The 114,915-nt window shown below is 41.2% G+C and carries 123 protein-coding genes, 2 tRNA genes, 2 other RNA genes and 4 pseudogenes (2 of these 131 only partly in view); 12 read left to right on the forward strand and 119 right to left on the reverse strand.

What is annotated here, in order from left to right; translation table 11 throughout:
• From BN1356_RS00620 to BN1356_RS00815, 43 genes and pseudogenes are all read right to left on the reverse strand, one after another.
• On the reverse strand, window positions 1-2,457 hold the 5' portion of the coding sequence (locus tag BN1356_RS00620) for a tape measure protein (RefSeq protein WP_093649513.1). The gene continues 1,119 nt to the left of window position 1, outside the view; 2,457 of the gene's 3,576 nt are visible here — the first part of the coding sequence; its start codon is at window positions 2,455-2,457; its stop codon lies off the left edge, out of view.
• Window positions 2,458-2,478: 21 nt separating this feature from the next.
• Window positions 2,479-3,078, reverse strand: coding sequence for a Gp15 family bacteriophage protein (locus BN1356_RS00625; RefSeq protein ID WP_093649514.1), 600 nt, complete (start codon window positions 3,076-3,078; stop codon window positions 2,479-2,481).
• Window position 3,079: 1 nt separating this feature from the next.
• The gene (locus BN1356_RS00630) at window positions 3,080-3,439 is read right to left on the reverse strand and encodes a hypothetical protein (protein ID WP_093649515.1); all 360 of its coding nucleotides are present in this window, start codon (window positions 3,437-3,439) and stop codon (window positions 3,080-3,082) included.
• 61 nt (window positions 3,440-3,500) lie between these two features.
• A complete protein-coding gene (locus BN1356_RS00635) occupies window positions 3,501-3,956 on the reverse strand; it encodes a phage tail tube protein (protein ID WP_093649516.1) in 456 nt (151 codons plus the stop codon).
• On the reverse strand, window positions 3,957-4,358 hold the full coding sequence (locus BN1356_RS00640; RefSeq protein ID WP_093649517.1) for a minor capsid protein: 402 nt from the start codon (window positions 4,356-4,358) through the stop codon (window positions 3,957-3,959).
• Window positions 4,355-4,717 (reverse strand): minor capsid protein, encoded by a 363-nt coding sequence (locus tag BN1356_RS00645; RefSeq protein WP_093649518.1) that lies wholly within the window; start codon window positions 4,715-4,717, stop codon window positions 4,355-4,357. Before BN1356_RS00645 ends, BN1356_RS00640 begins: the two co-directional genes overlap by 4 nt.
• A complete protein-coding gene (locus BN1356_RS00650; protein WP_093649519.1) occupies window positions 4,717-5,058 on the reverse strand; it encodes a putative minor capsid protein in 342 nt (113 codons plus the stop codon). Before BN1356_RS00650 ends, BN1356_RS00645 begins: the two co-directional genes overlap by 1 nt.
• On the reverse strand, window positions 5,045-5,452 hold the full coding sequence (locus tag BN1356_RS00655; protein ID WP_093649520.1) for a head-tail connector protein: 408 nt from the start codon (window positions 5,450-5,452) through the stop codon (window positions 5,045-5,047). Before BN1356_RS00655 ends, BN1356_RS00650 begins: the two co-directional genes overlap by 14 nt.
• 15 nt (window positions 5,453-5,467) lie before the next feature.
• Complete coding sequence (locus BN1356_RS00660; protein WP_093649521.1) at window positions 5,468-5,662, reverse strand: hypothetical protein; 195 nt, start codon at window positions 5,660-5,662, stop codon at window positions 5,468-5,470.
• Window positions 5,663-5,668: 6 nt separating this feature from the next.
• Entirely contained in the window at window positions 5,669-5,869 is a 201-nt protein-coding gene (locus BN1356_RS00665; protein WP_093649522.1) for a hypothetical protein, read from the reverse strand.
• Between the two features lie 13 nt (window positions 5,870-5,882).
• Window positions 5,883-6,707, reverse strand: coding sequence for a major capsid protein (locus tag BN1356_RS00670; RefSeq protein WP_093649523.1), 825 nt, complete (start codon window positions 6,705-6,707; stop codon window positions 5,883-5,885).
• 29 nt (window positions 6,708-6,736) lie between these two features.
• The gene (locus BN1356_RS00675) at window positions 6,737-7,312 is read right to left on the reverse strand and encodes a phage scaffolding protein (protein WP_093649524.1); all 576 of its coding nucleotides are present in this window, start codon (window positions 7,310-7,312) and stop codon (window positions 6,737-6,739) included.
• A gap of 151 nt (window positions 7,313-7,463) precedes the next feature.
• Window positions 7,464-7,694, reverse strand: coding sequence for a hypothetical protein (locus BN1356_RS00680; RefSeq protein WP_093649525.1), 231 nt, complete (start codon window positions 7,692-7,694; stop codon window positions 7,464-7,466).
• Between the two features lie 51 nt (window positions 7,695-7,745).
• Window positions 7,746-7,961 carry a hypothetical protein gene (locus BN1356_RS00685; RefSeq protein WP_093649526.1) on the reverse strand — a complete coding sequence of 72 codons (216 nt, stop codon included), beginning with the start codon at window positions 7,959-7,961 and terminating at the stop codon, window positions 7,746-7,748.
• Entirely contained in the window at window positions 7,958-9,583 is a 1,626-nt protein-coding gene (locus BN1356_RS00690; RefSeq protein ID WP_093649527.1) for a phage minor capsid protein, read from the reverse strand. Before BN1356_RS00690 ends, BN1356_RS00685 begins: the two co-directional genes overlap by 4 nt.
• Window positions 9,584-9,587: 4 nt before the next feature.
• Complete coding sequence (locus BN1356_RS00695) at window positions 9,588-11,099, reverse strand: phage portal protein (RefSeq protein ID WP_281175813.1); 1,512 nt, start codon at window positions 11,097-11,099, stop codon at window positions 9,588-9,590.
• Window positions 11,100-11,110: 11 nt separating this feature from the next.
• The gene (locus BN1356_RS00700; RefSeq protein WP_093649529.1) at window positions 11,111-12,409 is read right to left on the reverse strand and encodes a PBSX family phage terminase large subunit; all 1,299 of its coding nucleotides are present in this window, start codon (window positions 12,407-12,409) and stop codon (window positions 11,111-11,113) included.
• Window positions 12,378-13,109 (reverse strand): phage terminase small subunit, encoded by a 732-nt coding sequence (gene terS / locus BN1356_RS00705; protein WP_093649530.1) that lies wholly within the window; start codon window positions 13,107-13,109, stop codon window positions 12,378-12,380. Before terS ends, BN1356_RS00700 begins: the two co-directional genes overlap by 32 nt.
• 193 nt (window positions 13,110-13,302) lie before the next feature.
• Window positions 13,303-13,375, reverse strand: a tRNA-Phe gene (locus BN1356_RS00710).
• A gap of 3 nt (window positions 13,376-13,378) precedes the next feature.
• Window positions 13,379-13,458, reverse strand: a pseudogene (locus BN1356_RS12535).
• A gap of 79 nt (window positions 13,459-13,537) precedes the next feature.
• Window positions 13,538-13,942: a DUF1492 domain-containing protein gene (locus BN1356_RS00715; protein ID WP_093649531.1), complete on the reverse strand. Its 405-nt coding sequence runs from the start codon at window positions 13,940-13,942 to the stop codon at window positions 13,538-13,540.
• Window positions 13,943-14,019: 77 nt separating this feature from the next.
• Window positions 14,020-14,271: a hypothetical protein gene (locus BN1356_RS00720; RefSeq protein ID WP_093649532.1), complete on the reverse strand. Its 252-nt coding sequence runs from the start codon at window positions 14,269-14,271 to the stop codon at window positions 14,020-14,022.
• Window positions 14,268-14,516, reverse strand: coding sequence for a hypothetical protein (locus BN1356_RS00725; RefSeq protein ID WP_093649533.1), 249 nt, complete (start codon window positions 14,514-14,516; stop codon window positions 14,268-14,270). The genes BN1356_RS00720 and BN1356_RS00725 overlap by 4 nt, the downstream gene beginning before the upstream one ends.
• An 11-nt stretch (window positions 14,517-14,527) precedes the next feature.
• On the reverse strand, window positions 14,528-14,956 hold the full coding sequence (locus BN1356_RS00730; protein WP_093649534.1) for a DUF7448 domain-containing protein: 429 nt from the start codon (window positions 14,954-14,956) through the stop codon (window positions 14,528-14,530).
• A gap of 1 nt (window position 14,957) precedes the next feature.
• Window positions 14,958-15,272 (reverse strand): DUF1372 family protein, encoded by a 315-nt coding sequence (locus BN1356_RS00735; protein WP_093649535.1) that lies wholly within the window; start codon window positions 15,270-15,272, stop codon window positions 14,958-14,960.
• Window positions 15,260-15,601, reverse strand: coding sequence for a DUF1642 domain-containing protein (locus BN1356_RS00740; RefSeq protein WP_093649536.1), 342 nt, complete (start codon window positions 15,599-15,601; stop codon window positions 15,260-15,262). Before BN1356_RS00740 ends, BN1356_RS00735 begins: the two co-directional genes overlap by 13 nt.
• A complete protein-coding gene (locus BN1356_RS00745; protein WP_093649537.1) occupies window positions 15,602-16,024 on the reverse strand; it encodes a RusA family crossover junction endodeoxyribonuclease in 423 nt (140 codons plus the stop codon).
• On the reverse strand, window positions 16,021-16,356 hold the full coding sequence (locus BN1356_RS00750; RefSeq protein ID WP_093649538.1) for a hypothetical protein: 336 nt from the start codon (window positions 16,354-16,356) through the stop codon (window positions 16,021-16,023). The genes BN1356_RS00745 and BN1356_RS00750 overlap by 4 nt, the downstream gene beginning before the upstream one ends.
• A gap of 11 nt (window positions 16,357-16,367) precedes the next feature.
• Window positions 16,368-16,706 (reverse strand): DUF7296 family protein, encoded by a 339-nt coding sequence (locus BN1356_RS00755; RefSeq protein WP_093649539.1) that lies wholly within the window; start codon window positions 16,704-16,706, stop codon window positions 16,368-16,370.
• Between the two features lie 14 nt (window positions 16,707-16,720).
• On the reverse strand, window positions 16,721-17,206 hold the full coding sequence (ssb, locus tag BN1356_RS00760; RefSeq protein WP_093649540.1) for a single-stranded DNA-binding protein: 486 nt from the start codon (window positions 17,204-17,206) through the stop codon (window positions 16,721-16,723).
• A 102-nt stretch (window positions 17,207-17,308) separates the two neighbouring features.
• Entirely contained in the window at window positions 17,309-17,488 is a 180-nt protein-coding gene (locus tag BN1356_RS00765; RefSeq protein ID WP_044475350.1) for a hypothetical protein, read from the reverse strand.
• Window positions 17,478-17,804: a hypothetical protein gene (locus BN1356_RS00770; protein WP_093649541.1), complete on the reverse strand. Its 327-nt coding sequence runs from the start codon at window positions 17,802-17,804 to the stop codon at window positions 17,478-17,480. The genes BN1356_RS00765 and BN1356_RS00770 overlap by 11 nt, the downstream gene beginning before the upstream one ends.
• A 2-nt stretch (window positions 17,805-17,806) precedes the next feature.
• A complete protein-coding gene (locus BN1356_RS00775) occupies window positions 17,807-18,835 on the reverse strand; it encodes a DUF1351 domain-containing protein (protein ID WP_093649542.1) in 1,029 nt (342 codons plus the stop codon).
• Between the two features lie 13 nt (window positions 18,836-18,848).
• A complete protein-coding gene (gene bet / locus BN1356_RS00780) occupies window positions 18,849-19,691 on the reverse strand; it encodes a phage recombination protein Bet (protein WP_093649543.1) in 843 nt (280 codons plus the stop codon).
• Window positions 19,688-19,873: a hypothetical protein gene (locus tag BN1356_RS00785; RefSeq protein WP_093649544.1), complete on the reverse strand. Its 186-nt coding sequence runs from the start codon at window positions 19,871-19,873 to the stop codon at window positions 19,688-19,690. The genes bet and BN1356_RS00785 overlap by 4 nt, the downstream gene beginning before the upstream one ends.
• A 3-nt stretch (window positions 19,874-19,876) precedes the next feature.
• Window positions 19,877-20,008, reverse strand: a complete 132-nt coding sequence (locus tag BN1356_RS12945; protein WP_269206561.1) for a hypothetical protein — start codon at window positions 20,006-20,008, stop codon at window positions 19,877-19,879.
• Between the two features lie 10 nt (window positions 20,009-20,018).
• Window positions 20,019-20,162, reverse strand: coding sequence for a hypothetical protein (locus BN1356_RS12540; RefSeq protein ID WP_093649545.1), 144 nt, complete (start codon window positions 20,160-20,162; stop codon window positions 20,019-20,021).
• A gap of 9 nt (window positions 20,163-20,171) precedes the next feature.
• Window positions 20,172-20,432: a hypothetical protein gene (locus BN1356_RS00795; RefSeq protein ID WP_093649546.1), complete on the reverse strand. Its 261-nt coding sequence runs from the start codon at window positions 20,430-20,432 to the stop codon at window positions 20,172-20,174.
• A complete protein-coding gene (locus BN1356_RS00800) occupies window positions 20,432-20,704 on the reverse strand; it encodes a hypothetical protein (protein WP_093649547.1) in 273 nt (90 codons plus the stop codon). The genes BN1356_RS00795 and BN1356_RS00800 overlap by 1 nt, the downstream gene beginning before the upstream one ends.
• Before the next feature lie 232 nt (window positions 20,705-20,936).
• Window positions 20,937-21,302 (reverse strand): winged helix-turn-helix domain-containing protein, encoded by a 366-nt coding sequence (locus BN1356_RS00805; protein ID WP_093649548.1) that lies wholly within the window; start codon window positions 21,300-21,302, stop codon window positions 20,937-20,939.
• Window positions 21,303-21,312: 10 nt separating this feature from the next.
• Window positions 21,313-21,489: a BOW99_gp33 family protein gene (locus BN1356_RS12545; RefSeq protein WP_176694194.1), complete on the reverse strand. Its 177-nt coding sequence runs from the start codon at window positions 21,487-21,489 to the stop codon at window positions 21,313-21,315.
• A gap of 72 nt (window positions 21,490-21,561) precedes the next feature.
• The gene (locus BN1356_RS00810) at window positions 21,562-22,293 is read right to left on the reverse strand and encodes a phage antirepressor KilAC domain-containing protein (protein ID WP_093649549.1); all 732 of its coding nucleotides are present in this window, start codon (window positions 22,291-22,293) and stop codon (window positions 21,562-21,564) included.
• A 12-nt stretch (window positions 22,294-22,305) separates the two neighbouring features.
• The gene (locus tag BN1356_RS00815; RefSeq protein ID WP_093649550.1) at window positions 22,306-22,542 is read right to left on the reverse strand and encodes a DUF739 family protein; all 237 of its coding nucleotides are present in this window, start codon (window positions 22,540-22,542) and stop codon (window positions 22,306-22,308) included.
• 168 nt (window positions 22,543-22,710) lie between these two features.
• Between BN1356_RS00815 and BN1356_RS00820 the strand changes: the two genes are divergently transcribed.
• The 3 genes from BN1356_RS00820 (at window position 22,711) to BN1356_RS00830 (ending at window position 25,648) form a co-directional block, all read left to right on the forward strand.
• Window positions 22,711-23,505, forward strand: a complete 795-nt coding sequence (locus BN1356_RS00820) for a S24 family peptidase (RefSeq protein WP_093649551.1) — start codon at window positions 22,711-22,713, stop codon at window positions 23,503-23,505.
• Window positions 23,506-23,521: 16 nt separating this feature from the next.
• Window positions 23,522-24,049 (forward strand): hypothetical protein, encoded by a 528-nt coding sequence (locus BN1356_RS00825; RefSeq protein WP_093649552.1) that lies wholly within the window; start codon window positions 23,522-23,524, stop codon window positions 24,047-24,049.
• A gap of 144 nt (window positions 24,050-24,193) precedes the next feature.
• Window positions 24,194-25,648, forward strand: coding sequence for a recombinase family protein (locus BN1356_RS00830; RefSeq protein ID WP_093649553.1), 1,455 nt, complete (start codon window positions 24,194-24,196; stop codon window positions 25,646-25,648).
• Window positions 25,649-25,704: 56 nt separating this feature from the next.
• Here the strand turns inward: BN1356_RS00830 and BN1356_RS00835 are convergent, their stop codons facing one another.
• The 29 genes from BN1356_RS00835 to BN1356_RS00970 form a co-directional block, all read right to left on the reverse strand.
• A complete protein-coding gene (locus BN1356_RS00835; RefSeq protein ID WP_093649554.1) occupies window positions 25,705-26,076 on the reverse strand; it encodes a transcriptional regulator GutM in 372 nt (123 codons plus the stop codon).
• Window positions 26,077-26,142: 66 nt separating this feature from the next.
• On the reverse strand, window positions 26,143-27,390 hold the full coding sequence (locus BN1356_RS00840) for an NAD(P)H-dependent oxidoreductase (RefSeq protein WP_093649555.1): 1,248 nt from the start codon (window positions 27,388-27,390) through the stop codon (window positions 26,143-26,145).
• 596 nt (window positions 27,391-27,986) lie between these two features.
• The gene (locus tag BN1356_RS00845) at window positions 27,987-29,336 is read right to left on the reverse strand and encodes a glucose-6-phosphate isomerase (RefSeq protein WP_093649556.1); all 1,350 of its coding nucleotides are present in this window, start codon (window positions 29,334-29,336) and stop codon (window positions 27,987-27,989) included.
• 200 nt (window positions 29,337-29,536) lie between these two features.
• Window positions 29,537-29,622, reverse strand: an RNA gene (gene ffs, locus BN1356_RS00850) — signal recognition particle sRNA small type.
• 75 nt (window positions 29,623-29,697) lie between these two features.
• Window positions 29,698-30,198, reverse strand: a complete 501-nt coding sequence (gene tadA / locus BN1356_RS00855; RefSeq protein ID WP_093649557.1) for a tRNA adenosine(34) deaminase TadA — start codon at window positions 30,196-30,198, stop codon at window positions 29,698-29,700.
• A 97-nt stretch (window positions 30,199-30,295) separates the two neighbouring features.
• Window positions 30,296-31,429, reverse strand: coding sequence for an ABC transporter ATP-binding protein (locus BN1356_RS00860; protein WP_093649558.1), 1,134 nt, complete (start codon window positions 31,427-31,429; stop codon window positions 30,296-30,298).
• 291 nt (window positions 31,430-31,720) lie between these two features.
• Window positions 31,721-32,569: a helix-turn-helix domain-containing protein gene (locus BN1356_RS00865; RefSeq protein ID WP_093649559.1), complete on the reverse strand. Its 849-nt coding sequence runs from the start codon at window positions 32,567-32,569 to the stop codon at window positions 31,721-31,723.
• Window positions 32,570-32,673: 104 nt separating this feature from the next.
• The gene (locus BN1356_RS00870) at window positions 32,674-33,768 is read right to left on the reverse strand and encodes a DUF871 domain-containing protein (protein ID WP_093649560.1); all 1,095 of its coding nucleotides are present in this window, start codon (window positions 33,766-33,768) and stop codon (window positions 32,674-32,676) included.
• 61 nt (window positions 33,769-33,829) lie between these two features.
• The gene (gene celB / locus BN1356_RS00875; protein ID WP_093649561.1) at window positions 33,830-35,146 is read right to left on the reverse strand and encodes a PTS cellobiose transporter subunit IIC; all 1,317 of its coding nucleotides are present in this window, start codon (window positions 35,144-35,146) and stop codon (window positions 33,830-33,832) included.
• A 40-nt stretch (window positions 35,147-35,186) separates the two neighbouring features.
• Complete coding sequence (locus BN1356_RS00880) at window positions 35,187-35,690, reverse strand: hypothetical protein (protein WP_093649562.1); 504 nt, start codon at window positions 35,688-35,690, stop codon at window positions 35,187-35,189.
• Between the two features lie 48 nt (window positions 35,691-35,738).
• A complete protein-coding gene (locus tag BN1356_RS00885; protein ID WP_093649563.1) occupies window positions 35,739-36,053 on the reverse strand; it encodes a PTS cellobiose transporter subunit IIA in 315 nt (104 codons plus the stop codon).
• 11 nt (window positions 36,054-36,064) lie between these two features.
• Entirely contained in the window at window positions 36,065-38,050 is a 1,986-nt protein-coding gene (locus BN1356_RS00890) for a BglG family transcription antiterminator (protein ID WP_093649564.1), read from the reverse strand.
• Window positions 38,051-38,123: 73 nt separating this feature from the next.
• Window positions 38,124-38,438 carry a PTS cellobiose transporter subunit IIB gene (locus BN1356_RS00895; protein ID WP_093649565.1) on the reverse strand — a complete coding sequence of 105 codons (315 nt, stop codon included), beginning with the start codon at window positions 38,436-38,438 and terminating at the stop codon, window positions 38,124-38,126.
• Window positions 38,439-38,637: 199 nt separating this feature from the next.
• Window positions 38,638-38,871 (reverse strand): hypothetical protein, encoded by a 234-nt coding sequence (locus BN1356_RS00900; protein WP_093649566.1) that lies wholly within the window; start codon window positions 38,869-38,871, stop codon window positions 38,638-38,640.
• 25 nt (window positions 38,872-38,896) lie between these two features.
• Window positions 38,897-39,133 (reverse strand): hypothetical protein, encoded by a 237-nt coding sequence (locus BN1356_RS00905; protein ID WP_093649567.1) that lies wholly within the window; start codon window positions 39,131-39,133, stop codon window positions 38,897-38,899.
• A 16-nt stretch (window positions 39,134-39,149) separates the two neighbouring features.
• On the reverse strand, window positions 39,150-39,377 hold the full coding sequence (locus tag BN1356_RS00910; protein WP_093649568.1) for a hypothetical protein: 228 nt from the start codon (window positions 39,375-39,377) through the stop codon (window positions 39,150-39,152).
• Between the two features lie 425 nt (window positions 39,378-39,802).
• Window positions 39,803-39,967: a hypothetical protein gene (locus BN1356_RS12550; protein ID WP_176694195.1), complete on the reverse strand. Its 165-nt coding sequence runs from the start codon at window positions 39,965-39,967 to the stop codon at window positions 39,803-39,805.
• 103 nt (window positions 39,968-40,070) lie between these two features.
• A complete protein-coding gene (locus BN1356_RS00915) occupies window positions 40,071-40,412 on the reverse strand; it encodes a hypothetical protein (RefSeq protein ID WP_093649569.1) in 342 nt (113 codons plus the stop codon).
• Window positions 40,413-40,438: 26 nt separating this feature from the next.
• Window positions 40,439-40,774, reverse strand: a complete 336-nt coding sequence (locus BN1356_RS00920; RefSeq protein WP_093649570.1) for a hypothetical protein — start codon at window positions 40,772-40,774, stop codon at window positions 40,439-40,441.
• A gap of 426 nt (window positions 40,775-41,200) precedes the next feature.
• Window positions 41,201-43,702: a leucine--tRNA ligase gene (gene leuS / locus BN1356_RS00925; protein ID WP_093650028.1), complete on the reverse strand. Its 2,502-nt coding sequence runs from the start codon at window positions 43,700-43,702 to the stop codon at window positions 41,201-41,203.
• 553 nt (window positions 43,703-44,255) lie between these two features.
• Complete coding sequence (locus BN1356_RS00930; RefSeq protein ID WP_093649571.1) at window positions 44,256-46,151, reverse strand: M13 family metallopeptidase; 1,896 nt, start codon at window positions 46,149-46,151, stop codon at window positions 44,256-44,258.
• Window positions 46,152-46,249: 98 nt separating this feature from the next.
• Complete coding sequence (locus tag BN1356_RS00935; RefSeq protein ID WP_245620271.1) at window positions 46,250-47,941, reverse strand: ABC transporter ATP-binding protein; 1,692 nt, start codon at window positions 47,939-47,941, stop codon at window positions 46,250-46,252.
• A 29-nt stretch (window positions 47,942-47,970) separates the two neighbouring features.
• Window positions 47,971-48,744 carry a hypothetical protein gene (locus tag BN1356_RS00940; protein ID WP_093649572.1) on the reverse strand — a complete coding sequence of 258 codons (774 nt, stop codon included), beginning with the start codon at window positions 48,742-48,744 and terminating at the stop codon, window positions 47,971-47,973.
• Between the two features lie 2 nt (window positions 48,745-48,746).
• Window positions 48,747-49,619, reverse strand: coding sequence for an ABC transporter ATP-binding protein (locus BN1356_RS00945; RefSeq protein WP_093649573.1), 873 nt, complete (start codon window positions 49,617-49,619; stop codon window positions 48,747-48,749).
• Window positions 49,612-50,043 carry an Msa family membrane protein gene (locus BN1356_RS00950; RefSeq protein ID WP_093649574.1) on the reverse strand — a complete coding sequence of 144 codons (432 nt, stop codon included), beginning with the start codon at window positions 50,041-50,043 and terminating at the stop codon, window positions 49,612-49,614. The genes BN1356_RS00945 and BN1356_RS00950 overlap by 8 nt, the downstream gene beginning before the upstream one ends.
• Window positions 50,044-50,052: 9 nt before the next feature.
• A complete protein-coding gene (locus BN1356_RS00955) occupies window positions 50,053-50,634 on the reverse strand; it encodes a CPBP family intramembrane glutamic endopeptidase (RefSeq protein ID WP_093649575.1) in 582 nt (193 codons plus the stop codon).
• Between the two features lies 1 nt (window position 50,635).
• Entirely contained in the window at window positions 50,636-51,385 is a 750-nt protein-coding gene (locus tag BN1356_RS00960) for an amino acid transporter (RefSeq protein WP_093649576.1), read from the reverse strand.
• 845 nt (window positions 51,386-52,230) lie between these two features.
• The gene (gene dtd, locus BN1356_RS00965) at window positions 52,231-52,674 is read right to left on the reverse strand and encodes a D-aminoacyl-tRNA deacylase (RefSeq protein ID WP_093649577.1); all 444 of its coding nucleotides are present in this window, start codon (window positions 52,672-52,674) and stop codon (window positions 52,231-52,233) included.
• Window positions 52,675-52,683: 9 nt separating this feature from the next.
• Window positions 52,684-54,888: a RelA/SpoT family protein gene (locus tag BN1356_RS00970; RefSeq protein WP_176694210.1), complete on the reverse strand. Its 2,205-nt coding sequence runs from the start codon at window positions 54,886-54,888 to the stop codon at window positions 52,684-52,686.
• 139 nt (window positions 54,889-55,027) lie between these two features.
• On the opposite strand from BN1356_RS00970, the gene BN1356_RS00975 reads away from it, so the two are divergent.
• Window positions 55,028-55,795 carry an epoxyqueuosine reductase QueH gene (locus BN1356_RS00975; RefSeq protein WP_093649579.1) on the forward strand — a complete coding sequence of 256 codons (768 nt, stop codon included), beginning with the start codon at window positions 55,028-55,030 and terminating at the stop codon, window positions 55,793-55,795.
• 78 nt (window positions 55,796-55,873) lie between these two features.
• On the opposite strand, the gene BN1356_RS00980 is transcribed toward BN1356_RS00975, so the two are convergent.
• The 5 genes and pseudogenes from BN1356_RS00980 to BN1356_RS01000 form a co-directional block, all read right to left on the reverse strand.
• Window positions 55,874-56,617: a 16S rRNA (uracil(1498)-N(3))-methyltransferase gene (locus BN1356_RS00980; RefSeq protein WP_093649580.1), complete on the reverse strand. Its 744-nt coding sequence runs from the start codon at window positions 56,615-56,617 to the stop codon at window positions 55,874-55,876.
• A complete protein-coding gene (gene prmA, locus BN1356_RS00985; RefSeq protein WP_093650030.1) occupies window positions 56,618-57,565 on the reverse strand; it encodes a 50S ribosomal protein L11 methyltransferase in 948 nt (315 codons plus the stop codon).
• Window positions 57,566-57,703: 138 nt separating this feature from the next.
• Window positions 57,704-58,173, reverse strand: a pseudogene (locus BN1356_RS00990) (GNAT family N-acetyltransferase).
• Window positions 58,170-58,604: an NUDIX hydrolase gene (locus tag BN1356_RS00995; protein WP_093649581.1), complete on the reverse strand. Its 435-nt coding sequence runs from the start codon at window positions 58,602-58,604 to the stop codon at window positions 58,170-58,172. The pseudogene BN1356_RS00990 and the gene BN1356_RS00995 overlap by 4 nt, the downstream one beginning before the upstream one ends.
• An 80-nt stretch (window positions 58,605-58,684) precedes the next feature.
• A complete protein-coding gene (locus tag BN1356_RS01000) occupies window positions 58,685-59,155 on the reverse strand; it encodes a DUF3013 family protein (RefSeq protein ID WP_093649582.1) in 471 nt (156 codons plus the stop codon).
• 63 nt (window positions 59,156-59,218) lie between these two features.
• Between BN1356_RS01000 and BN1356_RS01005 the strand changes: the two genes are divergently transcribed.
• From BN1356_RS01005 to BN1356_RS01020, 4 genes are all read left to right on the forward strand, one after another.
• The gene (locus BN1356_RS01005; RefSeq protein ID WP_093649583.1) at window positions 59,219-59,713 is read left to right on the forward strand and encodes a GNAT family N-acetyltransferase; all 495 of its coding nucleotides are present in this window, start codon (window positions 59,219-59,221) and stop codon (window positions 59,711-59,713) included.
• On the forward strand, window positions 59,703-60,983 hold the full coding sequence (locus tag BN1356_RS01010) for a replication-associated recombination protein A (RefSeq protein ID WP_093649584.1): 1,281 nt from the start codon (window positions 59,703-59,705) through the stop codon (window positions 60,981-60,983). Before BN1356_RS01005 ends, BN1356_RS01010 begins: the two co-directional genes overlap by 11 nt.
• 91 nt (window positions 60,984-61,074) lie before the next feature.
• Window positions 61,075-61,268, forward strand: a non-coding RNA gene (ssrS, locus tag BN1356_RS01015) — 6S RNA.
• Between the two features lie 2 nt (window positions 61,269-61,270).
• A tRNA-Lys gene (locus BN1356_RS01020) sits at window positions 61,271-61,343 on the forward strand.
• 125 nt (window positions 61,344-61,468) lie between these two features.
• Here the strand turns inward: BN1356_RS01020 and nrdG are convergent.
• From nrdG to BN1356_RS01165, 29 genes and pseudogenes are all read right to left on the reverse strand, one after another.
• The gene (gene nrdG / locus BN1356_RS01025) at window positions 61,469-62,083 is read right to left on the reverse strand and encodes an anaerobic ribonucleoside-triphosphate reductase activating protein (RefSeq protein ID WP_093649585.1); all 615 of its coding nucleotides are present in this window, start codon (window positions 62,081-62,083) and stop codon (window positions 61,469-61,471) included.
• Between the two features lie 14 nt (window positions 62,084-62,097).
• A complete protein-coding gene (locus BN1356_RS01030) occupies window positions 62,098-62,595 on the reverse strand; it encodes a GNAT family N-acetyltransferase (RefSeq protein ID WP_093649586.1) in 498 nt (165 codons plus the stop codon).
• A 10-nt stretch (window positions 62,596-62,605) separates the two neighbouring features.
• A complete protein-coding gene (locus BN1356_RS01035) occupies window positions 62,606-63,541 on the reverse strand; it encodes a Gfo/Idh/MocA family protein (protein WP_093649587.1) in 936 nt (311 codons plus the stop codon).
• Between the two features lie 23 nt (window positions 63,542-63,564).
• On the reverse strand, window positions 63,565-63,702 hold the full coding sequence (locus BN1356_RS01040; protein ID WP_093649588.1) for a hypothetical protein: 138 nt from the start codon (window positions 63,700-63,702) through the stop codon (window positions 63,565-63,567).
• Window positions 63,703-63,842: 140 nt separating this feature from the next.
• Entirely contained in the window at window positions 63,843-66,023 is a 2,181-nt protein-coding gene (nrdD, locus tag BN1356_RS01045; RefSeq protein ID WP_093649589.1) for an anaerobic ribonucleoside-triphosphate reductase, read from the reverse strand.
• 530 nt (window positions 66,024-66,553) lie between these two features.
• A complete protein-coding gene (locus BN1356_RS01050; RefSeq protein ID WP_093649590.1) occupies window positions 66,554-67,258 on the reverse strand; it encodes an MIP/aquaporin family protein in 705 nt (234 codons plus the stop codon).
• Window positions 67,259-67,270: 12 nt separating this feature from the next.
• Window positions 67,271-69,094 (reverse strand): type 1 glycerol-3-phosphate oxidase, encoded by a 1,824-nt coding sequence (gene glpO, locus BN1356_RS01055; RefSeq protein ID WP_093649591.1) that lies wholly within the window; start codon window positions 69,092-69,094, stop codon window positions 67,271-67,273.
• Window positions 69,095-69,274: 180 nt separating this feature from the next.
• Window positions 69,275-70,777 (reverse strand): glycerol kinase GlpK, encoded by a 1,503-nt coding sequence (glpK, locus tag BN1356_RS01060; RefSeq protein ID WP_093649592.1) that lies wholly within the window; start codon window positions 70,775-70,777, stop codon window positions 69,275-69,277.
• Between the two features lie 192 nt (window positions 70,778-70,969).
• The gene (locus tag BN1356_RS01065) at window positions 70,970-72,430 is read right to left on the reverse strand and encodes an AcpB/EbpR/MafR family transcriptional regulator (RefSeq protein WP_093649593.1); all 1,461 of its coding nucleotides are present in this window, start codon (window positions 72,428-72,430) and stop codon (window positions 70,970-70,972) included.
• Entirely contained in the window at window positions 72,430-73,746 is a 1,317-nt protein-coding gene (locus BN1356_RS01070; protein WP_093649594.1) for an FAD-dependent oxidoreductase, read from the reverse strand. Before BN1356_RS01070 ends, BN1356_RS01065 begins: the two co-directional genes overlap by 1 nt.
• A gap of 366 nt (window positions 73,747-74,112) precedes the next feature.
• Window positions 74,113-75,696: a quinol oxidase gene (locus BN1356_RS01075; protein ID WP_093649595.1), complete on the reverse strand. Its 1,584-nt coding sequence runs from the start codon at window positions 75,694-75,696 to the stop codon at window positions 74,113-74,115.
• 220 nt (window positions 75,697-75,916) lie between these two features.
• On the reverse strand, window positions 75,917-76,234 hold the full coding sequence (locus BN1356_RS01080) for a DUF1292 domain-containing protein (protein ID WP_093649596.1): 318 nt from the start codon (window positions 76,232-76,234) through the stop codon (window positions 75,917-75,919).
• Between the two features lie 10 nt (window positions 76,235-76,244).
• Window positions 76,245-76,664 (reverse strand): Holliday junction resolvase RuvX, encoded by a 420-nt coding sequence (ruvX, locus tag BN1356_RS01085; RefSeq protein WP_093649597.1) that lies wholly within the window; start codon window positions 76,662-76,664, stop codon window positions 76,245-76,247.
• Entirely contained in the window at window positions 76,664-76,930 is a 267-nt protein-coding gene (locus BN1356_RS01090; RefSeq protein ID WP_093649598.1) for an IreB family regulatory phosphoprotein, read from the reverse strand. Before BN1356_RS01090 ends, ruvX begins: the two co-directional genes overlap by 1 nt.
• Window positions 76,931-77,335: 405 nt before the next feature.
• Entirely contained in the window at window positions 77,336-77,983 is a 648-nt protein-coding gene (gene pcp, locus BN1356_RS01095; RefSeq protein ID WP_093649599.1) for a pyroglutamyl-peptidase I, read from the reverse strand.
• Between the two features lie 87 nt (window positions 77,984-78,070).
• A complete protein-coding gene (locus tag BN1356_RS01100) occupies window positions 78,071-78,997 on the reverse strand; it encodes a DUF979 domain-containing protein (RefSeq protein WP_093649600.1) in 927 nt (308 codons plus the stop codon).
• On the reverse strand, window positions 78,997-79,686 hold the full coding sequence (locus tag BN1356_RS01105; protein ID WP_093649601.1) for a DUF969 domain-containing protein: 690 nt from the start codon (window positions 79,684-79,686) through the stop codon (window positions 78,997-78,999). The genes BN1356_RS01100 and BN1356_RS01105 overlap by 1 nt, the downstream gene beginning before the upstream one ends.
• Window positions 79,687-79,833: 147 nt before the next feature.
• Window positions 79,834-80,283: a GtrA family protein gene (locus tag BN1356_RS01110; protein ID WP_093649602.1), complete on the reverse strand. Its 450-nt coding sequence runs from the start codon at window positions 80,281-80,283 to the stop codon at window positions 79,834-79,836.
• Between the two features lie 8 nt (window positions 80,284-80,291).
• Window positions 80,292-83,255, reverse strand: a complete 2,964-nt coding sequence (gene pgfM1, locus BN1356_RS01115; RefSeq protein ID WP_093649603.1) for a glycosyltransferase PgfM1 — start codon at window positions 83,253-83,255, stop codon at window positions 80,292-80,294.
• Window positions 83,255-84,214, reverse strand: a complete 960-nt coding sequence (gene pgfS / locus BN1356_RS01120; RefSeq protein ID WP_093649604.1) for a glycosyltransferase PgfS — start codon at window positions 84,212-84,214, stop codon at window positions 83,255-83,257. Before pgfS ends, pgfM1 begins: the two co-directional genes overlap by 1 nt.
• Window positions 84,215-84,501: 287 nt before the next feature.
• Window positions 84,502-87,372: a Rib/alpha-like domain-containing protein gene (locus BN1356_RS01125; protein WP_281175814.1), complete on the reverse strand. Its 2,871-nt coding sequence runs from the start codon at window positions 87,370-87,372 to the stop codon at window positions 84,502-84,504.
• Window positions 87,373-87,574: 202 nt separating this feature from the next.
• Window positions 87,575-88,105, reverse strand: a complete 531-nt coding sequence (locus BN1356_RS01135) for a TetR/AcrR family transcriptional regulator (RefSeq protein ID WP_093649605.1) — start codon at window positions 88,103-88,105, stop codon at window positions 87,575-87,577.
• A 105-nt stretch (window positions 88,106-88,210) separates the two neighbouring features.
• Window positions 88,211-88,375 (reverse strand): annotated as a pseudogene (locus tag BN1356_RS13030) (IS982 family transposase); the annotation flags it as partial.
• 170 nt (window positions 88,376-88,545) lie between these two features.
• Window positions 88,546-89,136 carry an SP0191 family lipoprotein gene (locus BN1356_RS01140; protein WP_093649606.1) on the reverse strand — a complete coding sequence of 197 codons (591 nt, stop codon included), beginning with the start codon at window positions 89,134-89,136 and terminating at the stop codon, window positions 88,546-88,548.
• Between the two features lie 104 nt (window positions 89,137-89,240).
• Window positions 89,241-89,639, reverse strand: a complete 399-nt coding sequence (spx, locus tag BN1356_RS01145) for a transcriptional regulator Spx (RefSeq protein WP_093649607.1) — start codon at window positions 89,637-89,639, stop codon at window positions 89,241-89,243.
• A 497-nt stretch (window positions 89,640-90,136) separates the two neighbouring features.
• Window positions 90,137-91,276, reverse strand: coding sequence for a recombinase RecA (recA, locus tag BN1356_RS01150; protein WP_093649608.1), 1,140 nt, complete (start codon window positions 91,274-91,276; stop codon window positions 90,137-90,139).
• Between the two features lie 50 nt (window positions 91,277-91,326).
• Entirely contained in the window at window positions 91,327-92,586 is a 1,260-nt protein-coding gene (locus BN1356_RS01155; protein ID WP_093649609.1) for a competence/damage-inducible protein A, read from the reverse strand.
• 290 nt (window positions 92,587-92,876) lie between these two features.
• Window positions 92,877-93,167: a hypothetical protein gene (locus tag BN1356_RS01160; protein WP_093649610.1), complete on the reverse strand. Its 291-nt coding sequence runs from the start codon at window positions 93,165-93,167 to the stop codon at window positions 92,877-92,879.
• Window positions 93,168-93,184: 17 nt separating this feature from the next.
• Window positions 93,185-93,592: a hypothetical protein gene (locus tag BN1356_RS01165; protein ID WP_093649611.1), complete on the reverse strand. Its 408-nt coding sequence runs from the start codon at window positions 93,590-93,592 to the stop codon at window positions 93,185-93,187.
• A 446-nt stretch (window positions 93,593-94,038) separates the two neighbouring features.
• Here BN1356_RS01165 and BN1356_RS01170 point away from each other — a divergent pair, with 446 nt between their 5' ends.
• On the forward strand, window positions 94,039-94,887 hold the full coding sequence (locus BN1356_RS01170; protein ID WP_093649612.1) for a helix-turn-helix domain-containing protein: 849 nt from the start codon (window positions 94,039-94,041) through the stop codon (window positions 94,885-94,887).
• Between the two features lie 19 nt (window positions 94,888-94,906).
• Here BN1356_RS01170 and BN1356_RS01175 read toward each other — a convergent pair.
• From BN1356_RS01175 to argR, 9 genes and pseudogenes are all read right to left on the reverse strand, one after another.
• Window positions 94,907-95,978: pseudogene (locus tag BN1356_RS01175) on the reverse strand (transposase); the annotation flags it as partial.
• 125 nt (window positions 95,979-96,103) lie between these two features.
• Window positions 96,104-96,667 carry a DNA-3-methyladenine glycosylase I gene (locus tag BN1356_RS01180; RefSeq protein WP_093649613.1) on the reverse strand — a complete coding sequence of 188 codons (564 nt, stop codon included), beginning with the start codon at window positions 96,665-96,667 and terminating at the stop codon, window positions 96,104-96,106.
• Between the two features lie 48 nt (window positions 96,668-96,715).
• Window positions 96,716-97,306 carry a Holliday junction branch migration protein RuvA gene (gene ruvA / locus BN1356_RS01185; RefSeq protein ID WP_093649614.1) on the reverse strand — a complete coding sequence of 197 codons (591 nt, stop codon included), beginning with the start codon at window positions 97,304-97,306 and terminating at the stop codon, window positions 96,716-96,718.
• A complete protein-coding gene (locus tag BN1356_RS01190) occupies window positions 97,307-98,533 on the reverse strand; it encodes an MDR family MFS transporter (protein WP_093649615.1) in 1,227 nt (408 codons plus the stop codon).
• 238 nt (window positions 98,534-98,771) lie between these two features.
• A complete protein-coding gene (gene mutL / locus BN1356_RS01195; RefSeq protein ID WP_093649616.1) occupies window positions 98,772-100,688 on the reverse strand; it encodes a DNA mismatch repair endonuclease MutL in 1,917 nt (638 codons plus the stop codon).
• Between the two features lie 14 nt (window positions 100,689-100,702).
• Window positions 100,703-100,879 carry a hypothetical protein gene (locus tag BN1356_RS12555; RefSeq protein ID WP_176694196.1) on the reverse strand — a complete coding sequence of 59 codons (177 nt, stop codon included), beginning with the start codon at window positions 100,877-100,879 and terminating at the stop codon, window positions 100,703-100,705.
• Between the two features lie 135 nt (window positions 100,880-101,014).
• Window positions 101,015-101,224: a hypothetical protein gene (locus BN1356_RS01205; protein ID WP_093649618.1), complete on the reverse strand. Its 210-nt coding sequence runs from the start codon at window positions 101,222-101,224 to the stop codon at window positions 101,015-101,017.
• A 16-nt stretch (window positions 101,225-101,240) separates the two neighbouring features.
• Entirely contained in the window at window positions 101,241-103,772 is a 2,532-nt protein-coding gene (gene mutS, locus BN1356_RS01210; protein ID WP_093649619.1) for a DNA mismatch repair protein MutS, read from the reverse strand.
• Window positions 103,769-104,221: an arginine repressor gene (gene argR, locus BN1356_RS01215; RefSeq protein WP_093649620.1), complete on the reverse strand. Its 453-nt coding sequence runs from the start codon at window positions 104,219-104,221 to the stop codon at window positions 103,769-103,771. Before argR ends, mutS begins: the two co-directional genes overlap by 4 nt.
• A 111-nt stretch (window positions 104,222-104,332) precedes the next feature.
• Here argR and argS point away from each other — a divergent pair, with 111 nt between their 5' ends.
• Window positions 104,333-106,021, forward strand: a complete 1,689-nt coding sequence (gene argS / locus BN1356_RS01220; RefSeq protein WP_093649621.1) for an arginine--tRNA ligase — start codon at window positions 104,333-104,335, stop codon at window positions 106,019-106,021.
• A 45-nt stretch (window positions 106,022-106,066) separates the two neighbouring features.
• On the opposite strand, the gene BN1356_RS01225 is transcribed toward argS, so the two are convergent.
• From BN1356_RS01225 to malQ, 3 genes are all read right to left on the reverse strand, one after another.
• A complete protein-coding gene (locus BN1356_RS01225; protein WP_141651813.1) occupies window positions 106,067-106,594 on the reverse strand; it encodes an ABC transporter permease in 528 nt (175 codons plus the stop codon).
• A gap of 258 nt (window positions 106,595-106,852) precedes the next feature.
• On the reverse strand, window positions 106,853-109,111 hold the full coding sequence (locus tag BN1356_RS01230; protein ID WP_093649623.1) for a glycogen/starch/alpha-glucan phosphorylase: 2,259 nt from the start codon (window positions 109,109-109,111) through the stop codon (window positions 106,853-106,855).
• Complete coding sequence (gene malQ / locus BN1356_RS01235) at window positions 109,104-110,645, reverse strand: 4-alpha-glucanotransferase (protein ID WP_093649624.1); 1,542 nt, start codon at window positions 110,643-110,645, stop codon at window positions 109,104-109,106. Before malQ ends, BN1356_RS01230 begins: the two co-directional genes overlap by 8 nt.
• A 296-nt stretch (window positions 110,646-110,941) precedes the next feature.
• Here malQ and BN1356_RS01240 point away from each other — a divergent pair, with 296 nt between their 5' ends.
• Entirely contained in the window at window positions 110,942-112,699 is a 1,758-nt protein-coding gene (locus BN1356_RS01240; protein ID WP_093649625.1) for a glycoside hydrolase family 13 protein, read from the forward strand.
• Between the two features lie 205 nt (window positions 112,700-112,904).
• Here BN1356_RS01240 and BN1356_RS01245 read toward each other — a convergent pair whose 3' ends face one another.
• Window positions 112,905-114,062: an IS110 family RNA-guided transposase gene (locus tag BN1356_RS01245; protein WP_093649626.1), complete on the reverse strand. Its 1,158-nt coding sequence runs from the start codon at window positions 114,060-114,062 to the stop codon at window positions 112,905-112,907.
• A gap of 271 nt (window positions 114,063-114,333) precedes the next feature.
• Here BN1356_RS01245 and BN1356_RS01250 point away from each other — a divergent pair, with 271 nt between their 5' ends.
• Window positions 114,334-114,915, forward strand: partial view of an alpha-amylase family glycosyl hydrolase gene (locus BN1356_RS01250; RefSeq protein WP_093649627.1) — the 5' end (the start) only. 1,680 nt of this gene lie beyond the right edge of the window; 582 of the gene's 2,262 nt are visible here — the first part of the coding sequence; the start codon lies at window positions 114,334-114,336; its stop codon lies beyond the right edge, outside the window.

A 114,915-nucleotide genomic window follows, 5' to 3' on the forward strand; every position in this document is an offset into this window, starting at 1 on the left:
AGTCCTCATAGCAGAACCTGCTGTGGTCATCACTCCTGGCAATGAGCCTACACTTGAGTTAAGTGTGCTGAATACACTAGGGAGCGTCTGCATTGCTACGCTAGCCGTCTGAGCTGATGTAGCAATAAGTTTTAAGCCAGTTCCTGCCTGTTGCAAACCTGGACCCGCTGAGGCGATACCTGAGCTAGCAATAGCTGCTAGACCAGTTGCCACGGCTGCCAAAGTTCCAACCAAGTCACCAAGTTTGAGGTCTACCAGCATTTTGACACCCTGAGCCATTAACTTCACGCCTTGTCCAGCGTTTTTAGCTGCTGAGCCCATGCTTTCAAAAATGCCAGCCACCCCATCTAGCACATTTCGGATAGCAGAGCCAAAGCTCTCTACCACGCTACCAGCGCTTTCTAAAATTGAGCTGACTTGCTCTCCGAAAGTTTGGAGTAGTTGGGTCAAGCTATCAATGATAGGGCTGATTTGACTGATGAGATTGTTAAAAGCCTCTACTAAGGACTGTAGTACAGGAGCGACCGCCTGAACCATTGCTGAAATAGCTGGAATGAATGGAGCTAGTGCCTGAATGATTTGAACGATTGCCTGAGATACCACGGTCACAACTTGGACAAAGGCGCTAGAAATAATCTCAACAATAGGGGTCACTGCCGTAGCAATTTGAGCTATTCCTGAGCTTATCGACGCTATGACCTGACTTAGGGCAGAACCTAGAGCAGTTATTACAGGGGCAAGGCTACTAAAGGAGCTAATTACCGTAGCGATTGCAGAGCCAGCCGCTGTGATGAGCGGTGACAGCATAGCAAAAGATGAGGCTATCGTAGGTAGTACTGGTGCCACAATAACAAGAGCATTAGCCAAGCCCTGGAGTGCCAAGTTAAGGATTGTACCGATAGCTGTACCAACGCTGACCACTACGCTACCAACACCTTGTCGGATTGTAGCTATCCCTTGTCCTTGCATACCCATTAGGGCAAAGGCTGCACCAAGTGCCAAGATAGGTACTGCCAAGGCTGCGATAGTGGCAGGGTTGACCATTGCTAACCCCTGACCAATACCACGAAAAGCAGCACCTACACCCTGACCAATACCTCTAGCGGCTGCCGCCACACTTTGGCCAAGGCTACGGATAACAGAGACAATGCTTGTGCTAGCTGTCCTAACAACTGATGTAGCACCACTCACCCCACTTGTCGCATTCTTTTTGAAAAGACTGAATGGGTTAAAGGATTTCAAAAAGTTAAAGGCTTTGAAACCAGCAACTAAACCAATCAAGCCGCCCACTATTGCCTGAATTGCTCCAGCAGGTAGTGAGCTGATAAAGTTAGCCGCTACGGTTGCAGCCTGAGAAAGCCACTTGACCACATTGCCTAGGACACTAGCTAAGGTATTTAGCACGCTTGAGGCGGTCAGACTGTTCCAAACATGACCAATAGCCCCAGCGATACTCTGAATAGCACCTATAAAGGCAGATACTGCCCCTGTGTTAGAAAAGGCAGCCCAAAAGGTCTTAACCTTACCCACTAGGCTTGAGATAGTACTGCTAACTTTAGCTACAATACCCTCTACATTGATACTCTCAAGGAATTTACCTAGACCGTCAGCCATTCCGCCAAAATCTATACTTTCCAAAGCGTCTGATAGGGCATTGACCGCCTTGATACCAAACTTGTTGAGATGTTCAAACATAGGCATTAGCTTATTAGCTAAGCTCTCCTTTGCTCCATCTATGGCCTGGTCAATCGTCTTAAACTCAGTGGCCATTTTTTGGAAAGCGTCAGAGTTACCAGCACGGTTCATAGCGTCAAAGAAATCTTCTGTCTTGACTTTACCATCTTGAACCGCTGAAACCAGTTCAGCCGTAGACATGCCCATCTCTTTGGCAACTGCCGCCATACCAGCGGGCGCTTGTTCCATCATAATCTTAAAGTCCATCCAGGCAACCTTAGGCTTACTTGCCATTTGTGTCGCCTGAGTAGATAAAGATTTCATGGCTTGGGCTGGATTTTCTGCTGAGGCTGCAAGTCCACCAAAAGCCTTAACCAAGCTACCAACATTTTTAGTCCCTACAGCGTCAAGCTGAGAGTAAGTACTAGCCATATCAGAGGCTGAATAAATGGTCTTGGTGGCAAAGTCTTGCATTTCAGTCTTAGCAGCCTTGATGACCTCAGGAGAACGCCCAAAGGCTTGTAAGTTACCCTCAAAGGTCTTCCATGCCTTTTGTGAGCTGTTCAGTTCTCCAGCCATTTCACGGATACCACCAGTGACAACTCCAATACCAGTAGTGAGAGCAGAACTAATCAGGTTAGCTCCTAGAACCGACTTAAAAACAGACCCAACTTTTGAGCCTGTGCTTTCTAGTCCACCTAACAAGGTCTTTAGTTTTCCAACCCCTGACTGGGCTTTTTCTCCGTCTAGGTCAACCTTGATAGTAACTGAACCATCTGCCATAGTTTTTCTCTCCTTTCCTGATTAGTAGTCAAAATCTTTAGGTAGTGCATACTCTTTCTTGAGTTGTTTCATGCTTTCCTTGTACTTCTTACTGTCGCCTTTCTGTGGCTTGTAAGAGCGTATTTTAAGCACCTCAGCAAACTTAGTATCACTAGGTAGCCCATTGAGTAGGGCATTAAATTTCTTCCAGTGCAATGTATTCTGAGCGTCAATCAAATCAAGACCGTAAGCCTGCATAAATGATGAGTAGATATACTCAGCGTCATATTTCAAACTAAAAAGCCGCTCTCCGTCTTCTGATTGACTTCTTGAGCGTATCTTGCTTTTGATTGGATTGCCCGCTAGGTCTAGTACTGGAGAACTATCTTTAGCTGGAATAATTCTGATGTGTTCCTCAAAAATCAGCTTAAAGATTGCCGTTGCTTGTTCAGGGGTCAAAGCCTCTGTAAAGTCAACATCTGTAAATATCTGAATAGCTAGATAAGGCTTGTAAATATCTTCAAACTCATCATCATTGATAAGCTCCATGACTTTCAAAACCTTATTAAAGGCTATATTCATGGGGTACACATCATCACCAAGGAATAACTCATCTGTCAATTTCCTTGATAAATCCAGCATATTAGTCACCTAGATACTTCTTGAGAGCGTCACCGTTGTTACGTTTTTCCCACTCATCTACCACGCCTGAAATGGTTTCAAGCAAGTAAACCATAGTATCGACGGTAGACTCATCAGAGTAAGCATAAACCTTGTTATAGGCCTCCTCATCAAACAATCCAACCCATGACTCTTTAACCATGACTTGCAAAGCGTCAAAGGCTTTCTCATCTTCTGTATCTGCCACTTTTTGCCCCTCTTTTTGGAGCTTTTTACCGACTTCCTGCATATTCAGGATATTCTTATCGTTGGCTGCAAACTCAAGTTGAAATTCTCCAAAATCTACAGGAATGACATTACTGCGCTTTTTAATTACTACCATTGTTGTTTTCTCCTACTAATCAAAATAAAAAGAGGGGAGCGTCAAACTCCCCTAAGCTGCGTTATCCACCGACTACAGCGGATTGTTTAGGTACTGAGTTCCAGCTGATTGTGCACTCAAAGGCTTCAAATTCAGCAGCTTCACCGCCTCCGATTTTAATTTCAGAGACTGTGGAAGGTGCTACGTATTGAGTTTTACCGTCAGCGTCAACCACCTTGAACCACACTTTACGCTGGTCACCAGTCAAGAAACGCATACCAGCGATAATAGCCTGCGCTGTGTCTTCTTTGATATAGTCACCCTCAAAGGTGTAACCATATTTGACAGATGTTACCGTTGTTTCAGGCGTTCCGTCACCGTTGTAGTAAGCAACGTCATCTGTCTCTTCATCATTTTCAACCTCAGCGGTTGTGACCCCATCTGCAAGCCATTTCCAAGCGTCAGTCCCTGGTTCTACTTTGTCAGATGTCCAAGGTGCTACGTAATGCTTACGTAGGGCATTTTTCATTTTTGGCATTTATCTTCCTCCATTTGTTTCAAGTTTTGCTGTGATGTCCAGCATATAAACATAAAAGCCTTGGTCATCACGGTCATTAAGGAATGGCTGTGAGACTTCAAGGCCTCTGAATTGATATGAATTATTTTGACTAGGTAGCTCAAGGTTAAAATCAGCAAGAGCACTATTGACAGCCCACAGAATAGAGCTTGTCTTTTGGTGGTCAGTCGTTTTGATTGCCACCTCAAAAACAAGGCTAATATCTTGCTTACCGTTCATATACTCTTTTTCAACCTTGCCACCAGGTAAAGGATAAAGAACTAAACTCTCCGTCTCTGACAAGTAATCAAGTCTACAAGTCAAAGGGAGGCCTAGTGTGTTGATGAAATCTCTTAGGACTTCTGAAAAATCATTGTTATTCATGTCTTAACTCCCATTGCTCTCAGTCCAACCTTGCCCCAATCCTTAACATGGAGCGCTGAGGCTTTCAAATCCCAACGCTTACCTGTTCCAGGAGTGGTATAACGCCTAAACGTGTAGCTACGGTTTTTGTTGTAAGCTCCACCGTAGAACTGTGCCCTTGCATAAGGACCAGGGTATCTTACTCCGTCTCTAGTAGGCTGACCACTTCCGCTCAGTTCCCCACTCTTGCGAGGGATAAAAGGGTTCATGTCAATCATCATTTGACTAGCGATAGCTAACTTCCCTTTGGCCAAGGCTGATGATGATACTTTTTTCTCAATGCCTTTCAGGTCAACTTTTACAGATACACTTGTTCCCATCAGATACACTCCACCTCATAACAAAATATTTTATTATTATGTGGATAACTGACAGGTACAATAGTAGTCACTCTGTACTCAGTCTGTCCGTCATTGATAATGGCATTTTCAAAAGACTTATCTAGGACTATTGGGCAATATTGAGGATACACAAACAAAAGGCTAGGTTTAGCCTCTTTGCGGTTGTTCTGGGTGCCTTGCACTTGATACTGTCTATCAAACCTAACAGGACTAAGCGTGACTGGGCTCTCTAACATTACTTTACCCCATGCGTCTTTTTCTCCTGTGGTTTTCTGGATAGTCACAGTATCGACCAGCACTCTCTTATCAATGCCTGTCATAACCTACCCCTCTAAAGCCAAATCCTGCCCCTTTCAGAGCGTTCAAGGCGTCAATTGATAAGTTATACCTAGCACTTTCTAAAGAGGTCTTTGTGGTGTCCTTGTAGCTCACTGAGGTACGCCCAAGCGATACACTAGCAACTGACTGCTTATCATCAGCCGTCAGGATACCGCTAGTGTCCAAATAGACCACTTGGAAAGCTACAGCCAACTTGACCGCTTGCTTTCTGTGCTCAATCTCTTTCTCAAAGTCTACAAAATCATAGAACCCATTAAGAAAGAGGTTGATAGACACCTCCGCTCTCTTTAGCAGTTTCTCAAAGTCACTGACTTCATCAAATCCAAAATCCTTAAATTCATCTTTGGTTAAATAAGCGATAGTAACCACCTCCAATTAAAAAAGGCGGTGTTACTTATCCGCTTTTGCTGCTTTTTCTTCGACACGTTCAAAGAATGGGCTGAGTTCAGGGTGTGTAATTGCCCCCTTAGCGTTAAGCTCCTCAGCCTTCTTTACTTCCATGTCATACTCAATACCTTTATCAAAATTTGTTTCTTTGCCATCAACGACAAAGACCACGTTTGATGTTGCTTTGAATTTAGCCATTTTCTATTATTCCTCCACTTCGTAGCCTTGATTTTCAAAGGCTGAAATCATGATAGGGTCAGACAAGGTAAAAGATACCCCGTCCTTGGTCAAAGTAACAGACTTTTTGACAGAAACTGTTTCCACCACTTCCTCTGTGGTTTCCTCAGTTACTTCTTGCTTTTCCACCACTTCCTCTGTGGTTTCCTCAGTTTTCTTTCTAGCCATTACTTAGCCTCCCTTATGCTGATTTGTGAACGTAGATAGCTTTTTTCTTGTTGTCAAGAACAAAAGCGTCATAACGGATACGACCCTCAACGAGCTTACCGTTAATTCCTGGTGGGTTGTCGTGGATTTTGTAGTCTTCCAACTTGACAGGAGATGTAGTAGCCACTGGGTGAGCAATGACAAATTCTACATTTTGTGGCAAGCGTGATGTAGGTGTCAAAACAACTGGCAAGCCGTCAATCATACCTACTTGACCTTTGATAGTGATTTCTTGACCAAGGTCAGAGTTCTTCACAAAGGTTGGGTCAAGTTTGATAAGTTTGTAGAACTTAGGTGACACATGCAAGACACGGCCTGCTGTTGGAATGAATGCGTCAGTTAATTTGACCTGTCCATCAAGAACAGCCTCATAGGCGTTTTCTTTGGTTACAGCCGCTGTAGTGATGTGGTCAGCGTGTGCACCAGCTACGATTGTTGCAAAACGGTAGGTATCGACCTCAGGGATAACAACTTCTGAGAGTTGGCGTGCAAGAGCCTTACCCGCCTCCATAACACCATTAGTATCTTGTTCAGATTTTTTGTCAATGGTGAACGTGAAAGAACGGTCTTTCTTGAGTACCATAGTTTGAACGGTGTTACCAAGTTCCTCAGCCTCACCGTAACGGTTCTGACCAGTTGTCTTGTAGTCATTCATTCCTGATGTTGGAACTGAGTAGACCTTGACTGTGTCAACGCCTGTGAAATCAAAATCTTGGTTGATGATACCAGTAGAGAGCGCCTCTTTAGCAAAACGCTCATCAACTTTGTTATCAAATTTAGTTGCGTAGTTTACTACCATGTAAAATACCTCTTTTCTTTGTTTTGGTTTTATACGCTATCAAAGCCAGCAAAAAGGGCTTTGTCCTCTGCACTCAAGTTATCCCCATTGTCAGCTGCTGGGTTACCTGGTACAGAGATGTTAGGGTTAAGCTGTTTGTCTTCACCTTGGAATAAGTAAGGGCTTGTTTCTTTGAGGCTGTTGATTGTGTCCTCTAAGATAGGCTTTCCATCTTCCCCTAGCTCAATCTTGTCTAGGTCAATGAACTTCATCAAATCCTCAGAGTTGTAAGCTCCCACATCTTTCAAAGCAAGGGCTACAGCGTTAGTTTTAGTTACCTGAGCAAGCTGTGCCTCACTATCAGTCTTGTACTGGTCAAATTGGGCTTGTAGGTCTGCCAGCTGCTGCTTGCTTTCCTCACTTGCTCCCTCTTTTTCCTGTAAATCCTTGATGGCTTGGTTTTGTTGCTCAAGCTGTTGTTTCAAGGTGTCGTTTTCTGCCTGTAACTCAGACTTAGCCTGTGCTTTTGCATTTTCAATACCCGCACCGTACGCTTGCATGATATTATCCAGCACACTATTATCTGTGATACCTGCGTCAACCAACATCTCACGTTTAAGGCTCATACCTTAACTCCTTTGTTTTACGTCACGAGGGACTGAGATACAGACACTTTTACGCCATATCCAGGGCAAAATAAAAACCGCTTGGACTTCCAAACGGTAAATATCTAATTACAGTAGTCTTTCCTACCAGTCAAGATGAGTGACCACCTCCTTACTTGCGACTAAACCAAGATTTCTTTTGCGTCTTCTTGAGGGCTTTGACTCCCTCCTCCACTTTGTCAAAGCGGTTGTTTGTTGCTTTTACATTTTTAGAGTTGATTTCTTCCATCTTCTCAACAATACGCCAAAGTTGGTTATTTTGGTCAAGCAAGAACTCAATGGCACCCTCTGCCATTCGTAGAGAGTTCTCAAGTGCACGTTTTTTCTTGATACGTTTGTTCATGGCTTCCTCCTATTTTTGGGTATAAGAAAAGCGCCTAGATTGGACTAAGCGCTAATTGATTACTTGGATTGAAACAATGCCACTCTCAAAGAGAGAGACCTCTGTGGGGTCATCAGGACTAGGATTGTCAATAAGAATAGTGATTTCATCTTGTTCATCATTGTCCATTTCATCAACAAAATCTGTGACAACTCCCTTGATAATTTCGCCATCACTATTGACTACCTGAACCTTTGAGCGTAGGTAGTTCCAAAGTCGCTTACTCATTTACGGTCTCCTTTCCCTTTGATAGTTGGCACAATATGTGAGCCAGTCTTACTGTAATGAATACGGAAATCAGTAGCGTTCTCAATAACTTCACCAGTTCTAGGGTCTATATAAGTTCCTATCGGTTTGTTTTGTGAGATGATTTCCTGCATTTTGGTTGATTTCGGATTGTACTTGAATTGTCCATTACCTGCATATCTGTCAATAAGTGCTTGGCACTCCTCTTTAGTGATTGTCAGATAGCTTGGTGGGTGCTTGCCATTGGATAGGTTTTGAGCTAAGTACTCCTCATAGCCTTTGGTGCCCCTGATGTGTCTTTCAAAATGCTCATTGTTTATTTCTGTCTTAATTATACCACTTTCGACGGCTGAAATGAACTTTTCACGCATTTCTTTTTGTTCCGCCCTGTGCTTTTCCAATTTGGCCAGCTCACGCCTTACCTTGACCTCTTTCTCAGCCTTTGTAAATGGGTCATCATAGTACTTCTCCCTAGCATAATCACGGTGTAGGAATGGGTTCTGTCTGAGATAGTCTCTCATAGCTCCCTGTTGCACCCTGACCCTGCTCTTGTACTTGTCTATGAGCTCTTGGTCTCCTAGTTTTTCTGCAACGTGGAGAAACTCCTTAGACTGTCTGATAGACCGCTCCAGGGCTCTCTGTTTAGCCTGTACGTTAGCATTCTCGATAGCTTGCTCAGGCGTTAAATCCTTGACATCTTCGCCAAGCTCAGGTTTGTAGTTGGCACCAACAACAAAAGGCGTGATTTCATGGGTACAGTTGATACCCAAGCAACCGCCAGCTGTTCCGTAACCATAATCAGATAAAGCAAGGATACGCTCTCCCTTTTCAGTCCTAGCAACTCCAGTAGTGACTATCTGGTGTTGTAGAGGGGCGCACATTTCCCTTGCTGTGGATTTCTTGGAGTAGTAGTAGGTATCTATACCCAATTCCTCAGCTGGAGCCATTCTGACCTCACGATAAACACGCCAAGCTGTGGACTTGATGACTTGCCTAGCGTAGGTGTCAGCTTTCCAGTTCTTGCCTTGGCTGTCTGTAAAGCCATAAAAGCCCTTTTTAGCCCATTTCATGACAGTATCTGAAATAGCCTTGTCTGATGTTGCCAGACCTGTGACAACCTTTGCTGTAGCCTCCTCAATGATAGACTGGTAGGCACCTATCACGCTCTTTGGTAGCGTGGTGTTAATAAGGTTGTTGATGTCACCCATGGTCTGATTGACATAAGCTGCAAGGCTATTCTGAATAAGAGAGTTACTAACAAAGGTACCGCCACCAGTAGCCTCTAAAAGCTGTTGTTTGGTATCATTGTAGATTTTGTATCCCTCGTTTTGGATAACATACCTAAACTGTTCCTCGGCAATTCCTGAACGGTCTGAAATGAGCTTGAGGTTGTCCTCATTGAGCAGCCCCATCTCATTCATCTTCTCAAGTTGCCAGATGTAGGGATTGTCATCAAGACTGGCAGAGCCACGCTCTTTGATACGGTCTATAACTTGGTCAAACAAGTCAAGAGTGAGCTGATGATAGATGTCTGCAACCTGACTAGCGTCAAGCATAAGCTGCTCATCATTTAGTTTGATTGGTTTCTTCTTGTCATCAGCCATCTAATCATTCTCCATATACTCCTACATCATCAGGACTACGCTCTCCGCTTGCCTCATCAATAGCATTACCGCTGATTTCAGCTTTAATTTTCTTGGCTTTATCAGGAGTTACGTTGAGCACTTTCTCAATGGCCATTAAATCCGTACCAAATCCAGCATTTACAACCTTAATCCAGTAGTCAAGTTCAGCATTACGGTCAGTAAAGACGCCATCATCAAGGTTAATGCTGATAGCGTCCATGTCTGGGATATTCCCCTTGTAGAGCTTATAGGATTTACCAAGCTCTAACATGGAGATAATCAGCTCTTTCAGAGACTGCTCAACTAGACTGACAATACTGTTCCTCATTTGGTAAGTGTCAGAGTTCTCAGAGACAATTTCAGTTGCTGTCTTCATGCTCTTACCATCAAAAGTAAACATACCAGCAGACACACCTATCTGCATTTCAAAAAGAGCTAGTCCCTCATTGATAGCTTTGATATAGTCATCAGAGCGGATAGGCGTTGTAAGGTCTGTGATACCTATCCCCTTGTCCATGTCGCCACTGTCAAACTGTTCATAGACATTTTGACCAGTCTCAAACTCACGCTTAACCGTTACCTTGTCTCCGTCCTGATTGTATTCAGTCTTAATCATCTGGGTAGGAACTGCCACCCTGCGTTGACCCATTTTGACCTCCCACATGAACTCATCATAGGTAGTATTCAGGAAGTCAATAGTAGTCTTAGCGTTATCAAAGATAGACAAGCCAAGCGGACTGTTAATGTCCTTATTGTTCATGCCAGGTGTCTTCAAGTAGGTAAACAGAGGACGACTGAGGCCTTTCAAGTCAGCTACTTCTTCCAACTCCTCATAGAGTTCTGATAAAGGCACTCTAGCACCTACAATGTTCTGATTATCAGACTTGTAGAGCTCATTAGTTACCGTGTACTTGTCATCTTTGCCCCATTCATGCAACTCAATAAGCGTATAATACTTCTGCTTATTTCCCTCTGACTTGATTGTTTTAGTGATAATAGCAGCACTAGACACATCTTGAGTGTTAGACTGGAGAGGTAGAAAGACAGGGGCTTGAATAAACGCCACTCTTACCTTGTCCTTATCGACATAAGGCCTCATAGCTAAACCACCAAGAGCTAGACAACTCTCAAGATAACGCTCAAAGTTCTTGATAAAGCGGTCATTTTGTAGCTGGTCCTGAATAAATTCATTAGCTTTCTCATCATCTACCTTGATTTCAGCTTGCTCATTAAATACCAGGCTTGCAATCTTCTTAGAGGCTGTTCTGCCAATCGGTAAATGGTTAAAATCTCGCTTTTGTTTAGTTCCGTTGCTGTCTCTGTACTCAATTTGTGGATAACGCCCTGCAAAATACTTGAGGTTTTCCCTGATACGGTCATACTCTCTGCTAGACACCGCTATTTTAGGGTGGTCAGTAATGTTTGTTAAGTTTTGTGTGGTCATCACATACTTACTCCTTTGAAATAAATTCTTGATAGTCTGTACTATTCCCATTGTTAGCTCCTTTAGGCTTTCAAATCTAGCTCCCTAGCATTGTCTAAGACAAAATACTTGAACTCATCTACCGTGTGGTCATCTTCCTTGATAACTTTAGGGTCATCAGAGTTAATAGTCTTGTCATCATAGCGGTACATCTTGTGCTCCTCAACAAATACCTTATTAGCAGGAATGTCAAGGTAGTAAAAGCGCCCCTCTGCTAGCAAACTGATAACCATGTCAATCATAGTCTGGTTTTTCTTTTTGGCTACTGGGTGCCAGCGTTCGCCATAATCTTTGAAATACTGGTTACGTAGAGCACCCTCGGCACTATCAATAGTCATCTTGAGCTTAGGTACTCTGTAAGTCTTCATGACCTCGTCTATAAAGTCGTGTATCATCACAGAAAGTTCACTAGGTGCCTTTTTGATGGTCTTACCAGCCGGGCTATAGTAGAACGTATCAAGCAAGATAACATTACCCTTAGCAGTCAAACCATAAGCCCCGCAGGCCGTTGCTGACTGCTGGTGTCCAGTATCTAGAGCAAATGATATACCGATAAGCCTATCGTCCTCAGGGAGGCTCTGTAGTGGCTTAAAGTAGTTCATGTTATAAACATGATTACCAAGACCTATAACCTCTCCTAGATACATCCAGCGATAATAGTCAGGGTCAGTTTCCTTGTACCGTTCTATCTTTTCTTTCATCTGCTTAGACAAAAAACCTAACTTGTCATCAAGATAGGTGCTGTGATGTATCAGATAGGTTGGGTCACTTGATTTCTCGGCTACCCACTCATTTATCCAGTCATAAGGATTCCGTGGTGGGTTGTACGTGAAATAGACCTTGACCTCTTTACCATTAGGCAACTCTTGACGGATAAAGGTATCCTCAACTATATCAATGTCCTCACGGCCTGCAAACTCTGCCAGCTCCTCAAACCATACAGACATGACATAGCCCTTGGCTATCTTCTGTGATTTGAGTTTCATTGGGTCATCAACACCGTAGAAGTAAAAGGCTGTACCTGTCTTTTTGTGAGTGATTTGTAGAGGAGACTTACCAAACTTGAACTGATTGGCCAGCCCCATCTCATAAATTGCCCACCGTATCTGTTCATAGACAGACATTCTCAGATACTTACCGACTTTCCGCAAGACAACCACATTACCTAAGGGGTCACTGATAAAGTCATTGACTAGGTCAATAGACACCACAGAGGACTTAGTAGAGGCACGGCCACCCTTTAGCACTACATGGCTCTTGAGCGTGTATAGGACTTCATCAAATACTGGGTTAATCAACTTTGCTAGGTTCAGTATCGCCATTGTACTCACTCCTATCAAATGTAAATCCAGTAATAACTGTGTCATCTTCATCATCAGAACCAAGCTGTGCCTTGAGGTTATCAATTCTCAGGCGTTGCTCCTCTGTGACAAGTGGTGAGCGTGTCAGCTCATCATAGGTCTTAATCATGCTTTTAAGCTCTGACTGTGCCCTTGCTATTGCAGCAAGGGCTTTCCCTTGTTTATCCCATGCCGTATGATGTTCATAGCCTGTACCAGCTTTGCCTGTACTAGTAACAAAGGTATCGCTATCCTCCACATCTTGGACAAATAAAATACGCTGAGCATGCAATAAATTAGCATAGGTCAGTGTGATATTTTCCCAGAGTATGTCTATTGGCTGTTTGTCTGATAGCTCCTGTGCTATCTCATACACCTCCTGTGGCAGATACTTAGCAAACAAACCATGTTTTAGGGCGTTAGTGTTTCCCTTAGGGGCTCCGTGCCCTAGAGCGTTCTTACTGCCCTTTGGAGCACCCCTTGGATTTTTGGAGCGTTCCGTATTTTTCTTTTGGAACGTTCCTTTTATTTTAAGTTCCCATTTGTCTTTACTTTTCCAACCTCGGACAGTGCCAGCTGAAACACCCAAACGCTCAGCAATCTCAACCAGTTCAATGTTTCCATTGTTCTCTGAATAGATTTCAAATGCTTTGTCTCGGTTGGGGTCTCTTGCTCTACCCAAGCCTAAACCTCCTGCTGTTTATTTGTTTTGAAATATAAAAAAGCCACTCATTGAGTGACTGTATGCGGTAAGTGGGTGCCTCCCCCACCAGAGCCTTATATAGCGCTACTTTATCTCTGTCCTACAGGTTAATCAGCCTAAATCTAATTACCGCCCTGTACCTCTATTGTGATAGCTACTCACAGAGATACAATGGGAACAGCTGGAATTGAACCAGCGACCTCCTAGGCTTCAACTAGGCGCTCTACCAACTGAGCTATATTCCCTTAAAGAGAGGGGAGGACTCGAACCTCCAAGGCTTTACGCCCCCTGATTTCAGGTAACCATCTACCAATTCTGAGACCTCTCTCTTCAATTCTTGATACTACCATTCTATCAGACTTTAAGAACCGTGCTGTTCCAAAAAGTCCCAAACGCTCCCTATGAAATCAGATGACTTCCTCTAAGGCTGAGACAGCCTCATTTTTTAACCTATAATAGGTTGTACGGCTCATCTTCAAATCATAACAAACACTATCAGCAGTGCCTTTATTGATGTAGGTCATTCTTAATACTGCCCTATGTTTCGGATTTTTCAGCTTGTTAATCAATCTACCAAGTTCAAGTTTCCTGTTAATAACTTCATTGGTGTCTTGTTCAATCGCTTCTTTCATGACAATCAACTGAGTATAGACATCATCAACTTGTCTAGCTTGACCGCCCTGGACCTTGTCAGTCTTCCATTTGGGGCTTGAGAGCAAACCTGCCTCGAGCTCATTGATTTCATCTATACGGCTTTGAATGTCCATATCAAGATTTTGTAGCTCATTCAAGAGCTCTTTAGCCTTGTTCACTCTCTGTCTCCTTTATGGTATAATAGTCTTTGTGATATAACTATTAGCTGAGGCAGAGAGCGCCTTGGCTTTTTTGTTTAGTAGCGGTTCAGAATACTTACTACTTCATCAAATGCCATAGACACTCTGATTGTCTTTTCCTCATAAGAGAAGAATGGTCCAGGTATCTTTAGAAGTAAACGTGTTGTATAGCTGTTCTCTCTCTGTATTCCCTCAATGCTTTCAACCATTTTTTTACAGAGTGCAACTGAACCAAGTTTCACAAATCTTGGCATTTCTTTTTTTACAATTCTTATTTTTCCAGTGTAAGGTCTTCTCCTAGGTCTCATTTTTTCAACCCCAATCTTTTATTATCTAGCATATAGCCCTCTATGGTAATTTCCTCAGGGCTATCAGTCCAGTTTTTCATAATTTCAACCTGACTAATGATAGAGGTAATGATGTAAGCTTTACCTCTCCTATCTTTTACTGTTGTAATGGATACTTGCTCCTTTTTTCTTTGCCACTCCAGACTCTCATCATAAGCTTTAGAGAAAGCCCTAGTAAACATCTTTTTACGTTGGCGTTTGTTCATTTACCCTCCCTCTAAGCCTCAGCTACTGGAAAGTGGATTTCCCCGATAACAAGAGAGGCAACGCTATAATAATAGCCACCATTTCCGTCATTAGCCTCACATTCAGCTAGGGCTATTGGGTTCTGGTTATGATAAATGGTAACCGTGTTCTGACAAGTCGTGCCGTCCCCATTGTCAAATTTGTTAGGTTCTCCAAATTTAACATCAGTGATGACAGCGTCCAACTGGACATTTTTGAACTCTCCTCCTGCATGGGCACAGCAATCACTCTCAGACATTTTGATAGCGACCTTTGTACCATCTTCAAGCAGTAGATGGTCTTTGTCCCACTCTGTAATACGCTTATGTAGCAACAACTCTTTTAGTTCCTCAAGAGAACCATAGCGTCCATTTTCCCAATCAGGTTCATAATAATCAGGTAGTTCAATAGTTCTAGTCATATCAATTTCCTCTTTTCTTCAAATAGTCAGGGATTGGGTCACCAACCTTGATAGCCTCGTACTGCTCTTTTGTGACCAAAAACTTACCGTAGGCGTGGGCTGTGACCGTGTAGCGTCCCTCTATGATTTCCTTGTCTGTGATAGTCCCCACCATTACACCGCCTGCGTTATCGACGGTGTAGAGGAGGACGGGCTGAACTTCGCTTTTAGCTTGTTTGTAGCCTGATTGGTACATCAGATAGCTATATCCAATCCAGGCAACCATCACAATTAGCAAGCTAGCGGCAAACTTTACACCGTCTTTTATAAATTCCATTTCATGACCTCCAACTCATAGCCTTCTAACCAAGCACGAGATACCAATTCCTCCTTTGAATGAACTTCTTCCTCGTTTGTTTCAAACCATTCCCCCACATCATCTGGCATTTCATAGCTAGGATGATTTGAAAGACATTCTGATAACCCCTTTTCATATTCTTTGCAAAACTCAACCCATTCTGCCACAAACTTCGGTATTATGACTTTCGATGGTTCAGTAAGTTCAGAAACAGCATTCAGAACAGCTCTTTTTGATATTGGTTCATCAACAAATGGCTCATACTCCCCCATGCCTTCAATTCGCTTGGTCAATTCGGTCTTATTCATTCACTCCTCCATTCTTTCAATAAACACCTCAATCCGTGGATTTAGACTATAAAACTTGCCCACCGTATGCAGGGCAATCTGTCCGTCATCTTGGAAGACAATACCGCTCATGCTGTCGTATAGGGCTTTTTCATAGTTGTCAATATCAGGTTTCTTGCCAACTGGGATAGTCTCAACCTTCAAGGCCGCCTGATTTTTCTTAGGCTTAGAAACGTACTGGGGCGGTTGAATGTAAAACCTCACATTTGCCCTCAGCGGTCCCTCAAGCGTGGCCTGACCCATGTACTGATTAGCAATGAGTAGCCTACACTGGTTGCGCCAGGCTTTCATATCCTTATCTTCGTAGGTTGTGGTAAAACTTCCACGCCTTGCGAACCTTGGGCGTGACTGTGGTTTTGGTTCGATATTCAGGACTAACTTCATAGAAGCACCCCAAGGAAACCAAGTTCCTCAAATAAATTCTTTTTGTTTTCCTCAAGGAACTCAAATAGGATTTTAATCTCTTGAACATCTTTAGCAAACTCTTTAGCTGCATAAGAGCTATAAAGAACAAGGTCATCAGACTGTTTTGCTTCCAGTACTAGTTTGTATTCTGGTTCAAATAAATCACCATTTTCATCTAGTGAAAGCTGTCTGTCTTGCTTCACAAATTCAGCCTTTAGGTTAAAAATGGAACTACCAACAATCTCAATGCTTTTCTCTGCTTTACTTGTAACTACTGTAAAAGCTGTTTTAAGTATTGCTGTTTTCTTCATATTGTTTCTCTTTATAAATATCCATACATCCCATACATAAGCCAAGGTATTTTTTTCTTTGTCCCATCTGACAGATAAAGAATAGCCTCATTGTAATATCTGTGTTGTTTTAGTCGTTCAGCAACAATGCTATCAACCTCTACATTTTCATAAGTTTCATCAACACCACACCAACGCTTACCACAACACGGGCAATAATCTGTATATTCGGATTTCTGTTCAATGATTTCATCAAATTTAACATCTGCTTGTTCTTCGTTTTCAGCCTCTATGATGATATGTATTCCTACATTTTCATCTTCTACAAAGTAACCTTCTGAATTATTTTGTCTGTAAACATAAAACGTCATAATATTGTCCTTTCTTAAAACGGCAAATCATCATCTGAGATGTCCATAGAGGTTGAGTTTCCAAATGGAGAGTTGTAACCTCCTGATGAACCACCTGCAAACTCAGACTGTGGAGAACCGCCAGGATAAAAATTACCACCTTGTGAGCCGTTCTGAGTGTTATTGGACTGTCCTTGCTGACTGCCACGGCTTTCTAACAAAGTCACGCTATCAGCTACAACCTCAGTCACATATCGACACTGACCGTCTTTCTCGTAGCTCCTTACCTGGATACGTCCAGTAAGACCAATGAGCGACCCTTTGCCACAATATTCAGCAATGATGTCAGCCGTACCACGCCAAGCCTGAAAGTTGATAAAGTCAGCCTCACGTTCTCCGTTTTGGTTCTTGAAATTGCGATTGACGGCAAGAGTGCCCTGTAATGCTGAGACATTGCTAGGGGTCTTGCGTAGGTCAGGAGCTGCTGTCAGTCTTCCAACCAGCACAACGTTGTTAATCATTCTTTTTATCCTTTCTAGCCTCACGCTCGCCTAGTAGGAACCCCAGGCATAGCCATAAGAAAGTCCAACCTGCTAATAAAATAAATTCAAAAATTACCATTTTTAGTCCCTTTCAATCGTGACATTAAAATCTATGTCATTTAGTTTTATGGGTAGAATTATCCCGCCTTTATTGCTGTCACTATGTAACTCAAGCAAAGCCATCATGACCTGTTTACCAATCTGTAATTGTGTTCCCATCAATGCCTGCTCATTACTGATTTCAATTTCATTAGTTGCCATTTTCCCCTCCTGGATTTTGCCACCAATCAAGCAGGTCTTCCTGATAGTCGTTTAAGTATTGTTCAAATATTTCAAATTGATGGATAGCCCATTTCAAGCGGTACATATCTTCCCCACTTCTTGAGCAGTAGCCACTTACCTTGAATATTGGTGCAATGTCACCCACAACATGAGTAGTCAGGTCATCTATATTGACCACTTCCTCTGTTTGAAAATCAAAATCTAAAATGAACTCATCCCCCAAATTGTGGATAACCTGCAACCGTTGACCGTCTGAATAGATAGCCACGCTGTCTGAAACTTGTCTAATTTCCATAGTTACCACCCACATTGCTCATTGAGTTCAGCCTGAGTCAATGGCTCTATACGCTGATAACCGCTGACCTGATAATTTTTCTTGAAATCAAAGCCAAGCTGGCTTAGACCTTCCTTGAAACGGTCTTTTTCTGCCGTGTTTTCAAGATAGACCTCAAGGGTCATTTTTTGAGTGTATTTTTTAGGCTCATTTTTATCACCTCTGAGCGTTTCGGGATTGTTTTGGGATAATTGCCCACCATCCAAAATCTCGCCCGTTTCTGGGTCAAAATTTTGGGTCTCCGTTGATTTCTGAGCCTGTTCCTGTTCTTTAGCTCGCTGAGCTGCCAAAAGTCGCTCTCTTTCTTCTTCAGCTTGTCGTGCTTTTTGCTGTTCCTGCTCAAAACGATAGTCTGATAAAATCTGTTGCAACACATCAGTCAAAGACATAGACTGCAACATGCGAATATAAGGCTGGTCAGTCATGCCGTACTCAGCACACTGGCCTGAAATAGCTGCCTTGGCCTTTTCGTACTCCTGTTGTTTTTGGTACTCAAATGTAACCATGTCATCAAGGCTCTTCATGGTGATTTTCTTGAGTGTCACGCCATCTGCCATGAAATTCCCTGCTTTAATGTACTCAAGAGCCTTTTCATCAAAGATACGAGGGTCAATCATATACTCAGAGGCCTTGTTAGCAAGATATCCCTTGACAGTATCAATCCTAAGAGCTTTCTGATGGTCTTCAAACTCTTTGACATCAGCTGCAATCTTGGCGATTGTGTCATCAAGTGGCTTACTTGCCTGTTTGATATATCCATCAATTTCATCTGCTGGCTTTGAGAGTTCCTTTTTGACTTTGATACGCTCATCAGATAACTGTTTCTTGAGTTTGCGTAAATCAGCTAGAACTTGCTTATCTTCCTTGATGGTTGCGGCTGTGACTGTATAATTTTGGTATTTTGCCACAACCTCATTGATATTCTGCTCAAATTTCTCACGGTCAATAATTTCAACTTGTGCCTGTGTTACTTTTACCTGTAATTCTTGCATGATTTCCTCCTGGTTAGTAATCTAATAACTCGCCTTGGACTGCTTCCTCTGATGGTTCTTCTCCAAAGCTAGGAATTTCATCAGCTGGATAGTCATTGACAACCGTATCAGTCTTTTCAGCCAATTTATGCTGTTCAGCTTTTGCCTCTTGTAGTCTGCGTGCTACGACATCCTCACGGCTTTCTTGTGGTGTGACATCTTTAGGGCTGTTGTCCAACTGAATTTCATCTGCTTCATAAGATGAGCCAAGTTCTGCTGGAAAAGCTTCACGGTAAGCAGATACTAGGGCAACTTTTCTGATCATGACACAGGGCATTGTGTCCCAGTTATTCTCACCTATTGGCTTGCCGTATGTATTCATCACAGGGTAAGTAATATCTTTCCCTTGCTGGGTCAATTCCTTAATCCTTGCACGGATTTTAGAATTGTCATACTCTTCAAAAGACACCTCTGTTTCTGTTGGATAAGTTCGGTCTTTACGGTAAACCCTAGCCCAACCTCCTAAGATTTCAGCACCTTTAGGGATAAAGGCTCCTTTTGAATATTTAATTTCACCGTCCATCAGATAGATTACGCCTGCCTCTTTTCCGTCAAATTGTGGGTGACTATCTGCTTTCTTTTCAAAAGCTGATTTGGCAGTAACTACCTGAGCTGGCTGATTGCCATACTTGATAAAATAAATTTCTTTGGTAAATGGATTGAGATTTTGGGCTTTAGCTTGAGCTATAAAATAGGCAAGCTCCTCGTCACTAGCTTTTCCTTGTGGGTCAAGATACTTTCTGATAATACCGCTATTAAGTAGCTGAGGGTTGGTTAAAAAATCGCCTTTTGCCTCTACAATTTGATTATTAGTCATGTTCTTCTCCTTTTGGTCTTTCTTAAATTGAAATTTTCACGCTTTAAGCGTCTGTTTTCTTGTTTCAAGGAAAGTATCAAGTCCTGTTGTTCGTTGATAATCTCGCCCAATACTTCGCAGGTTTCTAGCCGTTCTCTGGCCATTTCCCTATTCAATTCATATTGTTCACGATAATAGCTCATAAACTAGTTATCTCCTACATAAATCCATTGACCGCCTCTAAATACCCATTCATCAGGGTCATGTTCTTCTCTTGGCTCCTCAGGCTGCAAGTAATCACGGTCATAGTCAAAGGTGCCAAATAGTCCTCTGTCCATGTTGCACCTCCTAAGCTGCATACTTTCTACCAAGCTCTCTGACAAGTCTGATATATCCAACCCTATCAACTAAGCCTGTATCAAGTAACTTTTCTTTTTCTCCTATTGTGGCACGTTGCCAGACTAGAGTTTCACGTTGTCTGAGTTTACTCATAGTGACCTCCTAACCTGCTTGGCTCTCATAGACATCAATTAGACGCTTTTGAGTTGCTACAGTATCAGCATAGCGTCTACGTTCACGGCCAAGCTCCATATTCTGCTCAGAGAGTTCTTGTAGCAATGAACGCTGTTTCTTGATGATTTCCCTAAGCTCACGGTTCTCAGCTTGTAGCGCTCTAACCTCAATTAGATTGTTAGCTGGTTCTTGTGGTCCAGCCACCTCATACTCATCTAGTCCTAAAAATGATTTCAATTTGTCTAGCATTATTCTTCCTCCTCACTGTCTTCCTCAAATGATGTCAGGTTTTCCTTAATAGCTTTCTTAGGGTCTGCCCCGTCTAGCACATCTTCAATAACATGAGAGAGTTTGTGCATGATGTTCATCATCTCCTCAAGTGTTCCATTTTTATCAGGGACACCTAAAACCTTGATAGTAAACATGCCAAACATTGAGATAGCGTGTAGCTCCTCTTGTAGCTTTTCAATACGCTCAATCTTCTTCTGTTGGTCTGAGATAATTCTGTCTTTATCAATCATGATTTTTTACCTGTGGATAACTTTAGTTATCCCTTTCTTTATTCTATAAGTATTAGTTTGTTTTAATTTAGTATTTATTACTAAGTTAGTGCCGTAAGGCTTAGATTATTGTAAGTTAGTACTTGTTGTATAGTTAGTATTTATTAGACGGCAATTTTTAACATGGCAATTTTTAACATGGCAATTTTTAACATGGCAATTTTTAACATGGCAAAATCTTCCAGGTGTAAAATCATTCTTCTAAAATACCTGTGGATAATTCTTCAATTAACTTATTTTTCAAATAAGTTTTGTAGCTATCTGTCATAGGAGTATCAGAAAAGAACCTTTTAAACTCTGTCCCATTACCTCTACCATGACTAATTCTTACTGAAAGCAAATATCCGCTTCTCTCAAGTATTTTGAAATGTCTGTCTACTGTCCGCCTACTGATATTCAAGCGCCTTGCAATTTCCTCAGGATACACGACCCAGTCAGGTTTATTGGTCAATATTACTGTTAAAATCCCAATCGTAGCAGGCTCAAGTGACTTATCTTGCGTAAAAGCGTTATTTATAGATGTGTAATTTTCGTGAGTATTCCTGATTATATACTGCATACCTCATATACTATGCTCCTTTCCGTAGTTCCTGCTTGTGCATTCCTAGAATAATGTCATAATAAGCGTGACCGGCAGGAATGACATAGCCCTCTGTTTCAAACTCCACCCATTGCTCCACACCGTCCACAATTACCTTGCGTAGGTTAGTAATTTTGGGTGTCCATTTCTTTTTTTCTGTTTTCATGGTAAAATTTCCTTATAATCTTTTTGATTTGTCCCTCAATGGAATTGCCGTTCCAGAGGGGCTTTTTTATTCTCAACTTGGTAGATACTCCTGATTGAGAAATTTGTTGATAAAATACTGCTGGCCTTTGCCAGTGACCTTAGTTGTTGTATTGACTGTGGTGTGACCGTCGGCATGGTTGATATTTGTCTTTTTCAACTCAAACAGACCTAGCTGCATGCTTTTCTGTGTCGGTTGGTTCCAAGACTCTCCACGGCGACTAATTAAGTAACCATTAGAGCGTAACCACTGAAAGAGTTTGTTTTGACCAATATCAATCCCATTCTGTTTCAGAATTTTAGCCAGTTCACCAATCAGACAAGATGACTTACTAGCGCTCACAGCGTCTGCAAACAGCACCTTAGGACGGTCAGCCTCAATCTGTGCCTCTAGCTTATGGACTTTCTTATCTGCCATGAGTAAGGCTCTTGCCATGATTTTCTCAGGGCTGTTGTAGTCTTTCTCAATTTGGATAAAGTAGGCTCTGACTTCTTGACCTTTTTCAGTCTTGGACATCATGGCTAGATGTTTGGCCGTGTCTAGGGTCAGAGCAAAGTCGTCTAAGTATTGGACATTGCCATTACCACCCTTAACGGGTGTACCTCCAGGTACGCCTGTAAAGTCATAGCCCTCTACAAAACCCTTGATATTTTGCTCAAACCAAGCACTAAACCTCTTTTTGATGTCTAATGTTTGGTAAAGCTGTCTAGCTGAGACAATAGGCTCATGGTTTTCATTCAGTGTTACGTTGATAAGTTCATTCATTGTATCTCCTTTCTAAATCAATGGTTCATGAACATGAACTTTAGGTGTAAAAAAATATTCATGCAACTGGCTCACATCAATATCTAGCAACTCTGAGGCCTTTGCCATCTCAAAGTCTTTCCAAGGTACTCTATTGTTCAACTTTAGTGATATAGAGCGTTCGGATAACTCCATTGCTAAGGCAAAATTGTACTGAGTTCCATACTTCTCAACAATCTTTCCGGCAAGTTTTGAATAATCGTTACTCATAACATTCTCCTTTCTTGTTCATTTTCCATGAACTATTTTACAAAACACATTCTATCACGTTGCATGAACCTCGTCAATAGAAAAATTCATTTTTTATGAACTTTCTCTTGAACTTTTGTTCAAGATGGTTTATAATAGCCTTAGAAAACAACTAAAGGAGGAGGTTACATGAGGACTAGCAACCCATCTGAACGGTTAAAACAACTCATGTCCGAGAGGAACCTAAAACAAGTTGAGATACTTGAAAAGTCTTTACCCTATCAAAAAGAATTAGGGATAAAAATGGGGAAAAGCACTCTTTCACAATATGTCAACGGTGTGCAATCCCCAGACCAGCACAGAATTTACTTACTTTCAAAAACACTTGAGGTTAGTGAACCCTGGCTTATGGGGTATGATGTAGATATAAACCGTGTTCCTGATAACAAGCGTGGGTTTGATACTACTGATGATATAGTCTCAATTTACGAAAAACTTGAACAAGATAGGCGATTGACAGTGCTTGATTTTGCCAAGGAACAACTTGAGGAACAAGAGAGCAATAAGATTACATCTATCTTTGATAAATTCAAAGATGTTGATAACTACATCACTGATTATGTTGAGGGCTTAGTGGCTGCTGGTCATGGTATTTTCCAAGAGGATAACTTGCACATGGAGGTTAAACTCCGTGCTGATGATGTACCTGAGAAGTATGACACCATTGCAAAAGTGGCAGGTGACTCAATGGAACCACTCATAGAGGACAATGACCTACTCTTTATCAAGGTGACTAGTCAGGTTGACATCAACGATATTGGAATTTTTCAAGTGAACGGCAAGAACTTTGTTAAAAAGCTCAAACGAGACTATAATGGTGCTTGGTACTTGCAGAGTCTCAACAACAGCTATGAAGAAATTTATCTCACAGAAGATGATGAAATTCGTACTATTGGTGAGGTTGTAGAAATTTATAAGGTCTAAAAATAAGGAGGACATCATGAAAAAATTGAAATTGTTTCTAGTGGGCTTTTTAGCCCTTGCTGCCCTTGGCTTTGTCTTGCAGGCTCTAGGCCTAGCACCTAAGACAGAAACGCCTGAGACACCTAAGGTGGCCGTTCAGAGTTCGACAACTGAGGCAAAGAAAGAAACCTCAGAAACCACTGAGGCTAGTTCTAAAGCTGATGATGAATTGCCAAGGGTTACAGCTGACCAAATGACTAGCTTTATTGATTACCTAAAGCAAGACCTAACTGATAAAGGCGTAGACATTGCTACCTACACTTTTTACAATAAGGACACTATCCTTTATGTGACCGTACCAAATGAGTATAAGTACTATGATAAAACTGACCTACAAGCCTTTGCTGATGGCTTGAAAGAAAAAGAACATGAGGCCTTTAACGTTTGGGCTGCAATTAACGGTGTAGACTTTAATTCCTACCCTATGCTACACATCAAAACAGATGACGGTGACTCCCTTGTTTCTCAAAAGATGAACGGTGACATGGAAGTCAAAGTAAAATAAAACAAAAAAAGCCCCATGCTCAGAAGTTTGGCGACCGAGAGCATGAGGCAAGCTGCAAGAACTACATTCAAAATCTGCTGAATTTGAATGCTTTTCTTGTACCCATTTTATCATTTTTTTATAAAATTTGAAAGAGGTACTACTATGATTACAACAAATAAGGTAGCCATTTATGTCCGTGTATCGACCACAAACCAAGCTGAGGAGGGCTACTCCATTGAGGAACAGAAAGATAAGTTGACTAGCTACTGCCACATCAAAGACTGGAGCATTTACAACATCTATACAGACGGTGGCTTTTCGGGGTCAAATACTGAGCGCCCCGCTTTGGAAAAACTCATCAAAGACGCTAAAAAGAAGAAATTTGATACCGTACTAGTCTATAAGCTAGACCGCCTGAGCCGTAGCCAAAAAGACACGCTCTACTTAATTGAGGATATTTTTTTAGAAAACAAAATAGACTTTGTCAGCCTACTTGAGAATTTTGACACCTCTACGCCCTTTGGCAAGGCTATGGTGGGTATTTTATCCGTATTCGCTCAGTTGGAGCGTGAACAAATTAAGGAACGTATGCAACTAGGTAAGCTAGGCCGTGCCAAGTCAGGAAAATCTATGATGTGGGCAAAAACATCATACGGTTATGACTACCACAAGGAAACAGGTACAGTGACTGTCAATCCTTGGCAATCAATTATTATAGCAGATATTTTTGATTGGTATCTATCAGGAAAATCTATCACCAAAATTAGAGACGCTCTGAATGATATGTACGGTGAGGACAATGGAGGTAAAGTGTGGAATTACAGAGCTGTCAGAATGATTTTAGCTAACCCTGTATATTGTGGCTATAATCAATACAAAGGAGAAATTTACAAAGGCAATCATGAGCCTATTATCTCTGAGGAAGTTTTTAATAAAACTCAAGAAGAACTCAAAATAAGACAACAATTAGCGGCTGAATACTCCAACCCTAGACCTTTTCAAGCCAAATACATGTTATCAGGCATTGCCCAATGTGGTTACTGCTACGCTCCTCTAAAAATAATAATGGGCATGGTCAGAAAAGACGGCACTAGATATATCCGATATGAATGTTACCAGAGACACCCAAGAAAGACTAAAGGGGTTACGGTATATAATAACAACGAAAAATGCCACTCAGGAGCCTATGAAAAAGATGAGGTAGAGGAATATGTACTGAATGAAATCAGTAAATTACAGAATGATACTAACTACCTAGATGAACTGTTTTCCAACCCTGAGACAGAAAGCATTGACCGTGACAGCTATCAAAAACAGATAGATGAATTGACTAAGAAACTTAGTAGATTAAATGACCTATATATAGATGACCGTATCACGCTTGAGGAGCTACAAAAGAAGTCTGCTGAGTTCACTACAATCAGAGCCTTTCTTGAGGCTGAACTAGAAAACGACCCAACGCTAAAAGTAGATAAGCAAAAAGAAAACATGAGGCAAACACTAGCCACTGATGACATTATAGGACTGGACTACGAACAGCAAAAGACGATAGTCAGAGCCTTAATCAACAAGGTACAGGTCACGGCTGAGGACATTGCCATCAAGTGGAAGATATAAAGAATTTTACTATCCTACATTTCGACAACTGTAAATTCCTTCATTCATTCCTCCATTCATGCGTATTTTTCTACCAGAATTTCAACTGCTTTTCTTCTTGCACCAGCCTTACTATCGTCCATATTGGATGATAACCCCTTATCTAAAACTTGTCCAACCAACTGGCTGTAAGGTTTAAATTTTGAAAAAATTGTCATTCCATTGAGATAGTAAGCCTCTACAATGACTTTATCTTTGTCATAGATAAGGGCTACTATACTTGAAAAAAATCTTGACTTAACAACTTCTGATACCAACTGATAGTCGTTAGTATTTTGGTATTTTCTGACCAAGCTAGCCATAAATTTTTGATAATGCTGTATCTGATAAATAGTCAAGACTAGCTGGAACAAGATGACTACAGTTAAAACAATTGCTAAATTTGCCATTCTTAATCCTCCCTGTAAAACGGGATTTACCTATCTTCCATTTATTCCTATTAAGATAAAAAGACCTTAACCAAATGTTTCATCCTGAAGTTTCCGAAGTTTGTAGACGGTAGTTGTTTCATCTAGCTGGATATCATCTAAGGTTAGGAAACTTCCGTTAGCAATATCACGTTTGGCAAAAGAGTTACCACCCACCAATCCGATTGGTACATTATTATTCTTTCGCATATCTGCATGGGTTTCAATCACACCACGAACACAGTAACCGCCAATTCCGTCAATAGGTTCTCCAGCCTTGATATCACGTTTGGCAACTGCAACAGTTTCGGAGACTGGTGCTCCAAGTGGAACGATGGCATGATCATGTTCTAAAACCGCACGAGCGATGGTTAGAGGTGTCTCCAAGCTAGCTAGATGGAATGGTCTAAAAAGAAGGTGATGATCCTTATCTCCTTTTTTCATCAAGTAATTCAACTCATGGGTAACTCCTTCGTTTTGTCCTTTAACGATAACAAAGACACCAGGAGCCAGACCGTCAACATACTCCACAACACCGTATTGATTAAGGACACCACCTTCTGATGTTAAACGTAAGTCTTCAACAGTTGAATCAAGGTCTCCAGCAATACCATGCATACCTGCAAGGTCTGGAATAAACCCAATAGCATTAGAAAGCAGGTTCATCTCTGCCATGGTCTTTGTCCCGTCTTGGAAGGCGGCTAACATATGAGCTGACATCTTTTTAGTAGCTGCTTCTTCCGCACAGGTATCTGGATTAGCTTCGATTTTGAGTTTGTTGTTTTTACCTTTACCAGCCACTAGTACTTCCATACCCATAGATTTAGCAAATTCGAAGAGTTGGGTTGTAACAGCAGGTTCATCTCCATCTGATCCCGTGTAAACCAATCCAGCAGCATCATACATTTTCTTCATCAAAGGGCCTATGGTAATATCCACTTCAACATTGAGTAGAACCAAATGTTTTTTAGCGATTAATGTTTCTAAGGAGATTTTTGCCCCAACTTCTGGAACACCTGTCGCATCAACGATGATTTCCACATCATCTGAGTGAATGACCTCCTTGAAATCAGTTGTCACTTGAATGTCTAGTTTCTTTTCAGCGGAAGCATTATAGGCTTCCGCAGCTCGCTTAGCATTCACCATATTGATATCGCTAATCGCTCGAACTTCCATACCTGGAATAGTAGAGATTTGGGCAATCATGCCCGTTCCCATTTGTCCAGCTCCAATAACCCCCACTTTAATTGGGTTATCTGCAGACTGACGTTCCAACAATTTTCCGTATAAAGTCATAAACGGCCTCCTTGTGTCATTTGATAATTGAATTGTCGTTTGTTTATATCTGAATTGTAAACCCTTTCTTGTCATTTGTCAATAGAAATATCAAATGTTTTTTAAATTATTTTTTTCACAATATTTTGACAAAAAAGCCTTGTTTCATAGATTTTGACACAAAACTTCTGATAAGTTTCACAAATGAAATCAGCTTAGAACTTTTAAATTTTTACATTATAATTGGATACATAAAAATAGGCTGGGCAAAAAGTCCAGACCTCTTTAATAATGTTTGGCATATGATCAAGACGCAGTAGTATAATGGAGATTCACTCGCTTTTTTAAAGCTTGAACTATCCTACTAGGCCTTGCGGGGGTGGGAGTGAAAGAGCCTGGGGAGAAGCTCTTCAGCCCGAGCCTAGAAATTGGGACGTGAGGGGGACTATTTTTGCAATTGTCGTGTTCTGGCCCACTCCATCAGAAGACGGACGAAGGCACTCGAAATGGATAAAACTGTTCTCTATTTCTCTATTACAAAAAAAAGATTGAAGAACCTGTCCTCTTGGACTTTTTCTTCAATCTTGATCCCTTTAGGGAGTTTTTTTATCTTTATTTTACAAACGTGCGTTCAACTCAGCTGCCAAGTCTTCAAAGCCTGGTTTGCCGAGGAGGGCAAACATGTTTTTCTTGTAGGCTTCAACACCTGGTTGGTCAAATGGGTTAACGCCATTGAGGTAACCTGATGCAGCGATGGCCAACTCGAAGAAGTAGATCACGTTACCAAGTGTAAACTCATCTTGTGCAGGAAGCGTCACAAACATGTTTGGTACGCCACCATCAGTGTGGGCCAAGAGTACACCATCAGTGGCTTTCTTGTTCACGAAATCAACATCTTTACCTTCCAAGTAGCCAAGACCGTCTAGATCTTCAGCCATTTCAGGAATCAGAACATTTTTTCTTGGTTTGTCTACACGAACAACCGTTTCAAAGAGATCACGACGACCTTCTTGGATGATTTGTCCGATAGAGTGCAAGTCAGTTGAGAAGTTTGCAGATGTTGGGTAGATTCCCTTGTTGTCTTTTCCTTCTGACTCACCAGCCAATTGTTTCCACCACTCTGAGAAGTATTGAAGAGATGGCTCATAGTTGGCCAAGATTTCCGTCATATAGCCTTTTCTGTAAAGGATATTACGGATGACTGCGTATTGGTAAGATTCATTTTCAGAAATTTTGTTTGATGAGTAAGCTTCGTGAGCTGCTGCAGCACCGGCCATGAGTTGGTCGATGTCTGCACCTGAAGCTGCGATTGGCAAAAGACCTACGGCTGTCAAAACAGTAAAACGTCCACCAACGCTATCTGGAACAACAAAGGTTTCCCAGCCATTTGCATCAGCTTCCACTTTCACAGCACCGCGAACTTTATCCGTTGTCGCGTAGATGCGGTTGTTAGCTTCTTCGACACCATATTTTTTAATCAAAGCTTCCTTGAAGACGCGGAAAGCAATCGCTGGTTCAGTGGTTGTACCTGACTTAGAGATAACATTGACAGAGAAATCTTTGTCAGAAACGTATTCCAAAAGATCGGCTAAGTAGGTTGAAGAAATGGAATTTCCCGCATAGAGGATTTGTGGTGCTTTACGCTTGTCCTTGCTCTCCAAGTTGACAAATGAAGAGTTCAAGAAATCGATGGCTGCTTTGGCACCAAGGTAGGAACCTCCGATACCGATAACCACCAAAACATCGCTGTCAGATTTAATTTTTTCCGCAGCTTCTTTGATACGAGCAAATTCTTCTTTATCATAATCTTGTGGAAGGTCAAGCCAGCCTAGCATTTCTGCTCCAGCTCCAGTTCTATTGCGCAAGTCCGCATCCACTGCTGTGATTTGGCTTTGCATGTACTCCAATTCATGTTCTTGTACGTATTGTCCTAATAGTTTTGAATAATCAAATTTAATATGTGCCATTCTAAGCCTCCGTTTTTCAGTATACATCCTATGATAACGCTTTAGTCCATTTTTTTCAAGTACTTTGTTACCCATTGCACATTTTCAAAAATTTTTCATAGTTTTCACGTTTTTTCACAATAAGTTAAATTCTTCTTTTCAGCTAGAACTAGATCAAAATCCCTAACACAATATGCATTTCTAGAATCACTTTTACTGGTATAGAAAAAGAGCACACACTCAACTTCGCTTAGGGCTGCTGGATTCCTCCTCTGACCCGCTTCACGCATGAATGTTGCTCCGAAGATTATTATACCATAAATTTATGACGCTGGAAAGTTCTAAATCTACTTTTTCAAAAAATTGGTCTCATCGCTCCTTCTTATGTGGCTTTTGCTAGGCGTTTTGCCTCTTTTTTACGCTCTCGACCTTGCTTAAAAAAGTCTTGCATAATGGCCGCACATTCCTCTTGCAAAAGACCCTTTTCAACTTCTACCCGATGATTGAGGCGCTCGTCTGTCAGGATATCGTATAGGCTACCCGCCCCGCCAAATTTTTGGTTGGCTGCTCCGTAGATGATCCTAGGAATACGGGCCAAGCCGATGGCACCACTACACATGACGCAGGGTTCGATAGTCACAAAAAGTGTAGCATCGAGGAGGCGCCAGTTCCCTTCATGAGCGTTGGCTTCATTGATAGCCATGATTTCAGCGTGCATGATGGCTTGATTGAGCTCTTCACGAGCGTTGTGCCCTCGTCCGATGATTTGGCCATCTTTTACGATGACACAACCAATCGGAATCTCTTCCTTAGCCAAGGATTTCTCCGCCTCCTTGATCGCTTCTCTCATAAAATAGTCTTTTTCTTCAACTGTAAATTCCATAAAAACATTATAGCATAAAAGAAAGGAGATCCCTCCACAGACCAAGCTGTTTTGAAAAAGAAAACGACCACTTGGTTTCCCTAGTGGTCGAAAAGGATTATCGAATCGCTTGTTTAGACTCTTTGTCAAAGAAATGTCCTTTCCCGACATTGAACGTCAAGGTTACTTCTTCACCTGGATGGTGGAAGTCACGTGCGTCTACACGAGAAACAAATTCCGTCTGGCCTGTCTTCACGTAGAGCATGGTTTCAGAGCCGAGTAACTCAGCTACCAAAACTTCTGCTTGGATGGTCGCATTTGGATAGGTGTCGTGAACAATTTGGTTGCTAGAGATATCTTCTGGTCGGATACCGAAAGTTACTTCTTTTCCGATATAACCTTTTGCTTCCAACATCTTTGCTTGACCCTCTGGCAAAGCAATGACAAAGCCATCTGTGCTAACTAGGCAGTCTTTTTCAACTTTTACATTGAAGAAGTTCATAGCTGGGCTTCCGATAAAGCCGGCAACGAATTTGTTAGCTGGTGTATTGTAGAGCTCTTGCGGTGTACCAATTTGTTCGATACGCCCAATTGTCCCTGAACCATCTGGATTCTTAGTAGAAGACATGATGACGATGCGGTCTGCAAGGGTCATGGCTTCTGTTTGGTCATGGGTTACATAGATAGTAGTTGAACCGATACGACGGTGAATTTTGGCAATCTCTGTACGCATGGATACACGCAATTTAGCATCCAAGTTTGACAAAGGTTCATCCATCAAGAATACTTTCGCATCACGGACAATAGCACGTCCCATGGCAACACGTTGGCGTTGTCCACCAGAAAGGTCAGCTGGTTTCCGCTGTAAAAATTCAGTCAAACCAAGAATTTCAGCTGCTTCTTTCACGCGTTGGTCAATATCAGCCTTGGCATACTTACGTAATTTCAGACCAAAAGCCATATTGTCATACACAGTCATATGTGGATAGAGGGCATAGTTTTGGAAAACCATAGCGATATCACGATCTTTTGGTGCCTTGTCATTCACCACTTCACCGTCAATCTTCAATTCACCTTCAGTGATATCTTCCAAACCAGAAACCATACGAAGAGTTGTTGATTTACCACATCCTGAAGGACCTACGAATACGATAAATTCCTTGTCCTTGATATCCAAATCAAAATCCTCTACTGCGTAGTGAGTTGCATTTGGATATTTTTTAAAAATGTGGCTTAAGTTCAATTCAACCATTGATGTTCTCCCTTTTCGTTTTTATATTTCTAGTATAACAGAGAAAGCGATTTCATAATATGGACAAGATAAACAGAATTTGTGGGCATATTGACTAAAAAAACGGTCTGGGAGACCCTTTTTTCACGAGCTTAAAAACCAAAGAAGCGAGTCAGGTCTGACAGTCCGTTTTCCATGAGCGTGAAAATCCAAAAGTGAAATCTCTTTGAGAAACTATTTCAGCTACTTTTCTTATGACCGTTTTTCACGAGCTTGAAAAATTAAAAGTAAGTTAGATTAATAATCCCAAATTTAACTATTTAGCGTCAATAAATGACAGAAAGCTAAGTCGTCTAGATTTTTTAAGTTCAGGCCTGATAAACTTTGGAATTTATCCAGTTTATATTGAAGAGAATTTCGGTGCATAAAAAGTTTCTGGGCAGTTTGCACCAGATTCCCCTGTGATTGCCACATGGTGCCAATAATATCGGTTATATCCTTGGTATCGTCCATCAATTGCTGAATTCTAAGAGGAATAACTCCCATATCTAGATTTCGTGAGAAGGCCCAAAGAATCATTTGAGCAAAGGAAATAATCTGTTCATCCCCCTTGTAACGAACAAAGTCAGAAAAGACTTGGTTTTCACTGTCAAAAATCTGGCGTAAATCATCATTTTGCAACTTGGCCCAAACATTGCCAAAAAAGATGGTCAACTTGAGTCCAAAGTCACTCTCCACCGTTGGTAGAAGATCCTGTAGCAGTTCCACAGTTTCCAATCCCTGCTCCTGATTTAAAACCAAAACTGTACGGGTCGAGCTAACTTGCAGCACTTTAACCAAATTAGGCAAGAGCTCATGGAAAAGTTCCAACAAGTCAGAAGACAGACGATGGGCATGTTCCACATAAATCAACTGCACGGTTTCCATTTTAAGCGGTACTTGCCCTTTTTTCTGAAGCAAATACTGATACCAAGAATCTTCAGCATCTTGCATCCTTTCTGATATAGGCTGACCTAGCTCAAGTAAGGCTAGTTCACGTGGACTTAAATGGTCTGGTGAGAAATGAAAAAATTGATGCTCTACTGCAATAGTAAGCCAACCTGGCCCCATACTCGCCTGATCATTGATGACGGCTTCTGGAAATAATTCTCGTAAATTCATGCATTTGCTCCCCTTCTATCTGATTAAATTATAGCACAAGCCAGCTAAAATGAGAATTTATCACTCAAAAAACCAGCCTCTTACAACGCTGGTTTCCTCACTTCTTATTTAGTTTCTAGAAATTTAAAGGACTGCCATGGTTGAATCAAATCCAGGAGAATGAGATCCGCTTTACGAACATGTCCAATAACATTCTGGCGACTTCCCAGATTAGGATGATCTTGTAATGCAAGTTGCAACTCGCCACGATACTGGCCAGCCTCATCATTACCGATAGTAACATCTCCTCGCTTGATATCAACCGCATTAAAAACTGGAATAGATTTTTTTCCATATTTGACCCGAGTCTGACTTGATCGAATCATATAACCTGAATAGTCCCCCCGATAGAGCTGGACTTCATCCAAACAGATGGTTTTTTCAAGCTCACTGACTCCCGCTTCGAATTCCACCTCAAGCTCTGGTATGGTTGCAAAGAAAACCTTCGCTGCAGCAGTCAAATCTTCTTGAGAAACAAGAGAAGAACTGATAAAAATATCATCAATCAAACCTGTTGCTTTGAGGACTTGGATTTGCGTAGTAATGGGTAAATCCCTTTGAAGTTCGCTAGAAACCATGAGGTCTGTTAAAGGCCAAGGACCAAATTTACCAGACTTTGTATCAACAAAGGCCGCAGTCAGAAGATTATAATCCTTGTACTGTTGAGCCGTCTCCATAAAATAATCAAAATCCAAAGCAGTATAAGCTTGAGGATAAAAGTTATGAGAACCAATTAAACAATTCTTATTGGCACCAAAGTCCATGATGAGGTCCAGATAGTGCTGACCTCTAGAAATATTAGTTTCAATAATAATACCATGTGGGTTGTGAGTCATCTGTGCTTCCTCATAGCCACGGAAACCTTCATCCAAACGAACAGACCAAACACCCATGTCTGCAAAGAAAGCCATATCATCATAAGACAAGTCTAAGGCAGTAAAAAGCTTTGGATTGACATCAATGGATGTTTTGAGTCCTTTTTGATTTCCATAAGCAATAATTTCCTTAAAAGTTTGAACAGTTTCATCTGGATTATCTGCTACTTCTAACATGGAAGTAAAGATCCGAGTATAACCCAAGCTGGCAGCTTGATCAATATAAGTAGACATTTCCTCAAAAGAAGACTTGGAAGGGTAAATTGAAATTCCTAGTTCTGACATGATTAACCTTTCTAAAAAACACCCTCATCCAAGAGGAAGAGAGTGTTGATAAACCATTAAATTATGCAGCGCCTTGTTCTTCTTTAACAAGTTTTGCATCATAAACTTTGATGAATGGGAACCAAATTGCAAAGGCTACCAATACACAGACGATAGCAAGGATACCGGCTTTGATATCACCACCAGATCCAATAAAGGCTCCGATACCGCCAGGACTTGGCCAAGGCATTTGTGCAATATTTTTAGCAACTAAACCTGAGTTTACTACTAAGAAAGCAAGAGATGCGGTCACGATTGGAGCAAGCATAAATGGAATGGCCAAGATCGGGTTATAAACAACTGGTAAACGAAAGATAATTGGCTCATTGATGTTGAAGAGAGCTGGGCCGATAGAAGCTTTACCAAGGATCTTTAATTGTTCTGATTTAGCAAAGAAAGCGATGAAAAGAGTCATACCGAGTGTCGCACCAGAACCACCGATTGTTACATAAGCATTGGTAAATTCACCTGCAAAGGCATATGAAGCACCGTCAACGTTAGCTGCCATGTTAGCCAAAAGAATTGGATTTACAAGAGCCATAACGATGTTGGCACCATGTATACCAACGATCCAGAGAGCATGTACCAAGAAGTAGATAACGATGATACCTGGAAGAGAATTAGTGATGTTTGTTACGAAAGCAAATGGAATAGCGATAACTCTATAAATATCGGTACCCATAAAGATGAAGGCACCATTGATAACGATAACTGTAATTGCTACGACGAAAGCAGGAATCAAAGCAGAGAAAGAACGAGATACTCCTTCTGGAACAGCTTCCGGCATCTTGATAACCCAGTTACGTTTCACACAGAGGCGGTAGAGTTGCACTGCCAAAACTGACATCAAAATCCCTGTAAAGATACCAGCAGTACCTAGACGTGATAAACCATCACCACCAACAGACCAACCACCAATAGTTGTTGCACTTGAAACTAGGCCCATCACACCTTTATCAAAAACCAATTCAGGAATGGTCATGAAGAAAGCAAATATTGATAGGATTGCACCGTTAAGAGGACTAAGATTAAGACCTTCTTCTTCGGCATAAATCTTGGTATATTCATAACCAATGACCAATGTAAAGTAAAGAGTCAAAATCCCCATAGAACACTTGTAAGCCAAGAGAGTCAAGGCTGAGAATTTGTCAAATGAGCCAGCCCAAATTCCAGCTAATGCAGGAAATGCTAATGGAATGACACCTAGAACAAGGAAAGCAGAACCCACGATGGTCAATGGGATAGAAGCCATCCCGGCAGCTACGATAGCCCGAACTGGTCTATAGGTCGCAACCTTACCCATGGGACCCATGAGGTACTTCTCTAAAAATTCAAACATATATTTTCCTCCTAAAATTTTTTTAATAATGTTTGCAAAGTTATTTAAGGGTAGCCAAATAATGTTTTAAACGAATGTACTGTTTATCTACATTTTTGTTGATACGGCTCAGTTTTAACAATATCCAAAGTGCAATAACAACACCTACTGCCTGTACTGATAACAATACGATGGTTGTCTGACTATTCTGCAAGAGGAAAGGAAATAAGAATCCGGTTTGTCCTGCTACAGTTAATAGCGCTAAGAAGATATTGACTACAATAATCGTTTGGTAAAAACGCTTGGTAATTTTGGCTTCTTCCTGATTTCGATTGAACATTTTAAACTGTTCCCACATGGTAACACCTGCAAAAGAAATCATGGCAAGCGGTAAAACCATGGCAAGGTAATCCTGAGTCATATAAAGCACAGCAGCCCAGTAAAGATTAATAAAAAGATAGGCAGCACTAATATAGCGAATCGCTAGATAACGATTGTAGAACATAGCCTTAATAGCGTTATCTTTTCTTATTTCTTCAATTCTTGCTTTTTCCTGGTCTGTCATTCAGATACCCTCCAATCATTTTTCTCATACTGTGAGATTCTTAAGCTTTTATTTTACCTTTTTGTAGAGTTCCAGCATTTCCAAGGCCACTTCACGTAGCGTCATACTGGTCATCAAGTGGTCTTGAGCATGAACCATAATGATTTCGATTTTGATTTCGACCCCATTAGCATATTCATGCAAAAGTTTAGTTTGGGATTGATGAGCCAAAAGAATCTCATCATTGGCAGCTTCCAATTTTTCCGCCGCAGCCTCATAGTTGCCCTCACGCATATCTGCAAAAGCAGCATGTACTGTTGAGCGAGCATTACCGCTATTGAGGATAATCTCAAAGGCGGCCATTTGTACTTCTTCTGTGTTCATAATCTTCCCTTCTATTGTTCATCTTGATCAAGACTGAGGAAAATTTCTTTAAATTCTTCAAAATCTTGACAATTCTTCATTTTTTCTTTTATTTGTGGCAAATCAACTAAGTTGACCATACCTCTGGTAATATCTGACAGACCCTCATTACCATAAATAGAGGAGCTGACTAGAAAGACCAAGCGGATCTGTCTAAAACTTTCATCCCAAACCAAACTATTTTTCAAGATAGCAACCCCAATCTTGTGGTTTTTATCCAAAGCTTTAATGGGATGGGGGACCGCAATTGTCTCGTCAAATACCACTGTACTCATCTTAGACCTTTGGTGTATCAAATCTAGCATGTGATTTTGGTAATCTTCATCCCTTCCATCATCTAAAAGAGATACCAGATGTTGGAGAACCATGTCCTTATCACTTTCGTCTAGAATAGCAAAATAATCTTTTGAGAAATAATCATCAAAGTAGTCCTTTATTTTCCCTTTGGAACTTGCCTTCTTCTGATTCGATTTCTTAGCCGTTAATTTTGATAATTCTTTCTTGATATAGGCCGCTTCATCTTCCTTGAGAAAAACACTGACCTTATAAACAGGAATAGCAAAGACAAGATTAGACAAATCAATAGTCGAAATAATGCAATCAACACCTGCTAATTTTTCGTCGTTGATATCGTAGTAACCAACCATCTCAGCCACATTAACATACTGACTCAGTTCATTCTGAATTCGGTGCCTCAACATCTGTGCACTGCCATAACCTGTAGCACAAATGACCAAGGCGTTGGGCTTATGCTCTTCCTTGTGGCGTTCCAGAGCCGCCATGATATGCAGAGTGACGTAGGCAATTTCATCCTCAGATAAGAATTCCATGGGAACAGCTTCCAAGTAAGAGAGCATGGTTCTTGTCAAAGCTAGAGCTTCTTGATAATTGGCCTTGATTTCATCCAAGAGCGGATTATCTAGGTGAACATCATTCTCCAAGCGTTCCAACAAAACTTCTAGGTGAGTCAGGAGACCTTCAGAAAGGGTAAAGTCGCCGCTAAACTGAAAACCGGTCTCTTTGTCCAAGCGTTGAAGGGCAGATAAGATTTCCTGTCGTAGTTGATAGGTCACTTCAGCTTCTTGTCTACGCTCACTGTTTTGCCCTTTTGAGATTAAATGGAGGGCAATATAGTTGACTTCACTATTTGGAAAGTCAATCTGAGTCACTAAGCGAATCCGATTCAAAATATTTTTAGCAACCAATATTTCTTTTTGGTAACGTAACGGGTCCAAATCGATAGCAGAAATTTGAAAACCTGATTCCAAGCGTTTGATAGCTAGAGCGATATGAACTACCAGATTTTGAATAACAAAGTCCGACAATTTCAAATCTTGACTACGGGATTCGTCTAGGATAACCATGGTCAATTCTTCAAAATTAATGGGCAATTTAAGGACATCATGGCGAACATACTGATGGATGTTCTTCATGAACTGACCACTGAAGAAATAATCCATAATGAAATGACGCTTGTCTTGCTCGCTTCCAGAAACATAAACACCCTTGTTGGCCCGACTTTCGATGGTCAGTTTGTATTTTTCCAACAAGAGGCGAATTTTTTTGAAATCAGAAGAGAGAGTTGACCGACTGACAAAAAGCTGATCCATCAGGTCTTCAAAAAGGAGACCCTCTTGCTCAAACATGAGTTTGTTCAAGATAAAGTGATGTCGATCGTTGATATCAGCATTAGCCATTCCGTTTTGGATATGGTGCTCAGATAAAAATTGCTGGTAAAGCTTGTCATCCTTGATGGAGAGGCGGTATCCAAATCCTTGTTTGGATTCGATAACCAATCCCTCACCAAGTTTTTCTAGTTCTTGACTAAGATTTTTTAAATAGGTTCGAACTGTCCGATCCGTACAGGAGAGGTGTTGGGCCAGTTCTTTACTAGTCACGTAAAGACTGCTGTCTTGCGACAAATAGTTCAAAATCATCTTTTCTTTTTGATTTAGCATAGGAGCTCCTTATTCTAATCCTAGAACCACTATATTAACATTTAAACTATTCTTACCCAACTGTCAAGTCGACCTAGAGGCTTTCTTTGACCAAGGTAGCCATTTTTTCGATTCCCATTGGAATTGGAATGTAGGCTTGTGGTGGAATTTGGACAACAGGTTTGCCCACTTTGGCACCTTCGTCTGCCAATTGTTTATAGTTCATTTTTGTTTGTGGACTAACAAGGTAAAGATCATAAACAGCGTCTTGGATTAGCTTTTTCCCTTCAGGGACACTGACTGCATCCATTTCAATCGCGAAACCTTGTTCATTCAAAAGTGCAGCCGTTTTTTTAGCAATCAGTGAAGATGACATACCTGCGGCACAAACGATAAGTGCTTTAACCATAAAAATTTTCCTCCGTTTTAAATAATATAAAAGTTTACATTCTCATTATATCTGGATACGCTTTCAGTTTGAATAGCGAGTATTTCCGTATCACTGCGGAAATTTTGTAGTCAGACAAAGGAAATTTCCTAAATCATCCTCAGGACCTATACTGTAAAATCATGGATACTAAAAAAGACCAGTTAGACTGGCCTTTGGGTTAATAGCGCGAAGAAAATGGTTGAAAGTGCATATTGCCAATCAGTACATCCTTTTTGGTCAAGTCATATTCATCCATAATCAACTGACGCAAATTAGTGTCGTTGATTTTGCTGGAAACCAGGTAGCCTGTGTCATGTTTGGACTGGATACGAGCCACCTCCAACAAACGTTGATTTTTAGACAGGTCTGGTATCTCCATGCCATTTTGAAATTGAATCACATATGAAGTCATTATTTTCCTTCTTTTTCTATAGCTTTTATAAAATTGCTGCTGCACCAAAAGCAATATGTGTTGAGACAAGGACTACATCTTTCATTGGAAGATTGTACTCTTCTGTGATGAGCTTACGGAGCTCACCGTCATTGAGCTTCGTTTTAACAAGAAGCCAGTCCTCCTGCTTCTTTTCGACAGTAAGAATTTCTGCTAGTTTTGGACTAGCAGCTAAATCTGGAACAGCCACTCCTTTACCAAATTGAATACGATATGTTGACATAATTTTTCCTTTCTTTTTATCCAGTTCTAAATGACAGGTAGGTCGATACCACAACCACATCTTTCATTGGAAGATTGTACTCTTCTATGATGAGCTTACGGAGCTCAACCTCATTAATCTTGCTATTGACCAAATACCAATCCTTATGTTGCATTTCGACAGTCAGTGTGTCTACTAATTTTGAATTGGCAACTGGGTCTGGAACTTCCACACCTTTGCCAAATTGAATACGGTAACGAGCCATCGTTCCTCCTTTTTTAACTTGTTTACTATTTATTTTTTCATGCTATCTAGCTAGGATTTGGGTACTCCATGCGGGGCAATATTAACTCTCGCCCCGGATCCATATTAAAGTTTTAGAACAAATATTTCTTAAGTTCTCTTTCACCAATCGCAGTATGGACAAAAGCAATATCCTTGCCATTATGGTAGTGAATCTCGAGTTCAGTTTCCTTTAAAAAACGATGAAGGTCCTCGGGTTGTTTGAAAACAAGACACCACTCATCTCCGCCTCGGAAAATTGGCCAACTCTTATCACCGTCATTTTTAAGGAAATCTTGGACCTAGATATTCATGAATAGAAAGGAGCCATAAGCAAGAGTAAAGATGACGAAACTTAAAAATAGATAAGTGAAAATACTTGGCACTGTCTGCCTCTTTTCCAACAACTTAAGATACAAAAATTAAGGGGTTAAAGAATGTTGCTACGGCTATCCTCTCTGGACCCATTTGAAAATGTTGCACCATGTAGTCACGGATTTGACTTTCATACAAAGGGGATATGATAATAGCAGTATTCTCCAAAATGGTCTTAATAGGAAAGATCTGGTTCATTCTGGAAGTGGGGAATATTCGCCACATCCTTGAAGGTCAAGATCTAGTCATGGGTAATTTTTTCACATTTTTATATCTTATTGGGCTAGAGATAAAAAACTCTTTAAGCCTTATTTTGCTCGTATGCCCAACGTGCTTCCCCCGAGATATGAACTTGCCGATCTGCTAAATTGTAATCATTCATCAGCGTTTGTTTAATCACACGGTCATTGATTACTTTACTCTTGACCTCCCAAGTCATATTATCAGGAGATTGACTAATAATCACAATCTTACCTCTCAAATTGTTGTTTTCCCTAATATTAGGCGCCACTTCTAGCTCATCAAAGCGAATGATATAAGGAACGCCGTGTTTCTTAGGAAAAACAAAATTCATGTAGTACATGTAGTAACCTATTCCCAAAAATATTAACAAGGTCACTGCTGAAAATAACATTTCATTCATAACGCTTCCTAATTTCTATTTTCTTTTTAATAAACCAACTGACGAGTACTGACAGTGTATTGGTTGGGTTTCAAGTTGTAAGCCGTTTTAAGGAAATCTTTCAACTTGGCATCGTTGACTACTGATGCTACACAATAACCATCTTCATTTTTATACTTAACCGTTGCTAGTTCTTGGAAAGCTGTATCCTGTTCCAAGTCTGGAATTTCAACGCCCTTGAATGTAATGAAATAAGTAACTGAAGAACGCCCTTTAGCGTCTTGGTAACGCGGAGCGATTAGCTTCTTTCTCATCGCAATAATTAAATAAACTAGACCAGCTACAATAGCGATTCCAATTATAAAATTGAAAAATGTTTCCATACGAATACCTCTTTTTATTAAAGTTATTATATCATATTTCAGAGCTTGTGCAAGGGTTTTCACAAAAATATTTAGGTCTAAAATGAATACTAAAAGTTACTATATATAGGAAGAAAAGTGAAAAAATATTTTTAATTTTTTTGCCAAATAGCTTCCTAGGGACGAAAAAAAGCAAGGATAGACCTTGCTATAGATTACGTAACCACAATATTAACCAATTTAGTTGGCTCCAACACTCTGAGGAGAGACTGTTGGAGGTGGGAAATGGAGCTAATAAGCGAGTCTTATCTAATAACACTGTTGAAGAGAGCTGGTTTGGTACCGCTGGAAAGCTCCGGGGAAGTTTTCAGGTCGGAAATAAGCAAATACACTTGCCACTCGTCTCCTATTTCTTGCTCGTGGGCTAAAAAGGTCCACCGGACCTTTTTACTTCACTACAATATTGACCAGTTTATTTGGTACTGCTATCACTTTGACAATGTCTTTACCAGCAATTTCTGCTTGGACTTTGGCATCTGCCATGGCGATAGCTTCCAATTCTTCACGGCTGGCATCTTTTGGCACCATGAGTTTAGCCTTAACCTTGCCCTTGATTTGGACAACGATTTCGACCTCCGCTTCGACCAGCTTGCTTTCATCCCAAGTTGGCCAAGCCACATGTGAGATGGACTCAGTTGATCCTGTCACCATTTGCCAGAGTTCTTCTCCCAAGTGGGGTGCAAATGGCGCTAAGAGTTGGATAAAGCCTTTGGCATAGTCCACAAAGAGTTTGTCTTCTTTGTTGGCGCTATTTACAAAAATCATGAGTTGGGCAATGGCGGTGTTAAACTTCATACCCTCGATTTGCTCGGAAACAGCCTTAACCGTTTCATTGTAAACCTTGTCTAGGTTGCCTTTGTTTTCCGTAGTCAATTCCTTAGTTGAAATCAGGCGGTAAACGCGATCCAAGAACTTGCGCGAACCTTCCAAACCTTCTTCAGACCAGGCGATGGACGCATCCAGTGGCCCCATGAACATTTCGTAGACACGAAGAGTATCCGCACCGTATTGGACAATGACATCATCTGGATTGACAACGTTCTTGAGGGATTTAGACATCTTAGCCGGAGCTTGCTCCAATTCCTCGCCAGTTTCCACATGGAAGAAAGAGCCATCACGTTTTTCAACCTTGTCCGTTGCCACAAGTGCACCGCGACCATCGCGGTAGCTGGTTCCCAAAATCATGCCTTGGTTAAAGAGTTTTTGGAAAGGCTCCTTGGTTGGCACAACACCGATATCATAGAGGAATTTGTGCCAGAAACGAGCGTAGAGCAAGTGAAGCACCGCATGCTCTGCACCACCAACGTAGATATCCACTGGCAACCATTGTTTAAGCAATTCTTCGTCTGCCAATTTTTCTGTGTTGTGTGGATCAATATAGCGCAGGTAGTACCAGCTTGAACCAGCCCATTGTGGCATGGTGTTGGTTTCACGGCGACCTTTGACTCTATCTTCGCGGATGACTTCTAACCAGTCTGTCAAGTTGGCTAGTGGTGACTCACCTGTTCCTGATGGGCGAATATCCTTAGTTACAGGAAGGACCAATGGCAATTCACTTTCTGGAACAGCCGTTGAAGTGCCATCTTCCCAGTGAATAATCGGGATTGGCTCACCCCAGTAGCGTTGGCGACTGAAGAGCCAGTCACGCAAGCGATAGGTTACCTTTTCAGTACCAACGCCCTCTTCTTCCAACCAGGCCACCATCTTGGCAATCGCGTCAGCCTTGTCCAAACCATCTAAGAAATCAGAGTTGATGTGGGCTCCATCCTCGGTATAGGCAGCCTCATCAACATTTCCACCTTCCAGAACGGGAAGGATTTCCAAGTTGAACGCTTTGGCAAATTCCCAGTCACGCTCATCATGGGCAGGAACAGCCATAATAGCACCTGTTCCATAACTTGCCAGTACATAGTCGGCAATCCAAATCGGCATTTCTTTGCCATTGACAGGGTTGATGGCGTATGCACCAGTCCACACACCGGTTTTTTCTTTGGCCAAGTCGGTACGAGCCAAGTCTGATTTAAGACTGGCTTGGCGTTTGTACTCTGCAACCGCATCCGCTTGGTCAGCTGATGTGATAGCATCTACAAGAGCATGCTCAGGAGCTAATACTGCGTAGGTTGCACCGAAAAGGGTGTCCGGGCGAGTGGTGAAAACCGTGAAGTTTTTGTCCGTATCCTTAATCTTGAAGGTCACGTTGGCACCGGTTGATTTTCCAATCCAGTTGCGTTGCATGTCCTTGATAGACTCTGGCCAATCCACCTCTTCCAGATCTTGCAAGAGGCGCTCTGCATAGGTAGTGATTTTCAGCATCCATTGGCGCATAGGTTTGCGGACTACAGGATAGCCACCACGCTCAGAAGTTCCGTCCGGCAGCACTTCCTCATTGGCGATGGCAGTTCCTAGCTCTTCTACCCAGTTAACTGGGACTTCTGCTTCGTAGGCCAAGCCTTTTTCATACAACTTAGTAAAAATCCACTGGGTCCACTTGTAGTAATTCGGATCCGTCGTATTGATTTCGCGGTCCCAGTCATAGGAGAAACCGAGAGCATTGATTTGGCGCTTAAAGGTAGCAATATTTTCCGCTGTAAAGTCCGCTGGGTCATTCCCCGTATCCATAGCGTACTGCTCCGCTGGCAAACCAAAAGCATCCCACCCCATTGGGTGGAGGACATTGTAGCCATTGGCCCGCTTGTAACGACTGAGAATATCGGTCGCCGTATACCCTTCTGGGTGACCAACGTGCAAGCCAGCACCAGATGGATAAGGGAACATGTCCAAAGCGTAAAATTTCGGTTTTGATGCATCTGTACCCGTTTTAAAGGTATGATGATCCGCCCAGTGTTTCTGCCACTTGGGTTCAACTTCTTTGTGATTGTATGTAGTCATAATTAAGATACCAAGGCCATAAAAAATAAGCAGTAAATCCAACATCTTTGATTCTCTAGACGCTCCTTCGTCGAGACGACTAAGATTTTCGCAATCAAACTTGATAGACTGTGAAAAACCAGACGACTGCGACGCCAGCATTCTACTTTTGTTTATTTCCCACGAACTTTTTAGGCCGAGTTCCATTCCTTTCTCAAACTTCTTTATAATCTGTTTACTATTATAGCACGAAAAGGACAAAGAAAAAAGGCATTAAATCAGCCCTTCGTCTCCAAATAATCCTGTAAGCTAGGCAGAATTTCCTGTCCATTCTTGATTCCTCTCCTTTCTACAAATTAGTAGAAATCCATCGCCAAAAGAAGATTGCCACATTTGAACAGCTGAAACGTGTAACAGAGGCTGTGTACAAAATCCAACATGAAGAAAAACGACTATAGTCCGATGAGACAAGGACTAGGTATTTTTTTACCTCAAGTAAGCAGTTTGGTCGAGAATACGACAGAACGAATTAGAAAACATCAAAAAAGCCTAGAAATTTCTAGACTTTTCGTGATTACCAAATCATAACGCGATCTTCAGGCGCTCGCCACATTGGGTCTTTTTCTGTGATGTCAAATTCTTCGTGGAATTCTGGGAAGTTGGTCAGGGTGACATTGGTCCGTAATTTACCTGGAGCATGAACATCGACCGCTGCCAACATCTGCATAAATTCCTCACGCGCCTTCATCCGCCAAATAGTGGCAAAGTTGATGAAGAAATCACGCGCCGAGAAGTCCGCTTCTTTCTTAGCCGCTTCTAAAGCACAGGCCACACCTCCTAAATCTGCCACGTTTTCAGAAACCGTCAGTTGGCCATTGACCTTGGCACCATGGGAATCCAGACCATCAAACTGGGCCACCACCATATCTGTTCGTTTTTTGAAAGCCGCGAAATCCTCATCCGTCCACCAGTTCTTGAGGCTACCATGTTCATCAAAGGAAGCCCCGTTGGTGTCAAAGGCATGGGAAATCTCATGGGCGATGACCGCGCCGATACCACCATAGTTGGCTGATGACGATTGATCTAAGGAATAAAATGGCGCTTGTAAAATGGCTGCTGGAAAGACAATTTTGTTCTGTTGAGGGCTGTAATAGGCGTTGACCATATGAGCCGGCATGCCCCACTCTGTCGTATCCACAGGTTGATTCCATTTGCTCCAAGCATAGGCGATGGAGATTTTTGCTAGATTTTGAGCATTTTCGACCAAAGAAAGGTTCTCATCGATGATTTTCTTCTCGTAGGTTTCTGGCAATTTCTCTGGATAGCCAATGTGGGGTGTGATGACATTGAGCTTGACAATGGCTTTTTCACGGGTTTCCGGAGCCAACCAGTCCACAGATTCCAATCGAGATTTGTAGACCTCAATCATAGCCTTGACCTTAGCTTCCACGTCTGCCTTGGCTGCTGCCGAGAATTTTTCTCCTGCATACCAGAGACCCAAAACTTGATTGTAAGGCCCCTCTGCCAAGTAGTAGGCTGCTTTTTTCTTGTCCTGAGCTTGAGGAGTACCAGAAAGCGCACGACCAAAAGCACCGGAGAGGATACGAACTTCGTCTGTCAAGTAGGCATTGTAGGCCTTCGCTGCTGACAAAATCAAATCCGCTTTCAACAGTTCCCAGTTTGCTTCTGAGAAATACTGGGCTGCAAATTCTGTCCAAAAACGCTCCTCTGGAATCACAACCATATCCGGAAGCTGACCTAAAATGCTAGTAAAAATAGCATCCAGAGGCAGTTCAGGGACTAGTTTAGTGAAATCCGCCCACTTGTAAGGGTGGTAAAGTTCGGCATATTTTGCCCCCTCTTCACGGGATAAAACAAACTGAGCCAGTTTGCCATCTAATGCCAATTTTTTATCTAGCAGATCCTTGATCTCTTGGTCAGAAAAACCATATTTGGGCAAGAGAGCTTCGTTAGATTCCCGCCAGATAGCCAGCAACTCCTTGCCTTTTTCATTGTCATCTGCATAATAAGTCGTATCTGGCAAAATAATACCCGGGGCATCCGCCCAGAGAACATTGAGCTGGGCATTCATGAAATCTGGCGCTACACCAAATGGAAGGGCACTTGGCTTACCAGCCATCTCGTATCCTGCCATTTTGCTGGTAAATTCCGCAAAAGAGGAGATGTTTTGGAATTCCTTTATCAAAGGCAGTACCGGCTCCACTCCAAGCGCTTCACGCTTGTCGAAGTCGGTCGTCATCTTGAGGAATTTGACAAAGTTAGCCAAAATAGCATCCGATGGCAGGTCTTTCCCCGCCAACCAAGCATCTGACTTGTCCAACATGAGCTCCTCAATCTCATCTGCCAAGTCCGAAAAACCACCCGTCCGTGGCTTATCATCAGGAATCACCGCAGTACTGGCCCATTCACCATTGACGGCATCATAAAAATCATCTTGAAAACGTGTCATTTTTTCTCCTTTTTAAGCTATAAAACTTCACTTATTATAGTAACAGAAAAACAGGAGAAAATCTCCTGTTGGGGATAGTATTCGAGCAAAACAAGCGTCTAGCCTGCTTTTGGTAAACCAGATAGAAATTCTCGGTATAATTCGTTGGTCTGAATGAGTTGACGATGGGACCCACAAGCAGAAATGCGACCATTTTTATCCAATACTAAAATAGAATCCGCAGCCTGGACGGTGTGTAATCTATGAGCGATTGTCAATCTTGTTTTTCCTGTTGTTATGTTATTGATGGCTTGACTAATCACTTTCTCCGTCACACTATCCAAGCTGGATGTCACTTCGTCCATCAAATAAATAGGATGTTCTTGCAGCAAGGCTCGTGCAATGTTAAAACGTTGTTTTTGCCCTTCAGATAGTCCTGTACCGCTATCTGTAATTTCAGTATCCAGACCATTGTCTAGATTTTCAATCACCTGCATCAAATCTAGTTCTCTTAGAACTTCCTCTAATCGCTCTTCAGACACGGATTCATTTTTCCCATAGAATAAATTCTCTCTAATAGTCCCTTGGAAAAGGGTATTATCTTGTGGAATGTAAGAGATAAGATTTCTAACTTGACTCGGCGATAGGTTGCTTAAGCAGTGGTTTCCGATGTGTAATTGCCCTTGATAGCCCTGATGAAATTTCATGAGAAGAGAAAAGATTGTCGTTTTTCCTGCTCCGCTGGGACCAACAATGGCCAGATGCTGACCAGACTTAACTGTCAGTGATACATTGTTTAAGACCTTTTCTGTATCATCATAAGCGAAACTTACATTTTTCATTGTAATGCTATAGTCTTTCGCTGTTTTTATAGATGACTGATGTTCTTCCTTATCTAAGGCTAGTATTTCCGTCAGGCGATGGGAAACACTCTTTAATTCAGCCCATTCAGTCATGGATTCGGACAAAGAAGTCACAGGTTCAATTAGCTGGACCATGTACAACATAAAGGTCATCAAGGTACTCATGGTCATGGACCCTCTCGTAACCTCCATTCCTGCTATAAAAAACAAGAGCATAATGAAAAACATTGTGAAACTATTGATTAAGGTAGACTGAACAGAGGATAGTCCAATAATCTTTTGAACATTTTTCGTTAATTCAGAAAAAGCTCGCCCCATCACTCTTTCCTCAAAGTTTTCACCATTAAACGCTTTCATCAGTCGAATATTCCTAAATTTATGACTGATACGACTAGAAACAGCCCCCAGTCCCTCTTGATAATCTGTATAGTACGCTTCCAATTTTGTATTTATCGGTAAGATAATAAATAATAATATGGGAACCAGTAGTAAGCCAATAAGGGTCATCGGCAGACTAATTCTAACCAAAAAGTAAATGGACCCTAAAATAACAATTGCATTTAACAAAGTATTGGGTAATACGGCTGTAATAAAATTCATAACAATGGACATATCATTCGTTAAGCGACTCGAGAAATCACCAGCCTGATGACGGTCCAATTCTTTTGTCGTCGACCTTAACAAAGAGGAGTAGATATGTTTTTGAAGTCGATTCAGAGTTACACTGCCACACAAACCGATTAGGTAAGTAGATATTGCTTGTAAGGTATAGGCGGATAGAAACAGACTGACAAAACCAACTAAAATAGCAGGACGATTTAATAAATCTCTTAAAAACTGCTCATCCAATAACTGACCAATTGCCTGCGGTAGCAACAAAGACAATGCCGTTCCCAGAAAGCTCAACAATAGACCGAATATAAACTTAGGTTTCTCTATGAATTTCATGATAAGTGCTAGTATCTCATTATCGATCATTAAAACTCCAGTCGGTTAAATTTATGCATACCAATTTTTAGGAAAATAATGGAATATAGAGCCGTCACTCCGAGCGCTCCTAAAAAAGCTAGGGTAGCTTGAAAGAATCCATTTGCAGCAAGACTACTATATCCATTCGGGAATAAGAGGCCCATTGGCCCGCCAATAATAGATGTAATAAGCATAGTCAATGTTGCTACCACTGCAGTTGCCATCGTCGCTCCTGTCTTGCAGTACAAGCAAAGGCATGCAGCAATCCCAATTGATAAGACGTCTTTCGCAAATAGTCCCCAGATACTCACTATTGTCGAAAAAATAATTTCCGAATCTGATCCAAAGAAAGATAAACTAGCAATAGGCAAATGAACTACCCTTGTATAGTAGACAATTGTTGATACAATCGCGAACAGTGAATAAAAGAGGCTTACTACACCAATTATGCTAAAGTATTTCGAAAAAAATACTTTGTACCGACTCAAGTCCCTATACAAAAACAAGGTATGAGTATCTATTTCCTTTCGAAATACCGATATCGTCAGAAAATAGATTGCTAAAGTAGGTAATATCGAACCATCAACAGAATTGAGCATAATATCTAAGAATACAATATTACTGATTTGGTATCCCTTGTCTACGGATATCTGCATAAAATTGGATTCTCCAAAAAACGATGCCACGAAATAAACTACTGGAAATAATGCAAACGATAAATAGACTTTTGCTTCTTTTCGTTTCCAGGTTGATGCAAAAATAGCTGGTAAAATTTGTTTCATTTTTATCCTTCCATAAAGAGTTCTTTCAGATGGTTCTCTTTCATTTCAAGACTAGAGATTAGCTTGTTTTTTCCCAAAACTTCAAACACTGCATGTAAATCATCTGTCACGTCTCCAACAACAATCTCCAATCGATTATCTACTAAGCGAATCGAATCATTTTGTAAAGGAAGCATCATCTCAATATCCTTCTTAGTATCTAAATGAATGATGATACCTGGCTTTCTAGACCCTTCTCGCGCATTAGCTAAACAACCATTATCAATATATAGATAGCGTTCACACAACTCTTCCAACTCTCCTAGTTGGTGGCTCGAAATCAACATGGATATTTGACGTTCACTGGACCATCTTTTTAAAATAGTAATTAATTTCTGGACACCGATAGGGTCTAAACCGACAAAAGGTTCATCCAAAAGCAAGAAATTTGGCTCTGCCACCATAGCAATTGCAAGGGCTGTTCTTTGTTTCATTCCAAAAGAAAAATCTCTCGGTTTTCGATTCCGCTCATCCCATAACTCAACCAGTTTCAAGGTAGGCTCGATATTGGAAAACATATTTTCTTTATCATGCAAGCGAAGATAAAACTTTACATTCTCCATAACTGTCATATCTGGATAGAATACTGGATCAATCATAATTCCAAAATCAGCTAATATATTATCCTGACTGTAGATATCAACTCCATTATAAGCGATATTCCCTTTTGAAGGTTTTAATGATTTGGCCATCAGTTTCATCAACGTTGATTTCCCTGCCCCATTTTTTCCAATAAGACCTACAATTTCCCCTTTTTTAATTTCTAAACTAACATCTTTCAGGGAATAAAAATCATTTCCCGAAAATTTCTTAGAAAGATTGTTTATTTTAAGCATAAGTGACTCCTTTGTTTGTATTCAGTTGTGATGTTCTTGAAAAGAAATAGCAGACTGCCGAAGGTGACAAATATGCTAAGACAGCAAAGAGGATTTGTTCAATACTCAGTAAGTTTTCCGCCACATCTACACTCATATCAGCGGTAGATACCGTATTCGCTTGGACAAATTCTAACCAAACTCCTGACTTCATTGTAAAAAAAGCAAAAGAAATATAAAAGAGAAATGCTGCCGCAGGAGAGAGTAAACTATATAGTAATTTCTTTTTGTTTTCCTTCTGCAAAATGGTGATCAGACTATTTACCACTATTGGAACAAGGTATATCATTCCTAAAAATAGGGGAACTGGTAAAGAGAGAAGCGAATTTATACTTACAACAGTCAGTAATACATAAAATAAAAAAATAAGAGCGATTGTTAACATTTTTTCTCCTTAAAATGGAATCCTTGACACTACTAAATTGTATATCCAATGACCTGCGACAGCATAGTGCAAACCAATTTTTGTAGCGAAGATGGAAAATAAAATACCCAGAGGGGTTCTAATAAATAAGTTATCGTATACAGGATAATTTAAATGCAATACAAAACCAAACAGTACTGCAGATATCAGAATCGCCATTACATAATTATAATTTTCTCTGATGAGGCGATAAATGATGTACCGAAATAAGACTTCCTCACATATAGAGATTACCATCTGATGGAAGTATTCGTCACTATGTATGAAAAAATGATTCAGTAAAAAGATAAGGAATGCCAAGCTGATATACTGCCGCCAATCCCATTGAACATCACTTATTTTCATCTCACTAAACTGCCGTTTAGCCAGTAACAGTGGAAGAACAATGAATCCTATTGGCATGAAGAGTAGCAAAGCTAGTAGATAAGTACTCTCAATATTCCCAATAGAAAAGACAAAGAGCATCGAAGTACCCATCACATAGATAAGACTCGCAAGTGTTATTAACCCTAAACTAAATAATATCGGCTCTACTGCCAGTTTATATTTCATATTAGAACTCTACCTTTTTGAATAATCTATGTGCATTCCAATAACCTACCAGATAATAGAGTACAGACAAACCGATAATCATTAGTATGGCACTTAACAGATGAGTCTTTTCAAACTCATTTGCATAGGTAATAGGTGTGAAGTACTTCATCCCAACCAACAGTGGCGCTACTACAAAGAACAAACACTGAAATACGCCGACAATTGCAGCAACTATTGTTTTTGATTTTATAGAAATCGCTGATACCACAACAACTGTTACTGCATTCAATAAAAGGAGAGATAAAATCATGAGAAGAGATTTCATGATAGCCTGTGAAGTTGTTGGGAATAGACTTGAGTTGAGACTAAAGTTAGGAACCATAATGAGGTAGTAAGTTAAGAAGGCCGCCACACATGTAGCCACTACAAATAACAGATATACTAAAGTCAGCCCTGTTATCTTAGCTTTAAATATGCTGGAACGCGATAGATCTTTGTAAAGAAATAACACCTTGCTATCTATCTCCTCTCTAAAAACAGAAGAAATAAGCAATGAAAAAATTAAAGTTGGCAATACCAACTGATACTGTGTCAATAACGTCATTTCTAAAAAGTTCAGAAAACTTTTTGTATAATCTATATCTAATCCATCCATATTCCCTGCTAGAAAAGGAATTAAGAGCGGAATCATACTAAAAGCTAAAAATATAACTGTGTCCCTTCTATTTATAATTGTTTTATAAACCGGGACTACTAAACTATTAAACATACCTATTTCTCCTAATTATTAATTATCAATCAGATAGAGATTCTAGATAGAACAAACTCCATCTGATTGATAGTTAAAACTACCAATTCAAAATCAAGACCTAGATTGACCATCCACTCTTGCGAACATTGACTGAGACTGGTCCTACCTTAATGGTATTGCGCTTTGTTGTACGTTTCTTTTTCATTTATCTTCCTCCTAAACTTAAATTGACCATCCGCTCTTGCGAACATTGACTGAGACTGGTCCTACCTTAATGGTATTGCGTTTCGTTGTACGTTTCTTTTTAATTTATCTTCCTCCTAAACTTAAATTGACCATCCGCTCTTGCGAACATTGACTGAGACTGGTCCTACCTTAATGGTGTTGCGCTTTGTTGTACGTTTCTTTTTCATTTATCTTCCTCCTAAACTTAAATTGACCATCCGCTCTTGCGAACATTGACTGAGACCGGTCCTACCTTAATGGTGTTGCGCTTTGTTGTACGTTTCTTTTTCATATATTTTCCTCCTAAACTTAAATTGACCATCCGCTCTTGCGAACATTGACCGAGACTGGTCCTACCTTAATGGTATTGCGCTTTGTTGTACGTTTCTTTTTCATAGTTCTCCTTTCTTCTGTCTTTTCTCAAGAGGTCTGTAACAACCTCTCACTTATCTATTCGCAATTATTTTAGAAAACTGTACTTTTCTCTAAATTTTTTCAACATGTGTTAAATATTCCAAACGATTCCTTCCTCCTTTTCTGATTTCCAAGAAGTCCTCAACAACCTCTCACTCAATCTATTCGCAATCATTTTGACGAAAGCAAAAAAACAAGACCTGAAATGTCAAGTCTTGTCTTCTTTATCTGTTTTTGGTGTCTAAAATAATGGTTACTGGTCCATCGTTGATAAGGGCTAGTTTCATATCCGCTCCGAATTCTCCTGTTTGAACAGGAACGAACTCGGCTAATTGTTTGTTGAACTGGTCATAAAGTGCTGTTGCCATGTCCGGTTTGGCCGCCCCTGTAAAAGCTGGGCGGTTGCCTTTTTTCGTATCGGCGTAGAGAGTAAACTGGGAAATAGATAAAACCTGACCGCCAATATCTTGAACAGACAAATTCATCTTATCATTTTCATCAGAGAAAATCCGCATATGGCTAATCTTGCGCACTGCATAATCCACATCCTCCTGACTATCCTCGGGTGCCACACCGACTAATAACAAGAGGCCTTGCTGAATCTGGCCTTTGACCTGACCTTCGATGGTCACTGAGGCCTCCTTGACTCGTTGAATGACGATTTTCATGCTGGCCTCCTACCCATTGGTCCGTTTGACTGAATAAACTTCCGGTACCGATTTAATCTTATCCACCACACTTGTCAAGGTCGACAAGTTGGGAATCCCAAAGGAGACATGAATCGTAGCGTGTTTCATATCCTTGGTCGGTTGCGCGTTGACAGTCGAAATATTTTTACTAGAATTGGTCAAGACCTTGAGGACATCATTGAGGAGGCCGGAGCGATTGAGTCCATAAATATCGATATCAGCCATATATTCCTTACTAGAATTGTCCTCTTCCCAATCAACATCGATGAGACGCGCTTCATAATTGTCTTGACTCTTGAGATTCATACAGTCTACCCGGTGCACTGCGACACCCCGACCCTTGGTGATATAGCCAACAATTTGATCTCCAGGAACTGGGTTACAACACTTGGCAATCCGAATCAACAAACCAGAAGCTCCCTCGATAACCACTCCGCCTTCGTGGCGGATTTTCAGGCTATCCTTATTGTCCTGCTTGACTTCTCCACCGTTGACTAGTTCGTCGGCCACAGCCTTAGCCTTGGCTCTCTCGGCTTCCCGGCGTTCTTTTTCGGTCAAGCGATTGAAGACAGAGGTGGCTGAAATTTCACCAAAACCAACAGCTGCAAAGAGACTTTCGTCTGTCTTGTAGCTGGTCTTCTGCAGAACATCATCCATATGCTTGCGGTCAAAGTATTGATTAGCCACATAGCCATGTTCTTGAAGAAGATGCTGGACCATTTCACGCCCCTTGGCGACCGACAGTTCCTTGTCTTGATTCTTGAAAAATTGCTTGATTTTATTGCGAGCTTTGTGGGTCTTAACCAGGTTAATCCAGTCACGGCTTGGCCCAAAAGAATTGCTATTGGTAACAATTTCTACCTGGTCGCCGGTTTTTAATTTGGTGGTCAGAGGTACCATACGGCCATTGACCTTGGCACCAGTTGCTTTTTCACCGACCTTGGTATGGATTTCAAAGGCGAAGTCTATTGGCACTGAATCCTTGGGCAATTCCCGCACCGAACCATCTGGTGTGAAAACGTAGATCCGTTCAGTGAAAATATCATCCTTGACCGAATTGATAAAGGATTGGGCATCTCCTGAATCGGACTGCAATTCAATGAGATTATTGATCCAACGAAGCTCGTTTTGACTAGCCGTTGCATGGCCACCGCGCTTGTAGGCCCAGTGAGCCGCAACCCCATACTCAGCCACTTGGTGCATTTCCTTGGTTCGAATCTGGAACTCGATGGGACCTTTTGGGCCATAAACGGTCGTATGGATAGACTGGTAGCCATTGGCTTTCGGGTTTGCAATATAATCCTTAAAGCGACCTGGCATGGGACGCCAGAGTTCATGGATGTAGCCCAGCATGGCATAGACATCGCTAGGCGTGTCCATAATGCAACGAATAGCAATCAAATCGTAGAGCTGATCAAAGCGTTTTTTCTTGTCCTGCATCTTGCGATAAATCGAATAGATGTGTTTTGGACGACCATAGATTTGACCAACAAGGTGTCTCTCCTCTGCATACTCGCGGATTTTATCAACAACCTCATTGACCAAATCCTCGCGTTCCTTGCGCTTTTCCGTCATCTGGCGGCTAATCTTGTAAAATTCTACCTCATTGAGATAACGGAAGGACATATCCTCCAATTCCCACTTCACAGAGGAAATCCCCAAACGATGGGCCAAAGGAGCATAAATTTCCATCGTTTCCCGTGAAATACGCTCTTGCTTGTCTTTTCGCAAATGCTTCAACGTCCGCATATTGTGCAGACGGTCGGCCAACTTAACCAAGATGACCCGCATATCCTTAGACATAGCAATCAGCATTTTACGATGGTTCTCCGCCAATTGTTCCTCGTGGGACTTGTACTCAACTTTACCCAGTTTTGTGACCCCATCAACAATCATGCGAACATCATGGCCAAACTCGGCCTCCATTTCATCTAGGTTAATGTCCGTATCTTCCACCACGTCATGCAAAAAACCACATGCCACTGTGACCGCGTCCAACTTGAGTCCTGCTAAAATCCCTGCCACCTGAATGGGATGGATAATATAGGGTTCGCCTGATTTACGGGACTGCTCCTTATGAGCCTCCACCGAATAGTCCAAGGCCTTTTGCACAAAAGCCACATCCTCTTCTGGCATATAGGTTGCCGTCAGAGCGAGGACATCTTCTCCTGTCAAATTTTGTTCTTTCATGATCTCTTCAAACCTTCTTCCAAATAGTAGTACCATTTTAACACTTTTTATAAGAAAGAAAAAGGGATGATACTCTAATCTGCTTGAGCCACAGCCTCTATTTTATGATAAACTAGATATGACCATCCCAAGGAGATTGATTATGATCGATGTAAACGAAATCTTATCCAAGATGCAAGCCAATCAAAAGGTCAACTACGACCGTGTTATGCAGGAAATGGTGAAGCATTGGCAAGTCAATGATTTCCGACCTCAAATTCTTATGCATGTCTGTTGTGCGCCTTGCAGTACCTATACCCTCGAATATCTGACCCAGTGGGCAGATGTCACCATCTATTTTGCCAATTCAAACATCCATCCCAAGGTAGAATATGAGCGTCGCTCTTACGTGACACAAAAATTTGTCCATGACTTTAACCAGCATACCGGCCAAAAGGTTCAATTCTTATCAGCTGATTATGAGCCCAATGAGTATTTCAAAACCGTTCATGGATTAGAAAAAGAGCCTGAGGGAGGCGATCGTTGCCGTGTCTGTTATGATTACCGCTTGGATAAAACGGCCACAAAAGCTGTCCAACTGGGATTTGATTATTTTGGAAGTGCCCTGACCATCAGCCCCCATAAAAATTCCAAAACTATCAATGCAGTAGGCATTGAAGTCCAAAAGCTCTACGACACCCAGTATCTTCCTAGCGATTTCAAGAAGAACCAAGGCTACAAACGCTCGGTTGACATGTGCAATGAATATGATATTTACCGCCAATGCTACTGTGGCTGTGTCTTTGCTGCCCAATCTCAAGGAGTGGACTTGGTGCAAGTCAAAAAAGAGGCCACTCAGTTTATGGCAGACAAGGATCTAGAAAAAGATTATTCTCATATCCGCTTTGTTTTCAATGGAAAAGAGTATTAAAAGACAAGAAAAAGAACAAGATGAGAATCTGATCACAGAAATTATCTTGTTCCTTTTTTGTTTCATGATTTACAAAGCTTATTGATTCATCTCCATTGCATAAGAGACTGCACTGAGCGCATAGAGGGGCGCGGTCTCTGTCCGCATGATACGAGGGCCTAAGCCAACCTTGATACTACCTGCAGCTTCAAAGGCATCAATTTCCTTGGGAGAGATGCCTCCCTCTGATCCGAAGATAAAGAGCAGTTTCTGCCCAGCTTTAACAGTCTGGAGTTCACGCGCCAAGGTTGCTAATTCTCCTGCTTTGGCGGTTTCTTCATAAGCGATGAAAACCTTATCGAAGTCCGTCAAAGTCTTCAGAAAATCTGATTTTTTCTCAAAGAGTTTGACCTCAGGAACTACGTTTCGCTTGGATTGTTCGGCTGCACCGAGCGCAATTTTGGCTAATTTTTCTTCCTTTTTAGCCAGTTTTTTGCCATCCCATTTGACCACTGACCAGTCAGCTGGATAGGCCCAAATCGCATGAGCTCCCAGTTCAGTTGCCTTTTGGGTTACCAGGTCCAATTTGTCTCCTTTGGGAAAACCAGATGCAATGGTCACCTGCACAGGCATTTCCACATGATCAGCCAATTCTTCTACAATGTCGAACTGATAATTGCTACTGGAAATAACTCTTGCCAAGCGCTTGATGCCGTCTTCAAAGACCAGCACCACCTCATCATCTTCTACCAGACGCATAACTTGAAACATGTGCTTGATGGTATCCTTATCAGTGATGATTACGGGATTTCCTGCTTTTCCTTTTACAAAATACTGCTGCATCTAGCCTCCAATCACACCGGATAGATCATCGGTTTTCTTAAAGACAAGAGCATTCCATTCGCCTTGCATCATGTGGGTTTCAAGGAAGAATCCCGCACTGTAAGCTGCTTCCAAAACCAGATCCAACTTCTCAGCGATAATACCGGACATAATCAAATAGCCCTGGTTCTTGACCAAACGATAGGCATCATCTGTCAGGTGAATGAGAATGTCTGCCAAGATATTGGCTACAATGACATCCGCTTCAATGTCTACACCCTTGAGCAAATCGCCCGCTGCCACATGGATATTTTCCATTCCGGGGTTCAGTTCAATATTTTCCTGAGCTACCCGCACAGCCACATCATCTAAATCGTAAGCGAAAATCTCTTTGGCACCAAGGAGGGAACTCGCGATAGATAAAACACCGGATCCCGTACCCACATCAATGACGGTTTCGCCACCACGCAAGACTTGTTCCAAAGCAAAAAGGCTCATTTTGGTCGTTGGATGCGTCCCTGTACCAAAAGCCATACCGGGATCAAGCTTGATGATTTTCTCATTAGGACTTGCCTCATAGTCTGTCCAAGACGGCACGATAGTCAAATCATGGGTAATCCGAGCTGGTTCATAGTATTTCTTCCAGTTCTCCGCCCAGTCTTCCTCCGCCAACTCTTGGCTTTCCAGAGAAATTGCTCCCGTTTCCAAGCCAAAGCCTGTCAATTCAGACAGACCAGCCTGCAAGTCTTTCTTAATTTGCTCAATATCCATGGTATCTGGATAATAAGCCGTAATCGCAATCATTTCTGACTGCTCTACATCAGGGTAGAGTTCCCCGAAACGGTCCTCCTGCCCCACATAATCAGCTGAATCGCTAATCGCAACCCCCTGACTGCCCGTTTCAATCATGAGATTGGAAACTGCTTCTTCCGCATCACGATGGATGTGGATGGTTAATTCTTGCCACATATAAGATACCAAGCCCATAAAACTCAAAGTAAAAATAGGAAAGTCGACGAAGACGCTTGCACCTAGGAGATGTTTATCTTTTTTACACAGAGTTTAGGGCGGGTTCAGTTTAGAAAACTACCTGAACCTTCCTTTCTTTTATCTCGTTCTTTTTGTCATATACACCATATCCATGCCCTCTTGTTCCGGTTTGATATGGGTTTGCTGATAACCGCATTTTTCATAAAAATGGACCATGCCCTGGTCTTGATAGACTGTGCAGAGATCCCACTGTTTTATGCTTGAAAATTCTATTTCTAACAAATTCATTGCCCGAGAGCCATATCCCTTTGCCTGTGCTCAGGCAAGACTGCTGTCGTTCCAAGCCAACCTTCCGTCTGAGCGTCATTGGTCTGCAATCTCAGAAAACCAATTTTTTCACCATTAACGACAATAAAGCGATAAAAGCTATTCGATCTCTCTACCAATTTCCAACGAATACGTTCTTCATCCTCCAAATAAGGATCATATTCGTCCTGGTATTTGTCATAAACTGCCTTAAACGAGCGACGCTGGATTGCAATAATTGTATCTAAATCATCAGCCACAGCTTTTTCCAAATAGATCATAAATCTTTCTCCAAATAATCCTTCAATCGCCCTTTTAAGCTCCCATAAACCTTATCATCCCTTAGAAACTCTTCAACAGTCATCATCTTCCAACCTTGACCTTCATCCCCAAAAACAATGTTGTCTAGCTGGGCTTGTTCAATCATTCCCACCATAAAAACAGACTCTTTTGTAGGGTCAATCATTCCAGGATAGGTCTTTGCCCAAACAATGTTTTCTTTTGATAGTAGAATGCCTAGCTCTTCAAAAACTTCTCTTTGGACACATTCAAATGGACTTTCATCTTCCTCCCGGCCCCCACCAGGGAGATCCCATGTGTTTGGATAGGGAATAGTCGGAGTATCGTCTCGCAAGATAGAAAGAATAGTCCCTTCATTCAGGAGAGCAATCTTACCACCTGAAAATTCAAACCTTTCATACAACAGTTTCATTCTATCTCCTTCATCAGCCACAACCCGATTATATTTCTACTTCATCGAGTCACCTACTCTAAAGTGCCACACGTTCCTTCCTAATACCTCGGATAAGCAAAAAACTCACTCTCTACCAAGTCGGCTTTGCCTGTTTCAAAGGCTTCCGCATCCCAAGTCAAGCCAAAATCCACTGCAGTCTCGTCCGCCAAGAAGTCCATCAAATCACTCAAACCTTCTGTTGCCACATCGTTCAATGTTTCAGCAAAGTAAGCCAAAAATTCGCGGGACAAGCCTTTTTTAGGGTCGTAAGGGATGGTTACCAAATAATCTTCTGCGTCAAAAGTTGATTTTTCTGGATTATAGAAGAGGACGTAGTCTTCAAAAACGATATCTTCTGAGGAAACCTCCCCCTGATCATCAATGGTTTCGACATGCCCTGTATTTTGCGCCTCAAGGACAAAGGTTACTTCGACGGCATGATTTTTCTTATCCCAATCCATGGCAAAGTCGTAATCCAAGTGCTTGTCTAATTCTTCCTCTAATACTGTTAAAAAGCCAAATTTAGCCATGATTTAAACTCCCGTTCTTCAATTTATGATACAATTATTATAACACAATCAGGAGGGAAGACCATGATAATCAGACCAATGGAGCTAATGGATATTGACCAAGTGGTAAAATTAGAAAATCAGATTTGGAACAGTCGCAATACTCCAGCTCCCCTACCCATTTCTTCCAAAAAAAGCCTCCTCAAACGCTTTGAAGAGGATAGGCATTATTTGCTGGCAGAAGATGCAGGAATCATTCTAGGTGTTCTGGATTATCAACCCTACTATCCTTTTCCCTCTGGAAAACACGTAGTTACCTTTGGTATTTCTGTCAGACCAGATGTCCGTGGACAGGGAATCGGTCGACAGCTCTTTGAGGCTTTTTGCCAAGCCATTCGGAGGGATCAGTACAAGAAAATTCTTCTTCATGTCCTTTCAAGCAATCCCGAGGCCTGTCTTTTTTATGAAAAGCTTGGCTTTAAAGAAGAAGCCGTCCTAAAGAATCAATTCTATCTAGACGGTCACTCTGTTGATGACCTGATTTACTCTTATTACTTGGAGGATAACCATGCCACATAATCTCGCCCTGCGCATGCGGCCACAAACCATTGACCAAGTGATCGGTCAAAAACACCTCGTGGGTCCCGGAAAAATCATCCGCCGCATGGTGGAGGCCAATATGCTCTCCTCCATGATTCTCTATGGACCGCCCGGTATCGGAAAAACATCTATCGCCTCAGCTATTGCAGGAACGACCCACTTTGCCTTTCGCACCTTCAACGCTACAACAGATACCAAAAAACGCCTGCAGGAAATCGGTGAAGAAGCCAAGTTTTCAGGTGGCTTAGTACTGATGCTCGACGAGATTCATCGCCTGGACAAGCCCAAACAAGACTTCCTCCTGCCCCTCCTTGAAAATGGCAACATTATCATGATTGGGGCTACGACAGAAAATCCATTCTTCTCTGTCACCCCTGCCGTTCGCTCGCGGGTTCAGATTTTTGAGTTGGAACCACTGTCCAATGAAGACATCAAGGAAGCCATCCAAAATGCTCTTGCTGATAAGGAGCGGGGCTTTGATTTTAAGGTCAAATTGAACGAAGATGCCCTCAACTTTATCACCACAGCTACCAACGGCGATCTACGCTCGGCTTTCAATTCCTTAGAATTAGCCGTCATGTCTACTCAGCCCGATAAAAAAGATCTCCGCCACATTACCCTAGATACTGTTGAGAACAGCCTGCAACGCAGTTACATCACCATGGACAAGGATGGGGATGGCCACTACGATGTCCTATCTGCCCTGCAAAAATCCATTCGCGGATCCGATGTAGATGCTAGTCTCCATTATGCAGCCCGTCTGATTGAAGGGGGAGATTTGCCAAGCTTGGCCCGCCGTCTGACTGTCATCGCCTATGAGGATATCGGTCTGGCTAATCCAGAAGCTCAGGTTCATACCGTAACTGCTATGGAGGCGGCCCAACGAATTGGCTTCCCAGAAGCCCGGATTCTCATCGCAAACGTGGTCATTGATTTAGCCCTCTCACCCAAGTCCAATTCTGCTATCACAGCTATTGACAAGGCCATGGCTGATTTGCGTCAGTCTGGTAACCTGCCCATTCCTAGACACTTGCGCGATGGCCATTACGCTGGTAGTAAGGAATTGGGCAACGCAGAAGGCTATAAATATCCGCATGCCTATCCAGAAAAATGGGTGAACCAACAATACTTACCAGACAAACTAAAAAGCTCCAGCTATTTTGACCCCAATGAAACCGGCAAATATGAACGGGCATTGGGAGCTACTTTAGAAAAAATTAAACAGTTGAAATCGCAAAAGAGAGACTAAGCTAGATCTGGCAAGGGATTGGGAGCGTTTGCAAAAATTACTTTTACCCCTTGAATTTTTTCAAAATTATGATACAATGAAATCAGATAAAAAACTGCTGTGGTATACGAATTCATACCTATGTGTTGACCGACTATTTTTTGTATTATTCGGGAAACGAAAGATTTCTGGCAGTATGCAGGCCGTCTCACACGGAAGCAACTAAGTCAGGAACGAGTTACCCACCTGCTTCTATGCGCGGGATCAATACAAATCTTGAATTACCGGTACCAATACAGCATTTTTTTGCCTCCTTAGCTCAGTTGGTAGAGCAGTAGACTCTTAATCTATGGGTCGCAGGTTCGAGCCCTGCAGGGGGTATGTTGATATGAGAAAAGTCCTAGTTTAAGGGCTTTTTCTCGTATCATTTTTAATTTTACTCACCATTTTATCTGCTTTTCTTTTTAAAAAAAGACAAACCAGCTGATTATTCAACTGGTTTTTGATTACATCAGATCTTCTCGACTCACTTGAGCGTAGTCCGTCTCTCCATCCTTAAGTTTATCCCAGATAACTACTCGATCTTGTGCCAGAGATTTCTGCACATCAATGACACGTTGGTTAGAAGAGCCACAGAATTGCAGCATAAGATTCCGTTTGGTCCGGTCAAAACGACCATCTACTAAAATATCTACCATAGACAAAAGTTCTAGTTTGTCAGGTGTTTCCTGCAGCATTTCTTCCCATGTATAACCTGTCCAGGACCAGATATCCTTATTGGGTAACTCTTTTTTGATGCGTTTGACCAAAGGAAGGAGAATGCCTGTATTGAGAAAAGGCTCGCCACCCAGCAAGGTCAAACCTTGCACATAGGGCTGAGCTAGATCTTTCATAATCTGCTCTTCCAGTTCCTGACTATAAGGAATGCCTGCCCTAAAATTCCATGTCGCTATATTATAACAGCCCTGACAATGGAACATACAACCAGCTACATAGAGGGAGTTGCGCACTCCTTCTCCATCTACAAAATTGAAAGCCTTATAATCAATGATACGTCCTTGACTCAGTTCTTCTGATGTCCATTGACCAGGCTCAGGCGTATTCCACAGTTTTTCTTCCATAAAAAGCTCCTTGATTAGGTCAGGTCAATCCAATAGCGCTCGACTCCCTCTCGCACATCTTCTAGTTGGCCTCCATTAGCAACAATGACACTTCGGCTAGCTGGATTGTCTTGCCTACAAGTAACCAAGACTCGCTGGATATTCTTATTTTTAGCAAGGGGCAGGCTCTGCATCAGCATATCTTTGGCGTAGCCCTTACCACGTACAGATGGTCGAACCGAATAACCAATATGTCCACCTTGGTTGAGCAAGTAGTCGTTCAAGACCAGACGGAGATTCAGAAAACCAACCGCCTCATCATCTACAAAACCCAGCAACTGAATAGCCGGAACCCAACCATCTGGCAGGTTGAGACCTATTTCCATATCCTGGTTACTGGCAAGCCAGTCCTCATAATCAAAACGCTCTTTGTCCCAGAAGCCACCATCGTGGTCTGATTGCATTTTCTCAAATTCAGTCATCATGGCTAGAACAGTTTCCTTATCCGCCAAAGTCGGTCTGCGTAATTCCATAAGATCCTTTCTAGATTTCAGGCAAAGTCAGATCCAAGTCACCCCAAGGTTTGTCCGAACGGTTGATCTGTTCGCAAATCCAATGACTGAGTAAACTGGATGCTGGACTGACTGGATTGACACCGGTTTTGATGGCTTCCAAATAAGCATCCACAATGCTCTCAAATCCACGTTTGTAGAGGGTGGTATCCCAAGAACCGAAGGCATCGAGAGTTTCCCGAGTCTCCTCATAGATTTTTAACTCATCTAAATTTTTCAACTGATAGGTGGACTGAGGCGTCTGCACTTCCATGAGCTCCCGACGGCTACCGGACTGCAGGTTCATGCTAGCCACGATAGAAGTCCCGGCTGATTTGAGGGTCACAGCTACCTGACTGAGCTGACCATCCTCCAAATGATAGGAGAAAGAACCCGAAACCGGCTGATCATCTGCTAAAAAGAGAGCCGTATCCAAAGGATGAATGAAGAAATCAAAGAGCTTGTACTGCAAGTCTCCCGTACGATTAACATCATTTTTCTCCACGATAATCCGACGTTTGTCTCCCTGATCTTTCATATCTAGAACTTTAGGGGCAAAACGTCGATTGAATCCTGCCATGAGAAAGGTTCCTTTGGCCTTGGCCAACTTGTAAAGCCGAGCTGTCTCTCTATAGTCCTCGGAAATCGGCTTGTCCATGTAAACCGGGATGCCACGCTCCAGAAAGAGTGTCGCCATCTCCACATGGGCTAGGGTAGCCGCATGAATCATAACCCCGTCCAAGTCAGCAGCTACTAAGTCTTGGGCCGAAGCATAGGTCCGGCTGTGAGCAAATAAATCTGCCACCTGATTTAAGACCTCTTGATTGCGCGTAAAAAAGTGCCATTCGATACCTGACAATTGTCGTAAATAGGGCAGGTAGGCTTTTTGCGAAATACCACCCATACCAACAATACCAATTTTCAACATAACTTGACACCTCCTTTTTCCATTTACTTGCTAACTTTTTTCTTAGCCTGTTTGAGCAAGGCTTGCACCCGTGATTTTTTATCGGACTTAACCGTTGAGTTCTTTTCATGGAATTTCTCCACACGTTGCATGCCTTTATAATCTAATTGAAATTTTCCCATAGTGATGATACTGAGGGCGAACAGAAAGTGACTTCATGATAGGAGCCTATCTCTGTTCAAATTTCCCTCTTTTCCTTTCCTGTTCTCGTTTAGAAAAGCTCAGTAGATACTGAGCCTTTCTCTATTATAGCACATAGCTCCTAATTCCCAGCACCAAGCACATGAATAGTAGAGCCATTCATATGTTTGACACGGGCAGAGATTTCCTTATGGCGACCGTTGACCATTGGACGAGCTTGGGGATTTCCAAGGTAGCCACAGGTGCGTTTGACAACATCCACCGTTTTTGGATCCGTATTGCCACAGTTTGGACACTTGAAGCCACGTTCTGTCGGCTCAAAATCGCCCTCAAATTCACACTGATAGCATTTATCGATTGGTGTATTAGTTCCCAAGTAACCCACACGATCATAGGCATAGTCCCAAACAGCTTCCAGAGCTTTTGGATTTTGTTGTAGAACCGGGTACTCACAGTAGTGGATAAAGCCACCTGAAGCACCTGCAGCAGGATAGTCCTTTTCAAAATCCAATTTCTCAAACGGTGTCGGATTCTTTCTGACATCATAGTGGAAGGAATTGGTGTAGTATTCCTTATCTGTGATATCTTCAACAATGCCAAATTTCTCCTTGTCCATGCGACAGAAACGGTCTGTTAAACTTTCAGACGGTGTCGAATAGACAGAGAAATGGTAATCATACTCATCAGACCAGTCCGCACAAAGAGTCTTCATCGTTCGGATGATGTCTAAGGTGAATTCCTTGGCTTCTGGGTTAGTTTCCCATTCTCCGCCGTAAAAGCTAGTCGCCACTTCATAAAGGCCAATATACCCTAGCGAAATGGTGGCGCGGCGGTGCTTGAAGAGGTCATCCACATTGCCGTCCTTAGCTAGACGCTTACCAAAAGCTCCATATTGGTAAAGAATCGGTGCATTGGCTGGTGTTGCTTCCTTGACACGATTGACACGGTAGACTAAGGCATCCTTGGCAATGGCCATGCGTTCTTGGAATAAAGTCCAAAATTTATCCCTATCACCGGCAGCTTCCAAAGCGATGCGAGGTAAGTTGACGGTCACTACCCCCAAGTTCATACGACCTGAGTTGACTTCTTGACCTTCCTCATCCGTCCAACCTTGCAAGAAGGACCGGCAACCCATCGGCACCTTAAAGGAACCGGTCAATTCGACAATCTTATCATAAGAAAGCACATCTGGATACATGCGTTTAGTGGCACATTCCAAGGCCAATTGTTTGATGTCATAGTTGGGCGAACCCGCTTCTAGGTTGATCCCGCGCTTAAGAGTGAAAATCAATTTAGGGAAGATAGCCGTCCGGCCTTCCTTGCCCAGCCCCTTGATGCGAATGTTGAGAATGGCTTTTTGAATTTCACGTTCAAAGAAATCCGTTCCCAAACCAAAACCAAGTGAGGTAAAGGGGGTTTGTCCATTTGAAGTAAAGAGTGTATTAATCTCGTATTCCAAGGACTGCATCGCATCATAGATGTCTTTTTTGGTCTTAGCAAGAGCATACTCTTCTTGCTTGTCTTCTTTGACCCAGTCCTTGGCATCTTTAAGATGTTTTTCGTAGTTGAGTTTGGCATATGGCGCCAGAACTTCATCGATGCGGTCTGCCGAGCAGCCTCCATATTGACTGGATGCCACATTGGCGATAATCTGCGAAATCTGCGCCGTCGCCGTCTGGATAGACTTTGGGCTTTCTACATCTGCATTCCCAATCTTGAAACCATTCTCCAACATACCCTTAAAATCAATCAAGCAACAATTGGTCATGGGAGTATAGGGACTGTAATCCAAGTCATGGTAGTGGATTTCCCCTTTTTGATGGGCATTGGCCACATGGGGCGGTAAGAGTTTCAAACCGATAGACTTGCCGACAATCCCCGCTGTCAAATCACGCTGAGTATTAAAAACATTACTATCCTTATTGGCATTTTCATTGACCACTGCCTGATCTTTGGACAAGAGCTTGTGAATCTCTCGGTTGATATCCATGGCTTGGTGGCGCTGGAAGTCACGCTGGGTCCGGTACTGAATATATTGTTCAGCCAAATCATACTGATGAGCTTGCAGCAGTTCTTGCTCTACAATGTTTTGAATCTCATAGATTTGGATATCTTTTTCAAAACGACGGTCGATTTCGGCCAAAACCATGTCCATGACCTGATCCAGACTGCTTTGCGAGATCATTTTTTCAAGAGGAAGTTCCTGATTAGCTCTTTCCAAGGCGGACGAAATTTTTTTTTGGTCAAAAGATACTGCACGACCATCCCGCTTCAAAACAACCATCTCAACTTTTGCACTCATTTCTCATCCTCCAAGCATTTACCTTCATTCATTACAATATAGTGTATCACGATAGACATCAAAATTCAATATCTTGTGGAATATTTCTTTTTCTTTTTTAAAAGACACAATATGTAGTGATAAAAATAGAAAACTTGAAATTTTATTTTCATAATCTTTTTCATCTATTCTTCTTCTAGAAATTCAAATTATAGTCGAATGAATGAACTTTTGGACTAGGAATTGAGACGCAGGCAGCTCCAACAGTCAGGGAAGTGACTGTTGGAGGCGAGAAATAAAAACTGACGAAAGTCCATTCACCTTACAGTCTAGAAATAGACCGTTTGAGGTTAGAAATAGAAGAAATTAAGTTTCTCTCAACTAGAATATGGCAAGTAGAAAATGACGGCTTATCAACGTTCATTCAAATGACTCTATTTTCACAAGGCAGGCTGGAGTTCAGGCTTTTCCGAACATTTTCTACGTCAATCTATAAGAAAACACGACCTCTTAAAAAAGAAGTCGTGTTAGTGGTCATTCACTGGAAAGGTTTAAAACATTCCAAAGATAAGGACAGCTAAGGCTGCACCAAGCATTGGTCCCACTACTGGAATCCATGAGTAGCCCCAATCAGAATCTCCCTTGTTTTTCATTGGTAAAATCGCATGCATGATACGTGGACCTAGGTCACGCGCTGGGTTGATGGCATAGCCTGAGGTTCCTCCAAGTGACAAACCAATTCCCCAAACCAAGAAGGCTACACAGATAATACCTAGACCGCCAGGCATATCATAAAAACCAAAACTGAGGATTCCAAGAACAAGAACAAAGGTTCCAAGGATTTCGCTGATTAGGTTCGTAGCAGAGTTGCGGATGGCTGGGCCGGTTGAGAAAGTTGCCAAAATGCCAGCCTTGTCTTCACAAACATCATAGTGGGGTTTGTGCATAATCCAAACAAGCGTTGTACCAAGCATTGCTCCAAGCATCTGAGCGATTACATAGCCTCCAAAAGTGGCCCAACTAATGTCTCCTTTGAGGGCAAAGGCAAAAGAAACTGCTGGATTCAGGTGAGCAGGACTCATATTTCCTGAAATGTAGGCAGCAATGAGAACGGCAAAGGCCCAACCTGCTGTGATAACAATCCAACCAGCATTGTTATTTTTTGTTTTAGGGAGAACCACTCCGGCAACGACACCATTACCCAGTAACACCAAAATGGCGGTTCCTAAAAATTCTCCAAATATATCGTTCGTCATATCCTTCTCCTTTTATTGTTTTAAATGGCGCAAGTCATTTTCTGAAAGAACTTGTTCCAATTTTTCTTTAGCGGCAACTTTTTCATCAGCTGACCAATCATAGTAGGTACTCATTTCATTGAGGACGGGATCCATTAAAGCATCGACTTCTTCCCGTTTAAAGAGCATGTAGTTTGTGCGGCGTAAGAAGAAGTCTACCGGACTCAGCGCCATCTCATAACGCATTGCATAATGGAGGGATAAGGTTTGAGCTAAGGTCAAGCCTTCTGCAACGTCCACCAATCGTGCCAAGGCATAAACTTTAGGAGCATTGGACCCATAAAGATTGGTCAAGTAGTTGGCATCTTCAAAGGATAGGCCGTTGGCAACCCCAAGCTGAGAGTAGGCTTCGATTTCTTGGTCGATATTGGAAGAGTTAAGTTCTCCACCTGAGACCGGATAGGTTTTTGAGTTGATGAGTTTAAAGTTGCGTCCAAATTCCTCTTTCAAGATGGATAAAATGAGTTGCATAGCACCCTCTGCCATCTTACGATAATCTGTAATCTTACCACCGGCTAGGGTAACGAGGCCATTCTCATCTCTTTCAAGATTCGATCCGCGAGAAACAGCTGACGGATCTAGTGTTTTCTCAGAGGTGCTTGCTTCCAGATGAGTTACCGCATTTTCAACTTCTTCACGCGTTCTTTCATCAGACAGATAGCCCTTGACCATGTCAATCAAGCCATTGAAGCTATCATCACTGATTTTGCCACTATTTCCTCCGTTGTAGTCAGAGGCGCTGTTTCCAGCAATCAAAGGACGTAGACCCACCCAGCCACTTTCGATATCTGACAGGGTCAATTTTGCTTCAGGGAAGCGATTGTTGACAATGCTGAGCAAGTAATCCACATCTTCTTGCGTCACTTGTGGGTTTGCTAAATCGCCTTTGTAGTCGGTATCTGTTGTACCAAAATAGGTTTTTCCTTCTCTTGGTAGAACAAAAATCATGCGACCATCACCAAGTCCGGTATCGAAGTAAACAGGTTGTGGTACTTGCAGACGACTTTGGTCAACCACAAGGTGAACGCCTTTTGTCGGTCTCATCTGGTGAACAGGCTGACCTTCTGACAAGTTTCTGACCTCATCACTCCATGGACCGGTTGTGTTAATGACTAATCGAGCTCTGATTTCAATCGTCTCATCTGTTAACAAGTCCCGCGCTACAACACCAACAACCTTGTGATTGTCGTCATATAAGAAAGCCTCTGCTTTCACATGATTGGCTATCAAAGCTCCGTCATGATTGGCCCGCTTAATATTTTCAATCACAAGTCGGGCATCATTGTTGCGGAAATCCAGGTAAACACCACCGCCTAACAAGCCTTCTTCTTTCAGATTTGGTGCTCTCTTTAGCACTTCCTCTTTGCTTAAAACTTTATTTGCAAATGGTGTATTGGTGACATTGGCCAATAAATCATACAAGTCCATGGCCACTTTCAATCGAAAGAGACTGAAGGTTGACCCTGGCTCATCGTATACTGGTAGAAGCATTGGATCTGGCTTTGGAATATGTGGTGCCACACGTTGCACGACGGCCCGTTCGGAAACGGTATCCGCAACCACTTCTACATCAAATTGTTTTAAATAACGCAAACCTCCATGAACGAGTTTGGTTGACCGACTACTGGTTCCTTCCGCAAAATCTTGCATCTCAATGAGAGCTGTATCGAGACCACTTGCAGCAGCTTGCAAGGCTACCCCTGCACCAGTGATCCCACCACCGATAACCAATAAATCCAAGGTCCTATCCTGCATCTTTTGCAGAGCTAATTGTCTTGTTTTTTTTGAAAATTCCATTCTCTTTACTCCCAAGTTCTATATGACATAATTGATCTAATCCAATTTTACTGATACCCTTTGAAAATCAACATTCGATTTTGTTAAAGCTCCTTGCCTACCACTAGGTATGGATGCGTCACTTTGCTCCATCTGTTTTTAATTTTCTTTTAGTATTTATATTAAGGATTAAGGAACTGCTTAATCTTCTGAGAAGACACGAGTAGCTTTGACAGCTCTCTTCCATCCCTTGTAGAGTTGCTCTTTGCGAGCGTCATTCATACTTGGTGTGAACAATTCACCTGTTTCATTCAAGGCTTGTAGTTCTTCCAGATCTTTCCAATAACCAACTGCAAGACCAGCTAGGAAGGCTGCACCCAGAGCTGTTGTTTCCAGATTCTTGGCACGAGCAATATCAATACCGATAATATCTGATTGGAATTGCATCAAGAAGCTGTTCATGGCTGCACCGCCATCCACTTTCAAGACTTGGATATCAATACCTGAATCAATCTGCATGGTATCAATGACATCTCGCACTTGATAAGCAATAGACTGAAGCGTTGCTTTAACAAAGTCTTCTTTGCTGGTTCCGCGCGTCAAACCAAAGACCGAACCACGCGCTTGTGAATCCCAATATGGTGCTCCAAGTCCAGTAAAGGCTGGAACAACATAGACTTCATCTTCACTCTTGGAAGCTTTTGCCAATTCTTCTGATTCTGGTGAAGCCTCAATCATGCGAAGCCCATCACGCAACCATTGAATAGCAGAGCCTGCAATAAAGATGGATCCTTCTAGAGCATAGTAAACTTTTCCGTTGATCCCATATCCAATGGTTGTCAGGAGTTTGTTATCTGACAATTGCATATCTTCACCAGTATTCATCACGATGAAGGAACCGGTACCATAGGTGTTTTTAACCATACCTGGCTCAAAAGCTAATTGTCCAAACAAGGCTGCTTGCTGGTCACCCGCCATACCTGAAATCGGTACTTCCCCACCATAGAAGTGGAAAGGAGCCGTATGACCATAAACTTCTGAGTTAGATTTGACCTCTGGCAACATAGCTTTTGGAATATTCAAGAGTTCCAGGATTTCGTCGTCCCATTTCAAATCTTTAATATTGTAAAGCATCGTTCTAGCAGCATTTGAATAATCTGTTACGTGAGATTTCCCATCCGTTAATTTCCAAACCAACCAAGTATCAATGGTACCAAAGAGCAATTCGCCTTTTTCCGCACGTTCTTGTGCGCCCGGTACATGATCCAAAATCCAACGAACTTTCGTCGCTGAGAAGTAAGCGTCAATGACCAGACCTGTTTTTTGGTGGAACAGTTCTTCATAGCCATCTTTTTTCAACTGATCTGCCAATGGCGCTGTCTGACGAGATTGCCAAACAATGGCATTGTAAATCGGAAGTCCAGTTGCTTTATCCCACACAACTGTTGTTTCCCGTTGGTTGGTAATCCCGATAGCCTGAATCTGAGCCGGCTTGATACCACTTTCAATGAAAGAGCCTGCAATGACAGATTGAACAGAATTCCAGATTTCATTAGCATTGTGCTCTACCCAACCAGCTTGAGGGAAGATTTGTGTAAATTCCTTTTGACTGGAACTAATTTTTTCGCCTTTTTTATTGAAGATGATTGCTCGAGAACTGGTTGTTCCTTGGTCAATCGACATAATGTATTTTTCTTCTGCCATCTTTATTCTCCTTTGGCTTTGTTTTGGTTACGCTTACATTTTATCAAAAATAGAACACCCTCGCCTATCAAGATTTTTAAACTTTTGAAAAAGTCTGATAGGATTGGGCTTTAATAATCAATTTTCTTTTTTATAGAGTCTCCTTCAGCGAAGGTCAACTAACTTAGTCCTCACCTTTACCTAGCAAATAGGCTAATAAGTAGGGAAATAAGGAAGACTGGATAGACGATGTTCTCTCAATAAGTCTTTAATCAGGACTGCAATCTCTTCAATATCTCGTAAAGATACAGGTCCTTTCAAATGGTAAATTGGGCAAGAAGCTTGATGGAGAAATCCCAAATCACTTACTATCCCTTGATAGGTTTTGCTCTCATCATAAGCTTCTATTTGAATATAGCGATGATATGCAATGCGATTTTCCAAAAGATTTTTTAAACGTTCTTGAACCAATTCGCCACCCGCCAAATGAAGTCCAATATAAATGGTTCCTTGGCGTGGTTTCATCAGATAAGACAACAAACTGAGAAAATCATCCTGCATAGCGAACATCAGGTCACAACCTTGTTGATTGGGAAAGAGCTGAGCAGCCAGTTGACGATGAGAGGATTTTATGAAAGGCATGGGATTGTACCAAGAATCGCTAGCGAGTGATCGATGCACCAAGATATCGCCCCTAAAGAAATATCTTCGGTGGAGTATCTGTCCTAGTGTAGACGTTATCTGGTCAGGCAAATGATTGCCACAAAGCTCAGCTCGTCTCATAGAGCGTATAAGATCGGTCATTTGATCTGCGACAGGCCCACCAAAACCTAAGACAAAGGCCATGGTATGAGAGGGAAGACAAAGCATGGAAAGAAGAAAAGCAAATAAATTTTCTGCTTCTGATTCATCCATCTCAAGCGCATACCGACTTAAAAAAGTCATATAAGCTTTTTCTAAGCGTTGGAAAAATACATTTTTGGCATAGGGAGTTAGGGCTTCGGATAAATCGGAAGTTTCTTTGTTGCTGACACTCCACCTTTTTTGACTAATAAAGGACCATAAAGCAATGTCATTCTTTTGAGCGGTGGATAATGGACTGTGGCAGAGTCTTTCTACTAATCGTCCTTCCTTTTGCAATTCCTCTTTATTCAGATGGTCTTGTTTGGTTTCAAAAGTCCAACAATTTTGAAACAAGAGCCAGTAAAAATAACGGATTTGGTGTTCCGGTCCCTTTAATCGACCATTATAAATAGCAATTGAAAATTCTTTTAGGAGATCATTTAAGGCTGATAAATGACGATTTAAGGTTGCTTCACTAATCATAAGTTTTTGAGATAAGGATTGGATCGTAAAGGAATGATGGGAAAAAACCTCCTTCAAAATCAGGTATCGGCTTGAGGATTGGATGAAAAGATTTATTACGGATACCCATTCCAGTCCAGGATCCATCTCAAGCCAGCAAACATCCTCGTCTATTCTTATTTCAGTAACTAGAGATCCCTTCCTTGCTAATTCGTTAAAAAGTGAAATATACTTTAGCAAGGTTGATCGTGACAGACTTGTTTCTTCCATTAACTGCTTGAGATACATTTGATTAGGAGAAGCCTTTAAGATCAGTAGGAGGCGATAAACATTGGCTTCAGCTTTTTCAAAAATAGCGGCTAGTTCCATTATACCTCCCTTGCTGAGGCACTCATCAAAAGGGCCTTATGAAGATGGTAGAAGGGATTGGTCTGCCCTACTGTCATTAGAAAGTCTTGAAAAGCAATCTCCAAATCTGTCATACCCAATCGGATCGGCTGCACCAAGCACTGGAGAAGATAAGAGCAATCCATAGCTGATAAGAGTTGAGCTCCAAGGAGTTGACCAGTTTCCCTTGATACAATCAGTTTCATTCTAAGTTCTTCTCCCCGGTCATGGGTCAAAGAACCCTTGTAGGTGATTACTGCTATCTCTTGGAAGAGCTCCGCCTCATCTGAGGTCATCCCAATGGCTGTCCGAAACCAGCCATAGTAATAACCCGAAACTAACTTCACAGAAGGCTCTATAGCTATTCGCGGACCATTCAAATTGTAAGCAGCGATTTCTCCTGTCCGAATAGCCGTATTGATCAATGGTAGATAGCGAGGATCATTTTCTTGAAGAAAATCTAATTTAATGGTATCTCCAACAGCAAAAACCTGGGGTAACTTTGTTTCTAGAAAAGCATTCACAGGGATGGTCCCATCATTTGCCAGAATGTGTTGATCTTCCAAAAAATGAGTATTTGGTCTTAAACCAGCACACATGAGCACAACATCAACTGAACGTTTTGCTGACTTTGTCAGGATAAGGAAGTGATCATGACACTTTTCAATCTTCTGTACACGATGTGACAGGTAGAGATTAAGGCCTGATTCTACCATGCTAGTCTCCAAAAGAGCTGCCATATCCGCATCACAGTGTTTAAAATCCAAGTGTTCTCCTGCTTCAAAGAGATGCACATGTTTACCTAGTGACTGACATTTTTCGCTTAATCGAAGGCCTAGTTGACCACCGCCAATAAGGGCCACTTCTTTGGCCCTTACAAATAAGGGATTTTCTTCTAAACGAACCATATCGTCCTTGCAAAGCAAAACCCCTGGATGGTGCCCTCCTTTGATATAGTGAGATTTTTGAGTGGATCCAGTCGCGACAATAAGACAATCATAGGAAAGTTGGCTGACCTGAGCTCCCCTCAAGGACAGTCTCTTTTGTGCAGGGTCAATAGACTGAACTTCATGGTTGAGGAAGTAGTCTACCTGTAAAGTTTTAAGCTGCTCTAGCAAGTCAAAATAAGACGGAACCTCTCCTTCATTTGACTTAAAAAGCCACTCTAACGCCATGGGAACAGCAGCCAGTTGACTGGATTTTTCAATAATGGTGATACTTGATTCAGGATAAAGCTGGCGCGATTTTACAGCAGCCGCCAGACCTGAAAGAGAGGCACCGACAATGACAATTTTCATACGTTTTCTTACCTTTAATAAAGAACAAATAGACCTATTTCTCTTAAGTATATCGAAATTTGTTAGCGATTTCAAGCTCTTTTGATGGCACAAAACACCATCAAGAGTATTGAAGGTTTGCTTCAAGTCTATTCAAGAGTTAGACAGACATACCCTTAACCCTATTTGTCTCTCTCTTCTAGATTTCTTAACTTGGGGTAGCGACATTAATACCAATCAGTCACATAGATTTTGGAATGCGGGCAAAAGGGATGACAAAGGAAAAAGAAAAGGATCTAGTTCTATAAAATAGAGAGCTAAATCCTTGGCTTAATGTAGATTGTTTCACTTTCAGGCTTTGCCTGCAAAAGTCATAAATCATGTAAATTATTTTTTTTGATAGACAGTAAAATCAGAGTTCCCCAAATCCAGGGTTGTGTAATTTCTTTCAAGGTTATTCTTAATAGCATCCAGAAGAGCTATTTTTTGATTGACCACAACAAATTGAGCCTGATTTTTATTTAAATCAAAAGTAATTTGAGATTGATTATCCTCTGTATCAAGATAAGGCTGAGCTGTCAGAATGCTCGCAGCTGACATGCGACCGCTTCGCAAATAAATCTGGGCACTATTATCCCAAGCATAAATCTTGGCATCCGTCTCAGAATTTCCCTTGATATAGTTTGCAATTTCTACCCGCTCTTGGTTGAGACGCCCCTCTTGGACATATGTTAAAACCGGATGAAGAGGAATATAGAGGCAAATCAAGAGTGGCAGGAAGAAAGAGCTTTTTAAATAATTAAACTCAACTCTAACTGTCTCTGCTTCAAAATCAATTTCTTCCATTTCAGTTTCGTCTACTTTTTTAGAAGACCTTGACTTCCAAGGCAAAACAGCCATGATAAAACCATATGGCAGTAAAATAATCAACTGACTTGCATCAAAGTTTGGATTGCCGATAATAAAGACCAATTCGGCCAAAAAAGCTAAAATGAGGGTCGATTTGATATAACTATGCTGGCCATCCTTGAATGAAAACAAGGTCATAAAGAAGTTTTTCAAAAAACCCGAAGCTAGCAAGGCTGCAACAACAATAGCCACGGTCCACAAAATTGTCCCATGGGCAAACTCTAGATGGATGTTATAAAAGAATGTTTGTTGGATGGCCGTCCCCAAAATTTGCTCAACAAAAGCATAATAGCCAACCGAATAAATGACCATCAAAAATCCAAAAAGGGTTGCTAAAGACTGGTAAATTCCACGTGCACAATGTTTGCGACGGGCATTGAAAAAGAGAAGGACGAGAGTCGCAATGATCCACAAGAGAACGCTCTTTGGGTAGATCATAAAGACTAGAGCGGCATCAATCCCATAAAAGATAAACATCTCATCTCGAACGCCATTTTCAAAGTAACGTACCAAGAACCAGATACTGGTCAGCAGGAAAGGAAGTACAAAAATACTAGCATAGACTCCGCCAAAGCCAGCTGCCAAAATAAAGAGATAAAACCAGACGGATAACTGATCTGCAATCTGGCGACTCTGGCTAAAGTAGGTCATAATTTTATGGAAATAAATTCCAGCGACGAAAAGGGCAATAAACTGGAAAACTGCAAGTCCAATAGTTGTTTTTAAGAGCCCCGTCACAAGGGTTAGCAAGTAAAACAAGACCCCGTTCGTTCCAAAAAAATCACCGTAGGGACTTTGACCCGCTGCCATAGCAAAGCCAGCATAAAAGTTCTGTGATTGTAGATTACTTGCCAAACCACCAAAAAAAGGATTGGCTACACTGAGCAAACTAAGAATGGCACTCCATAAAAAAGCCGGCAAGATGCGAGCGGAGGGGAGATTTTCTCTAAATTCTTCATTCAACTGTATTGAACTTGTTTTTTGTTGACGACGTCTTCCACCTTTACGATGTCTGCGGGAATACTGCTCCAATTCGCCATTTCGTTCTTCTAATTCTGTCATATCTGACTCCTTGATCTAATCCTACCCATTATATCAAAAAGTCATCTATCTGTCATTTGCAATTTTGCTTAACAAGAATTTGAGCAAATTTTTCTAGCTGACGGAAATAGTGCAGTCTTTGCTTTCCATATTTCTTCAAAAAATGATAATCGTTTTCTGTCATACTAATTTATTCGCAGAAAAAGCAAAAAAGAGCCCTAGGGCTCTTTGAAAAAATACTTTATTCTGCTTCTTCCATAAATGAATTGAAAACTTCTTCAATCATATCCCACTCAGCAGTTGCATCTTCTGGGATTGGCTCCAGATCGCCTTCTGTACCATTTTCGTTCTCAGTATAAGAATATGCTTGGATTTCAACTTCACCGTTCTCATCTTCTTCTGCACTTGCAGGAATCAAAAGAACATAGTTTTTTCCAAACTCCTCTTGTCCATCAATGGTTAAAAGAATCTCAAACAGAGTTTCAGCTCCTTGGTCATCAACCAAGGTAATAAATTCGCGGTCATCATGGTTATGATCGTGATCATGAGTGTGTGCCATCAGTTTCTCCTTAAAATGTTCTATCTAAATAGTTTTGTAAAATCAGCTGGGCTGCTAATTTATCAATCACTTTTTTACGCTTCCCTCGGCTAATATCGGCCTGTTCTATCAGCATACGCTCCGCAGCAACTGTTGTCAGTCGCTCATCCTGATAATCAACAGGTAAGCCAAACAAGTCAATCAGTTGTTGACCGTAAGCTTGACTAGCTTCTACACGAGGACCACTGGTGTTGTTCATATTTTTAGGCAAGCCCACTACAAAACGGTCTACCTTATAGTGATCCACCAACTCTTTAAGGCGTTCAAAGCCAAATTCCCCTTTAGCCTCATCAATTGGAATGATTTCCAAACCTTGTGCTGTAAAGCCAAGCGGGTCCGAAATAGCTATGCCTACTGTCTTAGAGCCAACATCCAATCCCATAATTCTCATTAGAGTTTGATTCCATTCTCTTTTAGGTAGAAACGGACTAGCTCCTCGACGATCTCATCGCGCTCATATTTCCGAATCTGGTTCCGTGCATCGTTATAGCGAGGAATATAAGCAGGATCACCACTCAATACATAACCCACGATTTGGTTGATCGGATTGTAACCTTTCTCATCTAATGAACGATAAACATTTGTCAATGTCTCATTAATTTCTTGCTTGTTGGTATCGTCTAGACGAAAACGAACTGTTTCTTCTGTGAATCCCATACTTACACCTTCCTTCTATTTCTTATTCGTATCATTATAACACAAAACGCTTTCAGTATCAATGAAATCAAACTCTATATCATAATATATGAAGGAAATTTTCCCTATAATTTTTTGCCTGGGCCTATGTAGAAAACTTACCAGCAACTCCTAATTAAGAAGGGGTTCTTTGAGATTTCCATCCCCTTGGAAAAATGGTCGCAAAAAGAACTATCCAATACATTTACACTATATTTCTGATGTAAAAAATTAGTCAGAAGGTAGATACCCCAGTAATTCCATTCAAAACTAAAGAAGCAGGTTGATTTGGCAGGAACAACTGCTCTTAGGAACAAAGAAAAAAGATTGAAGAATGTGTCCAAAGTGGAGTTCTTCTTCAATCAGAGATTTCTTTAAGTTAATTTTTTAATGGGTTTCTCCACCAATCATTTTGATATCTTCCTTATCCTGGTATGCAATAATAGCTGTGATAGCTGCTGCAATTCCACGACTAATATCTTGGAGACTCATAGCCGCCATATTTGGTTTATCAACCACTTGTTCCATCATAAATGGGATGTGCATAAAGCCCGCTTTGACACTAGGAAATTTTTTATCCACCAAATAAAGAACTTGATACATTAGATGGTTGCATACGAAGGTACCCGCTGAATTAGAAACCGAAGCTGGAAGACCCGCTTTGTGTATAGCTTCAACCATAGCTTTTATTGGGAGGCTAGTAAAATAGGCAGATGGGCCATCTTTACGAATGGGAACATCAATAGGTTGATTTCCTTCGTTATCAGGAATTCGGGCATCATCTTCATTGATGGCCACACGCTCTGGTGTTAAACCTGTGCGTCCACCTGCTTGACCAATACATAAGACAACATCCGGCTGAAAGTCTATCATTGCTTCTTCTAAAACTTTTGCTGATTTATGGAAAACAGTTGGGATTTCTACCCACTTCACCTCAGCTCCATCAATCGTTTCTGGCAATAATTTTACTGATTCTAGGGCAGGATTGATTTTTTCTCCTCCGAAGGGATCAAATCCAGTTACTAAAATTTTCATCTTTCCTTCCTTTCTTTTAGTTCAAGCGCTAAGCTACTTCTTAAGAATTTTGCTTTAAGGCTTAAGCTCATGATTTTAAAATAAGACTTAGTTAAAGGCCACAAAATACATGAGAGCGATATGGATGACAATCATAACAAGAGCGACGGGTGCTTGAATTTTAATGACACTATTTGGATTTTTCATATCCATGAGGGCGACTGGCACCGTATTGAAATTCGCTGCCATCGGAGTCATTAGTGTTCCACAATATCCCGCAGTCATAGCCAAAGCTCCAGCTACAATCGGATTGGCACCAAGGGCAAAAACGAATGGCACACCAATACCGGCTGTAATGACCGTAAAGGCTGCGAAGGTATTCCCCATAATCATGGTAAAGAGAACCATTCCAAGGACATAAGCAAGAACTCCAAAGAAGCGGCTTTGTTCTGGTACTAGACCACCAATCATTCCAGCAATAACATCTCCAACTCCAGCTGCGGTGAAAATAGCACCTACAGCCCCAAGGAGTTGAGGTAAGATACCGCTGGTGGAAATTTGTTGGATGGTTCTACTGTTTTCAGACAAAAGAGCCTGTGGTTTTTGGCGCGTAATCATCAATACGGCAATCGTTGCTAAAATGGCTGCAATCGCAATTGCCACACGGCCGAAATCTGGGATTAATTGTGCGATAGCAAGCGTTAGGATAGCCATTGACATAACCGGAAGGAAAATGAGATTTCCGATTTTTTGTGACCGTTTTTCAGCTAATTCATCATCAATGGGAGGAATTTGGCCAATTTTAACTTGTTTAACCAAGGTTAAAGCCGCCAACAAGAGGACGATGACCCCAATCACTTTGCTAGGTAGATAGCTTCCCCCGACGAAAGCTACTCCTAGAAGTCCCCAAAAAGCGGTTGTTCCTAAACGTGCTGGGTTGGTTGTATCCTTAAAAACTCTATATGCTGTATGTAGAAATTGGAATCCGATGATGACATAGGCAATTTCAAGTAAAGTATTTCCAAGCTCTGCCATTAGTTAGTCCCCTTTCTTTTCTTATGATTTCTCTCTAATTTCTTATCAAATAGATGATTATAAATGGCAACTACAATCAAGGCTGCCACTGCAATCATCATTGATGAAATCGCAATATTAGCTGCATTAAAATCATAACCAAGTTCCTTTAAGGTTCCACTAATAAGGAGAACTCCCGCAGCCGCGGCAAAGGTATTTTGACCATAAAAGTTACCAAAGTTTTCATTAGCTGCGGCAAGGGCTTTTACATCTTCAATTTCTTCCTCAGTTAAATCTTCACTGACTCTAGTACGGGCTGCTGCTTCTCCCATTGGGTGAACAAGCGGACGAACAAATTGAGGATGCCCTCCTAGACGAATGGACAAGAGACCCGCAATTTCTCGGATAATAAAGTAAATACTATAGAAACGGCCAACCGTTAAACCTTTTATCTGATTAATGAGATGTACCGCACGAGGTTTCAAACCAAAAACTTCCGATAATCCAACAAGAGGCAGAGTAATGATGAAGATCGTAATGACACGTTGATTTGTAAATTGTTGACCCAGTAATTCTAGAAATTCCACAAAGGAAATCCCCGACACCAGAGCAGTGGCCAATCCCGCAAGAACAACTGTAGCAATTGTATCGAATTTAAAAACAAATCCCAATACAATAATAAGAATACCGATTAACTTAATCCATTCCATATTTTGACTCCTTTTTTTATTCAGACCTAATTGTAGCATGATTTGTTGGCGTTTTCAATATTTTTTTCATAATAATTCAACTCAAATGCATGGAAATACAGTTTTCTCTTGTTAAATCAGACTTTTCTGTAATATAGCCCTAAACCCTTAAACCTTCTTATCTTTAAATACCAATAGTTTACTAATCAAGTAATTAGCCACCAAAATCAGTACTTGGGCCAGCAAGGTCTCAATGCGGTTGACCCAAATAAGGTCATTGTTGACAAATTGTCCGATGATTTGAGGGAATTTCTCTACCAAGAGATAAGCTAAAATCAAGTCCATTGCTAGCGTTGACAAACGGGCCACAAAAAATTTGATAAAACGCGCAAACCAACCTTTTCTCTCTTGTGAAAAAACAAAATAATCATTGGTAAAGAAAGCAAAGAGGATTCCCGTGACATTGGCCACTAAGACTGCAAAAGTTACTTGCCTTGTCAGGAGAAAAAGTATTTCTCTAGTAGCAATGGAAACAAGGGTTGTTAAAACCCCAAAGAAAAGATATTTGAATACTTCCGTTTTGATGAATTTCATCAGGAGTCTGATTAATTTTTGCATTTTTTCTCCTAAGACAAATCTTTTTTGCTTTCCACTTTATAATCGTAATAAAGTAGGCCTAAGACACCACTCATTGAAATCAAGCTAAAGAAGAATCCAGCAAGCAGTCCACTTGGAACATAGGTCATAACAATCTTATGTTTACCAGATGTAATGGGAAAAGAAAGGAAAGCATCCCAAGCCCGCTTAGTTGCGACTTCTTTTCCATCAACCTTGACGGTCCAACCAGGGCTATATGGAAGGCTAGTCATCATGACACTGGAGTCGTCTGTAATAGTGACATCTCCTTCAATTCGGGTATTGGTCCACTTGGTTACCGTCATCTCTTGCTCTTTTCGAGCCGCTAAGACAGCTTTGATGGCATCATTATCCGCACGGATAAAGCCGGCATCGCTCATATTAATTTCTTGGTCCGTTGTGAAGCGGAATTCCAAAGTGATTTCCTTTCCTTCATCATTTGCAGCAATTTGCCACAATTGTTTTTGAGCAAAGGACACGTTATGAGGCAACCATTTCCCATCCAATAAGATGGATACCTTATCACGGTAATTTTTTAAGTTATTAGGCGTTGCGAAGTAATAAGTGTAGTTGCTCTTTGGCACGGCCTTATAGCGAATAATCCCAGCTGTATGTTGGTTCTTCACCTTATAGACCATCTGACCAAGCTCATTTTGTATTTCTTCCATATTTTCCGTTTGGATATCTGTAAAGCTATAGGCCTGAAAATAAGGAATAACATTTTCTTGTTGCCCCATCATGGTGTTGAGGATGAGGTTTTGATTCGAGACAGGATTATTTTGTCCAAAAGTAATATTTTGAAGTAAGACACCTGTCCCAAAAGCTACTGAGAAGGCATCTGGGTTTTCATAAACTACATAGCGACTATCTTCATAGACTTTTTCAGTAAAGGTTTCTTTAAAATCTTTACGTGTGGTCAAGGGGCCGAAATACTGTCTCTCAGGATGCTCTTCAATCTCAGCTGGATCTTTCTCCTTGTAGTCCATATAGTAACGAACACCATAGAGAGCATCCGTTAAAAGCGTCCCATTTGCGTATTGAGTTGAGGCATTAATCCCATAATCCCCCATATAAGCAAAATGATCCATAGTAGTCCGCTCTAAGCTAGAACTAAAGGTGCTAAGTCCAGGATAGTTGAGGAGGGTTGGCGATGTCCGTGAGTAGGCAAAGGAGCCAGCGATACGGTAGAAACCTGCTGTATTATTATCCTTGATGGTATCCGTTACACGTTTAACAGAGATTGTCGCATCACTGAACTTGTAGGCATCCGCATAACCCAATGTCACCTGAGAAAGATAAGCATTGCAACCCAACTCCAAAAAAGTCATGGCCATAAGGAGCACCCAAACAAACTTCTTAGGGCGGAAAGCAAAGGCAAGAAGCACGACTGTCCACGAAAACATGGTCATGGTAACCTGTGTCAGCAAGTAACCTTTTTGCAGGAGTAAGATAGCAAGAGCAAGGCTAACCAACAAACTAGCTGAGGTAAACAACTTAACCTTATTTTCTTCTTCCCACTTCTTCCAAATATAAAAGAGAATGGCGGTAATACACAGGGCAAGCAAAAGAGAAATCCTAGCACCATTGTTTTTTAGAAACTCAGCCACGACTTCCGGTTGTTTTCTAGCAATGTAGCTATATTCTTGACTATTGACATAGTAACCAGAAAGACCGATAGTAGCTAGTCCAATCAAGACACCTTTCCAAGTCAACTTCGGATTTTGCTTATAAGCCTGGTAGGCCAATAGCACCATGAAGAAAGAAAGAAGCCATGAGAAACGATAGAAGAAGCCAGCTGGGTTTTGGCCCATATGCCAGATTTTACTGGTAAATTCATGGACAAAGGAAAGGAAAAAAACGGATGTGACAAGACCTGCAGCGATTTTCTGAAAACGGTGCGCCTTGGCAAACTTGAAATAAAATAGAAATCCAAGTAAGCTGGTTGCTCCAACATAGATATTGGGTAAGTTTGGCCCAGCTGACCAACCAGAAGTCGTATCAAAGCCACCTATCATGAGTTTGGACAAAATATCCAAAGGATTAATTTGGAGCGCCCAGGCAAAGGCCATACCCCCACCAACCTGCCCCTTGCTCTGCATAAGGTTGACAACAACTGGATAGAGAAGAACCGACGCTAATCCAACACCTAGAATTGAGAAGCAAAGTACAGCAAGCAGAGGTTGAAAATAGTTTTTGAAACGATTTTTCCATGTAACTTCAATGGACAAGTTCGGTTCCAAATAGTAACAAGCATAGAGAGCAATAAAGATACAAACCATATAGCCCAAGTAGAACTGCATAAACATGGTTAAAGCCAAGAGAAGCATGTACTTGTAGGGTTTGGCACCATCCAATAACTCCTCCAAGGCTACTATCAGGATTGGAAGCATGAACATAGCATCATAGAAGATGACATTCATCTGGTAAGAAACCAACATACCTGAAAGGGTATAAGCCGTCGAAAAGAGCGGAAGAAGCCAGACCTTTTTGTCTAAGCCTTTGTAGCGTTTGACCAAGAGATAGGCAAAACTCCATCCAATAACCCCATAGCGCAGCCAAATCGTCAAAAAGACAGCCAGTGGAAAATATTTTAGGGGCATGAGGATATAGATGAGATTGAAAGGACTCATCAAGTAATAGGATAAAACCCCGACCATCTCTCCACCAATGGACTTGGTAAAAGAGTAGGCAAAGGCAGACCAATCCCCCGTTAATACCGTATTCTTCAAAAAAGCAAAGAAACTGATGTACTGATGACTAAAGTCCACCGCCATGAGACTTTTGTTTCCGAATGGATACATGCCCATTATAGCCCACACAACCAGCATGATAAGCATGGGAGCGAGTGCACTTGCTAAATAGACACTGGTTGCTGGATGATTTTTGGCCCAACTTTTAAGGGAAGCCGCCTTCTTATCAACAAAGGAAGCCCATTCATTTAAAACTTTTATCATTACCCAACCCTATCTTTCTCAGCTTTTTCAATATTGGTTTTCTCCACCACAAAGTGTGGTCGGCGCTTGACTTCATAATAAATTTTACCGATATATTCACCGAGAACTCCAATGGAAATCAACTGCACTCCGCTAAAAAGGATGATGGCAGCAATGGTTGTAAAATAACCACTGACTGTATGACCAGAATTAGCAAAATAGCGGTAAAGTTCAACGAGGAGATAGAGAAAGGCCAAACCCAGACTAAAAAAACCAAACTGGATACAGACCCGCAATGGTTTATCATTAAAGGAAATGATGCCTTGGATGGCATAGTTGAACGATTTCTTGAATCCAAACTTACTCTTACCCGCTTCACGAACCTGATTTTTGTACTTGATGACTTTTTCTCTAAAGCCAATCCATTCATACAATCCCTTATTAAAACGATTGTACTCCGGCAAAGAGAGAAAAGTTGTCACAGCCTTTCTGCTCAGAAGACGCAATTCTGACTTGCCATCTGTCAACTGAACATCCATGGAACGATTGGAAAGATTGTAAAAAAAATGAGCAAAGAAGCTGGCTAGTTTAGATTCGCCCTCACGATCCCGCTGACCACTAACAACATCATAACCTTCCTTGTAGGCAGCCAAAAACTGAGGGATCAAATAAGGTGGATGTTGCAAATCCCCATCCATGACCATGACCGCATCACCCGTTGCATATTTAAAACCAGCTAAAATACCGCCCTCACGACCGAAATTGCGACTGAGACTAAGATAACGTAGGTGATCATTCTCCTGTGCTAATTGTTCCATCAACTCAAATGTGCGGTCCGTAGAACCATCATCAATATAGAGTAACTCATAGTCATCCAACTCACTGCCCAACATACTCTCCAGTTGTGCATTCATAGCTAGGTGAGTCTTTTCAATCATGTTTTCTTCATTATAAAATGTAATGAGCAACGATAATTTCATCCTATCTCCCTCATAAACTCTAAGATTGTTCTCTTATTTATCGAAAGAGAAAATTTTCCTTTCTCTCCTATCATTTTTTGAAAAAATTATCAATGCTCTCGAGTTACTTTATTCAAATGTCAACATAGAGGCAACCAATAATCTCATCAATATCATTAAGTGCAATTACTTTCGTTTTACTAAAAAATGGAGAGAACCAGTTTGGTTCTCTCCAAGGTTTAACTGTTGATTAACTCATTACAGTCAACAACAAATCTTTTTTGATAGAATTATAAAATTCAATATTATTAGTCACGTTTACGTTTTGAAGATACTAGAGAGATTCCTACACCAGAAATGATTAATAAACCTAGAGCTATCAAAAAAGAATTAGATTCTTCACCTGTTACAGGCAAAATTTTTCTTTGATCCTTACCTGTCGGTTCGTTTTTATCGGCATCTGTACGTGGATCTACAACGTTAACTTTTACAGGAACCTTATCTGTACTTCCATCAGGGTATGTTACCACTACAACGGCATCTTTTTCACCAGGTGTGCTTGTGTCTACTGGAGTTTCGTATGCGTACGTTGTACCTGCTGGCAAGCCATCTTTATTGATAGAGTTATCAACGTTCGGTTCATCACCAACATTAACTGTTTGATCCTTACCTGTCGGTTCGTTTTTATCGGCATCTGTACGTGGATCTACAACGTTAACTTTTACAGGAACCTTATCTGTACTTCCATCAGGGTATGTTACCACTACAACGGCATCTTTTTCACCAGGTGTGCTTGTGTCTACTGGAGTTTCGTATGCGTACGTTGTACCTGCTGGCAAGCCATCTTTATTGATAGAGTTATCAACGTTCGGTTCATCACCAACATTAACTGTTTGATCCTTACCTGTCGGTTCGTTTTTATCGGCATCTGTACGTGGATCTACAACGTTAACTTTTACAGGAACCTTATCTGTACTTCCATCAGGGTATGTTACCACTACAACGGCATCTTTTTCACCAGGTGTGCTTGTGTCTACTGGAGTTTCGTATGCGTACGTTGTACCTGCTGGCAAGCCATCTTTATTGATAGAGTTATCAACGTTCGGTTCATCACCAACATTAACTGTTTGATCCTTACCTGTCGGTTCGTTTTTATCGGCATCTGTACGTGGATCTACAACGTTAACTTTTACAGGAACCTTATCTGTACTTCCATCAGGGTATGTTACCACTACAACGGCATCTTTTTCACCAGGTGTGCTTGTGTCTACTGGAGTTTCGTATGCGTACGTTGTACCTGCTGGCAAGCCATCTTTATTGATAGAGTTATCAACGTTCGGTTCATCACCAACATTAACTGTTTGATCCTTACCTGTCGGTTCGTTTTTATCGGCATCTGTACGTGGATCTACAACGTTAACTTTTACAGGAACCTTATCTGTACTTCCATCAGGGTATGTTACCACTACAACGGCATCTTTTTCACCAGGTGTGCTTGTGTCTACTGGAGTTTCGTATGCGTACGTTGTACCTGCTGGCAAGCCATCTTTATTGATAGAGTTATCAACGTTCGGTTCATCACCAACATTAACTGTTTGATCCTTACCTGTCGGTTCGTTTTTATCGGCATCTGTACGTGGATCTACAACGTTAACTTTTACAGGAACCTTATCTGTACTTCCATCAGGGTATGTTACCACTACAACGGCATCTTTTTCACCAGGTGTGCTTGTGTCTACTGGAGTTTCGTATGCGTACGTTGTACCTGCTGGCAAGCCATCTTTATTGATAGAGTTATCAACGTTCGGTTCATCACCAACATTAACTGTTTGATCCTTACCTGTCGGTTCGTTTTTATCGGCATCTGTACGTGGATCTACAACGTTAACTTTTACAGGAACCTTATCTGTACTTCCATCAGGGTATGTTACCACTACAACGGCATCTTTTTCACCAGGTGTGCTTGTGTCTACTGGAGTTTCGTATGCGTACGTTGTACCTGCTGGCAAGCCATCTTTATTGATAGAGTTATCAACGTTCGGTTCATCACCAACATTAACTGTTTGATCCTTACCTGTCGGTTCGTTTTTATCGGCATCTGTACGTGGATCTACAACGTTAACTTTTACAGGAACCTTATCTGTACTTCCATCAGGGTATGTTACCACTACAACGGCATCTTTTTCACCAGGTGTGCTTGTGTCTACTGGAGTTTCGTATGCGTACGTTGTACCTGCTGGCAAGCCATCTTTATTGATAGAGTTATCAACGTTCGGTTCATCACCAACATTAACTGTTTGATCCTTACCTGTCGGTTCGTTTTTATCGGCATCTCTAGGGTCTGGGAGTCCCGCAGTCACAGCTTGTTCTTTAGTAAAATTAAAATAAATATCTACATTTTTACCGGCAGTTTCTGTGAAATTATACCCCAAAAAAACAATACCTGTCGATCCTTCGATTTTAGTTTGTATACCACTCGGAGAAACTAAATAAAGATCAAAGTAGTCTTCTAAATTAAAAACTTTTGAGTTTCTATTAAATGGTAGCGGACCATAAAAATCCATTGGTACATTAAATCTTTGTCCCCAGTTAGAACCAAAAAGATTTTGGAAAGGAGCAACAAATCCAGTGTCATTCGTATTCTTCATGACAAACTTTAGATTGTAACCTTTATATTCTGCGATATTTTTAAAATTCGCTCTCATATCTTCGTTAACTTGGTAATACATTGACTCGATAACTGTACTTTCAAAAACAGCTGCTCTCGACATACGACGAGATATGCGTCCGCTCTCTAAAACGGCATTTTTATTGATAGAGTTATCAACGTTCGGTTCATCACCAACATTAACTGTTTGATCCTTACCTGTCGGTTCGTTTTGACTTGAATAATTTGTAGTAGCTTCAATTTCTCTTTGCAATTTGGATGATTGATCATCTAATGCTAAAGAGGACTCACCTAAATTAATTTTATCATTATCGGCTATACCCTGTGTCACTTTAGTTGTGACATCCGATGAATCCGTATCAGCTAGAACCCTATCAAAACTATTAGAACCGAAGAAGCTCAATCCTATCAGGACAGATGCTGCTCCTATTTTAAATTTTTTAATGCTATATCTTTGCTTACTTTTACTTAAGTCAAATTTAGCATTTTTAAAATATTTCTTCAAAAACATTGATATTTCCTTTCTAATTTTTATGTGTTTTTAAAAACACATAAAAATTATAACATGTTCTAAGCACACAAAATTCACAAACGATGTGCTTTTTGTATAATCTGAGTTAAAAAATGTAAATCGAAAAAAAAGGGGGGGTGATTGACAATAGCTCAGCGATAATTATGTTGCAACCTGGAAATTGCAGCCTACTTTTAGCTAACTATACTTTAACTGATTTACTGATGATGTTCGAAATCTCTTCTGGCGATTCTTGAAAACCAGTTGTTATCCATTTCAGAATAATAGAATTTACAGTTGTAGTATAAAGCTCGAATGCATATTCATAAGGTACGGAATAGTTTCTCTCTAGTTTATCGCTCAAATCTACAATGTCGGAATTTTTTACAATGTCCCTTATATATTGAATGATAGACTCTTTCATGCCAGGAAAATTCGAAAGTAATGACTGAAGAATAAATTGATTTTCCTTATTAAAGAGATATTTTAAAACTTTTAACATTACAGGAGTTCCTAGAGACATATCTTCTTGTAAAATCTGTGTAATTCTATCAAAATAATTTGACAACAACTCAGTAAAAAAATCTTCTTTTGAATAGTAATAATTATAAAAAGTTCTTCTACTTAAGCCAGCAACTGTTGATAGCTCAGTTATAGTTATAGATTGCATCGGTTTATTATTTAACAAGTGTGAAACAGATAATAATAATTGTAAATTGATATCTTTTTTCATTAATTAGACCCTAAAACCTTAATACTTATTTTTTACCTCTGGTAATAGTTAGTTAACTATCTCAAACTTCTGCCAAACTCATATCAGATAGTTTCCATCAAAACAGTAAATCAGTAACATAACTTCAAATCTAAATTTCAGTGCAGAAAGATTTCGACAACGTAAATTTTCAATCCCAAGTTATTCCAAATTTGAAAATAATGTCTCAATCGGTTTTCGTAAACAACTAATTTTAGAGTTGTCATCCCAAAAGTAATCAACCATATTCTTTAATTAGTTATGAATAGAAGTCGAAGGCTAACATTCGATAAAGTGGTCTTCGCTTTTTTATACACATTAACTCATTTATTAAAAAACATCAAATCATTGGTTTTAGTGGTAAGGAGCCCACTTTAAACATACTAAGATTAGTATGTTTATCATATTGAAACTCTCAAGCGTTATTCGCTTACTTTTACTGCACCCCTTAGTTTCAAACCAAGGATATAAGCCGATGGGGTTACACTATCTAAGTCGGTGAAGTCTGCTCCAACCCCCTCAACATTTGATAAGGCTTGTAAGTCAATGGTAGCCATGTCAATCTTGATATGCATGATAATGGAATAATCTGGACTAACATCCGTTGCTAATTCTAAACCAGGTACTGCGCGAAGTTGATTAGTAAAGTTCTGTTCTTCTAAGTAGGCTAGAAGCTCTGTTTTAACTGTTGCAAAATCAAAGCCAACGAAGTTAGCCTTAGTCGCCTCGTCTGCTTCCTGAGTGATATGCAATCCCATCTTCAGGAACTTATCGCCTTTATAGTTGAGAATTTCTTTCACAATCTGTTTGACATTTTCTTCGACAACTTCGTACTGGTAGACTTCTACTTTTTCAGGTTCTTCTACAACTGCTTCAGTAGTGACTTCGGTCGTTGTTACAAGCTCCTGGCTCGTCGTCGCTGCTTTTGATTCTTTTGACTGATCAGATGCCTGACTTGAACAAGCAATCAATACTAAGAAAAAAGGCAACAAACATAGGATATACTTTTTCATATACTCCTCCATTATTTTTGTAAACACTTTTCATTATATGATGACACTGTCTATTTGTCAAATTACACGACAAAAAACAGCCTGATTAGGCTGTTCTAGCTTCTTTATAGAGCTGCACGCATGCGAGCTTGAGCATTTTCAACATTGCGGACTGCACGGGGCAAAAAAGCACGGATATCATCTTCCTTATAACCTACTTGCAATCGTTTCTCATCGATCAGAATAGGACTCTTCAAAATACGAGGGTTCTCCGTGATAATATCAATCACTTCATTAACACTCAGTTCCTCAATATCACAAGCTAAACCTTTAGCATAGCGATTTTTTGAAGATACGATGCTTGCAATCCCATTTTCAGTTTTTGTTAGAATATTTAGTATTTCTTCTTTAGTAATGGATTCTTTTCCGAGATTATGTTCATTATAGGTTAATTGATGGGCATTAAGCCAGTTTTTAGCTTTTTTACAACTGGTACAACTGGATACTGTATAAATTTTAATCATGTAGTCGGTCTCTCCTTTGCTACATTTTTCTTAACTCATTATAAATTATTATACCATAAAAGCACTCCATCTGGAGACCTATTTTTCATTTTTGACACTGTTTTTTAGAGAATTATAGCTCATTTTTTGCTTTTTTCAGATACTTAACTATTTTTTACGATATTTAATAAGGTATTTATTCGGAAAAAGCATCAAAAAACAAATAAAATCAAGGTATACATTCGACTGAATGTTTTTGCACAGTTCAAACAGTCTGAGGAGAGACTGTTCGAGGTATTAAAAAAGGGAAAGATTATTTCCCTCAATCCAAGTCAACGAAATCAGGTTTGACACAAGCTTCGCTTGATCTTTTTCCAAGCTTAAATCATCCACTGGATAATTTAAGCTGACTTACCTTTGCTCGCTTTTCAGTTTCCGGGCTCACGTTAAAAAGATCCACCGGACTGGTTGCGCTTTGTTATTTCTCAGCGCAAGTTAAAAAGGTCCACCAGACCTTTTTAATCATCCAGCTCAATGCCGCCATCCAAGTCAAGGATGAGATCATCTGTTGCTGGTGCTTTTTCTTCAGTTGGCGTTACTGGAGCAGCTGTGTCTTCGACCATGCCGAAGTGTACGCGTACTTTGTGGTCAATTTCTTCAAAGATTGTTGGATTTTCTGCCAAGAATTTCTTAGCATTTTCGGAACCTTGACCAATTTTCTCATCATTGTAAGAGAACCAAGCCCCGGCCTTGTTGATAATCCCCAATTCGCTGGCAATCTTAATCAACTCACCGGTTTGGGAAATACCTTCTCCGTACATGATTTCAACTTCTGCTACTTTAAAGGGAGGAGCCACCTTATTTTTCACGACCTTGATTTTGGTTTCCTTACCAACATTTTGGTCTTTTTGGTCGCCTGTACCCTTGATTTGGGTATTGCCACGAACATCTAGACGGACAGAAGCGTAGAACTTGAGGGCACGTCCACCAGGTGTTGTTTCCGGATTCCCAAACATAACCCCTACTTTTTCACGCAGCTGGTTGATAAAGATAGCAATGGTTTTTGTTTTATTGATAGAGGCTGAGAGTTTACGCATAGCTTGGCTCATCATACGAGCTTGCAAACCAACGTGGCTATCACCAATATCTCCATCGATCTCTGCACGTGGCACAAGAGCCGCAACTGAGTCAACAACCACCAAGTCAACTGCCCCAGAGTCAATCAATTTACCAGCGATTTCCAAACCTTGTTCACCAGAATCGGGTTGTGACAAGAGAAGTTCATCAATGTTAACGCCTAGTGCTGCTGCATAGGATGGATCCAAAGCATGCTCCGCATCGATAAAGGCTGCGATACCGCCTTCTTTTTGCGCTTGTGCTACCGCATGTAAAGCAACCGTTGTTTTACCAGAACTTTCTGGACCATAGATTTCAATGATACGACCTTTTGGATAACCACCTGCACCCAGAGCAATGTCCAAAGCAAGGGAACCTGAACTCATGACTTGCACTTTCTGCTCCGCACGTTCTCCTAGGCGCATGACTGCACCCTTACCAAAATCTTTTTCGATATTCTTCAGCGCATCATCTAATGCCTTTTTACGCTCATCACCAAATTTCTTTGTGATGTCTTCTGTTTTCTTTGTCTTTTTAGCCAAAATAGTTTCCTTTCTCTTCTAGAGGTATAGCTTGTCTATTATACCAGATTTCAGCTTTTTAATAAAGCTTTGCGCACCATATTGAAAGCGTGTACGGTGGCGATATAGCGAACGTCTGAACGACTGCGTCCTCCGATTAGGACACGGATAGATTGAGTCCCTTCCTTAGTCGAAAGTCCTACAAAAAGAGTGCCTGCTGGCTGATTTTCCAGCGATTCTGGTCCAGCCACACCGGTCAGTCCAATCCCAAAATCGGCTCCCGTCAAGATTCTGGATTGTTCAGCCATTTTTTCAGCAGTAAAGCTGGATACCACACCATGTTCTTTCAATTCCGTCAGAGGTATTTGGAGCATCTTCGATTTTTCTTCCATGGAATATGTAATAAAGCCTCCATTGAAGACCTGTGAAGCCCCGGCAAAATCCGCTAATTTAGATTGAAAAAGCCCAGCTGTCAGACTTTCAGCTGCTGTGATGGTCTTGCCTTTTTCTTTTAAGAGGTCAAAAACTACACGCGCCAAGCTATTGTCCTCTCCATAACCATAAATGAGCTCTGATAAAGACTGCCCTTCCATGGACTTGAAACTGGAAATTTCTTTTTCCAACTTGTCTAATTTAAAATCCGCCTTCTCTTTGCTAAGAGACTTAGTCGAGAGGCGCAAAGTGACCTCACCCGTCTTGGCATATGGAGCCAGAGTTGGATCTGTCTGTTGGTCAATCATATCTTTCAAAACGGTCACCAATTGGCTTTCCCCAATGTCCAAAAAACGCAAAACCCGAGAGTAGAGTTTGTCCTGATTAGTGGATAACAAGGGCAGTAAATTTTCATTGACCATGGGCTTGAGCTCGCTAGGAGGGCCCGGTAAGACAACATAGGTAACCCCATCTATCTCCTGAATAGCCCCAACAGCCAGACCTGTCACATTTTGCACTGGAACGAAACCTTCAATAATCTGAGTCTGGCGTTCATTGTTGGCCGTTCTAGAATACTGCGGACGACTGGCAAAAAACTCATCCAAGCGCTGGCTAGCTTGAGGATCAAACACCAATTCTCTTCCCAAAAACTTCGCCAAGGTCTGCTTGGTTAAGTCGTCTTCAGTTGGCCCCAAACCACCGCAAAGAACTACCAAATCACTCCGCTGACTGGCTACATCCAAGACCGATAAGAGACGTTTTTCATTGTCCCCAACAGCCGTTTGAAAAAAGACATCAATGCCGTTCTCCGCAAACTTTTCAGATAAAAACTGGGCATTGGTATTGACGATTTGCCCCGTCAAAATCTCAGTCCCTACCGCAATCAACTCTGCTCTCATATGACCTCCTACTTAGTCTATTCGGATTTTTTCTTTATTCTAACATAAAAGATGTAAAAAAACTTACAGACTTCTGCAAGTTTTTGGTTTGATAATCTCACTTTTTACTTTCCTTATTGGTCAAGCTCTTCTTTATCTTAGCCATAGTTTATTTAACAACGTATCTCTTGAAAAGAGGGCGTTGCGTCATCCCTCTAGTTGAAACTGACATCTCGATTAAAAGGCATTTCTCAAAAGCATGCAGATGCAGTTAATTTACACAAGGTAGCATAATCGATACTAGCAAGAGGCTAGGCTTTCGCAAGCATCTCCCAAACAATGACAATAACGTGGATAGCTCCCCAAAGTAAATAGGCTAAGTAACTTAGGAAGATTGGTTTCCATATATTTATCTTCTTCCACTTGCCAAAGAACTCCTGTCCAATTAATAAAATGAGTAAACCAGTAAAAATAAGGGGTGGCCCCCACTCAAATAAAAAGGACAGTGCATAAAATTGGGAAGTGATAAACCTCGGCACTAGCAATAAAATAAGAATGGCTAGAAATTTCTTTGTCACATCAAGAGTTTTATTTTTAACCATATTACTCCTACCTCCTTCTAAGGTGAAAGTCTCCAGTCTTCTTCAATGGTATTGATAAGCCTCCTCTCCCGTCTTAGATATGTTCCAGTCGAAGAATAGACATCGTATTCTAGATTATAACTTACATTTCTCCAATACACTTTATATTGTCTATACATTTGACCACTAACTCCAGGTATCGGTATAGGGACTGAGAGCGTAGAACTGTAAACATAGTACCAGTTTTTTGTTACCCGATAGTTAGTCCGTCCAACATACCTGTATACTTCTGATGGTACTGAAAATGGTTGAATTCCGTTTTCACCAATATTATTTTCAATTTGGATAGCATATTCATTAACTGCAGTTTCATCCGCTTTAACTGATACTTGTGAAAATGTAAAAGCTAAACCAAGTGCTAGGAGTGAATAGACAATTTTTTTCATAATTACTTTCCTCATTATCTTTTAAAAACTTTGAATTGTCAACTATATATGAGCACTATACATTGGACTTACCTCCTTTCTTTTCATCACATCCTATTCCTAATAGTGAGGGGAATGTCTCTCTTTTTCATCAGAACATAACCGAAAATGTCAGAAACAAAATAATCAATATTGTTCATGCTGTTGCTCTATGATTTATAAGGCCAAATAGGATTAACTTACTGGCTTTTTCCATTCACAATATTGTTTACCACTCCCATGGATAAATTCCTTTATCAAATAATTGTTGCAAGATAGGTAGGAGGACCAGCGTTAGCAAATAAACTATGTTATAACGTCTCATTTTTTTCTCCTGTTTCGTATTTTATTTGGTATAATATTATCATAAAAGTTGAGGTAAAATTATTTTGTAAACTATATTCACATTTTGATAAAGGAGGAATCGTATGCGATGGGATTTTGGAAAGATTTATAAGGAAATACGGATAGCTAAAGGACTTACTCAAGCAGAGGTGTGTGGAAATCAGTTTTCACGTACAAGTCTTTCCAAATTTGAATCCTGCCAAAGCTTGCCTAATATTGAAAATATGGTTTTCCTCCTTAATCAAATTGATATGAGTTTGGAAGAGTTTCGCTATATTTGTAACTTTTATAAACCTAGCAAAAGACAAGAAATCATCAATCTTGCTTTTAACCACATCTCAATTACTGGCACAAAGGAACTGAAGGAATTGAAGGTGCTTTGCGAGAACTACCTTACATCTCATCATGATACCCCTATTGAACATATCAATGATATGCTAGGCATCACTATTCATCTTCGCTCTCATGGCTTGAAATCCACTGAAAAGTCTTTTCTTGAAACAAAAGAAAAAATCTGGTCTTATCTTAAAAAACAAGATAACTGGTATTTCATTGATTTCCAGTTGCTCAATTCAATACTGTTTTCTTTTCCCATCGAATCTCTTGAACTTATTACCGAGATGATTTTTGAACGAATTGAGAAATATGAAGGCTATACAAGCATCAAACCTTTGAAGAAAAAGCTTCTGACAAATATCTCGACGATATATCTATACAACAATTTCAAAGACAGGTGCGAGAGAGTTTCTCTCAAAATGCTTGAACTCGCAAAAGAGGTAAAACGCTATGATTCTCTAGGCTTTGCCCAAGTCCGTCTAGGCATCTGCCGCGGAGATGATGACTTAATCGAGAAGGGTTTGACCTTACTTCGTTTGACAGAAGAGGACGACTTAGTTTCGATGCTTGAAGAAGAGGTAAAAAAATTCCGTTGAGTATTCTCAGCGGAATTTCAGATTGAAGACAAACTTCATTTGAAGTTTTGTCTTTTTTGTATTTTCGGAATAATGATGCGAAATGTAGTGAAAATTGACAGATTTGGACAAAATAAAAAGGCTTCCCAGCCATCATTTTCACCAGTTTTTTGATATTGAGACATGCCAAAGTCAGTCCAACCTTGTCTTCCATTTTGGACTTTCCTCTTTCTCTCGTATAGCGCAAATTATGGTACTCTTTGGCTGTTCCAAAGAGCCGTTCAATGGTTTCCTTACGCTTCTGATAAAGCTCCTTCATTCCTTTTTGATGTCGGATATCTTCACAAATCTCAAGGGCCTCTTTCCATATATGACGCGTCACAACCTTCTGATGGTTTCTGCTTTCTGTACAGACAGATAGTAAAGGACATTGTGCACAAATTTTAGGATCACTCTTGTATTCACGATAGCCCTCACGGGTTGTTGTTCGATAGGTTAGTTCTTGATTTTCTGGACAAAGGTAACAGTCGAAATACTCATCGTAGATAAAATCTTTTGGTCGTAGTTTCCCTTTCTTTCCTCTAGGTCTAGTGTATGGAAAAACAGGAGTAATATTTTGGTCTAGAAGAAACTTGGCAATACTTGGTGTTTTATAGCCGGCATCCGCAATCAGGTAGTGTGGTTGAAAGGGTTCAATTTTAGAAAATAGAGTAGGGAAAGCTTGGCTATCATGAATATTGCCTGCTTCAACTGTATAAGCCAATGCCCAACCGTGCTTATCACAAGCTACCTGAGCAGAATAGGCAAATACTTCCTTATGCTCACCCTTATGAAACCACGATAAGCCATATTGACTTCGATTTCCTTGATAGTTTGACGCATGGACCGAATACCATAGAGGCACTGAATAAGAGGGATTTTAACCAGCATGACAGGATCTAAACTCGGACGACCATTATCGGTTGAGTAGGTGTCCTCTACCAACTCATAAATGAAGTTAAAATCAATCACCTCATCAACTTGACGAAGGAAATGATCAATTGGAACAAGGTCATCAGTGTATAGAAACCATATTGATTGCGGTTGTAATCTGGTTTTTCCTTATGAAGCATAGCCAAACCTCCTCATACTAGATACTTTAATTATACTCCTATTCACAAAGAAAAGCCCTTAGAAACCTAATTCCAAGGACTTTGTCTTCAGTCTGAAATTCCGTTGAGTATTCTCAGCGGAATTTTTATTTATTGGGGTTAAAATCACAAGTTGACTCATGGTCATTGACCAGGCCTGCTGCTTGTAAGAAGGAGTATACACAGACAGGGCCGACAAACTTGAAGCCTCGTTTTTTCATGTTTTTGGAAATGATCTCAGATAGGGCTGTCTTGGCGGGTGCTTGGCGATAGTCAGGTATTGTGTTATGAATCGTCTTCCCATCAACAAAGGACCAGATATAACTGTCAAAGCTGCCAAATTCTTCCTGAACAGCGAGAAAGGCCAGGGTATTGCTTCTAGTCGCAAAGATTTTCAGGCGATTGCGGACGATGTCTGGATTGAGCAAAATTTCTTCCAGTTTCTCATCCGTCATCTTGGCAACTCGATGGTAGTCATAATCATGGAAGGCTTGCTTAAAAGCAGCTCGTTTATTGAGAATGGTTTCCCAGGAGAGGCCGGCCTGATAGGTTTCCAAGCACAACAACTCAAAAAGCGCCCGCTCGTCATGGAAGGCCCGCCCCCACTCTTTATCATGGTAGTCAACATATAGAGGATTGGTCATTTTAACCCAACCACATCGATTGGTCATGGGAACTCCTTTCCAGTTTTGAGTGTCAAAGCAATCATACTTAGCGTATTACTTCATCAACATTTTAAGCGCAGATTTAATATAATTCTCAGCAGTTTCGGTAGTGCCATCAAAGAAGGCACGAATTTTCTTGATTTCGGTCGCCTTGTAGCCGAGAGCCAATAGGGCTTCCATGGCTTCATCCAGGGCAAGGTTGCCTGCTGGGGCACTTGGTGCCGTATTGCCAGCTTCGACGGTCACATCCACAAACTTACCAGCCAAGTCCAGCACCATCTGCTGGGCTGTTTTTTTGCCGATTTTAGGAAATTTGGTCAGATAGGTGATGTTTTGCTGATCGATGGCACGAACCAGGCCTTCATTGTCATCGACAGCGATGATAGCTAAAGCTGTGGTTGGACCGATACCAGATACGGAAATCAGGCGCAGGAAAACATCCTTCTCACTTTCTGTTTCAAAGCCATAAAGAAGATGGGCGTCTTCGCGGATAACCTGATGGGTATAGATGGTAAGACCCTGATTGACAGATTCACTGTAACGATAGGGATTGGCAACTTGGAGAATATAGCCGATACCAGCCACTTCTAGGACGATGTATTTTGCAGTAATTTTGGTCAATCGACCTTTAAGGTATTCAAACATTTAAAAAACTTTCTTTCTTGAATGAGCGGATTTGACAATCAGGATCATACTGGATGCAGCAATTAGTACAAATAAAGTGAGCACGCCAGATTTTCCTGTAAAGTAACTGAGCGATAGCATAAAGGAGGCTAAAATAGTTCCCAGGGGATTGGTCATAGAGAGAAAGCCAGAGTAGGACCCAACCTTATCCTCATCCATCATTTCAGCCCTAAGAACCTGTCCAGCTGGAATCATAATCATTTCACCGATGGTATAGAGAAATACCATGATGAGAATGGGCCAAACGGAGTCAAAAACCATGGTGAAGAAGAGTCCTGTACTGAAAAGACCAGCACCCAAAAGGTATTGGGGAATCAGCTTCATCTTTTTGGTCCAGCGATTAACCGTTGTCATAAGAAGAACAATCATAACCGTATTGACCAAAATAGCTAAACTCAGCATCTTAGCTCCGGTCAACTCCTGACCAAAGAAAGGGACTTTCATAAAATGTTCCTTAAAATGAACTGGAATATAATTATCTAGTTGTTTCCAAACGGCACTACTGAGCAACATACCCAAGGTGTAGAGCAAAAATGTTCGATCCTCAAGGACTTGGCCATAGTTTTTAAAAGTGGATAGGATACCGGCACCATGCTGAAATTTGAGGTGTTTGGGTTTGGTTTCCCCGAATTTAAAATACATGATGAGAAAAGTAACCAAGGCAATCAGGCTCATCCCCACTAACAATTGGAAAAAGTGATGATCATAAAAGACACCTGCTATCCCAGCACCCAACATAACCGAAATATTAATGAGCCAATAGCTCATGGTATAAACAAAACGCCGATTGGTCATATCTGTCAGATCAATAATCATGGCATCAAAAGCTGGTTGGAAAAAATTGGACATGACCTCCGCGATTAATAGACCCAAGTAAGTCAGCATAGGCATGGTTTGAATAGGACTGTTGGCCATGGTCATGAGGATATAGCCAATCAAAACACCAAAATTTCCCAAGTCACTGACTTTTTTTCGCCCCCAAGAATCTGCTAGATGTCCCCCGTAGAGAGAGGCGAAGAAACCCGCAACTTGGGTAATCATCAGTAACATCCCTGTCCAAAAAGCTCCAAAATATTGGACAAAATAGATTGCCATATAAGGAAATACAGCTGCCCCCAACATAATGGAAAAAAACTTGAGCCCCTCCCGCATCTGAATCTGCTTGGGTAGGGCAAAAAACTCTTTCATCATCTTCTCCTATAGTAACCATACCATTGTATCACCAAAAAATGGTCTTGGAGACCATTTCCACGGGCCGAAAGAACACTAGAATGGATTCCACTCTATGCAAAAGGTTTTTCCCACTTTTCTCAAAAAAATCCTTATCCTCTTTGGAAATCAAAGTTATACTTTCTTAAAAATTTTTGCCGACCACTAGGTAGGTCTAAGTTCCGTTGCTTGGCATACCTTTGATTTTCTTTAAGGATTAATATTTCCCCAATTCCCGTAAACTGCTATGGTTTTCCTGGATCCGGCGGAACATTTTTTCCATATCAGACTTGCTAAAGTGGACAAGGACTGGACGACCGTGAGGACAATTATAGGGATTTTTGCAGAGGGCCAATTGACGCAACAAATCACGCGCCGAGTAATCATCTAGGGCATGATTGGCTTTGATACTACGTTTACAAGACATCATAATGGCTAACTCTGCCCGGTATTTCTTGATAGAAACTTCGTTGGTTAAGAGTAGCATGTCGCAAATCTCATAGATTCCAGATTCAATCTCTTCCTCTTTCATCCAGATAGGATGTTCTCGCAGAATAAACTGGTTGACACCATACTCTTCCAGGTTGACACCAACTTGACGCAAGAGATCCATTTTCTGGGACAAAAGTAGGGCGTCATTGCCTGGAAAATCAAAGATATAGGGTACTAGAAGCTGCTGGGCAGAATTGTCAACTTGACCGATTTTTTCTCTGTAATATTCATACTTGACCCGCTCCTGAGCCGCGTGTTGGTCAATGATAAAGAGCCCCTCTTTTCCTTGAGCAAAGAGATAAGTCCCGTGCATCTGACCGAAAAACTCCAACTCTGGAAAGGTCGACGTTTCCTCATGTTCCAACTGATCCACCAACTTGACCAATTCGGTTTGAGTCAGTTCGGGATGATCAGCATCCACATGTTGATTTTCTTGCCTTTGGGCAAATTGTACGCTAGCTGGTTTACTAGAACTTGTCGATTCTTCCAAGGGTTTAATGGCTTCTGCCACCGTCTCCGGTTTGAGGAAAAAGTCATTTTTGACCCTATCGTAGTAGAGATTGCTCTCCCGCAAGGGGAGACTGGTCTGTTCAGCTTGAACCTTGGTTCGAGTGCTAGACTTGGCCAGATTTTCAAGGGCATCTGGAATCAACTCCTGCTCAGAAAGAGCCTTGGCAATAGCCTGGCTAATCAGAGTCATCAGTTCCTTTTCCTTGGAAATGCGGACTTCTTGTTTGGTCGGATGGACATTGACATCAGCCAAGTAGGGGTCAATCTGGATATCAATAACTGCAATGGGGAAACGACCCACCATGAGTTTGCTGCCATAACCCTCCAAGATCGCTCGATTGAGTAAGAAATTCTTGATATAGCGACCATTGATGAGGATAGTGATGTAATTGCGATTGGCGCGGGTCAACTCAGGTAGACTGACATAGCCAGATACTTGAAAATCTAAATCATCTGCTTGGATTTCCACCATCTTTTTAGCTGTCGCAATCCCATAGACACCGGCAATGGCTTGACGGAGGTCTGCTTTTCCGCTAGTCTGCAGGAGAGTCCGGTCTTCATTGATGAGACAAAAAGCAATTTCTGGATGGGCCAGACTGAGGCGGTTGACTACATCGATGATATGAGACAGTTCGGCCTGCTGACTCTTGATATACTTGAGGCGAGCAGGAGTGTTATAAAAAAGATCCTCGACAGTCATTTGGGTGCCGACCGGTCGACTAATGGTTTCTTCACGCACCACTTCCCCACCTTTTGATTCTACTAACCAGCCGTGAGCACTCTCAGCGGTCGCCGTCTGAACGGTCATGCGGCTAACAGAGGCGATAGACGGCAGGGCCTCCCCACGAAAACCAAGGGTTCGAATGCGAAAAAGATCCGCATGACTCTTAATTTTGCTAGTAGCATGACGACGAAGAGCGAGCTGGACTTCATCTGGAAGAATGCCCGAGCCATTATCTGTTATTTCAATAGTTTTAAGACCAGCCTCCTCAATGCGAATGTTAATTTGATTGGAGCCCGCATCGATAGCATTTTCCAGCAACTCCTTGACCACACTAGCAGGACGCTCAATCACTTCACCGGCAGCAATCTGGTTGGCCAGCACTTCTGGCAATTCAATAATATGTGTCATCGTTTGTATCCCATCTACTTAGATTGCTGATGTTCTTTCATCACCGAACGAAGGCTAAATCCACAAAAAATAGCAAAAATCAGAGGTAGAAGTACCTGTGACCAGTCAAATCCCGTCACTATATTATAGATAACATAGAGACTGTTGAACAAAAGAAAGAAGCCGTAAAACACCATTTGAAATTTCTTCATAGTTACCTCGAGCATTTCATTTCTTCTATTGTAACAAAAATCCCTTACTTTTCCAAAGAACGATTGATGCAGTTCCCCTAATGATATTTTTGATACTCAAAGAAAAGCAAAAACAGCCCACGAGGAACTGTTTGCTTATTTCTCTGCTTCTTCTATCTTCTTTTCAATGGTTGGCAACATTATCAGACAGATACCACTAGCTAGAGAGCCAATGATAACTGGTATAAAGCGGTACCAAGGATGAGACTGAAGTAGGTGTACTCCCAAAACCAATGCAGAAAGCACTAGAATTAGGATGAGTAAATAGCGAAGTTGTCGAATTTTCTTCTTCAATTTGTCGTCCATATCCCCACCCTCCCGACTATAGTTTCTGCTTGAGGGCCGCTAGGGCATTCATGGCTTCCATAGGCGTCATATTGTAGACATCCAAGTCCTGCAGGGCAGTGATAACTGGGTGTTCAGGGACAAAGAGATCGAGTTGTTGGTTGGTTAATAGTGATGGAGCCTCTTTGCTTGGCGAAACCTGAGCAGATTGTTTTTCCAATTCTTGGAGAATATGGTCTGCCCGTTGCAACAATGATTCGGGTAGTCCAGCAATCTTAGCCACATGAATCCCGTAAGACTTATCAGCTGGTCCTGCCGCAATCTTGTGGAGGAAGGTGACCTGACCATTTTTTTCCAAGGTAGACACATGGACATTTTCAAGGTGATATAGTTCTTGATCCAGACTGGTTAATTCATGGTAGTGGGTCGCAAAAAGAGTCTTGGCACCAATATGGTTGTGGATGTGTTCGATAATCGCTTGAGCCAGGGCCATGCCATCATAGGTAGCTGTTCCACGTCCTAGCTCGTCAAAGAGGATGAGGGAATCTGAACTGGCCAGTCGGACGGCCTTGTTGGCCTCCATCATCTCCACCATAAAGGTCGATTGACCACTAATCAAGTCATCCGCAGCCCCAATACGAGTAAAGATGGCATCGAAGATGGGTACATCAGCTTGGTCAGCTGGAACAAAGGAACCCATCTGTGCCATAATCACAATAATGGCTAACTGGCGCATATAGGTGGACTTCCCACTCATATTGGGACCGGTTATCAACTGCATGTGGGTCTGGTCGTCCAGATTTACTGAGTTTGGAATGTAGGACTGGGCTCCCATGACCTTTTCCACTACCGGGTGGCGTCCATTTTCGACAGCGATGGTGCGACTAGCTGTAAAGTTAGGTCGTACCAGATGCTGGAGCTCTGCCACCACAGCAAAGGATTGGAGGACATCGACAGTCGCTAAGGCCTTGGCCAGCGACTGGAGCCGTCCGATATACTTTTCTACTTCCTGGCGAATCCGCATGAAAATCTCGTACTCCAGATTTGAAGATTTATCACGCGCTTCCAACATTTGACCTTCAATTTTAGCCAATTCTTCCGTTCCATAGCGTTCTGAGTTTTTCAGTGTAGCCTTACGGAAAAAATGGTCCGGCACTTGACCTAAGTTGGAATTGGTCACATGGAAATAGTAGCCATCCTTTTTATTGTAATCAATTTTGAGATTGTTGATGCCAGAACTGGCCCGCTCTTTGGCTTCCATTTCTGCAATCCAGCCCGTTCCTTCGCGCATGACGATACGGTACTGGTCCAATTGTTGGTCAAAACCCGTTTTGATGATATTGCCTTCGCTGATTGTTCCTTGGGCATCCGGATCAATGGCGGCACTTATCAGCGCATGCAATTCTGGGATAGCGTCCAATTGGGCAATCAGTACGGCCAGAGATGGATGATTGATCTGCTCTAGGATAGCCTTGATAGCAGGGACATTGCCTAGGGTTTGAGCCAACTGCAAGAGGTCTTTCGGCAAGGTTTTACCAAAAGAAACTCGACTGGCTAAACGTTCGATATCATAGACACCTTTGAGGCTCTCGGTCAAATCGCTACGTTCAAAGAAGGAATCTAGGAAAACCTGAACAATATTCTGGCGCTCCAAAATGCGCTCTTTATCCACCAGTGGACGGTCAATCCAAGTCCGCAAGAGGCGCATGCCCATGGCTGTTTTGGTTTGGTCCATGAGCCAGTAAAGACTGCCATGCTTCTTGCCTGTCCGACCGTTTTCCAGCAGATCCAAACTTGCTTTTGTCGCATAGTCCATCTGCAGGTAATCCTTGATTTCATAGCGTTGAATCTTCTGTAAATGAGACAATTCTCTCAACTGAGTTCGATGAACATAGCGGAGGAGTTTTCCAGCAACGGTCTTTTCCACAGGCGAGAGAGATGGATTGATTAGCTGAATGTCTTCCGCTACTTCTTTTTCAAGGGACAAAAGCAGATTCATTTGATTGCCGAGAATAGCTTGCTGATCTTCTGTCAAATCAAAACCTAGCACTAGTTCACGAGCTCGCAAATTCCGAACTTCACCACAGACTGCAGCGAAATCACTTAGTTTAGTGACAAAAAATTGACCGGTTGTGAGATCCATATAAGAAAGGGCGTATTCCGCACCAGCATGATCAAGGGCTACTAGGAAGTTGCTTTCTGAGTCCGTTTTAGTAGAGTCCACTACCGTCCCCGGCGTGACAATTTGCACAACAGCCCGTTTGACGACACCAACTGCCTGTTTCGGATCTTCCATCTGTTCAGCAATGGCTACCTTGTGCCCCAATTCAACCAGTGTATCAATGTATTGTTGAGCAGCATGATAGGGAACCCCTGCCATGGGAATAGGATTTTCTGCATTCTTATTGCGACTGGTCAAGGTCAACTCTAAAATCTGTGCCGCCTCAACTGCATCATCATAAAATAATTCGTAAAAGTCTCCCATGCGAAACAGTAAAAAAGCATCTGGATGCTGAGCTTTAATATCCAGATACTGTTGCATTCCAGGAGAAATTTTTTCTTTTATCATGAAATATCTTCCTCTAAAAATCGTGTAATTTCTTCTTCAAAGAGTTCTGCTGCCTCCTCATCACGGCAAATCACCAAGAGTGTATCTGCTCCAGCTACCGTCCCCAGAATCGTATCTGGTTTTTCTGCATCAATGATATTGGCCATAAGCGCAGCTTCACCCAATTCAGAATGGAGCACTAAAATAAAACTGGCGCGTTGTACCTTATAAGCATACTCTGCTAGAAGTTGTGTAAAGGAGCGCTCTCTTTCTTCTGCAGATAAAGCATAGAAAGATTGTCCATTTTCATAAGCTTTGATCAAACCAATTTCTCGTAGATCCCGTGAAAGGGTCGTTTGTGTAACAACAATACCATTTTTTCTTAAATTGGTTTGGATATCTGCCTGACGACCAATCTTATTTTCCTGAACCATCTGTTTGATGAGTTCCTGTCTTGCTGCTTTATTCATTATTCACCTCGTATTGTATAATTATCAGTATTATACCAAATTTTAGGGCTTTTTTCATTTTTTGTGGTAAAAATATGGTAGAATAGAAGGAAGAAATCTGGAGGTCATTCAATGAATCACAAAACACTTGTTGCTGAGAGATTGGCTGCTCTTATTCCAAGTTTAGAAACAGAGCAAATTTTAGCCCTTTTAGAAAAACCAAAATCATCTGAGATGGGGGACCTAGCCTTCCCTGCTTTTTCTTTAGCCAAGCTTGAACGTAAGGCTCCGCAAGCTATTGCAAGCGACATCGCTGAAAAAATAGATACTAGTGGCTTTGAAAAAGTTGTGGCAACTGGTCCTTACATCAACTTCTTTCTGGACAAGGCCGCTATTTCTCACGATATTTTAAAATCTGTTATCACTGAAAAAGCGGACTACGGCCAACAAGACTTAGGTCACGGTCGCAACGTTACCTTTGACATGTCAAGCCCAAATATCGCTAAACCGTTCTCAGTTGGACATCTCCGTTCAACAGTAATTGCAGATGCCTTGGGCCATATCTACTCAAAACTCGGATACAACTCTATCCGCATCAATCACCTAGGCGACTGGGGAAAACAATTCGGTATGCTGATTGTAGCCTATAAACTTTGGGGCGATAGAGACGTAATCGAGGCCAATCCGATCGATGAACTTCTCAAACTGTACGTCCGCATCAATGCAGAAGCCGATGAAAATCCTGATTTGGATGAACAAGCGCGTCAATGGTTCAAGAAATTAGAAGATGGCGATCAGGAAGCTTGGGACTTATGGCAATGGTTCCGTGATGAAAGTTTGGTCGAGTTCAACCGCATTTATGACAAATTGGATGTCTCCTTTGACTACTTCCACGGTGAAGCCTTTTATAACGACAAGATGGACGAAGGCATCCAAATCTTGGAAGATAAGAACTTGCTAAAAGAATCCAAGGGAGCTCAAATCGTCAACCTGGAAAAATATGACTTACCTCCAGCTTTGATCAAAAAATCGGATGGTGCAACTCTCTACATCACACGTGATATGGCCACTGCTATGTACCGCCAACGCACTTTTGACTTTGCCAAAAATATCTACGTAGTTGGTCAAGAGCAATCTCACCACTTCAAACAACTTAAGGCCGTTCTTAAAGAAATGGGCTTTGACTGGTCAGATGACATGGTGCATGTCTCTTTCGGCTTGGTCACCAAGAACAAGAAGAAATTGTCTACACGTAAAGGCAATATCATCCGCTTGGAACCAACTCTTGACGAGGCTGAAGCGCGTGCCTTAACCCAAATTGAGGCCAAAAATCCAGACCTAGAGAACAAGGAAGCTGTGGCCCACTCTGTTGGTGTGGGAGCTGTGAAATTCTATGACTTAAAATCAGACCGCGACAACGGTTATGACTTTGATCTAGAAGCTATGGTCTCTTTTGAGGGAGAAACGGGTCCATACGTACAGTATGCTTACGCTCGTATCCAATCTATCTTGCGCAAGGCTGACTTTGTAGCAAAGAGCGATGCTGATTATAGACTCAGCGATGCTGAAAGTTGGGAAATTATCAAGCTTCTCCAAGAATTTCCAAATATGGTGGAGCGTGCCGCAGACAAGTATGACCCATCCATCATTGCCAAATACGCTATCAACTTAGCGCAAGCCTTCAATAAATACTATGCTCATACCCGTATCCTGGATGAAAATCCAGAGCGTGATAGTCGCCTAGCACTGGCCTACGCAACAGGTATTGTCCTCAAAGAAGCACTCCGCCTCCTCGGCGTCGATGCTCCTGAAAAAATGTAAAAGAAAAACTTGATTTCTTCATACAAAGGAATCAAGTTTTTTCATTTAGATATCTGTTGCTGTTTGACTCATATCTGGAGTAACTTTTGGTTTTCTTACCAAGAAGAAAACAGTGACACCAAAATAGATAACAAAGAGCAAGATGTTGATGCCATAGCCCATCAGAGCGGCTGACTTAGTAAAACCCTGCATTTCTGCGGTTTCATGAATCTTTGAAATCTGATTTGTACCGATAAAGGAATAGGTAAAATAGATAAGAGTGCCAAAGAGATAGGCGATATAGGTGTAGGATGCTTTTTCGTTAGCCTTTTTGAAAAGAAAGACAATAGTAGCGATTAAGATAGCAAAAAGTGCCACTACCAGGATTTTGTTGATAATATTGGTGGTAAATGCATTGCTAGCTTTTGACATACCAATAATACCATCCAAATCACCACCAGTGATACCAGCAGCTTCCAAGCCTGAACGAATTTGTGCTTCATCAAATTTCGAGAAAAATACAGTGTATATCCTCAATACACTAGCAATCAGTGATAGGACGGCAAAAATGTATAAGTGAATCGGTTTTTTCATGTGAATCTCCATTTCTTTTTGTACTAATTTGTTGATACAATTATAAACCTTCATCTGAGACTTGTCAACCAAAAATTGAAAACGTTTTTCAGAAAGTGCAAGGAAAGAAGCTGGGTGAAAACTTCGTAATATAGTAAAAGGCATAGGATCACGTTAGTAAAACGTCCAATCTATGCCTTTTTAAATTATTCATTCTTCAAAAGAAAGACAGGGACTTGAGTTTTTCTCATAGTCTCAGTAGCAACGCTTATCCAAAGATTAGGATAGCTTCCAAATATCTTCATTGTACTGAGCGATAGTCCTGTCAGATGAGAAGAAGCCTGCTTTGGCAATGTTGACAATCACCTTGTCCAACCAAGCATCGCGGTCTTCGTAATCCGCAAGCATTTTTTCCTTGGTAGCAATGTAGTCTTCCAAATCAAGAAGGGTCATGAACCAGTCTTTGACAATCAGTTCATTATGGAGACGATAAAGTCGTTCATGGTTTCCCAAAGCCAGCAAATCACTGCTTACAATGAAGTCAACCAATGGTTTAATGCCTTCTTGCTCATAGAAGCTGTGAGCCACATAACTTTCTGTCGCGTAGAGGTCGATGACAGTTTGGCTATCTTTCCCAAAGATATAGATATTTTCAGAACCAACCAGTTCATGGATTTCCACATTGGCGCCATCATCAGTACCCAAGGTCAAAGCACCATTGAGCATGAATTTCATATTCCCTGTACCAGAGGCTTCTTTTGAAGCCAGAGAGATTTGCTCTGAAATATCAGCTGCTGGAATCAGGAAGCTGGCTGCGGTGACATTGTAGTTTTCCACCATGACAACTTGCAAATGTGGACTAACAGCTGGATCATTGGCAATCAATTCTGACAGACAAAGAATCAAGTGAATGATATCTTGGGCAATGGTGTAAGCTGGTGCCGCCTTACCACCAAAGATAACAGTCAATGGTCGTTCTGGAATATTGCCGGCCTTGATGTCCAAGTATTTATAAATGACATAGAGGGCATTCATCTGCTGGCGTTTGTACTCATGCATCCGCTTGATTTGAATATCAAAGATAGAATCTGGATTGACCGTAACTCCTTGATGACTTTGAAGATAGCGTTGGAGTTTCCGCTTATTGTGAGTCTTGATAGCTTCCAACTCTGTTTTAAGCGAATCTTTTTCTTGGATATCCAGCAAGGTTTCTAATTCACTAGCATCATGATGATAACCATGTCCCAAGAGTTCATCCAAGTAGCGAGAAAGACGTGGATTACAGTGCATCAGCCAACGACGGAAAGTGATCCCATTGGTCTTGTTGTTAAATTTTTCTGGATAGAGGTCATAGAAGACTTTGAGTTCAGAAGATCTAAGGATATCCGTATGGAGAGCGGCCACCCCATTAACAGAATAGCCATAGTGGATATCCATATGAGCCATATGAACCCTACCCGATGAGTCAATGATATGAGTTTCTGAATCAGCAACAGACAGCTTGATGCGACGGTCTAATTCTTGGATGATTGGTACCAAATGTGGCACAACCTCTTCCAAGAAGTCTAATGGCCATTTTTCCAAGGCTTCTGCCAAGATAGTATGGTTGGTATAAGCCGTCATGGACTTGACAATTTCAACTGCCTCATCCATATTGATGCCTTTTTCTGTCAGGAGACGGATCATTTCTGGAATAACCAGTGATGGGTGCGTATCATTGATTTGAATGACTGCATAGTCTGCCAAGTCATGGAGGTTACTTCCTTTTTCGAGAGCCTCATCAATGATTAGTTGGGCAGCATTTGAGACCATGAAGTATTGTTGGAAAATACGGAGCAACTCGCCTTGACGGTCTGAATCATCTGGGTAGAGGAAAAGGGTCAAGTTTTTCAAGATATTGGTCTTATCAAAGTTGATGCCATCTCTAATGATGCTACTGTCAACACAGCCTAAGTCAAAAAGACGAAGACGATTCTTTGTTTCTGTTTTATAGCCAGGCACATCAATATCGTACAAAGTAGACTCTAATTTAAAGTGAGCAAAGGGTACTTCATAGGTTTTGCTTGATTTTTCCAACCAAGATTCATCCGTCATCCAGTCATTGGGTTGGGTAAATTGTTGGTTGTCACGAAAGACTTGCTTGAAGAGTCCAAAATGATAATTGAGACCGACGCCATCTCCATTGAGACCCAAGGTGGCAATCGAATCTAAGAAACAGGCGGCTAAACGCCCCAAACCACCATTCCCCAGAGATGGCTCCATTTCCATACTTTCAATTTCAATCAAATCCTTGCCTGCATCTGCTAACTGGCTTTTGACATCCTCGTAAAGGCCCAGATTGATGAGGTTATTTGACAAGAGTTTCCCAATCAAAAATTCCGCAGAGATATAATAGACTTTTTTCTTGCTAGAATTGTTGGGTTTTGAGTTTGAACTCTGTTTGCTCAAGTCCAAAAGCGCATAGTAGAGCTCTTCGTTACTGGCTTCCTGAATGGTCTTATCATATTTATCCCTTACCAATTTCTGTAAATCAATCATTATCTGTGATACTCTCTTTCTTATTTTTCATTATTTTTTTGTTGCTGCGGCGATACGTTCTTGTCAAATCCAAGAGGTTTTCTTCCACTTGATCCGTTAATTGTTCCGCAGTCATCCGCCACACCCAGTTCCCACCCAGTGTGTTTGGTAGGTTCATCCGCGCACTTGCATCCAAGTCCAAAAGGTCCTGCATGGTCGCAATAGCCATAAAGGCTACAGATGAGAAGAGCATGCGCAACATGGTGTGGTTGATGGTCTCATCCGGTCTACGATTACTATAGTCATCTAAGAAGGCACGCGCTTCCTTGGTTACCATTTCCTCTTCGTACCAACCTTTAATAGTGTGATTATCATGGGTACCAGTGTAGGCTGCTACATTGTTTCGATGATTATGAGGCAACTCAATACTGTCACCTTCTGGATCAAAAGCGAACTGCAAAACTTTCATGCCTGGGAAGCCTGTAGTCTCTCTGAGTTCAATTACCTTATCCGTCACAGAGCCCAAATCTTCCGCAATAATATTGAGGTCTCCTAGGGCTTCCTTTATGGTCGCAAAGAGCTCAAAACCAGGAGCTTCGACACGGTAACCGTTAACAGCCGTCTCTTCTCCTGCTGGAATTTCCCAGAAAGAAGCAAAACCGATAAAGTGGTCGATTCTTACCACATCATAGAGTTTAAAGTTTTCTCTCATCCGGTCAATCCACCAGCTAAAGCCATCTTCTTTCATCACATCCCAATCATAGATAGGATTGCCCCAAAGTTGACCGATCTCTGAAAAAGCATCTGGAGGACAACCAGCCACTACACTCGGACGCCCCTCTTCGTCTGTCTTGAAAAATTGAGGATTGGCCCACATATCTGCTGAATCTGCAGCAATGTAGATAGGCATATCGCCAACAATTTCAATTCCTTTTTTATTGGCATACTCTTTCAATAGTTGCCATTGTTTAAAGAAAAGATATTGGGTAATCCGATGGTAGTCAATCTCCTCTGCCAAGCGCTGACGATAAGCTTCCAAAGCAGCAGGCTCTCGCAAGCGGATAGCATTGTCCTCCCATTCTGTCCAAGGCTGATTGTCAAAGGACTCTTTGATAGCCATGTATTCGGCAAAAGTATGGATCCAGAAAGCGTTTTCTTCTAAGAAAATAAAAAAATCATTAGGCAGCCCTTTCGCTTTCATTTTGGAAACTGCTTTTTCTAGGAGTGGTCTACGCGTTTGAAAAACTGTGGCATAGTCAACTTCACTGGGTTTGTCCCCGAAATGAAGCCCTTCAAGGTCCTGCTCCATTAACAAGCCGTCCTTAATCAAGATCCCCAAATCAATAAAATGAGTATTTCCTGCAAAGGCTGAAAAAGATTGATAGGGCGAATCCCCATAACTAGTTGTTCCTAAAGGTAGAATTTGCCAGTAGCGTTGTTCGGTCCGAACCAAAAAATCAACAAAATCAAAAGCCTCCTGACCAAGTGACCCGATCCCGTATTTGCCTGGCAAAGAAGAGATATGCATTAAGACTCCGCTTTGACGTTCTTTCATATGGATGCACCCCAATTTCATATTTGTTATCGTAAACGCAAACGTTTGCTTTGTCTTTATTATATAATGATAACGCTAACAAATCAAGTAAAAATTTTTATTTTTTTGAAAGAAGTTATTTTACAGGATTTTTCTACTATTATATATCTATTTTTCTGAAATTATTTTTAAATTTTTTTTGAAAAAACGAACAAAAGCTCTTGCAAACGTATTCATTTTATAGTAGACTAGCATTGTAAAGAAAACGTTTGCGTTATACGCGAATCCATCAATATGCAGAAAGGATATAAACTTTAATGGAACTTTCGGCAATTTATCATCGTCCCGAGTCTGAATATGCCTATCTTTATACAAAAGACGCTATGCACATTCGCATACGTACTAAAAAAGATGATATTTCGTGCATTAATCTCCACTACGGTGATTCTGTTATTTTTCACGAAGACTCTTATGAGCACCAAGTCTCAATGACGAAAGTTGCTTCTGACAATCTATTTGATTATTGGCAAGCAGAGGCCCAAGTTGAGTTTGCTCGCATTCAGTACATATTTGAAATTGAGGCTCTAGACCATCAAAAAGTTCTTTATGGCGATCGAGGAGTAGTTGAATTTACAGATGAAAATTTTAACTTTTTCATGAATGGATTCAAACTTCCCTATTTTCATGAAGTTGACCGATGCAAGGTTCCTGAATGGGTAGCAAGTACTGTTTGGTACCAAATTTTCCCTGAACGATTTGCCAATGGTAATCCTAGTTTATCTCCTGAAAATAGCTTGCCTTGGGATTCAAAGAAATCTCCTCAGAACGGTGATTTCTTTGGCGGTGATCTACAAGGTGTCATAGATAAACTTGATTATCTGGAAGATTTGGGAATTACAGGCCTATACTTCTGCCCTGTCTTTGAAGCACCAAGCAACCATAAATATGATACCCTTGATTACTTTGAAATTGACAAACATTTTGGAGATAAAGAAGTATTTAAAAAAATGGTTGACGAAGCTCATGCCAGAGGAATGAAGGTCATGTTAGATGCGGTATTTAATCACATCGGATACTCTTCTCCACAATGGCAAGATGTCTTACAAAATGACGAAAAATCCGCATATAAAGATTGGTTCCATATCCAACAGTTCCCCGTTACGAAGGATAACTTAGGAAACAATCGTCAGTTGACTTACCATGCTTTTGCCTTTCAAGGGCATATGCCTAAGTTGAATACAGCAAATCCTGAAGTTAAAGAATATTTACTCAGTATTGCTACTTATTGGATTGAACATTTCGATATTGATGCTTGGAGATTGGATGTTGCAAACGAGATTGATCACCAATTTTGGAAAGATTTCCATAGGGCTGTAACTACTCAGAAATCTGATTTGTATATTTTGGGTGAAATTTGGCACTCCTCACAACCTTGGTTAAATGGCGATGAATTTCACGCTGTCATGAATTACCCGCTTTCAGAAAGTGTTAAAGACTACTTTTTGAGAAAAGGGCTCTCAACTAACCGTTTCGTTTCAGACATTCAAAGTCAGTCCATGTACTACAGACGTCAAGTTGCTGAAGGAATGTTCAACCTGTTGGATTCTCATGATACCGAACGGATTTTAACCACGGCCAAAGGGAACATCAACGCTGTTAAATCAGCATTAGCATTTCTCTTCCTTCAATTAGGTACTCCATGTATCTACTATGGAACCGAAGTTGGACTCACAGGAGAACACGATCCTGATTGTCGAAAAGTAATGCCTTGGGAACCGGCGGATCAAAATCTAGAACTCTTGAACTTCATGAAAGAGTTGATTGCTCTTCGGAAACAACACCAAAACGTTATCCAATTTGGAGAATTCACACTTTCACAAGGAAAAGATGGTTTATTGAGGATTCACTATTCTCTTGGTGAAACACAACTAACCGCTTTCTTTAATCAAACAAACAAGTCTTTACCTATTTCCCTCAAAGGTAAAACTCTACTTTCTATTAATACTAAAAAAAATACAATCTCTTCTTGCACTCTCCACACTGATGGAGCTATAATTTTAGGATGTAATCTGTGAGGAGGCATTCTATATAAAAAGTCAATAGGAAATTCTAAAAAATAAAAAAACACCCTCACTGCGATAAACTTGATAACCAAGTTAGACAATCGTCTGGAGGATGCACCTATCATTTTACTACTTTTAGTCTAAAAGCTCAATTTTAGACACGCAAAAAATCTTGCCCTTGAGCAAGTTTTAAAAATAATTCTTGATTTTATAGTTTTTACCTTAGTTTAGCCTCGTCAAAGGTTTGCTTGGTTTTGAGCAGATGGTAAATAATACGAGTCAATTTTTTGGCGACATGTGTTACAGCTACGTTGTAGTGCTTACCTTGGCTTATTTTCAATCTTAAATAGGCTTTAAAATGCGGAGAATAAATCGAGATGAGTTTAGCAGCTTGTATTAGAGCATATCTCAGATAAGACGAGCCTCGCTTTACCATATGGCCAGTATTATCCATTTGTCCTGATTGGTAAATAGCAGGATCTAATCCTGCGAAAGCTTGAAGTTGATTTGGATTTTTGAAGTTATTAATAGTCTTAATTTCAGCTAGAATCATAGCACCAAGGCGGCTTCCGATTCCAGGAATAGAGGTGATGGGAGACTCTAATTCAGCCATCAAGAGATTCATTTCTTCTTGAACTTGGTTAATCTGTTTATCGTAGTGTTTAATGGTTTCAATTAATTGTACTAGTTCTAAGGATAAAGCAGGTGAAGCATTACCAATAGTCTGTTTGGCTGCTTCTTGTATTTGATGAGCCTTATCAGCGGTTAGACGTTTAATTTTAAGTAATGATGAGAAGTGAGCACGAGCTAACTTTTGTGGAGAAGGATAATTGGTTAGTAAGTTATAGATAAACTGATTATGAAGATTACTAACAATTCCGTGGAGTTCAGGGAAAATAATATCAAGCAATCTGATGTATAAGTTCTTGCATTTGGATCGTGACTGGATTAAACGATTTTGATAGCGTGTGAGCTCTTTTAACTCATCCATTAATTTGTCTGTTTGATAATATTCAGGCGTGATATCAGACCGTAGTTTACGAGCAATTAAAAGAGCATCTTTCCTATCAGTCTTAGTTTTTCTGAGAGACTGTGATTTGGCAAATTCCTTGATAATAAGAGGATTATAAGCGAAAACAGTATATCCCAACTCTCTTAAGAAAGCAATGATGTTATAGCTATAATGTCCTGTACTTTCAAGTGCTATCTGGACATCTTTTGTGATAGGAGAGAGCTGTTTTAGTTTGAGTTTAAGCTGATGAAAGCCTTGATAAGAATTGGCAAATCTGTAGTTAATTATTATTGTTTCTCCAGTTTCATCAATGCAAGCTAAATCGTGTTTATTTTTGGCAATATCGATACCAACATAAAGCATAAGTTTCTTATTCCTTTCAAAGTGAATAGTAGCTGTTGTTCGTTCCACGCACTCTTTGTCTTGTATCCTTACATAAGATAAAACGTCAAAGCGATTGGAAATGATTACTAATCCACAGCGCTGAACTAAGTATAAAACAAATCTAAAAAATAATTAAGAAAGGGTTTATACTGGCGGGAGCTACCCGCTAATATAAATATAAGGAAATAATATGGTGTAATTTTACTGATATGTTGACTGTAGTTTTGTGTATTTTAAGAAAGGTAAAACCATGAATAAACATATATTCAAAAACATAATCACCCTCACAGCTAGCGCAACTTTACTATCCTCACTAGCATGCAATGCTCCTATTATCGTCAACGCTGATGATACCTCCTTAGCACTTGGACCTGTCACCCCAAAAGATACTATTTATCAAATTATAACTGATAGATTTTCTGATGGAAATATTGATAATAATATTCCTACAGGATTTAACAAAGAACTCTTTGATGGTTCAGGTAAAGACTTAAAACTCTACCAAGGTGGAGATTGGCAAGGCATCATTAATAAAATCCCTTATTTGAAAGAAATGGGCATTACAGCTGTCTGGATATCTGCACCTTACGAAAATCGTGACACTGAAATTCTTGATTATCAAAAGGATGGTCGCGTTGATAAATGGACAAGTTTCCATGGTTATCATGTGCGTAACTACTATGCAACAAATAAACATTTTGGAACTTTAAATGAATTTAAAGCTCTTAGAGATGCTCTCCACGAAAATGGCATAAAATTAGTTATTGATTTTGTAACAAATCATACAAGTCGCTATCAAAACCCAACAGCAAATTTTAAAGCTGAGGATGGG

The organism is Streptococcus varani (assembly GCF_001375655.1).
Lineage (GTDB): Bacteria > Bacillota > Bacilli > Lactobacillales > Streptococcaceae > Streptococcus > Streptococcus varani.

Bases quoted from the DNA above. Each gene is read 5' to 3' on its own strand.
- BN1356_RS00625 (WP_093649514.1), bottom strand. From the start codon at position 3,078: ATGCTGGATTTATCAAGGAAATTGACAGATGAGTTATTCCTTGGTGAT.
- BN1356_RS00630 (WP_093649515.1), bottom strand. From the start codon at position 3,439: ATGGTAGTAATTAAAAAGCGCAGTAATGTCATTCCTGTAGATTTTGGA.
- BN1356_RS00635 (WP_093649516.1), bottom strand. From the start codon at position 3,956: ATGCCAAAAATGAAAAATGCCCTACGTAAGCATTACGTAGCACCTTGG.
- BN1356_RS00640 (WP_093649517.1), bottom strand. From the start codon at position 4,358: ATGAATAACAATGATTTTTCAGAAGTCCTAAGAGATTTCATCAACACA.
- BN1356_RS00645 (WP_093649518.1), bottom strand. From the start codon at position 4,717: ATGGGAACAAGTGTATCTGTAAAAGTTGACCTGAAAGGCATTGAGAAA.
- BN1356_RS00650 (WP_093649519.1), bottom strand. From the start codon at position 5,058: ATGACAGGCATTGATAAGAGAGTGCTGGTCGATACTGTGACTATCCAG.
- BN1356_RS00660 (WP_093649521.1), bottom strand. From the start codon at position 5,662: ATGGCTAAATTCAAAGCAACATCAAACGTGGTCTTTGTCGTTGATGGC.
- BN1356_RS00665 (WP_093649522.1), bottom strand. From the start codon at position 5,869: ATGGCTAGAAAGAAAACTGAGGAAACCACAGAGGAAGTGGTGGAAAAG.
- BN1356_RS00670 (WP_093649523.1), bottom strand. From the start codon at position 6,707: ATGGTAGTAAACTACGCAACTAAATTTGATAACAAAGTTGATGAGCGT.
- BN1356_RS00675 (WP_093649524.1), bottom strand. From the start codon at position 7,312: ATGAGCCTTAAACGTGAGATGTTGGTTGACGCAGGTATCACAGATAAT.
- BN1356_RS00680 (WP_093649525.1), bottom strand. From the start codon at position 7,694: ATGAACAAACGTATCAAGAAAAAACGTGCACTTGAGAACTCTCTACGA.
- BN1356_RS00685 (WP_093649526.1), bottom strand. From the start codon at position 7,961: ATGAGTAAGCGACTTTGGAACTACCTACGCTCAAAGGTTCAGGTAGTC.
- BN1356_RS00690 (WP_093649527.1), bottom strand. From the start codon at position 9,583: ATGGCTGATGACAAGAAGAAACCAATCAAACTAAATGATGAGCAGCTT.
- BN1356_RS00695 (WP_281175813.1), bottom strand. From the start codon at position 11,099: ATGGGAATAGTACAGACTATCAAGAATTTATTTCAAAGGAGTAAGTAT.
- BN1356_RS00700 (WP_093649529.1), bottom strand. From the start codon at position 12,409: ATGGCGATACTGAACCTAGCAAAGTTGATTAACCCAGTATTTGATGAA.
- BN1356_RS00720 (WP_093649532.1), bottom strand. From the start codon at position 14,271: ATGAGACCTAGGAGAAGACCTTACACTGGAAAAATAAGAATTGTAAAA.
- BN1356_RS00725 (WP_093649533.1), bottom strand. From the start codon at position 14,516: ATGAACAAACGCCAACGTAAAAAGATGTTTACTAGGGCTTTCTCTAAA.
- BN1356_RS00730 (WP_093649534.1), bottom strand. From the start codon at position 14,956: ATGACTAGAACTATTGAACTACCTGATTATTATGAACCTGATTGGGAA.
- BN1356_RS00735 (WP_093649535.1), bottom strand. From the start codon at position 15,272: ATGGAATTTATAAAAGACGGTGTAAAGTTTGCCGCTAGCTTGCTAATT.
- BN1356_RS00740 (WP_093649536.1), bottom strand. From the start codon at position 15,601: ATGAATAAGACCGAATTGACCAAGCGAATTGAAGGCATGGGGGAGTAT.
- BN1356_RS00745 (WP_093649537.1), bottom strand. From the start codon at position 16,024: ATGAAGTTAGTCCTGAATATCGAACCAAAACCACAGTCACGCCCAAGG.
- BN1356_RS00750 (WP_093649538.1), bottom strand. From the start codon at position 16,356: ATGAAGAAAACAGCAATACTTAAAACAGCTTTTACAGTAGTTACAAGT.
- BN1356_RS00755 (WP_093649539.1), bottom strand. From the start codon at position 16,706: ATGACGTTTTATGTTTACAGACAAAATAATTCAGAAGGTTACTTTGTA.
- ssb (WP_093649540.1), bottom strand. From the start codon at position 17,206: ATGATTAACAACGTTGTGCTGGTTGGAAGACTGACAGCAGCTCCTGAC.
- BN1356_RS00765 (WP_044475350.1), bottom strand. From the start codon at position 17,488: ATGGCAACTAATGAAATTGAAATCAGTAATGAGCAGGCATTGATGGGA.
- BN1356_RS00770 (WP_093649541.1), bottom strand. From the start codon at position 17,804: ATGGAAATTAGACAAGTTTCAGACAGCGTGGCTATCTATTCAGACGGT.
- BN1356_RS00775 (WP_093649542.1), bottom strand. From the start codon at position 18,835: ATGCAAGAATTACAGGTAAAAGTAACACAGGCACAAGTTGAAATTATT.
- bet (WP_093649543.1), bottom strand. From the start codon at position 19,691: ATGACTAATAATCAAATTGTAGAGGCAAAAGGCGATTTTTTAACCAAC.
- BN1356_RS00785 (WP_093649544.1), bottom strand. From the start codon at position 19,873: ATGAGCTATTATCGTGAACAATATGAATTGAATAGGGAAATGGCCAGA.
- BN1356_RS12945 (WP_269206561.1), bottom strand. From the start codon at position 20,008: ATGGACAGAGGACTATTTGGCACCTTTGACTATGACCGTGATTACTTG.
- BN1356_RS12540 (WP_093649545.1), bottom strand. From the start codon at position 20,162: ATGAGTAAACTCAGACAACGTGAAACTCTAGTCTGGCAACGTGCCACA.
- BN1356_RS00795 (WP_093649546.1), bottom strand. From the start codon at position 20,432: ATGCTAGACAAATTGAAATCATTTTTAGGACTAGATGAGTATGAGGTG.
- BN1356_RS00800 (WP_093649547.1), bottom strand. From the start codon at position 20,704: ATGATTGATAAAGACAGAATTATCTCAGACCAACAGAAGAAGATTGAG.
- BN1356_RS00805 (WP_093649548.1), bottom strand. From the start codon at position 21,302: ATGCAGTATATAATCAGGAATACTCACGAAAATTACACATCTATAAAT.
- BN1356_RS12545 (WP_176694194.1), bottom strand. From the start codon at position 21,489: ATGAAAACAGAAAAAAAGAAATGGACACCCAAAATTACTAACCTACGC.
- BN1356_RS00810 (WP_093649549.1), bottom strand. From the start codon at position 22,293: ATGAATGAACTTATCAACGTAACACTGAATGAAAACCATGAGCCTATT.
- BN1356_RS00815 (WP_093649550.1), bottom strand. From the start codon at position 22,542: ATGAGTAACGATTATTCAAAACTTGCCGGAAAGATTGTTGAGAAGTAT.
- BN1356_RS00820 (WP_093649551.1), top strand. From the start codon at position 22,711: ATGAGGACTAGCAACCCATCTGAACGGTTAAAACAACTCATGTCCGAG.
- BN1356_RS00825 (WP_093649552.1), top strand. From the start codon at position 23,522: ATGAAAAAATTGAAATTGTTTCTAGTGGGCTTTTTAGCCCTTGCTGCC.
- BN1356_RS00830 (WP_093649553.1), top strand. From the start codon at position 24,194: ATGATTACAACAAATAAGGTAGCCATTTATGTCCGTGTATCGACCACA.
- BN1356_RS00835 (WP_093649554.1), bottom strand. From the start codon at position 26,076: ATGGCAAATTTAGCAATTGTTTTAACTGTAGTCATCTTGTTCCAGCTA.
- BN1356_RS00840 (WP_093649555.1), bottom strand. From the start codon at position 27,390: ATGACTTTATACGGAAAATTGTTGGAACGTCAGTCTGCAGATAACCCA.
- BN1356_RS00845 (WP_093649556.1), bottom strand. From the start codon at position 29,336: ATGGCACATATTAAATTTGATTATTCAAAACTATTAGGACAATACGTA.
- tadA (WP_093649557.1), bottom strand. From the start codon at position 30,198: ATGGAATTTACAGTTGAAGAAAAAGACTATTTTATGAGAGAAGCGATC.
- BN1356_RS00860 (WP_093649558.1), bottom strand. From the start codon at position 31,429: ATGGTTGAATTGAACTTAAGCCACATTTTTAAAAAATATCCAAATGCA.
- BN1356_RS00865 (WP_093649559.1), bottom strand. From the start codon at position 32,569: ATGAATTTACGAGAATTATTTCCAGAAGCCGTCATCAATGATCAGGCG.
- BN1356_RS00870 (WP_093649560.1), bottom strand. From the start codon at position 33,768: ATGTCAGAACTAGGAATTTCAATTTACCCTTCCAAGTCTTCTTTTGAG.
- celB (WP_093649561.1), bottom strand. From the start codon at position 35,146: ATGTTTGAATTTTTAGAGAAGTACCTCATGGGTCCCATGGGTAAGGTT.
- BN1356_RS00880 (WP_093649562.1), bottom strand. From the start codon at position 35,690: ATGACAGACCAGGAAAAAGCAAGAATTGAAGAAATAAGAAAAGATAAC.
- BN1356_RS00885 (WP_093649563.1), bottom strand. From the start codon at position 36,053: ATGAACACAGAAGAAGTACAAATGGCCGCCTTTGAGATTATCCTCAAT.
- BN1356_RS00890 (WP_093649564.1), bottom strand. From the start codon at position 38,050: ATGCTAAATCAAAAAGAAAAGATGATTTTGAACTATTTGTCGCAAGAC.
- BN1356_RS00895 (WP_093649565.1), bottom strand. From the start codon at position 38,438: ATGGTTAAAGCACTTATCGTTTGTGCCGCAGGTATGTCATCTTCACTG.
- BN1356_RS00900 (WP_093649566.1), bottom strand. From the start codon at position 38,871: ATGACTTCATATGTGATTCAATTTCAAAATGGCATGGAGATACCAGAC.
- BN1356_RS00905 (WP_093649567.1), bottom strand. From the start codon at position 39,133: ATGTCAACATATCGTATTCAATTTGGTAAAGGAGTGGCTGTTCCAGAT.
- BN1356_RS00910 (WP_093649568.1), bottom strand. From the start codon at position 39,377: ATGGCTCGTTACCGTATTCAATTTGGCAAAGGTGTGGAAGTTCCAGAC.
- BN1356_RS12550 (WP_176694195.1), bottom strand. From the start codon at position 39,967: ATGAACCAGATCTTTCCTATTAAGACCATTTTGGAGAATACTGCTATT.
- BN1356_RS00915 (WP_093649569.1), bottom strand. From the start codon at position 40,412: ATGAATGAAATGTTATTTTCAGCAGTGACCTTGTTAATATTTTTGGGA.
- BN1356_RS00920 (WP_093649570.1), bottom strand. From the start codon at position 40,774: ATGGAAACATTTTTCAATTTTATAATTGGAATCGCTATTGTAGCTGGT.
- leuS (WP_093650028.1), bottom strand. From the start codon at position 43,702: ATGACTACATACAATCACAAAGAAGTTGAACCCAAGTGGCAGAAACAC.
- BN1356_RS00930 (WP_093649571.1), bottom strand. From the start codon at position 46,151: ATGACACGTTTTCAAGATGATTTTTATGATGCCGTCAATGGTGAATGG.
- BN1356_RS00935 (WP_245620271.1), bottom strand. From the start codon at position 47,941: ATGAAATTCATAGAGAAACCTAAGTTTATATTCGGTCTATTGTTGAGC.
- BN1356_RS00940 (WP_093649572.1), bottom strand. From the start codon at position 48,744: ATGAAACAAATTTTACCAGCTATTTTTGCATCAACCTGGAAACGAAAA.
- BN1356_RS00945 (WP_093649573.1), bottom strand. From the start codon at position 49,619: ATGCTTAAAATAAACAATCTTTCTAAGAAATTTTCGGGAAATGATTTT.
- BN1356_RS00950 (WP_093649574.1), bottom strand. From the start codon at position 50,043: ATGTTAACAATCGCTCTTATTTTTTTATTTTATGTATTACTGACTGTT.
- BN1356_RS00955 (WP_093649575.1), bottom strand. From the start codon at position 50,634: ATGAAATATAAACTGGCAGTAGAGCCGATATTATTTAGTTTAGGGTTA.
- BN1356_RS00960 (WP_093649576.1), bottom strand. From the start codon at position 51,385: ATGTTTAATAGTTTAGTAGTCCCGGTTTATAAAACAATTATAAATAGA.
- dtd (WP_093649577.1), bottom strand. From the start codon at position 52,674: ATGAAAATCGTCATTCAACGAGTCAAGGAGGCCTCAGTGACCATCGAA.
- BN1356_RS00975 (WP_093649579.1), top strand. From the start codon at position 55,028: ATGATCGATGTAAACGAAATCTTATCCAAGATGCAAGCCAATCAAAAG.
- BN1356_RS00980 (WP_093649580.1), bottom strand. From the start codon at position 56,617: ATGCAGCAGTATTTTGTAAAAGGAAAAGCAGGAAATCCCGTAATCATC.
- prmA (WP_093650030.1), bottom strand. From the start codon at position 57,565: ATGTGGCAAGAATTAACCATCCACATCCATCGTGATGCGGAAGAAGCA.
- BN1356_RS00995 (WP_093649581.1), bottom strand. From the start codon at position 58,604: ATGAAACTGTTGTATGAAAGGTTTGAATTTTCAGGTGGTAAGATTGCT.
- BN1356_RS01000 (WP_093649582.1), bottom strand. From the start codon at position 59,155: ATGGCTAAATTTGGCTTTTTAACAGTATTAGAGGAAGAATTAGACAAG.
- BN1356_RS01005 (WP_093649583.1), top strand. From the start codon at position 59,219: ATGATAATCAGACCAATGGAGCTAATGGATATTGACCAAGTGGTAAAA.
- BN1356_RS01010 (WP_093649584.1), top strand. From the start codon at position 59,703: ATGCCACATAATCTCGCCCTGCGCATGCGGCCACAAACCATTGACCAA.
- nrdG (WP_093649585.1), bottom strand. From the start codon at position 62,083: ATGGAAGAAAAACTGTGGAATACGCCTGAGCCTGGTCAATGGACATCA.
- BN1356_RS01030 (WP_093649586.1), bottom strand. From the start codon at position 62,595: ATGGAATTACGCAGACCGACTTTGGCGGATAAGGAAACTGTTCTAGCC.
- BN1356_RS01035 (WP_093649587.1), bottom strand. From the start codon at position 63,541: ATGTTGAAAATTGGTATTGTTGGTATGGGTGGTATTTCGCAAAAAGCC.
- BN1356_RS01040 (WP_093649588.1), bottom strand. From the start codon at position 63,702: ATGGGAAAATTTCAATTAGATTATAAAGGCATGCAACGTGTGGAGAAA.
- nrdD (WP_093649589.1), bottom strand. From the start codon at position 66,023: ATGAGTGCAAAAGTTGAGATGGTTGTTTTGAAGCGGGATGGTCGTGCA.
- BN1356_RS01050 (WP_093649590.1), bottom strand. From the start codon at position 67,258: ATGACGAACGATATATTTGGAGAATTTTTAGGAACCGCCATTTTGGTG.
- glpO (WP_093649591.1), bottom strand. From the start codon at position 69,094: ATGGAATTTTCAAAAAAAACAAGACAATTAGCTCTGCAAAAGATGCAG.
- glpK (WP_093649592.1), bottom strand. From the start codon at position 70,777: ATGGCAGAAGAAAAATACATTATGTCGATTGACCAAGGAACAACCAGT.
- BN1356_RS01065 (WP_093649593.1), bottom strand. From the start codon at position 72,430: ATGGAACTAGCCGCTATTTTTGAAAAAGCTGAAGCCAATGTTTATCGC.
- BN1356_RS01070 (WP_093649594.1), bottom strand. From the start codon at position 73,746: ATGAAAATTGTCATTGTCGGTGCCTCTCTTTCAGGTCTGGCGGCTGCT.
- BN1356_RS01075 (WP_093649595.1), bottom strand. From the start codon at position 75,696: ATGACAGAATTAGAAGAACGAAATGGCGAATTGGAGCAGTATTCCCGC.
- BN1356_RS01080 (WP_093649596.1), bottom strand. From the start codon at position 76,234: ATGGCACACACTCATGATCACGATCATAACCATGATGACCGCGAATTT.
- ruvX (WP_093649597.1), bottom strand. From the start codon at position 76,664: ATGAGAATTATGGGATTGGATGTTGGCTCTAAGACAGTAGGCATAGCT.
- BN1356_RS01090 (WP_093649598.1), bottom strand. From the start codon at position 76,930: ATGGGATTCACAGAAGAAACAGTTCGTTTTCGTCTAGACGATACCAAC.
- pcp (WP_093649599.1), bottom strand. From the start codon at position 77,983: ATGAAAATTTTAGTAACTGGATTTGATCCCTTCGGAGGAGAAAAAATC.
- BN1356_RS01100 (WP_093649600.1), bottom strand. From the start codon at position 78,997: ATGGCAGAGCTTGGAAATACTTTACTTGAAATTGCCTATGTCATCATC.
- BN1356_RS01105 (WP_093649601.1), bottom strand. From the start codon at position 79,686: ATGGAATGGATTAAGTTAATCGGTATTCTTATTATTGTATTGGGATTT.
- BN1356_RS01110 (WP_093649602.1), bottom strand. From the start codon at position 80,283: ATGCAAAAATTAATCAGACTCCTGATGAAATTCATCAAAACGGAAGTA.
- pgfM1 (WP_093649603.1), bottom strand. From the start codon at position 83,255: ATGATAAAAGTTTTAAATGAATGGGCTTCCTTTGTTGATAAGAAGGCG.
- pgfS (WP_093649604.1), bottom strand. From the start codon at position 84,214: ATGAAATTATCGTTGCTCATTACATTTTATAATGAAGAAAACATGATT.
- BN1356_RS01125 (WP_281175814.1), bottom strand. From the start codon at position 87,372: ATGTTTTTGAAGAAATATTTTAAAAATGCTAAATTTGACTTAAGTAAA.
- BN1356_RS01135 (WP_093649605.1), bottom strand. From the start codon at position 88,105: ATGAAAAAAGATATCAATTTACAATTATTATTATCTGTTTCACACTTG.
- BN1356_RS01140 (WP_093649606.1), bottom strand. From the start codon at position 89,136: ATGAAAAAGTATATCCTATGTTTGTTGCCTTTTTTCTTAGTATTGATT.
- spx (WP_093649607.1), bottom strand. From the start codon at position 89,639: ATGATTAAAATTTATACAGTATCCAGTTGTACCAGTTGTAAAAAAGCT.
- BN1356_RS01155 (WP_093649609.1), bottom strand. From the start codon at position 92,586: ATGAGAGCAGAGTTGATTGCGGTAGGGACTGAGATTTTGACGGGGCAA.
- BN1356_RS01160 (WP_093649610.1), bottom strand. From the start codon at position 93,167: ATGGTTAAAAATAAAACTCTTGATGTGACAAAGAAATTTCTAGCCATT.
- BN1356_RS01165 (WP_093649611.1), bottom strand. From the start codon at position 93,592: ATGAAAAAAATTGTCTATTCACTCCTAGCACTTGGTTTAGCTTTTACA.
- BN1356_RS01170 (WP_093649612.1), top strand. From the start codon at position 94,039: ATGCGATGGGATTTTGGAAAGATTTATAAGGAAATACGGATAGCTAAA.
- BN1356_RS01180 (WP_093649613.1), bottom strand. From the start codon at position 96,667: ATGACCAATCGATGTGGTTGGGTTAAAATGACCAATCCTCTATATGTT.
- ruvA (WP_093649614.1), bottom strand. From the start codon at position 97,306: ATGTTTGAATACCTTAAAGGTCGATTGACCAAAATTACTGCAAAATAC.
- BN1356_RS01190 (WP_093649615.1), bottom strand. From the start codon at position 98,533: ATGAAAGAGTTTTTTGCCCTACCCAAGCAGATTCAGATGCGGGAGGGG.
- mutL (WP_093649616.1), bottom strand. From the start codon at position 100,688: ATGACACATATTATTGAATTGCCAGAAGTGCTGGCCAACCAGATTGCT.
- BN1356_RS12555 (WP_176694196.1), bottom strand. From the start codon at position 100,879: ATGAAGAAATTTCAAATGGTGTTTTACGGCTTCTTTCTTTTGTTCAAC.
- BN1356_RS01205 (WP_093649618.1), bottom strand. From the start codon at position 101,224: ATGGACGACAAATTGAAGAAGAAAATTCGACAACTTCGCTATTTACTC.
- mutS (WP_093649619.1), bottom strand. From the start codon at position 103,772: ATGATAAAAGAAAAAATTTCTCCTGGAATGCAACAGTATCTGGATATT.
- argR (WP_093649620.1), bottom strand. From the start codon at position 104,221: ATGAATAAAGCAGCAAGACAGGAACTCATCAAACAGATGGTTCAGGAA.
- argS (WP_093649621.1), top strand. From the start codon at position 104,333: ATGAATCACAAAACACTTGTTGCTGAGAGATTGGCTGCTCTTATTCCA.
- BN1356_RS01225 (WP_141651813.1), bottom strand. From the start codon at position 106,594: ATGAAAAAACCGATTCACTTATACATTTTTGCCGTCCTATCACTGATT.
- BN1356_RS01230 (WP_093649623.1), bottom strand. From the start codon at position 109,111: ATGATTGATTTACAGAAATTGGTAAGGGATAAATATGATAAGACCATT.
- malQ (WP_093649624.1), bottom strand. From the start codon at position 110,645: ATGAAAGAACGTCAAAGCGGAGTCTTAATGCATATCTCTTCTTTGCCA.
- BN1356_RS01240 (WP_093649625.1), top strand. From the start codon at position 110,942: ATGGAACTTTCGGCAATTTATCATCGTCCCGAGTCTGAATATGCCTAT.
- BN1356_RS01245 (WP_093649626.1), bottom strand. From the start codon at position 114,062: ATGCTTTATGTTGGTATCGATATTGCCAAAAATAAACACGATTTAGCT.